98 protein-coding genes, 1 tRNA gene and 1 pseudogene (1 of these 100 running past the window's edge) are annotated in these 115343 nt (G+C 67.1%); 63 read left to right on the forward strand and 37 right to left on the reverse strand.

The genetic code is table 11. The annotated features are described in order from the left end of the window. The 3 genes from ABD951_RS05605 to ABD951_RS05615 all read left to right on the forward strand — a co-directional run. On the forward strand, positions 1-254 hold a 254-nt coding region (locus tag ABD951_RS05605; RefSeq protein WP_345342773.1), incomplete at its 5' end, for a MogA/MoaB family molybdenum cofactor biosynthesis protein. After that, entirely contained in the window at positions 247-660 is a 414-nt protein-coding gene (locus ABD951_RS05610) for a molybdenum cofactor biosynthesis protein MoaE (RefSeq protein ID WP_345342774.1), read from the forward strand. The genes ABD951_RS05605 and ABD951_RS05610, both read left to right, overlap by 8 nt. A gap of 258 nt (positions 661-918) precedes the next feature. Beyond that, entirely contained in the window at positions 919-1071 is a 153-nt protein-coding gene (locus ABD951_RS05615) for a hypothetical protein (protein WP_345342775.1), read from the forward strand. 234 nt (positions 1072-1305) lie between these two features. Here the strand turns inward: ABD951_RS05615 and fdhD are convergent, their stop codons facing one another. The 3 genes from fdhD to ABD951_RS05630 all read right to left on the reverse strand — a co-directional run bounded on the left by fdhD (position 1306) and on the right by ABD951_RS05630 (position 5426). Next, positions 1306-2130, reverse strand: coding sequence for a formate dehydrogenase accessory sulfurtransferase FdhD (fdhD, locus tag ABD951_RS05620; protein WP_345342776.1), 825 nt, complete (start codon positions 2128-2130; stop codon positions 1306-1308). Next, on the reverse strand, positions 2130-4433 hold the full coding sequence (locus ABD951_RS05625) for an FdhF/YdeP family oxidoreductase (protein WP_345342777.1): 2304 nt from the start codon (positions 4431-4433) through the stop codon (positions 2130-2132). Before ABD951_RS05625 ends, fdhD begins: the two co-directional genes overlap by 1 nt. 81 nt (positions 4434-4514) lie before the next feature. Then, positions 4515-5426, reverse strand: a complete 912-nt coding sequence (locus ABD951_RS05630; protein ID WP_345342778.1) for a LysR family transcriptional regulator — start codon at positions 5424-5426, stop codon at positions 4515-4517. 647 nt (positions 5427-6073) lie between these two features. Between ABD951_RS05630 and ABD951_RS05635 the strand changes: the two genes are divergently transcribed. The 4 genes and pseudogenes from ABD951_RS05635 (at position 6074) to ABD951_RS28650 (ending at position 10916) form a co-directional block, all read left to right on the forward strand. Next, a complete protein-coding gene (locus ABD951_RS05635; protein ID WP_345342779.1) occupies positions 6074-9376 on the forward strand; it encodes a protein kinase domain-containing protein in 3303 nt (1100 codons plus the stop codon). Between the two features lie 266 nt (positions 9377-9642). After that, positions 9643-9774: pseudogene (locus ABD951_RS05640) on the forward strand (peptide-methionine (S)-S-oxide reductase); the annotation flags it as partial. Between the two features lie 105 nt (positions 9775-9879). Next, complete coding sequence (locus ABD951_RS05645) at positions 9880-10470, forward strand: helix-turn-helix domain-containing protein (RefSeq protein WP_345342781.1); 591 nt, start codon at positions 9880-9882, stop codon at positions 10468-10470. Between the two features lie 80 nt (positions 10471-10550). Beyond that, entirely contained in the window at positions 10551-10916 is a 366-nt protein-coding gene (locus ABD951_RS28650; protein WP_425569789.1) for an integrase core domain-containing protein, read from the forward strand. Positions 10917-11669: 753 nt separating this feature from the next. Here ABD951_RS28650 and ABD951_RS05650 read toward each other — a convergent pair. Continuing rightward, a complete protein-coding gene (locus ABD951_RS05650) occupies positions 11670-12443 on the reverse strand; it encodes an SDR family NAD(P)-dependent oxidoreductase (protein ID WP_345342782.1) in 774 nt (257 codons plus the stop codon). 157 nt (positions 12444-12600) lie between these two features. Between ABD951_RS05650 and ABD951_RS05655 the strand changes: the two genes are divergently transcribed. The 13 genes from ABD951_RS05655 (at position 12601) to ABD951_RS05715 (ending at position 25668) form a co-directional block, all read left to right on the forward strand. Further along, complete coding sequence (locus tag ABD951_RS05655) at positions 12601-13548, forward strand: SDR family NAD(P)-dependent oxidoreductase (protein ID WP_345342783.1); 948 nt, start codon at positions 12601-12603, stop codon at positions 13546-13548. Positions 13549-13558: 10 nt separating this feature from the next. Continuing rightward, positions 13559-14566: an ABC transporter substrate-binding protein gene (locus ABD951_RS05660; RefSeq protein WP_345342784.1), complete on the forward strand. Its 1008-nt coding sequence runs from the start codon at positions 13559-13561 to the stop codon at positions 14564-14566. A gap of 50 nt (positions 14567-14616) precedes the next feature. Then, positions 14617-15423 (forward strand): ABC transporter ATP-binding protein, encoded by an 807-nt coding sequence (locus tag ABD951_RS05665; RefSeq protein WP_345342785.1) that lies wholly within the window; start codon positions 14617-14619, stop codon positions 15421-15423. 1 nt (position 15424) lies between these two features. Then, positions 15425-16180 carry an ABC transporter permease gene (locus tag ABD951_RS05670; RefSeq protein WP_345342786.1) on the forward strand — a complete coding sequence of 252 codons (756 nt, stop codon included), beginning with the start codon at positions 15425-15427 and terminating at the stop codon, positions 16178-16180. After that, a complete protein-coding gene (locus tag ABD951_RS05675; RefSeq protein WP_345342787.1) occupies positions 16177-17031 on the forward strand; it encodes an ABC transporter permease in 855 nt (284 codons plus the stop codon). The genes ABD951_RS05670 and ABD951_RS05675 overlap by 4 nt, the downstream gene beginning before the upstream one ends. Continuing rightward, on the forward strand, positions 17028-18602 hold the full coding sequence (locus ABD951_RS05680; RefSeq protein ID WP_345342788.1) for an AMP-binding protein: 1575 nt from the start codon (positions 17028-17030) through the stop codon (positions 18600-18602). The genes ABD951_RS05675 and ABD951_RS05680 overlap by 4 nt, the downstream gene beginning before the upstream one ends. Next, positions 18602-19600 (forward strand): NADPH:quinone oxidoreductase family protein, encoded by a 999-nt coding sequence (locus tag ABD951_RS05685; protein WP_345342789.1) that lies wholly within the window; start codon positions 18602-18604, stop codon positions 19598-19600. The genes ABD951_RS05680 and ABD951_RS05685 overlap by 1 nt, the downstream gene beginning before the upstream one ends. A 271-nt stretch (positions 19601-19871) precedes the next feature. Beyond that, positions 19872-21095 carry a CaiB/BaiF CoA transferase family protein gene (locus ABD951_RS05690; protein WP_345342790.1) on the forward strand — a complete coding sequence of 408 codons (1224 nt, stop codon included), beginning with the start codon at positions 19872-19874 and terminating at the stop codon, positions 21093-21095. A 17-nt stretch (positions 21096-21112) separates the two neighbouring features. Further along, the gene (locus tag ABD951_RS05695) at positions 21113-22036 is read left to right on the forward strand and encodes an enoyl-CoA hydratase-related protein (RefSeq protein WP_345342791.1); all 924 of its coding nucleotides are present in this window, start codon (positions 21113-21115) and stop codon (positions 22034-22036) included. Further along, positions 22033-23082 (forward strand): phosphotransferase family protein, encoded by a 1050-nt coding sequence (locus ABD951_RS05700; RefSeq protein WP_345342792.1) that lies wholly within the window; start codon positions 22033-22035, stop codon positions 23080-23082. Before ABD951_RS05695 ends, ABD951_RS05700 begins: the two co-directional genes overlap by 4 nt. A gap of 17 nt (positions 23083-23099) precedes the next feature. After that, complete coding sequence (locus tag ABD951_RS05705; protein WP_345342794.1) at positions 23100-24404, forward strand: acyl-CoA dehydrogenase family protein; 1305 nt, start codon at positions 23100-23102, stop codon at positions 24402-24404. A gap of 33 nt (positions 24405-24437) precedes the next feature. Continuing rightward, on the forward strand, positions 24438-25208 hold the full coding sequence (fabG, locus tag ABD951_RS05710; RefSeq protein WP_345342795.1) for a 3-oxoacyl-ACP reductase FabG: 771 nt from the start codon (positions 24438-24440) through the stop codon (positions 25206-25208). Continuing rightward, on the forward strand, positions 25201-25668 hold the full coding sequence (locus tag ABD951_RS05715; protein WP_345342796.1) for a MaoC family dehydratase: 468 nt from the start codon (positions 25201-25203) through the stop codon (positions 25666-25668). The genes fabG and ABD951_RS05715 overlap by 8 nt, the downstream gene beginning before the upstream one ends. 355 nt (positions 25669-26023) lie before the next feature. Here ABD951_RS05715 and ABD951_RS05720 read toward each other — a convergent pair whose 3' ends face one another. Beyond that, positions 26024-26833, reverse strand: coding sequence for an enoyl-CoA hydratase/isomerase family protein (locus ABD951_RS05720; protein WP_345342797.1), 810 nt, complete (start codon positions 26831-26833; stop codon positions 26024-26026). A gap of 391 nt (positions 26834-27224) precedes the next feature. Here ABD951_RS05720 and ABD951_RS05725 point away from each other — a divergent pair, with 391 nt between their 5' ends. The 5 genes from ABD951_RS05725 to ABD951_RS05745 are packed head-to-tail and all read left to right on the forward strand — an operon-like array spanning position 27225 to position 33767. After that, positions 27225-29111, forward strand: coding sequence for a flavin-containing monooxygenase (locus tag ABD951_RS05725; RefSeq protein WP_345342798.1), 1887 nt, complete (start codon positions 27225-27227; stop codon positions 29109-29111). Beyond that, entirely contained in the window at positions 29104-30642 is a 1539-nt protein-coding gene (locus tag ABD951_RS05730; protein ID WP_345342799.1) for a carboxylesterase/lipase family protein, read from the forward strand. Before ABD951_RS05725 ends, ABD951_RS05730 begins: the two co-directional genes overlap by 8 nt. Then, positions 30639-31445, forward strand: a complete 807-nt coding sequence (locus ABD951_RS05735) for an enoyl-CoA hydratase/isomerase family protein (protein WP_345342800.1) — start codon at positions 30639-30641, stop codon at positions 31443-31445. Before ABD951_RS05730 ends, ABD951_RS05735 begins: the two co-directional genes overlap by 4 nt. Beyond that, positions 31438-32640, forward strand: coding sequence for an acyl-CoA dehydrogenase family protein (locus ABD951_RS05740; protein ID WP_345342801.1), 1203 nt, complete (start codon positions 31438-31440; stop codon positions 32638-32640). The genes ABD951_RS05735 and ABD951_RS05740 overlap by 8 nt, the downstream gene beginning before the upstream one ends. A 23-nt stretch (positions 32641-32663) precedes the next feature. Then, positions 32664-33767 (forward strand): acyl-CoA dehydrogenase family protein, encoded by a 1104-nt coding sequence (locus ABD951_RS05745; RefSeq protein ID WP_345342802.1) that lies wholly within the window; start codon positions 32664-32666, stop codon positions 33765-33767. A 543-nt stretch (positions 33768-34310) separates the two neighbouring features. Here ABD951_RS05745 and ABD951_RS05750 read toward each other — a convergent pair. Both ABD951_RS05750 and ABD951_RS05755 read right to left on the reverse strand, forming a co-directional pair. Then, the gene (locus ABD951_RS05750) at positions 34311-35465 is read right to left on the reverse strand and encodes an acyl-CoA dehydrogenase family protein (RefSeq protein ID WP_345342803.1); all 1155 of its coding nucleotides are present in this window, start codon (positions 35463-35465) and stop codon (positions 34311-34313) included. Between the two features lie 32 nt (positions 35466-35497). Further along, entirely contained in the window at positions 35498-36640 is a 1143-nt protein-coding gene (locus ABD951_RS05755) for a thiolase family protein (protein ID WP_345342804.1), read from the reverse strand. Between the two features lie 93 nt (positions 36641-36733). On the opposite strand from ABD951_RS05755, the gene ABD951_RS05760 reads away from it, so the two are divergent. The 5 genes from ABD951_RS05760 (at position 36734) to ABD951_RS05780 (ending at position 39750) form a co-directional block, all read left to right on the forward strand. Then, positions 36734-36988 (forward strand): Rossmann-fold NAD(P)-binding domain-containing protein, encoded by a 255-nt coding sequence (locus ABD951_RS05760; RefSeq protein WP_345342805.1) that lies wholly within the window; start codon positions 36734-36736, stop codon positions 36986-36988. Continuing rightward, positions 36985-37773 (forward strand): SDR family NAD(P)-dependent oxidoreductase, encoded by a 789-nt coding sequence (locus ABD951_RS05765; protein ID WP_345342806.1) that lies wholly within the window; start codon positions 36985-36987, stop codon positions 37771-37773. The genes ABD951_RS05760 and ABD951_RS05765 overlap by 4 nt, the downstream gene beginning before the upstream one ends. A 48-nt stretch (positions 37774-37821) precedes the next feature. Next, entirely contained in the window at positions 37822-38610 is a 789-nt protein-coding gene (locus ABD951_RS05770; RefSeq protein WP_345342807.1) for an SDR family oxidoreductase, read from the forward strand. Positions 38611-38622: 12 nt separating this feature from the next. Next, positions 38623-38919, forward strand: a complete 297-nt coding sequence (locus ABD951_RS05775; protein ID WP_345342808.1) for a putative quinol monooxygenase — start codon at positions 38623-38625, stop codon at positions 38917-38919. A 141-nt stretch (positions 38920-39060) separates the two neighbouring features. After that, the gene (locus tag ABD951_RS05780; protein WP_345342809.1) at positions 39061-39750 is read left to right on the forward strand and encodes a TetR/AcrR family transcriptional regulator; all 690 of its coding nucleotides are present in this window, start codon (positions 39061-39063) and stop codon (positions 39748-39750) included. Positions 39751-40005: 255 nt separating this feature from the next. Here ABD951_RS05780 and ABD951_RS05785 read toward each other — a convergent pair whose 3' ends face one another. Beyond that, on the reverse strand, positions 40006-41451 hold the full coding sequence (locus ABD951_RS05785; protein WP_345342810.1) for a PucR family transcriptional regulator: 1446 nt from the start codon (positions 41449-41451) through the stop codon (positions 40006-40008). 427 nt (positions 41452-41878) lie between these two features. Here ABD951_RS05785 and ABD951_RS05790 point away from each other — a divergent pair, with 427 nt between their 5' ends. The 20 genes from ABD951_RS05790 to ABD951_RS05885 all read left to right on the forward strand — a co-directional run bounded on the left by ABD951_RS05790 (position 41879) and on the right by ABD951_RS05885 (position 63383). Further along, complete coding sequence (locus tag ABD951_RS05790) at positions 41879-42703, forward strand: mycofactocin-coupled SDR family oxidoreductase (RefSeq protein ID WP_345342811.1); 825 nt, start codon at positions 41879-41881, stop codon at positions 42701-42703. A gap of 96 nt (positions 42704-42799) precedes the next feature. Continuing rightward, positions 42800-44338 (forward strand): class I adenylate-forming enzyme family protein, encoded by a 1539-nt coding sequence (locus ABD951_RS05795; protein WP_345342812.1) that lies wholly within the window; start codon positions 42800-42802, stop codon positions 44336-44338. Positions 44339-44378: 40 nt separating this feature from the next. After that, the gene (locus ABD951_RS05800) at positions 44379-45857 is read left to right on the forward strand and encodes an aldehyde dehydrogenase (RefSeq protein ID WP_345342813.1); all 1479 of its coding nucleotides are present in this window, start codon (positions 44379-44381) and stop codon (positions 45855-45857) included. Positions 45858-45916: 59 nt separating this feature from the next. Next, positions 45917-47140, forward strand: coding sequence for a cytochrome P450 (locus ABD951_RS05805; RefSeq protein ID WP_345342814.1), 1224 nt, complete (start codon positions 45917-45919; stop codon positions 47138-47140). 65 nt (positions 47141-47205) lie between these two features. Then, entirely contained in the window at positions 47206-48144 is a 939-nt protein-coding gene (locus ABD951_RS05810) for a PDR/VanB family oxidoreductase (RefSeq protein WP_345342815.1), read from the forward strand. Positions 48145-48260: 116 nt separating this feature from the next. Continuing rightward, positions 48261-49334, forward strand: a complete 1074-nt coding sequence (locus ABD951_RS05815) for an LLM class flavin-dependent oxidoreductase (protein WP_345342816.1) — start codon at positions 48261-48263, stop codon at positions 49332-49334. After that, positions 49325-49774, forward strand: a complete 450-nt coding sequence (locus ABD951_RS05820; RefSeq protein WP_345342817.1) for a Zn-ribbon domain-containing OB-fold protein — start codon at positions 49325-49327, stop codon at positions 49772-49774. The genes ABD951_RS05815 and ABD951_RS05820 overlap by 10 nt, the downstream gene beginning before the upstream one ends. Before the next feature lies 1 nt (position 49775). Continuing rightward, positions 49776-50927, forward strand: coding sequence for a thiolase C-terminal domain-containing protein (locus ABD951_RS05825; protein ID WP_345342818.1), 1152 nt, complete (start codon positions 49776-49778; stop codon positions 50925-50927). Between the two features lie 45 nt (positions 50928-50972). Further along, positions 50973-52175, forward strand: a complete 1203-nt coding sequence (locus tag ABD951_RS05830) for an aromatic ring-hydroxylating oxygenase subunit alpha (protein WP_345342820.1) — start codon at positions 50973-50975, stop codon at positions 52173-52175. Beyond that, positions 52172-53119: a GNAT family N-acetyltransferase gene (locus ABD951_RS05835; protein ID WP_345342821.1), complete on the forward strand. Its 948-nt coding sequence runs from the start codon at positions 52172-52174 to the stop codon at positions 53117-53119. The genes ABD951_RS05830 and ABD951_RS05835 overlap by 4 nt, the downstream gene beginning before the upstream one ends. Before the next feature lie 55 nt (positions 53120-53174). Continuing rightward, complete coding sequence (locus tag ABD951_RS05840; protein WP_345342822.1) at positions 53175-54347, forward strand: CaiB/BaiF CoA transferase family protein; 1173 nt, start codon at positions 53175-53177, stop codon at positions 54345-54347. Further along, positions 54344-55501: a thiolase family protein gene (locus tag ABD951_RS05845; protein ID WP_345342823.1), complete on the forward strand. Its 1158-nt coding sequence runs from the start codon at positions 54344-54346 to the stop codon at positions 55499-55501. Before ABD951_RS05840 ends, ABD951_RS05845 begins: the two co-directional genes overlap by 4 nt. A gap of 1 nt (position 55502) precedes the next feature. After that, positions 55503-55916, forward strand: a complete 414-nt coding sequence (locus tag ABD951_RS05850) for a Zn-ribbon domain-containing OB-fold protein (RefSeq protein ID WP_345342824.1) — start codon at positions 55503-55505, stop codon at positions 55914-55916. A gap of 101 nt (positions 55917-56017) precedes the next feature. Beyond that, the gene (locus tag ABD951_RS05855; RefSeq protein WP_345342825.1) at positions 56018-56833 is read left to right on the forward strand and encodes an enoyl-CoA hydratase/isomerase family protein; all 816 of its coding nucleotides are present in this window, start codon (positions 56018-56020) and stop codon (positions 56831-56833) included. Between the two features lie 11 nt (positions 56834-56844). Then, positions 56845-58335: an aldehyde dehydrogenase gene (locus ABD951_RS05860; protein ID WP_345342826.1), complete on the forward strand. Its 1491-nt coding sequence runs from the start codon at positions 56845-56847 to the stop codon at positions 58333-58335. Continuing rightward, positions 58332-59516, forward strand: coding sequence for a thiolase family protein (locus tag ABD951_RS05865; RefSeq protein ID WP_345342827.1), 1185 nt, complete (start codon positions 58332-58334; stop codon positions 59514-59516). The genes ABD951_RS05860 and ABD951_RS05865 overlap by 4 nt, the downstream gene beginning before the upstream one ends. Before the next feature lie 60 nt (positions 59517-59576). Next, on the forward strand, positions 59577-60341 hold the full coding sequence (locus ABD951_RS05870) for an SDR family NAD(P)-dependent oxidoreductase (RefSeq protein WP_345342828.1): 765 nt from the start codon (positions 59577-59579) through the stop codon (positions 60339-60341). Positions 60342-60386: 45 nt separating this feature from the next. Further along, positions 60387-61520 (forward strand): acyl-CoA dehydrogenase family protein, encoded by a 1134-nt coding sequence (locus tag ABD951_RS05875; protein ID WP_345342829.1) that lies wholly within the window; start codon positions 60387-60389, stop codon positions 61518-61520. Beyond that, positions 61517-62560, forward strand: coding sequence for an acyl-CoA dehydrogenase family protein (locus ABD951_RS05880; protein ID WP_345342830.1), 1044 nt, complete (start codon positions 61517-61519; stop codon positions 62558-62560). Before ABD951_RS05875 ends, ABD951_RS05880 begins: the two co-directional genes overlap by 4 nt. A 58-nt stretch (positions 62561-62618) precedes the next feature. After that, positions 62619-63383, forward strand: a complete 765-nt coding sequence (locus ABD951_RS05885; protein WP_345342832.1) for a crotonase/enoyl-CoA hydratase family protein — start codon at positions 62619-62621, stop codon at positions 63381-63383. A gap of 132 nt (positions 63384-63515) precedes the next feature. On the opposite strand, the gene ABD951_RS05890 is transcribed toward ABD951_RS05885, so the two are convergent. The 14 genes from ABD951_RS05890 to ABD951_RS05955 all read right to left on the reverse strand — a co-directional run bounded on the left by ABD951_RS05890 (position 63516) and on the right by ABD951_RS05955 (position 80397). Next, complete coding sequence (locus ABD951_RS05890) at positions 63516-64283, reverse strand: TetR/AcrR family transcriptional regulator (protein ID WP_345342833.1); 768 nt, start codon at positions 64281-64283, stop codon at positions 63516-63518. A 154-nt stretch (positions 64284-64437) separates the two neighbouring features. Continuing rightward, positions 64438-65454, reverse strand: coding sequence for a PDR/VanB family oxidoreductase (locus ABD951_RS05895; protein ID WP_345342834.1), 1017 nt, complete (start codon positions 65452-65454; stop codon positions 64438-64440). Positions 65455-65481: 27 nt separating this feature from the next. After that, positions 65482-66159, reverse strand: coding sequence for an O-methyltransferase (locus ABD951_RS05900; RefSeq protein ID WP_345342835.1), 678 nt, complete (start codon positions 66157-66159; stop codon positions 65482-65484). Beyond that, entirely contained in the window at positions 66159-66941 is a 783-nt protein-coding gene (locus ABD951_RS05905) for an enoyl-CoA hydratase/isomerase family protein (RefSeq protein ID WP_345342912.1), read from the reverse strand. Before ABD951_RS05905 ends, ABD951_RS05900 begins: the two co-directional genes overlap by 1 nt. Then, complete coding sequence (locus ABD951_RS05910) at positions 66941-68014, reverse strand: LLM class flavin-dependent oxidoreductase (RefSeq protein ID WP_345342836.1); 1074 nt, start codon at positions 68012-68014, stop codon at positions 66941-66943. Before ABD951_RS05910 ends, ABD951_RS05905 begins: the two co-directional genes overlap by 1 nt. Beyond that, positions 68007-69665 (reverse strand): AMP-binding protein, encoded by a 1659-nt coding sequence (locus ABD951_RS05915; protein ID WP_345342837.1) that lies wholly within the window; start codon positions 69663-69665, stop codon positions 68007-68009. The genes ABD951_RS05910 and ABD951_RS05915 overlap by 8 nt, the downstream gene beginning before the upstream one ends. An 11-nt stretch (positions 69666-69676) precedes the next feature. Then, positions 69677-70438, reverse strand: a complete 762-nt coding sequence (locus tag ABD951_RS05920; protein ID WP_345342838.1) for an ABC transporter ATP-binding protein — start codon at positions 70436-70438, stop codon at positions 69677-69679. Further along, complete coding sequence (locus ABD951_RS05925; RefSeq protein WP_345342839.1) at positions 70435-71208, reverse strand: ABC transporter ATP-binding protein; 774 nt, start codon at positions 71206-71208, stop codon at positions 70435-70437. Before ABD951_RS05925 ends, ABD951_RS05920 begins: the two co-directional genes overlap by 4 nt. Next, positions 71205-73232, reverse strand: coding sequence for an ABC transporter permease (locus ABD951_RS05930; RefSeq protein WP_345342840.1), 2028 nt, complete (start codon positions 73230-73232; stop codon positions 71205-71207). The genes ABD951_RS05925 and ABD951_RS05930 overlap by 4 nt, the downstream gene beginning before the upstream one ends. Before the next feature lie 81 nt (positions 73233-73313). After that, a complete protein-coding gene (locus ABD951_RS05935) occupies positions 73314-74534 on the reverse strand; it encodes an ABC transporter substrate-binding protein (RefSeq protein ID WP_345342841.1) in 1221 nt (406 codons plus the stop codon). 115 nt (positions 74535-74649) lie between these two features. Then, on the reverse strand, positions 74650-76884 hold the full coding sequence (locus ABD951_RS05940; RefSeq protein ID WP_345342842.1) for a molybdopterin-dependent oxidoreductase: 2235 nt from the start codon (positions 76882-76884) through the stop codon (positions 74650-74652). After that, a complete protein-coding gene (locus ABD951_RS05945; RefSeq protein WP_345342843.1) occupies positions 76881-78488 on the reverse strand; it encodes an FAD-dependent oxidoreductase in 1608 nt (535 codons plus the stop codon). The genes ABD951_RS05940 and ABD951_RS05945 overlap by 4 nt, the downstream gene beginning before the upstream one ends. Positions 78489-78502: 14 nt before the next feature. Then, entirely contained in the window at positions 78503-79096 is a 594-nt protein-coding gene (locus ABD951_RS05950) for a TetR/AcrR family transcriptional regulator (RefSeq protein ID WP_345342844.1), read from the reverse strand. Next, positions 79093-80397 (reverse strand): aromatic ring-hydroxylating oxygenase subunit alpha, encoded by a 1305-nt coding sequence (locus ABD951_RS05955; RefSeq protein ID WP_345342845.1) that lies wholly within the window; start codon positions 80395-80397, stop codon positions 79093-79095. The genes ABD951_RS05950 and ABD951_RS05955 overlap by 4 nt, the downstream gene beginning before the upstream one ends. A gap of 278 nt (positions 80398-80675) precedes the next feature. Between ABD951_RS05955 and ABD951_RS05960 the strand changes: the two genes are divergently transcribed. Together ABD951_RS05960 and ABD951_RS05965 are read left to right on the forward strand one after the other, a co-directional pair. Beyond that, entirely contained in the window at positions 80676-84038 is a 3363-nt protein-coding gene (locus ABD951_RS05960) for a protein kinase domain-containing protein (RefSeq protein WP_345342846.1), read from the forward strand. A gap of 172 nt (positions 84039-84210) precedes the next feature. Then, entirely contained in the window at positions 84211-85110 is a 900-nt protein-coding gene (locus ABD951_RS05965; RefSeq protein ID WP_345342847.1) for an alpha/beta fold hydrolase, read from the forward strand. Positions 85111-85973: 863 nt separating this feature from the next. On the opposite strand, the gene ABD951_RS05970 is transcribed toward ABD951_RS05965, so the two are convergent. After that, positions 85974-86264, reverse strand: a complete 291-nt coding sequence (locus tag ABD951_RS05970) for a hypothetical protein (protein ID WP_345342916.1) — start codon at positions 86262-86264, stop codon at positions 85974-85976. Continuing rightward, on the reverse strand, positions 86213-86572 hold the full coding sequence (locus tag ABD951_RS05975) for a hypothetical protein (RefSeq protein WP_345342848.1): 360 nt from the start codon (positions 86570-86572) through the stop codon (positions 86213-86215). The genes ABD951_RS05970 and ABD951_RS05975 overlap by 52 nt, the downstream gene beginning before the upstream one ends. Positions 86573-87654: 1082 nt before the next feature. On the opposite strand from ABD951_RS05975, the gene ABD951_RS05980 reads away from it, so the two are divergent. Beyond that, positions 87655-90948, forward strand: coding sequence for a protein kinase domain-containing protein (locus ABD951_RS05980; RefSeq protein WP_345342849.1), 3294 nt, complete (start codon positions 87655-87657; stop codon positions 90946-90948). A 72-nt stretch (positions 90949-91020) separates the two neighbouring features. On the opposite strand, the gene hutG is transcribed toward ABD951_RS05980, so the two are convergent. From hutG to ABD951_RS06000, 4 genes are all read right to left on the reverse strand, one after another. Continuing rightward, positions 91021-91986 carry a formimidoylglutamase gene (gene hutG / locus ABD951_RS05985; RefSeq protein ID WP_425569786.1) on the reverse strand — a complete coding sequence of 322 codons (966 nt, stop codon included), beginning with the start codon at positions 91984-91986 and terminating at the stop codon, positions 91021-91023. Beyond that, positions 91983-93149 (reverse strand): imidazolonepropionase, encoded by a 1167-nt coding sequence (hutI, locus tag ABD951_RS05990; RefSeq protein ID WP_345342850.1) that lies wholly within the window; start codon positions 93147-93149, stop codon positions 91983-91985. Before hutI ends, hutG begins: the two co-directional genes overlap by 4 nt. Beyond that, positions 93149-94831 carry a urocanate hydratase gene (gene hutU / locus ABD951_RS05995; protein ID WP_345342851.1) on the reverse strand — a complete coding sequence of 561 codons (1683 nt, stop codon included), beginning with the start codon at positions 94829-94831 and terminating at the stop codon, positions 93149-93151. The genes hutI and hutU overlap by 1 nt, the downstream gene beginning before the upstream one ends. 179 nt (positions 94832-95010) lie before the next feature. Beyond that, positions 95011-95328, reverse strand: a complete 318-nt coding sequence (locus ABD951_RS06000) for a hypothetical protein (RefSeq protein ID WP_345342852.1) — start codon at positions 95326-95328, stop codon at positions 95011-95013. A gap of 124 nt (positions 95329-95452) precedes the next feature. Here ABD951_RS06000 and ABD951_RS06005 point away from each other — a divergent pair, with 124 nt between their 5' ends. Both ABD951_RS06005 and ABD951_RS06010 read left to right on the forward strand, forming a co-directional pair. Beyond that, complete coding sequence (locus ABD951_RS06005) at positions 95453-98323, forward strand: DEAD/DEAH box helicase (RefSeq protein WP_345342853.1); 2871 nt, start codon at positions 95453-95455, stop codon at positions 98321-98323. Continuing rightward, positions 98320-99030 (forward strand): SWIM zinc finger family protein, encoded by a 711-nt coding sequence (locus tag ABD951_RS06010; RefSeq protein WP_345342854.1) that lies wholly within the window; start codon positions 98320-98322, stop codon positions 99028-99030. The genes ABD951_RS06005 and ABD951_RS06010 overlap by 4 nt, the downstream gene beginning before the upstream one ends. 4 nt (positions 99031-99034) lie before the next feature. Here the strand turns inward: ABD951_RS06010 and ABD951_RS06015 are convergent, their stop codons facing one another. Beyond that, positions 99035-99808 (reverse strand): SDR family NAD(P)-dependent oxidoreductase, encoded by a 774-nt coding sequence (locus tag ABD951_RS06015; RefSeq protein WP_345342855.1) that lies wholly within the window; start codon positions 99806-99808, stop codon positions 99035-99037. A gap of 214 nt (positions 99809-100022) precedes the next feature. Here ABD951_RS06015 and ABD951_RS06020 point away from each other — a divergent pair, with 214 nt between their 5' ends. Genes ABD951_RS06020 through ABD951_RS06040 form a run of 5 tightly spaced genes read left to right on the forward strand, consistent with a single transcriptional unit; the run spans position 100023 to position 105445 of the window. After that, complete coding sequence (locus ABD951_RS06020; RefSeq protein WP_345342856.1) at positions 100023-101525, forward strand: CoA-acylating methylmalonate-semialdehyde dehydrogenase; 1503 nt, start codon at positions 100023-100025, stop codon at positions 101523-101525. Positions 101526-101535: 10 nt separating this feature from the next. After that, positions 101536-102687, forward strand: a complete 1152-nt coding sequence (locus ABD951_RS06025) for an acyl-CoA dehydrogenase family protein (protein ID WP_345342857.1) — start codon at positions 101536-101538, stop codon at positions 102685-102687. Continuing rightward, positions 102684-103766 (forward strand): enoyl-CoA hydratase/isomerase family protein, encoded by a 1083-nt coding sequence (locus ABD951_RS06030; RefSeq protein ID WP_425569787.1) that lies wholly within the window; start codon positions 102684-102686, stop codon positions 103764-103766. The genes ABD951_RS06025 and ABD951_RS06030 overlap by 4 nt, the downstream gene beginning before the upstream one ends. A 3-nt stretch (positions 103767-103769) precedes the next feature. Then, positions 103770-104672 (forward strand): 3-hydroxyisobutyrate dehydrogenase, encoded by a 903-nt coding sequence (gene mmsB, locus ABD951_RS06035; RefSeq protein ID WP_345342858.1) that lies wholly within the window; start codon positions 103770-103772, stop codon positions 104670-104672. Then, on the forward strand, positions 104669-105445 hold the full coding sequence (locus ABD951_RS06040) for an enoyl-CoA hydratase (RefSeq protein WP_345342859.1): 777 nt from the start codon (positions 104669-104671) through the stop codon (positions 105443-105445). Before mmsB ends, ABD951_RS06040 begins: the two co-directional genes overlap by 4 nt. A gap of 6 nt (positions 105446-105451) precedes the next feature. On the opposite strand, the gene ABD951_RS06045 is transcribed toward ABD951_RS06040, so the two are convergent. Genes ABD951_RS06045 through ABD951_RS06055 form a run of 3 tightly spaced genes read right to left on the reverse strand, consistent with a single transcriptional unit; the run spans position 105452 to position 107786 of the window. Next, on the reverse strand, positions 105452-106327 hold the full coding sequence (locus ABD951_RS06045) for a DUF7159 family protein (protein WP_345342860.1): 876 nt from the start codon (positions 106325-106327) through the stop codon (positions 105452-105454). Between the two features lie 28 nt (positions 106328-106355). Further along, the gene (locus ABD951_RS06050; RefSeq protein ID WP_345342861.1) at positions 106356-106886 is read right to left on the reverse strand and encodes a MarR family winged helix-turn-helix transcriptional regulator; all 531 of its coding nucleotides are present in this window, start codon (positions 106884-106886) and stop codon (positions 106356-106358) included. 60 nt (positions 106887-106946) lie between these two features. Beyond that, on the reverse strand, positions 106947-107786 hold the full coding sequence (locus tag ABD951_RS06055; RefSeq protein ID WP_345342862.1) for an SDR family NAD(P)-dependent oxidoreductase: 840 nt from the start codon (positions 107784-107786) through the stop codon (positions 106947-106949). 109 nt (positions 107787-107895) lie between these two features. Between ABD951_RS06055 and ABD951_RS06060 the strand changes: the two genes are divergently transcribed. Beyond that, entirely contained in the window at positions 107896-109086 is a 1191-nt protein-coding gene (locus ABD951_RS06060; RefSeq protein WP_345342863.1) for an MFS transporter, read from the forward strand. Positions 109087-109144: 58 nt separating this feature from the next. On the opposite strand, the gene ABD951_RS06065 is transcribed toward ABD951_RS06060, so the two are convergent. From ABD951_RS06065 to ABD951_RS06075, 3 genes are read right to left on the reverse strand one after another with little or no spacing between them, the layout of a single operon-like run. Beyond that, the gene (locus tag ABD951_RS06065; RefSeq protein ID WP_345342864.1) at positions 109145-110842 is read right to left on the reverse strand and encodes a CotH kinase family protein; all 1698 of its coding nucleotides are present in this window, start codon (positions 110840-110842) and stop codon (positions 109145-109147) included. Further along, positions 110842-111519: a DUF4956 domain-containing protein gene (locus ABD951_RS06070; protein ID WP_345342865.1), complete on the reverse strand. Its 678-nt coding sequence runs from the start codon at positions 111517-111519 to the stop codon at positions 110842-110844. Before ABD951_RS06070 ends, ABD951_RS06065 begins: the two co-directional genes overlap by 1 nt. A gap of 48 nt (positions 111520-111567) precedes the next feature. After that, positions 111568-112476, reverse strand: a complete 909-nt coding sequence (locus tag ABD951_RS06075) for a polyphosphate polymerase domain-containing protein (protein ID WP_345342866.1) — start codon at positions 112474-112476, stop codon at positions 111568-111570. A 196-nt stretch (positions 112477-112672) separates the two neighbouring features. Between ABD951_RS06075 and ABD951_RS06080 the strand changes: the two genes are divergently transcribed. Beyond that, positions 112673-112743 (forward strand) — tRNA-Cys (locus ABD951_RS06080). Positions 112744-112801: 58 nt separating this feature from the next. Here ABD951_RS06080 and bfr read toward each other — a convergent pair. Beyond that, positions 112802-113287, reverse strand: coding sequence for a bacterioferritin (gene bfr, locus ABD951_RS06085; RefSeq protein WP_345342867.1), 486 nt, complete (start codon positions 113285-113287; stop codon positions 112802-112804). Positions 113288-113377: 90 nt separating this feature from the next. Next, on the reverse strand, positions 113378-113581 hold the full coding sequence (locus ABD951_RS06090; protein WP_345342868.1) for a (2Fe-2S)-binding protein: 204 nt from the start codon (positions 113579-113581) through the stop codon (positions 113378-113380). Positions 113582-113761: 180 nt separating this feature from the next. On the opposite strand from ABD951_RS06090, the gene ABD951_RS06095 reads away from it, so the two are divergent. Continuing rightward, positions 113762-115343, forward strand: partial view of an N-acyl-D-amino-acid deacylase family protein gene (locus ABD951_RS06095; RefSeq protein ID WP_345342869.1) — the 5' portion only. Its footprint extends 206 nt past the window's final position; only the first 1582 of its 1788 coding nucleotides appear in the window; it begins with the start codon at positions 113762-113764; the stop codon falls past the right edge of the window.

Here is a 115343-nt window from a genome sequence, read left to right on the forward strand (position 1 = left end):
ACCGGACCCCGGAGGCGACCGCCGCCGTCCTGGACCGCGAGCTGCCGGGTGTCGCGGAGGCCATGCGCCACAAGGGAACCGAGAAGACCGTCCATGCGTCCCTGAGCCGCGGGCTGGTGGGCCTGGCCGGCCGGACCGTGGTGGTGAACCTGCCCGGGTCGCCGGGCGGGGTCCGAGACGGAATGGCGGTGCTGGAGCCGATTCTCGACCACCTGCTCGCGCAGGTGTCCGGTGGAGGGATGCACGATGCGTGACCTGCTGGCCGCGATCTCCGACCAGCCGCTGGATCCGGCCGCGGTGGACGCCGCCGTCGCCGGACCCGAACACGGCGCGGTGGTGGTGTTCACCGGAGTCGTCCGCAATCACGATGGCGGACAATCTGTTTCGGCGCTCGAGTACCAGGCCCATCCCGACGCCGAGAAGTTCCTCCGGCGCTGCTGCGAGCAGGTGTCGACGGAGTCGGGGCTGCCCGTCGCGGCGGTGCACCGCGTCGGACCGTTGACGGTGGGCGACCTCGCCCTCGTCGCCGCGGTCGCGGCCCCGCACCGCGCCGAGGCGTTCGCCGCCTGCGCGCTGCTCGTCGAACGCATCAAGGCCGAGGTCCCGATCTGGAAGCGGCAGCACTTCGACGGCGGCGTCACCGAATGGGTGGGCCTGTAGCCGGGCTCGGATCGTCCACGATCGTCGACAGCCAGGTCCTCCCAGTCAGCGGCTGTGCGGATGCCGGCCGACGGACCGCCCTTCGTTGGCTGTCGAACAGCGGGTCGGCGGCTGCCGCGTCGTTCGGCAGCGTCCCACCTCTGCGCGACAGGGCTGCTCTGCCGCCCATCGACAGACCGAGGACTGCGTTGTTGTGCGGGAGAACCGCGGGTGGCCCGAGCCATGCGACGAAAGCACCCCGCGAGACTCGCGTGTACCGTGCAGGCAATCCACGGTGTGGGCGAGCACATCTCCGCGGCGTCGGCGGGCGACCAGCGTATGGCGGTGCTGGACCGGGCGCTCAACGTGGTCTTCGAGTGCTACCTCGACCGCCGAGCGTCCACACCGTCGCCGGTGAGACTGCTGCCGTGAGGATGTTGGTGCTCCGGCGCGCAAACTTGAGGTAGTCGACGATCACTTGAGTTTGCGGTTGAGCTTCGCTGCCGGGAAGAACGCCGACGCCGTTTTCGAGATCTCGTTGGCACGCTCCAGTTCTCGGTTTTCACGTTCGAGTTCGGCGATCCGTTTCGCCTCGTCCTTCGTGGTGCCCCGAGTTGTTGACCTCCTACATTGCTGCGAGTGCCTTGCCGAGTAGCTGCGGGGTGTTCAAGTCTCCACTCGATCCGTTCGGGCGTAGAGGTTCATGTTCGGCCCCCGGAGAAAACCGACAAGTGTCAGTCCGGATTCGACCGCGAGGTCCACAGCGAGTGACGAAGGTGCCGACACGGCGGCGAGGATCGGAATGCCGGCCATGGCCGCCTTCTGGACGAGTTCGAATGACGCGCGCCCGCTGACCATCAAGATTGTGCCCAGCAGCGGTATCCGACCGCTGCACGCGGCCCAGCCGACCACCTTGTCAACGGCGTTGTGTCGACCTACATCTTCGCGAAGTACCAGAAGGCGGCCATTTCGATCGAACAACGCGGCTGCGTGGAGTCCGCCCGTGGAGTCGAACACCGTCTGTGCCTGACGTAGGCGGTCGGGAAGTGCGGCGAGGACATCTACGTGAACGGTGGTGGTATCCGCTGCTGGCGGGTGGTCTGTCTTCAGACGGACGGCTTCGAGTGACGCTTTCCCACATACTCCGCAAGAGGAGGTTGTGTAGAAGTTTCGCTCTACACCTTGTGGGGGCGGAGGAACGCCCTCTGCGAGCGTGATGTCGAGGACGTTGTAGGTGTTGAGGCCGTCCTCGTCGACTCCATCGCAATACCGTGCGGACGCAACGTCGGCGCTATCAGTGACTACGCCTTCGGTGAGAAGAAATCCGTATGCGAGTTCGACGTCGTGTCCCGGGGTGCGCATGGTGACCGCAAGCGGCGTTCCCGAGACGCGGATCTCGAGTGGTTCTTCGACGACGAGTGTGTCGGGCCGTGATGAAGTGTGCGGTCCGCGTACGCGAACGATCGGACGGCGAGCGGTGATTCGTCCCATCAGGGTCGGCGCTCGAGCCGAATCAGAATGGCCTTGCTCACGGGGGTGTTGGACTTCTCCGCGACGTGGTCGAGTGGAATCAGTGGGTTGGTTTCGGGGTAGTAGGCGGCGGCGTTGCCAGCAGGAGTCGGATAGGCGACGAGTCGGAAGTTGTCGGCTCGCCGTTCCTCGAGGGATCCGTCGCGGTTCGTCCATTCGGAGATCAGGTCGACGTGGTCGCCGTCACTGTAGCCGAGTTCGTCGAGGTCACCGGCGTTGACAAACAGTACTCGACGGCCCCCTTTGACGCCGCGATAGCGGTCGTCGAGGCCGTAGATGGTGGTGTTGTACTGGTCGTGACTTCGCATGGTTTGTAGCATGAGTCGACCCGCTGGCACGGGTAGCCATTCGAGATCGTTGACGGCGAAATTGGCTTTGCCCGTTTGTGTTTCGAACGTGCGTGAATCACGCGGGGGGTGGGGGAGCGCAAACCCTTCCTTCTGTCGAACCTTGGCATTGAAGTCCTCGAACCCGGGTACGACGCGCGAGATCGAGTCTCGAATGAGGTCGTAGTCCGCTCGGAACGACGACCACGGCACAGGATGGTCGAGACCGAACAGTGCCTCCGCGATGCCACATACGATCGCCACCTCCGATCGCATATGTGGGCTGGACGGGGGGAGACCGCCGCGGGAGCGGTGGACCATCGACATCGAATCTTCGACGGTGACGAACTGCTTGCCGGTTGCTTGGATGTCCTTGTCGGTGCGACCGAGCGAGGGCAGGATGAGTGCAGTGCGGCCGTGTACGAGGTGGCTGCGGTTGAGCTTGGTGGAGACCTGCACGGTCAGCGAGCAGTTGCGGAGGGCTGCCTCGGTGACTGCAGTGTCGGGTGTGGCGGAGACAAAGTTGCCACCCATTGCCATGAACACCGAACCCGGCTTTTCGCGCATGGCGCGGATGGAGTCAACGGCGTCGAGTCCGTGTTCTCGTGGGGAGGTGATGCCGAATTCGGAGTCGAGCGCAGCGAGGAACGCCTCGGGCATCTTTTCCCAGATGCCCATGGTGCGGTCGCCTTGAACGTTGGAATGGCCGCGGACGGGGCACACTCCCGCTCCGGGTTTGCCGATCATGCCTCGCATCAACAGCAGGTTGACCGCTTCTTCGATGGTAGCCACTCCGTGTGTCTGCTGGGTCAGTCCCATGGCCCAACAGATGATGGTGGCGTTCGAGTCGATCAGTGCTCTGGCGGTGTCGTTGAGTTGCTCGAGAGTCAGCCCCGTGGCCTCGATGACGATGTCAAGGTTGACGTTGCGGATGTGATTGAGCCAGTCGTCGAATCCGGCGGTGTAGGTGTCGATGAATGCCCGGTCGAGAACTGTTCCGGGTGCGGCGTCCTCGGCATCGACGAGAAGTCGAGCCAAACCTTGGAACAGGGCCATGTCTCCGCCGATGCGAATCTGCAGGAAGTCGTCGGCTATCACGGCTCCGTCGCCGATCACACCGTGAACCTTCTGTGGGTCTTTGAACCGCAGAAGTCCTGCCTCCGGGAGGGGATTGATGGCGATCACCCGAGCGCCGTTCGCTTTCGCCTTCTCCAGGGTGGAGAGCATGCGCGGATGGTTGGTCCCGGGGTTCTGCCCGGCGATCAGGATGAGGTCGGCGTTCTCCAGATCCGGAACCGAGACTGATCCTTTGCCGATGCCGATCGACGCGGTGAGGGCGCTGCCGGACGATTCGTGACACATGTTCGAGCAGTCGGGCATGTTGTTGGTCCCGTACGAACGGATGAGCAACTGGTAGAGGAACGCTGCCTCGTTGGAGGTACGGCCGGAGGTGTAGAAGATTGCTTCGTGAGGACTGGTCAGCGCCTCGAGCTCGTCGGCAATGATGCGGTTCGCGTCGTCCCATTCGATCGGCTCGTAATGCGTCGCACCAGGCCGGAGAACCATCGGGTGGGTGAGTCGTCCTTGCTGCCCGAGCCAGTACTCGGTACGAGTGAGGAGATCATCAATGGAGTGATTGGCGAAGAAGTCGGGACCGACGGTGCGTTTGGTGGCTTCTTCGGCGACGGCTTTGGCGCCGTTCTCGCAGAATTCGGCGTGCTTCCGGTGGCCGGGTGTTTCCGGCCAGGCGCATCCGGGGCAGTCGAAACCTTTGTGCTGGTTGAGTTTTGCGAGGGAGGCAGCCGTGCGGATGGCTCCCATTTGTGAGACGCCTCGCTGAAGCGAGACAAGCACAGCGGGTACGCCTGCGGCGTATCGCTTGTTCTTGGTGACGACGATGCTGTTCTCGTCGTATGCATAGTCGTCTCGACGGGCCATCAGAAGTGCAGCCTTCCCCAGGAGTACAGACAGTCCATGGAGCCTGCACCAGCGAGGGGGCCGCTGTCCAAGACGAGCGCCCTACCGATCGATAGGCGGATCCGATGACGTCTGATCGAGGCGTGCCGCAGTGGCCTCGAGTGCTGCAACGAGAATGGACGGAGGGTCGTCGGTTCGGGTGATGAGGCCGACGAGAGCGGCCTCCGTGGCGTCGGCGAGAGGGGTGTACAAGAGGCCTGGCGGTTCACCGAACACCTTCAGCCAGACTGTGGGGACCACCGCGGCCCAGTGGCCGGTCTTGACGTGCGCATAAAGGGAGGCCACGGAATCGGTCTCTATTTGCGGGGTGTATGAGGCGGATTCGCCAGCGAACTTTTCGTCCAGGATCCGTCTGCCTCGCATGATGGACGAGAGGGTGCACAGCGGCAGAGCTGCCGCCTCGCGCCAGGTAATCTGCTCTCGGCGGGGCAGAATCTGATCGTCGGCTGTCAGCAATGCATATCGTTCGCGATAGAGCGGGAAGGTGCGGTAATGCGAGGCAATGTCGTCGAGATAGGTGACACCGCCATCAAGCTCGTAGCGATCGAGCCTTGCCGCGATTTCAGCCGACGAAAGAGCTTCGGCGAGGCTAACCGTGATCTTCGGGTGCCGCACACACAGCGGCCCGGTGAGATCGGCGACCGCGGCGGACGCGGTGGGTATCACCCCCAGTCGGACCGTACCGGTGACGCCGGACCGCAGACTGGCCACCTCGTGCAGTAGCGACGCCTGGTTGTCGAGTATCTTTCCAGCCCAGCGAACAATCTGTTCACCCTCGAGGGTGAGACCCTCGAACCTGTTTCCGCGAACGATCAGAGGCAGGTCGAGTTCGATCTCCAGCTTGCGGATGGCCTCGGACAACGCTGGTTGAGAAACCGAGCAAGCATCCGCTGCGCGAGTGAAATGCTCTTCTCGCGAGAGGGCAACGAGATACTCGAGTTGGCGGAATTGCATCTTGCTATCTTTCTATCGATCCGTCTACGACGGCAGCTGTGACGAAGGCGGCTCGGTCCAGGCAAAGGCCGGTCCATCGGGCGACTTCGAGGTCACGTTCGGCGACACGCGGGGTCAGACGCTGATCGTTGTCGCGCATTGGTGCCGATCTGTCTGGTCCACAAATCTGAGGGGCTGGCCCCCGTGGTGATGATCATCGCCCATTCTCGATCACCGGATGTGGATCGCGCGAGGACGCCACGCCAAGGATCGAATGGTTGATGACTGATAACGCCTGATCCGTCGGTGGTCAAGGCATGTCTGCGCTCAGGGCGGAATCTATCAGACATTAACTAAGCCGCTTCGCGTCAGACGGGTAAGGGCTACGCCTCACTTACCGAAGACGACGTCGTCGCCATCGGCTGCTCGGTCAACTGCAAGTGCGCCGAAGAGTCGACGGCCGCGTCGCGGAAGGCCAGGTCCTCGCTGGCGGGGATCGAGCGCGACACCAGCGTCTACAAGGCCGACACCATTCCGATGGAGCGGTCTGTGCTCAGGCACTCCTCCGGGTGGCATCTGAAGCGGCGATATCCTGGATGGGTATCGCCCGGGTCGCACTGCATGTTCGGCCCGGTCGTCGGGGGCCGGCGACGGAGAGTGCGTGCCTGATGACCGACAGCGATCCGCTGCGAACCCGCCGTGAGGTGGCCGACACCGTCGCGGGCGAGCTGGGTGAAGTCGGGTTCGACGAGGCGGAGGAGATCGGGCGCGGCGGTTTCGGTGTGGTGTTTCGCTGCAACCAGAGCGTGCTGGAGCGGACGGTGGCGGTGAAGGTGCTCACCGCCGAGCTGGACGAGGAGAACAGGGAGCGGTTCCTGCGTGAGCAGCGGGCGATGGGTCGGTTGACCGGGCATCCGAACATCGCGGGGGTGCTGCACGTCGGGTCCACCGAGGGTGGTCGGCCGTATCTGGTGATGCCGTTTTACTCGCAGGGGTCCCTGGACGCCCGGATCCGGGTGCACGGTCCGCTCACCGCGGAGGAGGTGCTGCGGTTGGGGGTGAAGATGGCCGGGGCGCTCGCCACGGCGCATCGGGCGGGGATCGTGCATCGGGACGTCAAACCGGCGAACATCCTGCTCACCGACTTCGGGGAGCCGGTGTTGGCGGATTTCGGTATCGCGCACGTCACCGGTGGGTTCGAGACCGCGACCGGGACGGTCACCGGGTCGCCGGCGTTCACCGCCCCGGAGGTGCTCGGTGGGGATCCGCCGACGCCCGCCGCGGATGTGTACGGGCTCGGTGCCACGTTGTTCGCGGCGCTGACCGGGCATGCGGCGTTCGAGCGGCGCAGCGGTGAGCAGGTGGTGGCGCAGTTTCTGCGGATCACCAGCGCGCCGGTGCCCGATCTGCGGGAGGACGGGGTCGACGACGGCGTGGCGGCGGTGATCGAGCAGGCCATGGCCCGGACACCGGGGGATCGGCCCACGGTGGTGGCGCTCGGCGAACGGCTCCAGGGGTTGCAGGCCCGTAGCGGGTTGCCTGTCGACGAGATGGCGGTGCGCACTGAACTGGACACCGCGCAGCGGCCGCGTGACGCGGCGGTGCCGGTGCCCTTGACCACCGGCCGCTCGCCCGTCCGCCCGCCCTCGTCCGCCGGGGGACCGGTGGGCGGTGGAGGGAATCTCCCGGCCGAGCTGTCGACGTTCGTCGGCCGGCGCGCCGAGCTGGCCGAGGCGAAGCGGCTGCTGGCACAGTCCCGGCTGGTGACGTTGACCGGGATCGGTGGGGTGGGCAAGACACGGCTCGCGTTGCGGGTCGCGACGGGCGCTCGCCGAAGCTTCAGCGACGGGGTGTGGCTGGTCAAGTTGGGTGAGTTGCACGACGCGGCGCTGCTGGACGGGGTGGTCGCCGCCGTGCTGGGGCTGCGTCCGCAGTCGACGCAGCCGCTGCGGGAGGTCCTGGTCGATTTCCTGGCGCCGCGGGAGGTGCTGCTGGTCCTCGACAACTGCGAACAGCTGGTCGATACGGCGGCAAAGCTGGCCGAGACCCTGCTGTCCGCCTGCCCGAAACTGCGGATCCTCGCCACCAGCCGCGAGGCCCTGGCCATCGGCGGGGAGGCGGTGCTGCGGGTGCCGCCGCTGACCGTCCCCGACCAGGACCGCGAACCGTCGCTGCAAAGCATGCCCCGCTACGACGCGGTCACCTTGTTCGCCAAGCGCGCCGAAGCCGCACTGCCCGGCTTCGCACTCACCGACGACAACGCGGCCACCGTCGCGAGGATCTGCGCGCGGCTGGAGGGGCTGCCGTTGGCGATCGAGCTCGCGGCGGCGCGGCTGCGGGCGCTCTCGCCCGAGCAGATCCTGGCGCGGCTGACCGACCGCTACACGCTGCTCACGCGCGGCGGGCGGGGCGCGCCGACCCGTCAGCAGACCCTGCGCCTGTGTGTCGACTGGAGTCACGAGTTGTGCACGGAGGCCGAGCAGCGGCTCTGGGCGCAGTTGTCGGTGTTCGCCGGCGGTGTCGAACTCGATGCCGCCGAACAGGTGTGCCGGTGGGAAGAGGAGGCGGGTGAGCTGCTCGACGTGCTGGCCGCCCTGGTCGACAAGTCCATCCTGATCCGGGAGGAGTCGGGCACCGCGGTGCGGTTCCGGATGCTCGAAACCCTGCGCGACTACGGCCAGGAGAAGGCGCAGCAGTCCGGCGAGTTGCCGGACCTGCGACGGCGGCACCTGCACTGGTGCCGACAATTGGCGCAGGGCGCGGAGGCCGGGTGGATCGGTGCCCGGCAGCTCGACTGGATCGACCGCCTCGACCGCGAACAACCCAACCTGCGGGAGGCTCTCGAATTCGCCCTCACCGACGACACGGCCACCGACTCCGACTCCGTGTTGACCTTCGCGGGAGCCCTGCAACCGTTCTGGCTTGCACGCGGACAGCTGGGAGAGGGGCGGTACTGGCTCGGCCGCGCCCTCACAGCCCGGCCGGGGGGTGCGTCCGCGGTGCGGGCAATGGCGTCGTTCAGGGACATGGCACTGGCCGAGATCCAGGGTGACCTCGCCGCGGCGGCCTCGCTGGCCACCGAGGTCCGAGCCCTCGCCGAACAGTCCACGGACCCGGTCGTGCACGCGTACGCCGATTTCATAGAGGGGGGCCATGAGCTCTTCCGCGGTGACCACACCGCCGCGTGCGCGCGCCTGGAACGTGCCCATGACGCGTTCGCCGCGCAGGGTGATCTCTATACACAGGTATGCGTGCTCCTCACCCTCGGATGGGCGCACGAACTGCAACAGGACATCGCGGGCGCACTCGAGTGTCAAGAGAAGGCACGCGCGATCACCGAGTCCCACGGCGAATCGGTGTATCGGTCGTACGCGCTGTGGGGCTCCGCGGTCGCCGCGTGGCGCCAGGGCGATCGTGACAGTGCGCTGCGCCGGCTGCAGCAGGCGCTTGTCCTGATCCGGCGGAGGAAGGACCCGTTGCTGGCCGCACAGTGTCTCGAGGCGCTGGCCTGGATCACGGCCGAGGCGGGCAGCGCGCGGCGCGCCGCGGTGCTGCTGGGTGCGGCGCAGGCCCTCGGCCAGGTGGCAGGCACCTCCACCGTGGTGGTCCCGCATCTGCTCGTCCATCACGACGAGTGCGAGCGGACCGCGCGCCGGGCGCTCGGCCAGCGGGCGTTCGAGACGGCACACGGCGAGGGCGGTGCGCTCGATCTCGACGCCGCCATCGCCTACGCCCTCGGCGAGCAGCCCACCGCCGCACCACCCACTACGGGCCCGTCGACGGAGCTGACCAAGCGGGAGCGGCAGGTGGCCGATCTCGTCGCCGAGGGGCTGACCAACAAGGCGATCGCCGCCCGCCTGGTCATCTCCCAACGCACCGCCGACGGACACGTCGAGCACATCCTGACCAAGCTGGGCTTCACCTCCCGGGCCCAGATCGCGGCCTGGGTCACCGAACACAGACAACGCTGACTACGAAGACCGCACGAAAATTGCTGTCACACAATCGATTCACAACATCGATAGCAACTATTGCGACATTCACCCTGGCAGGGGCCGGTTTTCGGACCACCGGATCGCCAGCTGACGAATCTCCGACCGCCTCCGGCGGTTGCGCCGCCTGCCCCGGCGGGGCGCAGCGTCCCTCCTGCTCGAGGTGCCCGCGTTCGTCCGCGGGGTCCCGCGTACCCGTCGGCGTAGCGGGCGCCCGGGCGGCTACTTGCTCTTCGAGAAGTAGTCCCGCTCATAAGGACTGCCGATCGCTGCATGAGTTCTTCTTCCAGATCCACGATCCGACGACGGAGAATCGTCAGGGCAATGACATCGGGACCGCCTACCGTTCTGCGATCTTCTATCTCGACGAAGATCAGAATGTCGACGGCGGTTGAAAACCAGGCCAGAACTTGTAAGGCCCGGACACATGGCTGACAGTTCATGCGCGGGACATCCCTGACACCCTGCTGAGGGTGCGAGCGATGAGCGTGAATGAACGATGGCTGGAGATCCTGCTGACCCCACTCCGCGACGGGATACCTGTCGCCGAGACGTGCCGCCGGTACGGCGTCTCGCCGCAGTCGTTCTACGACTATCGCCGCCGGCTCGACGCCGAGGGCGTCACCGCGCTCGAGCCACGGTCCCGGCGCCCGCATACCTGCTCGGCACAGACCGCCCCGGAGATCGAGGCCCGGATCGCGGCGATGTGCACCGACAACCCGCGCCGGGGTGCACGAACCATTCACACCCGACTGATCCGTGCCGGACTGACACAGCCACCAGCGGTCTCGACGATCCATCGGATCCTGCAACGCCACGGCTCGGTGACCCCAGCGGTGCAGCGCCCTGTGCGTACCTGGCGCCGGTTCGAGCGCTATGCCCCGAACGACCTGCGGCAGATTGACGGTACGCAGGTCGAACTCGCCGATCGCTCGAAAGCGTGGATCGTGGACATCCTCGACGATCACGCCCGTTACGCGATCGGAGCCACCGCAACGCGGCGGTCACCTCCCATGCTGCGTGGCGGGCGATGGAGACCGCGATCAGCGAGAACGGCGCGCCGCGGCAGCTGATCAGCGACAACGGACTTCAGTTCACATCGCCCAAGGGACGCAAGCTGGTGTTCTTCGCTGAATGACTTGCCGCACTAGGTATTTCGCAGCTCTCGTCTCGGCCACGACATCCTCAGGCCTGCGGGAAGCTCGAGCGGTACCACCGCACCTTCACGGAGTTCTACGCCGACCGCGGCCCCGCCCACGATATCGACGAGTTGCAGCGACTGTGCGACGCGTTTCGCTGGGAGTACAACCACGAGCGACCGCATCGCAGCCTGAACCAGCAGACCCCGGCGAACGTCCATCGGGACCTCCCGAAGGTCGCACCCGGTGACGAGCCGCCGCCGGACGGGACCGCGGATCCTGCGGGTGTCCAAGGCGGGGTCGGTCAGCTACCGCAAACGCAAGATCGGTGTCGGACAGGCATATACCGGGCAACAGGTCACCGTCACCCAGTTCGGTGAGACGGTGATCGTCACTCACACCGGGACCGGGAAACCGCTCCGCGAACTCACACTCGGAGCCGTCGGCACCTACCACCGCAACGGCAACAAGCGTGGCCGGCCACGCAAGGACCGAACCGTCGATCCGGTGCGGGTGGTGTCAGCTGTGTCCTGGCAACACAGTGTCAGGGATGTCCCCGGACCTCTACATGTCCGATCATGGTTGGGTGGTGTGGATTTCGACCGCCGTTTCTGGCCTGGTTTGGACCACCGGCAACAGGATCACGGTTGGTTCCGTGTGGTCGGAGTGCGCGAGCGTGGTGTCTTGTCAGGAGGCCTTTCGCCTTCCCGGGAAAGGTGGTCTTGTTCCGACCGAAACGAAGGCCCTCGTCCTGTAAGGACTTGAAGCACGACTGCAAGGTCCTCGTCGCCGAGCTTGCGCGGCTGTGGCGCCGCGTTGTGTTTGCGCGCGTATCGTCTTCCCACCGGTAACTCCCGTTGTGTCCTTGCCCACCTGTGACCTGCCAAGTCGGCGTCGATTCGATCGATTCTGCGACAGGGGCTCGGGCGACCCGGTCGCCGACGAGCGGACTGACGACCGACCACGAGCCTCCTAGTTGGCGCGTTCTTCAGCGCGTGTCTTCATGAACGCCGATGCACGACTCGGCATGCGCCGCCCCACTATGAGCGCGCATTGCCGACATCCCGTCACCGGCAGGCGCGGTCAGGGATCCGGCACGATTCCTTCCGGGGCGAATCTGCGTCTTCAAACACTCAATCGTGCCAACCTCGCCAGGCCGTTGTTCCCCCGTCGACCGGCACCACGGCGCCCGTCATGAAGGTGGCTTCGTCGCCGCCGAGGAACGCGATGACATTGGCGAGTTCGTCCGGCTCGCCCAGCCGAGGGATCAGGTTTCCCCGATGGGCGACCTGCTGATTCTTGCCATGCGTGTCGGTCATGGGGGTCCGCACGATGCCGGGACAGACGCAGTTCACGCGCACTTGCGGAGCGAGATTCACGGCGGCTGACCGTGTCAGCTGGATCAGGGCGCCCTTGCTGGAGGTGTAAGCAGGCTCGCGGTACCCGGTCAGTCCTGCAATAGAGGCAACGTTCACGATCGCAGGCGTTCGATCGGATCCGCGCAAGTAGCGTGCAGCGTGCTTCATCGCCAGCCAGGCGGCGCGGACGTTCACGTCGTAGACCGCCTCCCAAGCCTCTTCAGGCAGATCCTCGAGGCAAGCCTGTTCGGGACTCGTAAACGCCCTGTCGAAGATGCCCGCGTTGTTCACGAGCACGTCCAGTCCGCCAGCCCACTCCACTGTCGAACGCACCATCCGTTCGATCTCGGCCGGTGCCCGCAGATCCACGGACACCTCCAAGCACTCGGCTCCAGCCGATCGAACAGCGCGTGCCGTATCACCGAGACGACAGGTGTCAACATCCGCCACAGCGACGTGTGAGGCACCCTGCGCGGCTGCCTTGACAGCGGTTGCTCGACCGATTCCTCCGGCGGCTCCGGTCACCAAGGCGCGGCGTTCGCTCAGCATGTGTGCACCTTTCGCGTTCGATGGACCAGCATCTGTGCTCTCGCGGTATCGATTTCGAGAAGTCGGTCGTTTGCTCCACGCCCTTGACAGTGTGGTGTGGGTTACATCAATCTTATCAAACGTTCTTCAAGAATCGATCAGGTTGGAGTCGATCCCAGTGACCGAAGTATCAACGCGGACCGAGCAACGCGAGACGCACGTTGCCATCGTCACCGGCGCAGGCCACGGAATCGGACGAGCCACGGCGCTCCAACTAGCCGCCGAAGGCGCCCATGTCGTCGTGAACGACATCAGCGAGGGCCCCGGAGGCGTTCCCAGCGCCGAGGTCACGGCGGGCGAGATTCGCGATGCAGGTGGCAGCGCCGTCGCGGTGACGGCGTCCGTTGCCGACGAGTCCGGAGTGGAGCGGATCCTCGACTGCGCGGTCGAAGCGTTCGGAACAGTCGATGCCGTGGTCAACAACGCTGGGATCTTCCGCCAAGTCGACTTCGAGAACGAGACCCTCGACGGATTCCTGGGTGTCATCAACGTCCATCTCGTTGGGAGCTTCCTCCTCGCGAGAGGGGCGTGGCCCCTGCTGCAGAAGTCGCAGCATCCCCGACTCGTGAACGTCGTCAGTGTCTCCGGGCTCTACGGCCAGCCCCGAATGGCCGCCTACAGCGCCGCGAAGGCAGGTCTGGTCGGCTTGACCAAAACACTCGCCCTGGACGGTGCCGAGTTCGGCATCAACGTGAACGCGGTCGCGCCCGCTGCGCAGACAGGTGACGTGCGCACCGCCGAAGGCGCGCGATTCCTGAGCCCTCTCGGAGAGCGCCGGACACCTGAGCACGCAGCCGCACTGATCGCATACCTCGCCAGCCCCGCATGCGAGGTGACGGGCCGCGGTTACGTGTCGGCTGGAGGGCGCTACGCGCGCTTCGCCCTGGGGGAGGCGCGGGGATGGACCAGCGAACACGCCGACCCGCCCCGATTTGCACATCTCACCGAGCGCTTTTCCGAGGTCGACGACCCCGCAGTCATTGCGTGTCCGTCAGACATAGAAGCGTCGATGAAGCTCGTCGCCAGCACATCCTCGGCTAACAAAGCCGAGTCCACCCGAGCCTGAAGGGAAATCAATGGAGTTCTCGTTTTCGCCCAAATGGGGCAAGTTGCGAACCGTTGCAGTGAGTCTCGTCGTCGCGAGCGCTCTTGTGACGAGTGCGTGCGGGTCAGGCGATACCGGCTCCCAGGATGACCTCAAGGTCACAGCTGCGATCCTGCCGGCGTATCAGAACCTCGCCATGAAAGTCGGTGTGGTGCAGGGCTTCTTCAAGAACCACGGCCTCGACGTCAATCTGATAGACAACACCGATCCTGCCGCTCAGCTCTCGGCAATGGGGAACCAGTTCGACATCATTCCGTCGTCCGGTTCGTACCTCTTGAACGCTGCGCAGAAGGGCCTGGACGCGACCATCGTCAACAACCAGTCGGAGAGCACGACCGAGAGCCCGGCCGCGCTGCTCGTGACGCAGAAGCCGATCAACAACTACGCCGACCTCAAGGGCGCCACCATCGGCGTTCCGCTCCTCACCAGCTACAGCGGCGCCAGCCTCACCTACCTCATGCAGAAAGCCGGTCTGACGTCGGACGACTACAAGCTTGTCGCGGTGCCCTACGCAGAGCAGCTTGATCAGTTCAAGGCTGGGAGGATCCAGGCCGCGATGTCAGCCACTCCGTTCACGGAGGGTCTCAAGAGCGCAGGGTTCGCCGTCTCGGACGCCGACATCTTCAGCGAGGCAGTCCACGCTGCCGCTGGTTCCGACACCATCCGGTTCTCGCCGAACTTCAACCTCGCGACCACGGAGTGGGTCAAGAACAACCCCAAGGAGGTCGAAGCCTGGCGCGCCGGTATCGAGGACTCGATCGAGTGGCTCAAGGCCAACCCCGCCGAGGGCAAGAAGATCCTCGTCGAGTGGACCAAGATGCCCCCGCAGATGGCTGATCTCGCCAATCCGCCCGCTTTCGAGATGGACATCGACCCGGCACAGTTCGATGCGATCTGGAACGTGATGAATGTTGCTGGACTCGCGAAGGGTAACTACCCGGGCGACAACATCAAAGTCTTTGCGGCAAATAACCGATAGCGCGGACCGCTCGTGCTCCTTCCGCACCCCCCAACACAGGGAGCTGGCTAGTGTTGTCACCCACCCATAACCCACAGCATGACGATTCAACGCTCTATAAAGTCAGCAACGCAACGGTCCGGCTGAGCGCCCACGGCGTCAGCCGAGAGATCCTCACTGATATCACCATGTCCGTGCGCGCGGGCGAGGTGGTCGGAATCGTCGGCCGGTCCGGTACGGGAAAGACCACCTTGTTGCGGGCACTCGGAGGCCTCGTACCGGTCGCGAGCGGCGAACTGAACCTGCGCGGCAAGGCGATCACCTCGCCCCCCGCCGACGTCGTGACCGTCTTCCAGGACTATGTCAATGCCCTGCTGCCGTGGCGCACGGTCGAACGCAATGTCGCGCTGCCCCTGCAGGGGAAGATCAGCAGGCGCGAACTCCGAGAGCGCGTCGCCGACGCGATTGCAGCGGTCGGCCTCACCGGAAGGGAGAAGGATTATCCCAAGAGTCTGTCCGGGGGAATGCAACAGCGGGTACAGATCGCCCGTGCACTGACAATGTCACCGAACGTGCTCCTCATGGACGAGCCATTCGGGGCTCTGGACGCGATGACCCGGGCATCGCTGCAGGACGAGGTTCTGCGCCTGCAGTCCCGAACCGGAACGACGATCGTGTTCATCACCCACGATCTCGACGAAGCCATCTACCTCAGCAACACCGTATACGTCATCGCCGGCAAGCCAGGCACCCTGGCTCTCCGCGTCGACGTCGATCTTCCGCGTGAACGGGACCAGGTGCAGACCCGCGAGATGCCGCGCTACGTCGAACTGCGACATCGGCTCGCCGAGGCGCTGGACATGGTGGGGACCCACTGAGATGCCACGCTTCGTCAATCTCCCCGGCATCGCGGCAATTGTCGCCGCGATCTGCCTCTGGCAGCTCGCCGCGTCCGTCGGGCCAGCCAGTGACTTGGAGTCGTTCCCGTCACCGGCCGAAGTGGCGAGCGGACTCGGCGAGATGGTCACCGAAGGATCTCTCTTCGGTGCGCTCCAACACACAATCGTGGTCACGGTGATTGCTTCGGCAATCGGAATCTCCGCCGGCGCACTGATCGGCGTCCTCCTTGGACTGGTACCGCCCATCAGACTCTTCGCTGGGTCAACCTTCGATGTCCTGCGGACGATACCCATGGTCGCGCTCATGCCAGTAGCTCTGCTGCTGTGGGGAGTAGGCGCCAAGACGGAGATCATCGTCGCCTCGGTCGCCACGACCTGGCCGATGCTCGTCAACGCCACAGGGGGGATCACAGGCGTGCACCCCCGGCTGCGAGAAGTCGGAAGAGTCTTCCAGTTCTCGTCCGCGAAGACAGTGCGCCGCCTCATCCTCCCCGCGGCCGCTCCCCAGTTGCTCGTCGGCGCGCGCCTGGCCGTCGTGACCGCCCTCATCGCGGCGATCGTCGCCGAGATGCTCGTCTCACCGAATGGCCTGGGATGGGCGTTGGTCAGTGAACAGAACTCACTCCAATACGCCCGCATGTGGGGCATCGTCGTCGTCTGCGGGATCGTCGGCTACCTGCTGAACCTGTTGCTGGTCACCGCAATGCATCGATTCGACGAAACCCAAAGGTCGTGATCGCGTTGAACACCTCAACATTGACAACCGAGACCGAAACGGCGGCACAAAGCCTCGACCACGTGCGCGTGAAGGCACCGGGCCCGCGCAGCCGGAAGCGGCTCGCCGGCCTCGCCGGGTTTGGTCCGATGATTCTCGGTCTGACACCACTTGTCATCGGCCTGCTGGCTTGGCAGATCTTCGGCTCCGAGGTGTCCTTCACCTTCCCACGCCCCAGCACCTGGTGGGACGCAACACAACAGATGTACGACAGCGGCGCCCTCATGCCGGCGATCCGCGAAACACTCGCCACGCTGGTGATCGGCCTAGCACTCTCGATCGTGCTGGGCGGCATCGTCGGATGGGTCGTCGGCAGGTCGCGCCAGCTCGAACGAACCTTGTCACCACTGCTGGACTTCTTCAGATCGATGCCCGCACCCGCACTGATTCCCGTCATCACCGTCTTGCTGGGCGCTAGCGTGACCACGGGCGCGGTCATCATCATCATCGGAGTAATGTGGCCGATCCTGCTGAACACGGCGTCCGCGCGGCGCAACCTTCCCGAGGTGCGACTGGAGATGTCCGGCGTTCTGGGGCTGTCCCGTTCGGCGAAAATGTGGCGCGTCATCTTCCCCTCCTTGATTCCGGCCATGATGACCGGCATCCGTATCGCCGCCTCGACCGGCTTCGTTGTCGTGCTCGTTGTTGACATCCTCGGCGCAGGCGACGGGATCGGTCGTCTGCTCCTCGTCAGTCAACAGACATTCGACGCTCCAGCAGTCTGGGCCCTCCTCACGATTGTCGGTCTTCTCGGCCTGCTCGTGAACGGACTCGCGGCCACCGCGGACGGCTGGGTCAGGAGGTCGATGTGAGCGGCCTCGCAGATGAAAGGCAAGCAATGAAACCGATTCTCACCGATGTCACGCTCGCTCACGAGCCGCTGTGGGCTCGAGCTGCGCACGATCCCAATGGTGACGCCGTGGAGTTCCAGGCCGAGACGCTCACCTGGGGCCAACTCAAGGCGAATGTCACTAGGGCGGCAGCCATGCTCAAGTCCCTGGGGATCAGCCCTGGGGGTCGAGTGGGACTGCTGTCACGGAACAGCCCAGTCTTCGTCGAACTCGCCCTCGCCGCGGCCGCCCTCGGGGCCTCGGTGACTCCGATGAACTGGCGATTGACCGCTGAGGAAACGACCTACATCGCCACCGACAGCGAACTCGAAATACTCTTTGTCGAAACGGAGTTCACGCACAACGCCCCGGTCGCCGATCGCGTCCCCACATTGAGGACCGTCCTGCCGGCCGATTACGCCGACTACCGCTACATCGTCGACGCCCACCCAGCCGACCCGATCGACTCGAAGACGGTGACGGAGGACTCGACCGCACTGATCATGTACTCCTCCGGCACGACCGGACGGCCGAAAGGGGTGCTGATCCCTCATCGAAGCCTGATCTGGCGCGCCAAACGCGCCGAGCCCGAGGTGCTGGCCAGCGACCGTCCCCTGGGCGGCGCTGTCGTTCCGATGCCCATGTTCCACATCGCCGGACTCGCAGCGACCCTCTACAGCCTCGCGCTGGGCAGGCGCGTGAACATCCTCCAGGAAGCGAGGGCCGATCTCATCTTCGATGCGATCGAACGAGGCTACGACCAGACCTTCCTCGCCCCGACCCTGCTCCAGACGGTCCTCGACGATGGGGGGCCGGAGAAGGAGACGATCGGAAAGCTGCGCGAACTTCGCTACGGTGCCTCGCCGATGCCACTGAACCTGCTCGAGCGCGCTCTTCGCGAGTGGCCCGAAGTCGAGTTCTCCCAAGCCTACGGACTGACGGAAACAGCAGGCGGTGTGGTCGAACTGACCAACGAGCTCCATCGGAATCGGGCCGACGACACCGTGCTCCGGTCGGCGGGCGAGCCGCTTCCCGGTGTCGAGATCAGAATCGTCGACCCGGTGACGTCCCAGGAGTGTCAACCGGGGTCCACGGGTGAAGTCTGGGTGAGATGTCCCTATATGGCCACTGGCTACCACCGCAACCCGGAAGCGACCGCCGAGACCTTCACGGCCGACGGATGGCTGCGAACCGGCGACATCGGTGAACTGAGCACCGACGGGTACCTGTTCATTCGCGACCGGCTCAAGGACATGATCATCAGCGGCGGAGAGAACATCTACACCTCAGAGGTCGAGCTGGTGATCGGCCAGTTCTCCGGCGTCGCCGCCGTCGCCGTCGTCGGCGTGCCGGACGACAAGTGGGGCGAGCGCCCCCTGGCGTATCTCGAAGTCGACGACCCTGACCACTTTGACACCGACCAGTTGCGCGAATTCTGTCGAGCCCGCCTGGCGGCGTTCAAAGTCCCCGACCGGTTCACCGTCATCTCCGTTCTCCCGCGCACCGCCACCGGCAAGATCCTCAAGCGCGAACTCGGAAAGGGGGCGGCCTGATGCGCGCAGTCACCGTCACCCGGCTGGACGGACCCTCGGCGCTGGAGGTCACCGACACGGTGCCACGGCCGACGATCAACGCGGACGACGAAGTGCTCGTACGTGTGCACGCGGCGGGTGTCACGTTCCCGGAAGTCCTCATCTCCCGCGGTGAATACCAGAGCCGACCCGAGTTGCCGTTCACGCTGGGAGCGGAGTTCGCCGGCGAGGTCGTCGAGGTGGGACGAGCCTCCAGGCTCGCTGTCGGTGACCGCGTCGCCGGCATCGGGCCCACCGGTGCCTTCGCCGAGTACGTCGTCGGAGTCGACGAACGCACGCTACCGATGCCGAACTCCGTCGACTTCGTGCACGCCGCGGCCATGCCGATGAATCTGCTCACGGCGGACTTCGCGCTGCACGAGCGGGGCCGCCTTCAATCCGGGGAAACCGTGCTCGTGCACGGCGCTGCGGGTGGACTCGGTTACGCGTCCATGCAGATCGCTCTGGCCATGGGCGCACGGGTCATAGCAGTCGTTTCGTCGGCAGCGAAGGCAGAGACCGTCCGGGCGGCTGGAGCACACGAAGTACTATTTGCCTCCGATTTCCTGGAAGGCGTCATAGAGCTGACCGGTGGCCGCGGAGTCGATGTCGTGGTCGACCCGGTGGGCGGTGATCGGTTCACCGATTCGCTTCGTGCACTGGCCAAGTACGGTCGCGTCCTGGTCCTTGGATTCGCGGGACGAAGCATCCCCACCGTGAAGGTCAACCGGCTCCTGCTCAACAACATCAGTGTGGTGGGCGTCGGGTGGGGGGCGGCAACCCGAGGCGACAAACGGATGGTCATCAACCAGTGGAATCGGTTGTTTCCGTCGATCGAGGCAGGGCTTCTCACCCCGCGCATCGACCGCACGCTCGCACTGGATCGCGTGCAGGAAGCCCTCGAACTCATCGATTCCCGCGCGGTGCAGGGGAAAGTCGTACTCACCGTCGATCCACAACTCGTAGCGTCGCCGGCATGAGTGCACAGGAAACTGCCGCAGGATGCGTGCCAACCACCCCGGCGTTTTCGTATCCCCACACTGATGACGTAACCCCGCAGATTCGACCAGCAGTGCGCGGCCACCGTCGTAGCCCTCAGGCCTTGCCCTGACTGCGCTGCAGTCCGGAGCGACCGCCAAGACCATGGTCACGGGCTCCGAATCCTTGGCGTTGCCGACAGTGTTCGGTACCGGTTCACAAGGGCCTACACCTACAATCAACTTAACGAACGATCGAAAAGTAGAGTGGACAATGACGCATTCAACGGCAAAACCTTCCGGTCCTTTGGCTGGCGTGCGGGTGCTCGACCTCGGCGGCCTCGGTCCGGGTCCCTTCGCGGGTATGGTCTTCGCCGACCTCGGCGCCGATCTCATCCGGATCCAGCGCCCGCACGAGGTCGACACCCTCCCCAACCCGGTCCTGGATCGCGGCAAGCGATCGATCATCGTCGACATGAAAAGCGAACGGGGGGTCGACCTCATCCGACGATTGGCGCGAACGGCCGACATCGTCATCGAAGGGTTCCGGCCGGGCGTGGCCGAGCGGCTGGGCGTCGGCCCTGCCGAACTGCAGTCAGAACATCCGGAACTGGTGTACGGACGCATCACCGGCTACGGCCAGTCCGGTCCCTATTCTCACCGCGCCGGGCACGACCTGAACTACATCGCGACGTCCGGGATCCTCGACAGCCTTGGCCGGGCGGGAGGCCCGCCGCTCATTCCGGCCAACCTGGTGGGTGACTTCGGCGGTGGGGGGATGCTCCTGCTCGTCGGGGTGCTCGCGGCGTTGACCGAGGCGCGGGCAACCGGTGTCGGTCGGGTGGTGGACGCGGCGATGGTCGAGGGGTCGTCCCTTCTCTGGGCGATGATGTACGGCTTCGAGGCGCGGGGAACGTGGGGTCCGGGCCGCGGGACAAACACGCTGGACTCGGGTGCACCGTATTACGACGTCTATCGCACGAGTGACGGTCACAACATGGCTGTCGCAGCGTTGGAGCCCCAGTTCTACGCGGCCCTGGTTTCGACACTCGGGCTGGCGGTGCGCCTGTCGGACGGAGCGCTGTCCGACAAAGAGAACCGGGCGCACTGGCCGGAGATCCGCGAGGTCCTCACGGGGGAGTTCGCGAAACGCACCCGTGCGGAACTGGTGGAGCTCTTCAGCGCCGTCGATGCCTGTGTCACGCCTGTCCTGAGCCGAGCCGAAGCCGCCGTCAACGAACAGAACGTCAGCCGCTCGACTCACCTGGTCGACGAGGAGGGGGTGGTCCATCCCTCTCCTGCACCGCGATTCGGCTCGGTGGACGCGGGCTCAGGCCGCGTGGGGTATTCACGCCCGACGCTGCCGGGACGGGCCGTGCCGGCCGGAACCGACACCAGGGAGGTCCTTACCGGAATCGGCCTTTCCCACGAGGAGGTCGAGGAACTCGATCGCGCCGGCGTCGTGGTGCAACGCCCTGCATACGCGCCGACTGTTTGAGGAGTAGTGAACCGAACATGAAGCTGAAGGACCCGGAGAGCTCGAAAGTGGACTGGAACGAAATCCGGTACGAGGTGACTTCGGGCGTATGCACCATCACGATCGACAGTCCGGAACGCCGCAACTCGTACACCCCCACCATGGCGACCGAATTGGTGTCGGCGGCCAGAACCGCCGATCACGATGACGAGGTCCGTGTCGTTGTGTTGACCGGATCGGGATCGTACTTCTGTCCGGGCGCCTACCTGGGCGGGGGACCGAGCACTTTCACGTTCGAGGACGGCTCCGACGGCAAGCCACCGGAGTGGCGTGAAACCAGCGGCACCATCGACGGCTACCGGCGCGACGGCGGTGGCCGCGTGGCTCTGGCATTCGCGAGCATGCGCAAACCGATCATCACGGCCTTCAACGGGACTGCTGTGGGGGTCGGGGTCACGATGACCCTTCCGACCGACATACGCATCGCGTCCACGGCGGCCAGGTTCGGTTTCGTCTTCGCCAAACGCGGGCTTGTGCCCGAGGCGTCCTCGACATGGTTCCTGCCACGTGTGGTCGGTATGTCGGCGGCGCTGGAGTGGCTGTACACCGGTCGGGTGTTCGGAGCCGACGAGGCCCTCGAAGCAGGACTCGTGTCCCGCGTTGTTGCACCTGAGGATCTCGACAGCACGGTTCGCGAGCTGGCGCTCGAGATAGCGTCCGGATCCTCTGCCGTCTCGGTCGGGGTCAGCCGACAGATGCTGTGGGGAATGTTGACTGCCAAGTCGCCGTGGGAGGCTCACCGGCTCGAGTCGAGACTCCTCCAGGACTTGGGCAAGGGCCACGACGTTCGGGAAGGCGTCTCCGCCTTCCTCGAGAAGCGGTCGCCTCGCTTCCCTCTGACCGTTCCCCAGGACTACCCCGACTACGTCCCGCCGTTCCCGGACAAGGACAAGATCGAATGACTGCTTCCGACAAGAACGCCGCGGCGGGTCCGGCGGGCCTGGACATTTCGCGGCTCAACGGATGGCTCGCTCCAAAACTCGGGGTCGAGCCCTCTGCGCTCTCCTACAACCTGCTGACGTCGGGTCGCTCAAACCTCACCTACCTGATCGACTACAACGGACAACACCGGTGGGTGCTTCGTCGACCACCCCTCGGTCATCCGGGGCACAACTCTCATGATGTGCTCCGGGAGAGCCGGATCTACAACGCGCTGACTGACACGAATGTCGCCGTGCCGGCCATCGTGGCGCAGTCGGACGAATCCGGTCCACTGGGCGCTCCGATGTTCGTGATGGAGTACGTCGACGGATTCACCCTCGACGGTCCGGCGGACTTCGACGAGGTCCCTCGCGCCGACCGCAAGGGAATCGCGATCTCGATGATGCACACGCTCGCCGACATCCACGCCCTGGACCCGGATGCGGTTTCCCTTGGTGATCTGAAGAGACCGGAATCCCTCGTCGATCGTCAGCTTCGCCGGTGGCTCGCGAACATCGATCGCCTGGCCCAGCAGCGGACGCTGCCCAGCACAGACGCCGAGCTGCTCCGCAAGATCCAGGCGGAGCTGAGCGCGCGTCGGCCGGCGCATGCATCGGCCGAGTCGCTGTGCCATGGGGACTTCAAGCCCAACAACTTGATCTTCCGGGATTCGACCGTAGCCGCTGTCCTCGACTGGGAGTTGGCGGCCGTCGGTGACACGGGTCTGGATGTCGGCTGGCTCAGTGTCATCTGGAGCCACGAGCTGACGCGCAAGTGGGCTCCACGGCCGGACAGTGGCTACCCGACCGCAGACGAGCTCGTGCAGGCATACCAGTCACGCCGCGTGCCCGTCGACGATCTCGAGTTCTACCAGGCCCTCGCCCTGTGGAAGTTGGCCTGCATCAGGGCGGACGTCAACGCCAGGCTCCGCGCCGGTGCGATGGCCGACCTCGACGTACAGGTCGCACCTGACGATGACGTCATCGCCCGGCTGGCGCACGCCGCCGGTGACCTGCTCACCGCGTGATCAAGAAGGGATGCGTAATGTCCTGGGATTTCTCGACAGAGCCCGAACTCGAGGCAAAGTTGTCGTGGATGCGGGAATTCGTCCGCAACGAGATCCTTCCGCTCGAAGTTGCCGATCTGACGGTGGACGCCTACGACCGGGTAACCGCCGAACTCAAGCAGGAGGTCAAGGACCGCGGGCTCTGGGCCGCACATCTGCCGACGGAACTCGGCGGTGGGGGAGCGGGGCAGCTTCAACTCGCACTCATGCACGAGATCCTCGGCATGTGTCTGCACGCGCCCCCGATCTTCGGCAACAGTGCACCCGACTCCGGCAACGCCGAACTGTTGTCCCAGGGCGGCACCGACGAGCAGAAGCGACGGTGGATGGACCCGCTGCTAGCGGGTGAGCTGCGCAGTTGCTTCTCGATGACAGAGCCGGGCACCGCCAGCTCGGACCCGACGCTGCTGACCACCACGGCGGTCCGGCGCGGTGACGAATACGTCATCAACGGACACAAGTGGTTCTCGTCCAACGCCTCGTGCGCCGACTTCTTCATCGTGATGGCCGTGACCGACCCCGAGGCACCTCCGCATCGGCGCGCATCGATGATCATCGTCCCGAAGGGGACCCCCGGTCTGGAGGTGGTGCGCGACATCCCCAACATGGGAGGGCCGATGGGGTCTCCGAGCGGCGTGGTCGTCCCCCACTACAGCGGTCCGGGTGAGGTCATCTACCGGGACGTGACCGTGCCGGCGGATCACATCATCGGCAGCGAGGGCGATGGGTTCCTCCTCGCACAGAAGCGGCTGGGCCCCGGCCGGATTCAGCACGCCATGCGTTGGCTCGGTCAGGCACGGCGCGCCTTCGACATGATGAACGAGCGGGCCGTCAGCAGGGTCGCACAAGGCTCCGCTCTGGCCGACAAGCAACTGGTCCAGCAGATGGTCGCCGAATCCGCAGCCGAACTCGAAGCCGCGCGACTGCTGACACTCCAGACCGCCTGGAAGATGGACCGCTACGGTGTCAAGGGGGCATTGGTTGACATCTCCCTGATCAAGTTCTGGGGTGCACGCGTGCTCTACAACACCATCGATCGGGCCTTGCAGGTCCACGGTTCGCTCGGATTCAGCGCGGACATGCCGTTGGAACGGATGTACCGCGACGCCCGAGCGGCACGGATAGCCGATGGGCCCGACGAGATCCACAAGGTGACTGCCGCACGGCGGATCCTCAAGTCCTACGCGCCGGTCGATGTTCCGACCGAGCACATTCCGACCCGCTCTGACGCAGCGCGGAAGAAATTCGCGCACCTACTCGACTCGGTGGCACTCAACCGCTGAGCGCCACACACGACTGAATCAACGGAGAAACATATGGTGGAACAACGGGATTCGAGAATTGTGGCAGTAGTCACCGGCGGAGCGAACGGCATCGGCGCCGCCGTCGCCCAGCGTCTTGCCCAAGACGGTGCATCGGTGGCGATCCTCGACCTTGATGCGGAGGCCGCCAAGGAGACCGCCTCCGTGATCGCGAAGCGAACCGGGGCCACGCTATACGGAGTCGGTGCGGACGTCAGCGAGTCGTCTGCGGTGGACCGTGCAATCGACCAGGTCGCCGAAGAGATCGGACCGCCAACGATCCTGGTCAACAACGCCGGAATCACCAGGGACAACTTGCTGTTCAAGATGACCGTCGAGGATTGGGACAGCGTGATGTCGGTGCATCTGCGAGGCACCTTCCTTGTCACCCGCGCCGTGCAGAGGCACATGGTCGAGGCCCGCTGGGGCAGGATCATCACCATGTCGAGCGTCGCTGCACTCGGCAACCGGGGGCAGGCGAACTATTCGGCAGCCAAGGCCGGGCTCCAGGCGTTCACCAAAACGACCGCCATTGAGCTCGGAGGCTACGGAGTGACGGCCAACGCGATCGCTCCAGGATTCATTGCGACGGAGATGACCGCCAAGACCGCCGAACGGATGGGGATCTCGTTCGACGAGTTCAAGCGGTCCGCAGCAAAGGCCATCCCTGTCGGACGCGTCGGTCAGCCCGAGGACGTCGCGGCCCTGGCCAGCTTCCTCGCGTCCGAGGAGTCCGGATTCGTCAGCGGGCAGGTCATCTACCTTGCAGGCGGTCCCCGTGCCTGATCCCCAGCCTCGCGTCTTCACCGGTATCGCCGACCTCGAAGCCGCGGTCGGGCACCTGCTCGGTCGCAGCGAATGGTGCACCGTCACCCAGGAGCGCATCACGGCGTTCGCCGATGCGACGGGTGACCACCAGTGGATCCACGTCGACCCCGACCGGGCAGCCTCCGGGCCGTTCGGGGGGACCATCGCCCACGGATACCTGACGCTGTCTCTACTTCCCGTGCTGTTGCGGGACATCTACCGGATCGAGGGCGTCCGGATGGCGGTGAACTACGGCTGCAACCGGCTCAGGTTCCCTGCCGCAGTTCCGGTCGGATCGCGCCTTCGCGCGGGGGCGACATTGGCGCGCGTGGAGCGGACCGAGCACGGCGCTCGCATGACAGTTGACGTCGTCGTCGAACGTGAGGGCGGCGACAAGCCGGTCTGTATTGCAGAGTCCGTCACCGTGTTGTTCATGTGACACAACCCTCTGCACGGGCAAACTGCGCCCGGCATCCTTCCGGAACGCAAGGGGAGGATGCCGGGCGCACGATTGTTGAGATTCTTGCGGAGCAGGCTCATCGCCGCGCTGGTCGAGCATGCTCCCGGTAGCCACGGGAATGGTCCGGCCGGCCCGCCCGCTTGGCCGGGTCCCGTTCTGCGATCTCCGGGGTCACTACTCGGCGCCGAGGAGCCCCAATCTGGACGCCGGGAACGATCGGCCGACGCGTCGCCCGATCGTGCTCGCCGAATCCGCCTGCGCGCACTCAAGGATTGTCGTCAAAGGCGTCTGTCCGCGACCGTGGCCAGGTGTATCTCCCGGCCGCGGTGACAGCTCACAGGCCTCGGAAGTCCGGCTGTCGCCCGGCCCGGAACGCCTCGATGGCCTCACGATGGGTTGCGCTGCGCATCGTGAGCCACTCATACCCGATCGACGCGTCCATCATCGAGTGCGCAAGTTGCCTGAGCCCGATGTTGGCAACGGTCTTGCTCCAGCGGATCGCGTCCTGGGCTCCGGCCGCCAGTTTGTTTGCCATGGTGTTCACCGCGGTGTCGAGGTCTTGGGACGGGACTGCGTAGTTGACCAGTCCCAAGGATTCCGCACGACGAGCATCGATGGGATCGCCTGTCATCAGGAGCTCCTTGGCACGGGCGTAGCCGATGAGCTGCGGCCAGATCACGGCGCCGCCGTCGCCGGCCACCACGCCAGCCTTGACATGGGGATCGCCGATCTTCGCGTGGTCGGCCATGAAGGTGATGTCGCACAGCAGAGCAATGGTCGCTCCCAGTCCCATGCAGGGACCGTTGATCTTGGCAATAATCGGCTTTTCGAGCTCGAGCAGGGAGAAGACGATGCGTTTCGCCGACGGCATCGACATGTAGTAACCGGGTGACCCGTGGGCATCCGCGTGGTCGGCCATCGCGACCAGGTCACCGCCGGCGCAGAACGCCTTCCCCGCGCCCGTCAGGACCACCACGGAGGTCTCGTCGTCGCGTGCGACGTCGGCGAAGATCTGGCTCAGTTCTTCATGCAGGTCGTGGTTGACAGCGTTGTACCGGTCGGGGCGGTTGAGCGTGAGGGTCAGGATGCGGTCCTCGCGAGTGATCAGGATATTGCGGTACCCGGAGTAGTCGACTGATTCCATGGTCGTCCTTCTTTCGTTGTCGTGGTTTGTAGGCTGAGTCGCCGACACTTCGGATGCGCTCGCGATCACCGGACTGCCCGCAAGGCCCCGTTGGCGGCCGGCGCGTTCCCGAATCAGCGTCACCTTCCACGGCGGACTTCAAGGTGCTCGCCGCCCTGAGAACTCCCGTGCTGTCGGCGAGGAAGGTGGTCGAGGTGCAGGCCAGAGATCTCGAGACTTCCTGCAGGTGAGCAACTTTCGGAAGCCAGGGGTGACCCTTGCACATTGGCATAGTGCTCCCGTCGGGTGAACCCCAGCCTGGCTCTTGACAGGGTGACACGACGAAGCGTACTTATCGAATATTCAGTAAATCAAGGCTTGGCAACGACCGCCCGGAAAGTGAGCACCGACCTTGACTAACGTCATCCCTGAGTTGGACCTCGTCGTCGAGAAGTGGCTGGACCGTTTCGAGGCCGCACTGACCTCTCAAGACGCGCTGGCCATCGGCGCATGCTTCGTCACCGATTCGCACTGGCGAGATGTACTCGCCTTCACCTGGAACCTCGTACAGACCCATGGAGCCTCCGCGATCGGGGAGGGACTCGCCAAACGTTCCGGACAGACCGGTGCACACCACTTCAGGCTCAACCGCCGGTGGGGCGGGGCCACTCGCGCCACGGTCTTCACACGCGATGTCGTCCAAGGGATCTTCGACTTCGACACCGGGGTCGGCGTAGGGACTGGTGTCGTCCGGCTCGTCGAAGACCCGGATAGCCCCATCGGCTATAGCGCGTGGCTGCTGCTGACCAGTCAGCAGACTCTGAACGCGCCCGGCGTGACGTTTCCTGACGAACGCAGCGAACGCTACGGCTTCACGCCATCGGTCGCGGGTGAGACCTGGCTCGAGAACCGTGAGTACCTGAGCCGTTTCGAGGATCGAGAACCCCAGGTTCTGGTTGTCGGTGCCGGCCACGCCGGCGTGTCCATCGCTGCGCGCCTGGAGCGGATGGGTGTCGACACCCTCGTCGTGGAGAAGTCGCCGCGAGTCGGTGACGTGTGGCGAAACCGCTATCGCTCACTGGCGCTGCACAACCCGACCGGTGCGAGTCACTTCCCCTACATCCCGTACCCCTCGCACTGGCCGCAGTACCTCTCGAAGGACCAGGTCGCGAACTTCATCGAGACCTACGCCCAGAACATGGACCTGAAGATCTGGACCAGCTCGGAGTTCATCCACGGGACCTACGACGAGGAGACTTCGACCTGGACAGCCACCATCCGCCGAGCCGACGGCGAAACCCGCACGCTCCGGCCTCAGCACATCGTGATGGCCGCGGGGGTGACCGGCAAGATTCCCAACATTCCGGATCTCCCGGGAATCAGGGACTTCAAGGGTGAGGTCATCCACACGTCGCAGTTCGACTCGGGTGAGGCGTACCAGGGCAAGAAGGTGCTGGTCGTCGGAGCCGCGACCAGCGCTCATGACGCGGCGCTCGAGCTCCATTTCAGCGGGGCGAGGCCGACGATGCTGCAGCGCGGTCCGCTCACGGTCGTTCGGCTCTCGACTGTCGAGAAGTACGACTTCGCCGGACTTCCGCCGCAGATCCCGATGGAGAAGCTGGAGCTGATCGACCTGATCGGTCTGTCGAACCTCGTCTTCCCGCTGATGCGCGAGGAGATCCAGCGAACGGCCACCAAGGCCCGGGCCGAGGATGCCGACCTGATCGAGGGCCTCAAGTCAGCCGGAATGAAGGTCTATAACGGTGAAGACGACGGCGGCTGGAAGCTCGCCGCGTGGCGAACCGCAAGTGGCTACTACATCGACGTGGGTGCGTCGGACCACGTGGTCAACGGCGACATCGCCGTTCGCCAGGCAGAGACGATGACGCGATTTGTCGAAGACGGCATCGAACTCACCGACGGCAGCATCGAGCAGTACGACGCCGTCATTCTCGCCACCGGCTACCACAACATCCAGGTCGACCTGGCTCGAATGTTCGGCGACGAGATCGGCAAACGTCTCGACGGCATCTTCAACCTGCGGGACAAGGGCAGCGGGGAGTTCAGCAACTCGTGGGCGCCGACCAACCAGCCGGGTCTCTGGTTCAACGTCGGCGGGTTCCCGCAGACCCGTGCCTACTCCTACTACCTGGCGTTGCAGATCAAGGCCCGGGTCGCCGGGCTGGTCCCGCGTGACGCGCACATCGATTCCGGGTCGATGCAGCAACGCTGGGAGCAGGATGTGGCGGGCTATCCGGAACTCGACAAGCGGGTGTCCTCGGGAGCTGGCCATGCCTGAACGGGGCGTTGTTCAGACCGGTTCGGGACAGGTGAGGGGCGTACTCAACAACGGCGTCTGGTCCTTCAAGGGGGTCCCGTACGCGGCGTCTCCTGAGGGGCCGCGGCGTTTCGGAGCGCCGGAGCCTGCCGAATCCTGGGACGGGGTTCGTCCTGCCACTGCTTACGGGCCTTCTGTCCCGCAGCGTCCGATGCGTGGCCTTGTCGCGGACATGTTTCCGATGAACCCGGTACAGGGCTTCGATGCGCTCCACTTGAACGTGTGGACGCCCGATCCGTCCGCGAAAGGACTTCCCGTCCTGGTCTGGATTCACGGGGGTGGGTTCCGCTCGGGATCCGGCAACGATGAGCTGTACGACGGTTCGGCGTTCGCCGGTGACGGGGTGGTCACCGTGACGATCAACTATCGACTGGGTGTCGAGGGCTTCCTCTACCTCGGCGATCGCGCCCCGGATCCGGCCGTGACAGGGGCGATGGGGATCGCTGACCAAGTCGCCGCCCTCAGATGGGTTCAGGAGAACATCTCCGGTTTCGGCGGTGATCCGTCCAACGTCACCATTGCCGGCGAGTCCGCCGGAGCGATGTCGGTCGCGACCCTCCTGGCCGTTCCGTCCGCGGACGGGCTCTTTCAGCGCGCCATCTGCCAGAGCGGGGGCGCCGACAAGGTGAACGGCATCGCCGAGTCGTCGAGGATCACGACCCGCCTGTTGGAAAAGCTCGGTGCGACCGGTGACGACCTGACACCGCTCTTCGACGCGTCCGCAGAGGACCTGCTGGTGGTGCAGGACGCGATGGCCGCCGAGCTCGCCTCGGGTGAGTTCGTACATCTGTATGGTGTGCCGGCGACTCTGGCCACGATCGCCTTTCTCCCCACGTCCGGCACCGACCTCATCCCCGAGGAGCCGCTGACGGGGCTCGCGAGGCGAAGCACCACGGTCGACCTGCTGGTAGGAGAAAACGCGGACGAATGTTCCATCTTCCTCGCGGGCGTTCCCGACGACATCGTCGCGTCCATGGGACGCGCGAAGCTCGCCACATGGCTCGGAGAAGGGGAGTCGGCCCGCATTCTCGCGCACTTGGGCGAGGCTCTCCCGGACAGCGCGGAGCGGGACCGATGGATCTGGCTCGAATCCGAACGCCAGTTCTGGTCGCCGGTGCGCCGGCTGGCTCTCACCAACGCTGCCCGCGGCGGCCGGACCTACAAGTACCGATTCGACTGGGCGAGCGACCTGCACGACGGGCTCGGCGCTCACCACGTGATCGAGCTGCCGTTCGTCTTCGGAACCGGATCGACACGGCAGGCGAAGGCAATTGCACGGAACCTCCCGGAAAACCTGGTGCACGCCGTCCGTACAGCGTGGGTGGACTTCATCCACGGGCGCGTACCCCGCCTGCCGGATGGTGTCCTCTGGCCCGCTTACACGTCTGAGTCGCAGATGCGGGTCAGGCTCGCAGAAGAAAGGATCTCCACGGTGCCCGACATCGACGAACTTGGCCTGGACGAGGCTGTGACACTGGAGCGCATCTCGTGAGCCGGCCCGGTCCCGTGCGCGTCGAATGGTCCGGCTCGGTCGCGCAGATCGTGATCGATCGCGGCGAACGCCGCAATGCCCTCACCGATCCGATGGTGCGCTCCCTCAACCAGGCACTCGCCGCGCTGGCCGACGACCCCAAGGTCACAGGCGTCATCGTCACAGGCGTCGACGGCGCCTTCTGCGCCGGCGCCGACCTGGACATGGTGAAAAGCAACACCGCCGCGGCCACCGAGGACACCCGCGAGTACATCGAAGCCGAGGGACAGGCGATCATCCGTGGCCTCATCGCTCTTCCCGTGCCAACGATTGCCGCGATCGACGGACCAGCGCTCGGTCTCGGATTCGACCTCGCCCTTGCCTGCGACAGCATCTTCATCGGACCCTCCGGATGGTGCATGCAGGCGTGGGGCCGGTTAGGCCTCATCGACGGCACGGGCGGCAGCCTCCTTCTGCGCCATCGGAATCCGACCGTGCTCTGGCGACTCCTTGCCGAACAGCCCCGGATCACCGGCTCGCTCGGAGCGGAGCTGAGCATCGCCGAAGACACAGGGGAGCGGTCTGCGCGTGACGTCGCCCTCGAGCGTATGCACGGCTTTGACCACTTCACCCGCGACGCGCTGACAGCCTACGTCGACGTGCAGCGCACGCCGATCCGAGCCGAGATCGATGCACATCTGGCACGAACCGCTCGCGTACAGGCCAACCTGCTGACCAGCCCGGAATTCACGGCCGCCGCCGACCGCGTGCTCCGCTCGTCACGCACCGACGAACGTGAGGCGAAAGGAACCGCTCATGTCTGACCCCACAGTGCCGGCACTCGAAGAGTTTCGGGAGTTTGTCGCCACATGGCTCAAGGAGAACGCACCGACCCGGCCCATCGCCGACAACGAGATTCGAACCGCAGGATGCGAATTCCAGGCAAGCCTCAACGAAGCGGGACTCGCCGGCCTGACCTGGCCCACGACATACAGCGGACGAGGACTGAGCCAGGAACACCTCCAGGTCTACAGCGAGGAAGCCGACCACTTCGCCCTGCCCAACTGGATGTTGGGCGTGAGCCAGAACATGGTCGGGCCGACCATCATCGACCTCGGGACCCCTGAACAGAAGTCCCGGTATCTGCCTCGCATCGTCAATGGTGACGACGTGTGGTGCCAGCTGTTTTCCGAACCTGGTGCAGGCTCGGACCTCGCTGGTCTCCGCACCAAGGCCGTGAAGGTCGACGGGGGTTGGCGCCTCAACGGGCAGAAGGTGTGGACGAGCGCGGCGCAGTACGCCAACTGCGGCGTGATCCTGGCCCGTACATCGCCGGAGCTCCCCAAGCACTCCGGGATCACCATGTTCATCATCGACATGACCCAACCGGGCGTGCTCGTCCGTCCCCTGCGTGACATGACGGGTCGGTCGCCGTTCAACGAGGTTTTCCTGACCGACGCCCTCGTCGGTGACGACTCGGTGATCGGTGAGGTCGACGCGGGCTGGGCCGCCGCGACCACGATGCTGGGGCATGAACGCCTGTCCATCAGCCGCACCCGCCAGAACCGCAGCCGCGGCCTGTCGGTCGAGTTCCTGACCTCTGCCATGCACCGCACCGGACGCAACAACGATCCGATCGCCAAGGACCGTCTGGCTGAACTCCACGTCCACGAACGGGCCTTGCAGCTGTTCAACGCTCGTCTGACCCAGGAAGTTCAAGCTGGCATCGACCCCCAGTCCCGTGGGTCGATCGGCAAACTCTCCGGTGCACTCCAGCTCCTCCGAGCCGCGGCATTGATCGGAGACGTTCTCGGGACCGCTGCCGTTGAGACGGATCCCGAGGACTCGACATGGGGAGACCTCCAGCTGGGCATCAATTCCGCGCCGGCCAACAGCATCGCGGGGGGCACCAACGAGATCCAGCGCTCCATCATCAGCGAGCGAGTGCTCGGGCTTCCACGCGAACCCAGTGCCGACCGCGGGGTCCCCTTCAACGAGATCCGAACTTCGCGTACCTAGACCCTCACAGGAAGACGACACCGATGCATCTGCTGCTGGACCGCGACCAATCCGACCTGAGGGACACACTTCGCGCGTTCCTCGCGGAACGGGCCGGGATTACACACACTCGGACGATGATCGAAGATCCTCGAGGCTTCGATCGCGAGCTTTGGGAGGCACTCGAGCGGGAGCTAGGTGTTCTGAGTCTGGTGGTACCCGAACAACTGGGCGGCTCCGGAGTCGGCCAGGTCGAGCGCTCGATCGTCTGCGAGGAGCTCGGCCGAGCGTTGGTCCCTTCCCCGTATCTCGCCTCCGCGGTGCTGGCAACCGACGTGCTCGTCGGTCTGGAGACCCCGGCCGCGACACTGCTGCTCAAGCGAATCGCCACGGGCGACATCGTCGCATGTCTCGCCGATGCACCTTGGACGCTGGACGACCTCGCCACCGCCTCGACCGATGGATCCGCTTGGTCAATCGACGGTAAGACCGGCCCCGTTCTGTGGGGGGCCGAAGCTGACGTCGTCGTGGTGAGAGCCCGCACGTCCGACGGCTTCGGTTGGTTCCAGATCGAAGGCTCCGATCCCGGGCTGGTCCGCGATTCACTCGAAAGGTTGGATCATGTACGGCGATCCGCCCGGATTCAGTTCAGGGGGGCAACCGCAAGCCCCCTAGCGACGAGGGAGTCCCCCGGATTCCACGAGCGCATCCGGGCGCTGGGAACGGTCGCACTGGGCAGTGAACAACTCGGCGGCATGCGCCGGACCGTCGAGGCAACCGTCGACTACGCCAAGGAGCGGTTCCAGTTCGGGCGCGAAATCGGGTCCTACCAGGCGGTTAAGCACCAACTGGCCGACATGTACAGCTCGCTCGAGCAGGTCGAGTCCGTGGTCCGCTATGCCGTGTGGGCGGCTGAGGAGAGTCCCGAGGAGCTGGCGGCCGCGGCTGACTTGGTGACCGCTTACGTCGGACCCGCCTACTTTGCGGCCGCCAGCAATGCGGTCCGGCTGCATGGTGGCCTCGGTTACACGTGGGAACACCATGCTCACCTGTTCTACAAGCACGCCAAGGGTTCTGAACTGTTGATGGGCACTCCTGCCGAGGCACGCCAGAGAATCGCAACCCAGCTATTGGCTGTGACCGGCTGACTCCACCGCGTGGCGCGCTCCGGGTTGTCGCTCAACCCGGGGCGCGTTTCCATGTTGACCGGGCGGCCATCCGCGAGCCGGGATGAGGTGAGTTCTGGCGTGTGAAGGTACTTCGGGCAGTCGATCAAGGAGCAGCTACGGGGCGTGCTTGCACCGGCGGTCCACGCTGGTGCCGGAGTTGTCCGGCGGCCCATCCACGAGATGGACGCTCCGCGTCGAGCATCCGTCGGAGCATCACGATGCGCTCCTCCGTATTCTTGCAGCGCAGCAACGAATTTCGATCGCATGCATCAGCGGGAGGCCGAGTGGATTACAGCGGATAGCCGCAGACGTGTTGGACGGCATGGCAGTGACTGCGGCCCGCCATCAGCAATGGCGGGGGTAACCGCGACCTGAACTCGTGTCAGGACTGGAGTGTTCCACAGGCGTGCTTCGAACCCGGTCGAAGTACGTGCACCTGACGGACGATCAGTGCTCCAGGTCGGCGAAGCGTTGATCGTCCGTCAGTACAGTGCTCCTGGGCGGCGAAGCGCTGATCGTCCGTCAGTGCAGCGCCGCAATGTCGCGGCCGATGATCTCCTTCATGATCTGGGTGGTGCCGCCGTAGATCGTGGTGACCCGGCTGTCACGGAAGGCGCGCCCGATCGGGTACTCCATCATGTATCCGTATCCACCGAAAACCTGCATGCATCTGCTGATCACGCTGGACTGCATCTCGGTGGTGTACCACTTGACCTTCGCGGCGTCCACGGGCGTGAGCGTTCCGGCATTCAGTGCTAGCGCTGCGCGATCCAACAGGCTCTCGGCGACGTCCGCTTCTGTCGCGATCTCGGCGAGAGTGAACCTCATCGTAGAGAGGTCACCGATCGGTGCGCCGAAGGCGGTCCGATCGAAGGCGTACCCGGCGGTCCACTCGTAGCTCGCCCGAATGGAAGCAGTCGCCATCGAGGCAATTCCGAGTCGTTCGCGGGGAAGCCGCTCCATGAGGTGGATCAGTCCCTGGCCGACGGTGCCGAGAACCGCCGATCCAGGGACGCGGACGTCGGTGAAAGACAGCTCTGCTGTGTCCTGCGACGTCAATCCGACTTTGTCGAGCTTGCGGCCACGCTCGAAACCGGGCATGCCACGTTCCACCAGAAACAGGGTGAAGCCGCGCGATCCGGCCTCGGGATCGGTGCGGGCGGCGACGATGACCACGTCGGACAGGATGCCGTTGCTGATGAAGGTTTTGGCGCCGTTGAGAACCCAGTCGTCGCCATCACGAACTGCCGTGGTGCGAATGCCCCGAAGGTCTGATCCAGCTCCCGGCTCCGTCATCGCGATGGCCCCGATGGTGGATCCGGCGGCCATTGCTGGGAGCAGTCGTTCCTTCTGCTCCGGCGTCCCGAGGTCTGCGATGTAGGGGGTGACGATGTTGACGTGGACGTTGAAACCGTTTGCCAGGGACGAGTAGCCGCCACGGGCGGCTTCCTCGTCGAACACCATGTTGTAGCGGAAGTCGATGGGACCGGCGCCGCCGAACTCCTCGGGAGTGTTGAAAGCGAGCAGCCCCGCCGCCCCCGCTTCCTGCCAGGCCGCACGGTCGGTGATCCCTGCCTTCTCCCAAGTCAGGTATTGGGGCTCCACCGAGCGTCGGAGGTACTCCCGGACCGTCGGGCGGAGCGCCTCATGGTCCTCGTTGTAGATCGTTCTCAGCACGGCGCTTCCTGTTCGGTCAGTTGCGTTGGACGTCAGAGGAGTTCGATGATCGTGGCATTGGCCTGCCCGCCGCCCTCGCACATGGTCTGCAGGCCGTATCGGATGCCCTGGTTCTTCATGCGATGAATCATCGTGGTCATCAGGCGGGCGCCGGATCCACCCAAGGGGTGTCCGATGGCGATCGCACCGCCTTGAGGGTTCAGCAGATCAGCATCTGCGCCGATGTCCTTGAGCCAGGCGAGGGGAACTGGGGCGAATGCCTCGTTCACCTCGTACGTCCCGATATCGGCGAGCGCCAGGCCCGAACGCTTCAGCGCCTTTTCTGTGGCGGGGATCGGCGCCGTCAACATGATGACCGGGTCGTCCCCGGCCAGGACCGCGGTATGGACTCGTGCGATCGGCTCGAGCCCGAGTTCCTGCGCCTTTTGCGAGGTCATCATGAGCAGGGCCGCGGCACCATCGGAGATCTGCGACGAGTTGCCCGCGGTGATCACGCCGTCCTCGCGGAAGGCCGTCTTGAGGCCGCCCAGGGTCTCGAGGGTGCTACCGCGACGAATGCACTCGTCGACGGAGACCGTGGTGCCGTCGGGAAGGGTGATTGGAATGATCTGATCCTCGAACTCGCCCCGGTCATGCGCGGCGGCTGCGAGTTCGTGAGACCTGAGGCTGTATTCGTCGACATCCGTACGCGAGAAGCCCCATCGGGTGGCGATCATTTCGGCACCGATCCCCTGATTGGGGTGGGCGCCGAATCGCGCGAGGAACGACGGGCCGACGACGTCGTGATCGAGGGCAGATGAGCCCATGGGAACGCGCGACATCGATTCCACACCACCGGCCACCACGACCTCATACTGGCCGGAGATCAGGCCCGCGGCGGCGAAGTGCACCGATTGCTGGGACGAGCCGCACTGGCGGTCGACGGTGACACCAGTCACCGACAGGGGCCACCCCGCGGACAGAGCCGCGCGGCGCGCGATATCGCTGGTCTGTTCACCGACCTGACTGACGCAGCCCCAGATCACGTCCTCGACGATCTCCGGGGCGCGCTGCACAGACTCCATGAGGCCGTTGAGAACCTGCGCCGAAAGTTCGACGGGGTGAATGCCGCCCAGCGAGCCGTTGCGGCGACCAACCGGGCTGCGGAGGGCTTGGACGATGACTGCATCCGACATGGGACACTCCTTGCTTTTCGAATGTTCGTTCAGCAGAATGCTAGGTATCGAAGACACCATGACGCAAGCCACATTTCAGGAGAAAGGACTCCCGTGACCACCAAGGATCAGGTCACGATCGTCGCCGGAGGTGCGTCCGGACTCGGGCTGCGTCCCCGCGGCATCGTGACGATCGCACCAGGCACCTCCGATACGCCGACGCTCCAGGGCGTTCCAGAGGGGATCCGCGACTCCCTCGGCAGCCAGGTACCTCAAACCTTCTGCCCGAGCCGGCGCGCCGTGTTCGGCAGCCGGGTCGGTGAGATCAGCGGCAACCCGATGCTGAATGGGGAGGTGATCGGACTGTGACTGCTCGATCCGCCCGACTCCCCGCTGAGTCGGTCAGCGACGGGTTCGCAGAGAAGGTCGCGATCATCTCCGGAGCGGCCTCCGGAATTGGGCGCGCCGTCGCCGCCGAGCTCGCGGCTGCGGGCGCGAGCGTTGTTCTCACCGACCTCAACTTGCAGGGCGTTCGCGATGTCGCCCAGCAGATCCGATCCGCCGGCGGCAATGCCTTGGCACTGAAGGTGGATGTCGCGAACCTGGGCGAGGTCGCCGACGCGACGGAACGCGCCGTTGCCGAATTCGGTGCACTCCACCTGGCTGTGAACAATGCAGGGATCAGCGGCCCCGGTGGACGCCTGGCTGATCTCGACGTGGGGGAGTATCTGGCCCTCATCGAGGTGAATCTCCACTCCGTGTTCTACGCGATGCGCACGCAGATACCTCACATGCTCAAGGCTGGCTCGGGTTCGATCGTCAACGTGTCGTCGGTGCTCGGCCTCGTCGCGCGTGCGGGGGCGACCGCCTACGCGACGGCGAAGCACGCGGTCGCCGGCATGACTAAGGCAGCAGCGCTCGACTACGCGACGGAGAACATCCGTGTGAACTCGGTACACCCGGGCTACATCGACACACCGCTCATCGTTCGGGCCGACGAAGACCGACGCCAAGGCCTGATCGCGAAACACCCTCTCGGCCGCCTCGGACTCGCAGACGAGGTCGCCCAGGTGGTCCTCTTCCTGCTTTCCGATCGCGCCAGCTTCGTCACGGGATCGCAGTACGTCGTGGACGGCGGCTACACCGTGCAGTGAGCGACGGACGTGCCTCAAGAAGTCAAAGACCTCCCGAGAGGAATAGACATGAGTTCTAGAACATACGTCGTCACCGGTGCATCGTCCGGTATGGGCGCGGCAACAGCGCAGCGGTTGCGCGCCGATGGCGGCAGGGTCATCACCGCCGACATCAAGGACGCCGATGTCGTCGCCGACCTTGCGACAGCCGAGGGCCGCGAAACCTTCGGTCGCGAGGTCGAGCGCCTTGCCGACGGTGTGGTCGACGGTGTTGTCGCGGCGGCCGGGCTCGCTATCGATGCACCTGTCACAGCTGCCGTCAACTACTTCGGCATGGTGGCTACTGCGGAGTCACTGCGGCCGCTGTTGAGTCGATCCGAAGCCCCACGCGCAGTTGTGGTCTCGTCGATTGCTGCGACCTCGCCGTTCGATCAGGAACTCGTGGATCTGCTCCTCACGGGAGCTGAATCCCGAGCCCTCGAACGCTGCCGTGACGTAGCCGGGGGATCGACCCGAGGCGGCGGCAACCATATCTACAGCTCCTCGAAGCATGCCATCGCCCGTTGGGTGCGGCGGCAGGCGCCGACACCCGAATGGGCAGGCGCCGGAATCGCCCTCAACGCCGTCGGGCCCGGAGTGATCGAGACAGCGATGACGGCGCCGCTGCTGCAGGACCCAGGAAAGCGTGCCCTGCTGACCTCGAGCTCGCCGGCACCACTGAACGGGCCCGCTGCCCCGCCGGAGGTTCCCGCCGCGCTCTTGTCGTGGCTGGTGAGCGAGGAGAACTCGTACGTCACTGGTCAAGTCATCTACATCGATGGCGGGGGCGAAGCCATCCGCCGCCCCGATCATGTCTGAAAGGACACCTCTATGCCGTACGCCGTTGCCATCGAATTCAGCCTCAATCCGGACACCGTTGATGACGCAGCGCGGGCCATCCGCGACATGCTCGAGACCACCCGCAATTTCGACGGAAACGAGAGCACCGAGGTACTCATTGACACCGACGACAACACCAGGTGGGTGATCTCCGAACGATGGGCGAGCGCTGACGCGTACGCGAAGTACCGAGACTATCGAAGCGGCGAGGGCAAGGTCACCGGACTCGCACCTCACGTACTCAGCTCGACGAGGCGAACCTTCGAGGTCCGCGGCACAGACTCCTGACCGGGTGGGGCCATGACCCGGCCGCCCGACCGAAGCATCGGGTCATGGCCCCGGACAACAGCAGCACCGCTAGTATTGGGACGTTCGTTAAGTACGAGCGCAAGAACGCACGAGGGGGCGTTACACAATGGAGGTAGTCGCATGGCCCGGCGCCTGATCGGAGAGGCAGCGATCCTCGATGCAGCGCGACAGGCGTTCGCGAGCAAGGGTTACGACGGCACGTCCATCCGGGACATCGCCGAGGCCGCCGGGGTGAGCCTGAGCGCGCTCTACTACTACTACCCCAGCAAGTACGAGGCGTTGTACGCCCTCGTGCTGGACGCGTTCGACCACTACTTCGCCGAAAGTGGCGAGGCACTGGAATCTGCCGGCGACGATGCCCGCAACCAGCTCGACGCCCTCGTCCGACACCTGGTCATGTACCGCGTCAAGAACGCCGCGCAGAGCAAGCTGCTGCTGCAGGAGGCTGACAAACTGCACGGCGAGGGCGCAACGCTCGTGCGGAAGAAGCAAATCGAGTCCAACGACCGATTTCACGCCGTCATCAATCTCGGAGTGGAACAGGGCCATTTCGAAACTCCCTATCCCGACGATTGCGTCCGCGCCATCATCTCTATGTGCAACGCGATATCGATGTGGTACCGGCCGGGCGGATCCCTCAAGGTCAAAGACCTCCAGGACAGGTACAGCCACTTCGCGTTCGAAGTGGCGCAGTGCTCCGCGCCACCGATCCCTGTCGGACGCCCCCGCCGTGCACGTGGGACCGCATCAACCTCGGCATCCGACGATGCCGCCAGCGTTGTGGCGGAGCGACCAGCTCCGCGCTCTTAGCTGCTGGGGGCAAGAGGGCCGGGCTGCCCGCCGGCAAGAGGTTCGTCTCGTGGCGGGAAGACGACTCGCCGATCCCACTTTCTACCCAGAGCGCCGTGGCAGCGGTGGAGGATGCACCGCGCCGAGTACCATGTGGTCAGTGGCCCGGCGGGACCGGCAAGACGCACTTCGTTGAATCCCTCGCACATGCGGTGATCGACGCCGGAATACGGGTGTCGTGGTTCACCCCTCGAGTTCGAGTGACGTATGCCGATATCACTCGGTCGGTGTGTGGCTCGCCTTGAGCACAGCTGGACCGAGCCAATGACAGAGCGCCAGTGCCATTTCCAGTTCGAGGCGGTGGGTGCGGACGTTCCGTTCGAGCAGCTGTTCAATCCTGTGGATCCGGTAGATGACCGAGTTTCTGTGCAATGTCAGCGCGTTGGCGGCGGCCGAGTAGCTGCCGCCGGTGGCGTAGAAGGCCCGGAGGGTGTGGCGATACGATCGGGCGGTCGAGTCGTCAGCGGCCAGTGGCCCGAGCACGTCGGTGACCCAGTCGCCGGTGGCGTCGAGATCGGTGCACATAAGCGCGACCGCACCCACCTCGTCGAACGGAACCACCCGGGAGCCGGGGACGCGCGAGGCCTGCGCGACGGTCGAGGCCTTGGCGGCCTGCTGGTGCGTGCGAACGAATCCGCTGATACCCGCTTGAGGCGCTCCGACCGCGAGTGTCGCCGCGGGTTCGAATCGGCGGATGGTTGCGGCAACTCCTGACAAGTCGGGATGTTTGTTGTCGCCGAGGGGCAGCCATACCCACGCAGTACGTTCGTCGCTGGGTTCGAACAAGGGGCGTTCGCGGCATTCGAGATGCTTCGCCACGACCGAGACGACGCGTTCGAGGTGGGCCAGGTTGTCGGCGCTACCAGGGGAGGTGTCAGTCCAGACGATGACGCCCAGATGGTGTTGCCGCAGACGGTATCCCAGCGAGCTCTCGGCCGCCTCGACCTCGACGTCTCGACAGTTCAGAAGGTCGGAGATCCGTGCCGATCGGGTGGTGTTGCGGTTGCGCAGCCACGCTTCGCGTTCGGTTTCGTACTCGCTGAGCATGTGTTGATGGGAGCTGTCGGTGCGTTCGGACACCCTCGACATGATGATCAATGTGGCCGCTGCGACCACGGCCGGATCGGTACCCAGTGCGCCGAGGCGCTCCACGCACCAGCGCAGGAAGATGTTGTGGTCAAGCAGGTACCCCCGTTCGAGCACCGCCACCGGAAGTCCGCGCTGGGCGAGGACCCGGGCGTACCCCAGGGCCGCCGCCGAAGCGGGCGAAGGCGCGACCTCGCGTGCGTCGACGAGGATCCGCGCATTCGCGGCCACCGACCCTTCTGCCGCCTGGGTCAGCAGCGGCATGATCCTCGGGTCTGTCGCGACCTCGTCGAGCTCGGAGGTTATCCGGTTGATCATCTCCGTGACGATCTCGCGTCGGTGCCCGTCGATGTCGGCGGCGACGGCGCGGATCAGTGCGCGTACCTCGGATTCGCGTACGTCACTGAATGACTCGGGGGTTGTGTCACTGGATGACTCGTGGGCGATGTCGGTGCTCCTCGGCTGTCTAGAACACGCTTCGTGGTTGATGTCGGAAATCCTAGCCGGGTGCGGCGAGCGCGACCGGCTCCATGGGAGCCATGTGCACGAGAGCCACGTGCGGGAGGTGATCCGCAAGTCCGTGGTCCCGTGCCCGCCGGTGGCTAGCGCCGCCTCGCCCGGCCCATTGGGCACTGAGCACAACGTGTGGGCGAATCGTGTGGTCTGTCCGCCCATATGGTTGTGCACTGGACCCCCCTAGCCTCGGAGTTGTGATCTTCGCTACAGGCGGGGGTCAGGTTGGGTGGCCATCTGTCGGAGGGCTCCACCGGTAGCCTGCCGAGTCCTCGGTTCGGGTTGAAAGTGGGTATTGCGCGGTGGATCGACTGGGGTTAGCTTCCCTGCATGATTCGACATGGGTATCGAATATGGATGGTGGTTCGGGGCCTCTCGGGTCAAGACCGCGCGTGCGTGCCCGACGCGGCCGGTCTGCGAGCCGAAGTTGCACACCCCTACAACCGCTGGTTCCGCTGAACGTGCTGTGAAGACTGTAAGGAGGAAGAAAATGGGAAGGTTCGACGGCAAGGTTGCCTTCATCACCGGTGCTGCCCGTGGGCAGGGGCGGTCGCACGCGGTGAAGTTGGCCGAGGAAGGTGCCGACATCATTGCCCTCGATATTTGCGAACAGATCCCCACCGTCTTCTATCCGATGTCGACGAAGGAGGATCTCGACGAGACCGCCTCCCTGGTCCGCGCTGCTGGAGGCCGCATTGTCACCCACGTCGGCGACGTGCGACGTCGCGAGGACGTCCAGCGTGCCTACGACCTGGGTATCGCGGAGTTTGGGCACGTCGACATCGTGCTCGCGAACGCCGGCATCATGCCTGTGATCAACGAGGGCGCGCAGGTTCAGGCCTGGCATGACGGTGTCGACGTCCTCCTCACCGGAGTGTGGAACGTCATCGACATCGTCACTCCCGCGATGATCGAGCGGGGTGAAGGCGGTTCCATCATCATCACGAGTTCGACCGCGGGGTTGAGCAGTTTGGGGCTGAACACCCTCCCCGGTCAGGCGGCCTACGTTGCGGCGAAACACGGTGTTGTCGGCCTGATGCGGCTGTACTCCTCGCAGCTGGGCAAGCACGGTATCCGCGTCAACACCGTTCATCCGTGTGGCGTCGATACACCGATGGTGTCCAACGACGAGTACACCGCCTTCGCCACCGCGAACCCGGATGTCGCAGCGGGTTCCAAGTTCGACAACGCGCTGCCGGTGCGCAAGATCGAGGCCACCGACATCAGCAATGCCGTCGCCTTCCTGGCGTCGGACGACGCACGCTACGTCACGGGCGTCACCTTCCCGGTGGATGCCGGATTCCTGAACGTGTGAGGCCGGCGGTACGCCTCGACCGGCAGAGCCGATCCGCAACGACGAAACAGGGCCATTTCCGTTCCGACAAAACAAATTTGACGTGAGGTGTCACGGATGAGTGCAACAGTCAGTCATGCTTTGCGATGGTGGGCGAAAGAGCGTTCCGGCCAGGACGCGCTCGTGGTCGGTGACGACTCGCTGACCTACCGCGAACTCGAGCACTGGACGAGCCGCATCGCGCGCCGCCTCGGTGAGCTGGGTGTCGAGCCGGGGGACCGGGTCGGTGTCGTCGGCCTGAACTCCATGCAGTGGGCGGCCGCCGCATTGGGCATCGTCAAATACGGCGCGATCCTGGTGCCGCTGAACAACCGCTTCAAGAGGCGTGAGCTCGCCGGAATCCTCGAAGACATGACACCGGCGCTCGTCCTCGGTGACGAGGCGTTCGCCGAGGTGATCGACGGGCTGAGCGCCGGTGACGGGCGGACCGTGACCTTCGCACCCCTGTCGTCGTTGGACGAGCTCCGCGAGGGCGAGCCGGACGACTTCCGGCGCGACCGGGACCCGGCCGACCCGATGATCATCATGATGACGTCGGGCTCGACTGGGCGTCCGAAGGGCGTCGTGTACACCAACGCGGGGCTCCTCGGAATGATGTTCGAGTGGTCGCTGATGGAGGAGACCATCCGCCCCGGCGTGCGGATCTTCCTCCCCACACCGTTCGCGTTCGCGCCGGGCACCGTGTGGGGGCTGATGCGGGCGATCACCTTCGGTGGGACGCTGGTCTTCCAGCAGCGTTTCGACCCAGCCGAGGCGGTGCGCCTGTTGGAAAAGCACGCCGTCCACGTCTCGCTCGGTGGACCGATGGTGTACGAGCAGATGGCCAAGACGGCGGAGTTCGAGACCGCCGTGTTCCCCCATCTGCGGACCGCCATCACCGGTGGTGCTCGCGTCGACATCGAGCTGCTCGAGAAGTGGATGGCCAAGGGCCTGCCGATCCGGCAGCTGTACGGCATGAGCGAGGTCGGCGGCATCACCACCGCGACGAGTGCCCCCGACGCATTCGACCATCCGGACACCTGCGGACGCGGCGGTATCTTCTCGGAGTTCAAGGTGATCCGTCCGGACGGGACCGAGTGCGATCCCGGCGAGCAGGGCGAGATCGTCTCGCGCGGACCGGGTGTCATGGCCGGGTACTGGAATGCGCCCGAACAGACCGCGGCAACCCTGCGCGACGGGTGGGTTCACGGGTCGGACGCGGGTGTGGTCACCGAAGACGGCCGGCTGAAGTTCGTCGACCGGGTCAAGGACATCATCATCTCCGGGGGCATCAACATCTCGCCGGCCGAGATCGAGTCCGTCATCGCGGCGATCGCCGGAGTCGAGGAAGTGGTCGTGCTGGGAGCCCGGGACGAGAAGTACGGGGAAGTTCCGGCGGCCGTGGTGCGGCTCGCGGACGGAGCGACCACTGTCGACGAGGTCCTCGAGGTGTGCCGCCGCGAACTCGCCGACTTCAAGATCCCGCGCTTCGTCATCGCACGGGACACCCCCCTGCCCCGACTCGCACACGGGAAGCTCAACAAGGTCGAGATCAGGGATGAATACTGCGATCTCGCCGATCGATTCGAGCCGGTCGCGGCGAAGGCCGCAAGCTGACCCGAGTCCTCCGCCTCGTCAACGAAACCTGGAGCGCATCATGAACTTTCAACCGCGTCACTTCATCGACGGCGCGTGGAGCGACGACTTGAGCAGCCCCCGCATCGAGGTCGTCACTCCGTCGACCGGCGCAGTCCTCGGCCACGCCGCCGACGCGAGTGCGGAGGTGGTCGCCTCGGCGGTGGACAGCGCCCGGCGGACCTTCGACGAGACTGCGTGGTCCTCGTTGTCGCTCGTGGAGCGGGCCGCTGTGATCGAGCGGGCGGCAGATCTGCTCGAGCCCCGCGTCGACGACGTCGCGCATCTGCTGACCGCACAGATGGGGGCGCCGATCACCGTCGCGAAGGGCATGATCACGGGCGGTCTCGGGACGATGCGGTTCCTGGCGCAATGTGCCCGCGAGTACTCGCTCGTCGACGTGCGTGACACCGACCGGGGCAGCGCCGCGGTCGTGAAGACGCCAGTGGGGGTCGTGGCCGCGATCGCACCGTGGAACGGTCCCTGGGGCATGGCGATCGGCAAGATCATTCCCGCTCTGCTCGCCGGTTGCACCGTGGTGTTCAAGCCGGCACCGGAGACGCCGTTCGACGTCGGCTACCTGGCCGACGCGTTGACCGAGGCGGGACTGCCGGCCGGCGTGCTCAACGTCGTCACCGGCGGGCCCGACACCGGGCGGGCGCTCGTCGAACATCCCGGTATCGACAAGATCTCCTTCACCGGTTCGACCGTGGCGGGCCAGCGGATCGCGGAAACCGTGTCGACGCGATTCGTCCGTACCCAACTGGAACTCGGTGGCAAGTCCGCCGCGATCGTCCTGGACGACGCGGACATGGCATCGGTCACAGCCGGGATCGGCACAGGGTGCTTCTTCAACTCCGGCCAGGTCTGTGCCGCGCTGAGCCGGGTACTTGCTCCTCGGTCACGCTACGGAGAAGTCGTCACTGCAGTTGAGAAAGCGGCGTCCTCCTGGACTCCCGGCGACCCGTTCGATCCGAAAACCACACTCGGTCCGTTGGTTTCGCGTCGTCAGCGGGACCGGGTCGAGAACTACATCCGGCTCGGGCGTGAGACCGGCGCCCGGCTGGTGTCCGGGGGCGGCCGCCCGGCCGGCATGGACTCGGGTTGGTACGTCGAACCGACTGTGTTCGCCGACGTGGACAACTCGATGCGGATCGCCCGCGAGGAGATCTTCGGCCCAGTGGTCGTCGTCATTCCCTACGACGACCTCGACGACGCGGTCTCGATCGCGAACGACTCCGACTTCGGCCTACACGGCGCGGTGTTCACCCGGGACCCGCAGCGTGCACTCGACGTGGCCCAACGCATCAACGCGGGCACCTTTTCGATCAACAACTTCGTCTACAACAATCGTGTGCCGTTCGGCGGCGTCAAGTCCTCCGGAATCGGCCGTGACAGCGGCATCGAAGGATTCGAAGCGTACTTCGAGCTCAAGACCATCAACTTCGACGAGACCACCCGCGCCGCCCTGCCCTCGCTTCGCGTGGGGGCGAGCGAGTGAATCGAATGACGGAGCAACCGTCGCCGACCCGACACCGCATTGACCTGCAGGAGAATCCCATGACCAGACCCGCACACGTCCCGGCGCACCTCGTTGTCGACTACGAGGCCTTCGGCACCGAGGCTCCCGAGGAGCTGATGGCACAGGTCGAGCAGTGGCGCGCCATCGGCCCCGTGGTCTGGACTGATCGCAACGGTGGGCACTGGGTCGTCATCAGTGAACCCGGCGTGCGAACGGTCCTCGAGGACACCCAGTCGTTCATCAGTTCGGCGCCGGGCCGTGGCGTCACCCTGATCACGTCGGAACGCCCGCTGCACGTGCCGATCGAAATGGACGGGGCCGAACACCGTGAGTACCGCAAGATCCTGATGCCGCTGTTCTCCCCGGGCCGCGTTCAACTACTGCAGGACACCGTTCGTGAGCTGTGCCGTGCGCTGATCGACGAGATCGCGGCGCGGGGCGAATGCGACGTCGTGACCGACTTCGCCCGGCCGATCGCGAGCACGATGTTCCTGCAGATGGTCGACTGGCCGCTCGAGGACCGATTCCAGCTCGAGGCGTGGGTGGAGCAGTCGCTGAACGGGCGCCCGGGTGCGTCGCTCGAGGAGCTCGGCAGACTCAAGGTCGAGGCGCTCGCGTCAATGGCCGAGTACGCCGAGGCGCGCATCGACGAGCGGCGCGGCGGGTCCCGCGACGACATGACCACGACGATCATGAACGCGACGCTGCGCAGCGGCGACCCGATTCCGGACGACAAGCTGGTCCGGATGATGGTGCTCCTGCTCCTCGCAGGGCTCGACACGACGCAGAGCGTGCTGTCACGCAGTCTGGACTTCCTCGGCACGCATCCTGAGCAGCAGGCGCAGGTTCGTGCGGCGGGCGCCGATCTGACCCAGACTGTCGAGGAACTGGTCCGCTACCACACGCCGGCCGTGCCGAACCGGACCGCAGTGTCGGACAAGGAAATCGAGGGAGTGCTGATCAAGGCCGGTGACACGGTCCAGTGCCTGCTCGGCGCGGCCAATCGTGATGGTGGAGCCTTCGCTGATCCGCTCACGGTCGACTTCGATCGGCCGATCAACCGGCATGTCGCCTTCTCGGCCGGCCCGCACAAGTGCATCGGATCCGCGCTCGCCCGCATCATCCTCAGCGTGGCTCTCGAGGAGTTCCACAAGTCCTTCTCCGACTATCGGGTCGTCGAATCCCAGGGGCACATCGGCAGCGTGTGGGGCATGAACAGTGTCCACCTCGCGGTCGAGCCCGCCGCGATCGCGACGGCATAGACACGACGGGGACTGTCATGGTTGAAGCGGAATTTCCTGTTGGTCAGAAAGAATCAGGAGACAGGATGTTTCGGATGCGGGTCGCCAGGAGAGCCCTGGTCGCCGACGGAGTGCTCGAGCTGGTCCTGCTGCCGGTCGACGGTGAGCGGGTCCCGGAATGGACTCCTGGGGCCCACGTGGGGTTGACCCTTGGGGAAGGGCTGGTGCGCCACTACTCGCTGTGTGGTGAGCCGACGGACGACCACTTCCGGCTCGCGATTCTGCGCGAACCGGAAAGCCGGGGTGGCTCGGTCTTCGTCCATGACTCACTGGCAGAGGGGGATGTGCTGACGGTCGAAGCGCCACGCAATCACTTCCCGCTCGTCCCCGATGCGCCGGAGTACGTGTTCGTCGCCGGCGGAATCGGCGTCACGCCACTGCTGCCGATGATCGAGGAGGTCGAGCGAGTCGGCGCGACCTGGCGGCTCGAGTACGGTGGGCGTACACGGGCGTCGATGGCGTACCACGAGGAGTTGACCACGCGCTACCCGAGCCGGGTGCGGGTGCATCCGCAGGACGAGGTGGGGCTGATGCCCCTCGCCGAGATCCTCGCGGATCGGGATCGTGGGGTCGCGGTGTACTGCTGTGGTCCGGGGCCGTTGATCGAGGCCGTCGAGAAGGAATGCGGCGCCCAGGGAATCGGCGACCTGCACTTCGAACGATTCAGTGCCCAGGCGCCGGTCGCACTGGACACGGACTGCGAGTTCGAAGTGGTGCTGGCGGTGTCGGGGCAGACCGTCCCCGTTCCCGTCGGCTGCACGATTCTCGAGGCGGTCGAGAAGGCCGGTGTCCCTGCGGACTCCTCGTGCCGGGACGGGACGTGCGGCACGTGTGAGGTCGGCGTCCTGGAGGGGCGTCCGGACCACCGTGACTTCATCCTCACCGACGCGGAGAAGGAGACCGGCGACACGATGCTCATCTGTATCTCTCGCTCGTGCAGCGATCGGCTCGTCCTCGATCTCTGAACCGGTGGCGAGTCGGGATCGCGACCAGCCGTGTCGGCCGATCCTTGCCTCGGTGCAGACGATCTGAGACCATCGAGTTATTCGATAAATATGTCGAAAATATCTGAGGTGAATGAATGACTGTCGAGACGTGGACGCTGCTGCCGAGCGTTCCGAAGGTGGCCACCCGTGACGCTGTGCGTGCCGAGGCGGACGGGTGGACGGGAGTGATGCTCGCCGACTCCCAGAACCTCGCCGCCGAGCTGATCGTCGAGATGTCGATGATCGTGGCTCGCACCGAACGCGTCCTGGTGTCGCCCGGCGTGACCAATCCGGTCACGCGGCATCCGGCGGTCCTCGCCGGCGCTTTCGCGACCTTGCAAGCCGAGTCCGGCGGGCGCATCGCGGTCGAGATCGGGCGCGGCGACTCCGCGCTCGCGCACCTCGGATTCTCTCCGATGAAGCTCCGCCCGTTTCGCCGGTACCTGCAGGCGCTGCAGGGGTATCTGCGCGGCGACGAGGTTCCTTTCGATCCGTCCTTCGTCCCCGCGCACGTTGCGAGCGTGGGCGATCTCGGCCTCGGCGTGGCGCCCGAGGGGAGCAGCTTGCGCTGGCTGCGGCCCCAACAGCCGAAGGTTCCCGTCGGTGTCGCCGCGACCGGTCCGAAGGTGATCGCGATCGGTGCGACGATCGGTGACGCGGTGTCGTTCTCCGTGGGGGGTGACCCGGAACGGGTCCGCGCCGCCATCGAACGTGCACGAGCGGCACGAATCGAGAGCGGCTTCGACCCGGATTCGTTGCGGCTCGGCGCCTTCCTCAACATCGCCGTGCACGACGACATGGAGACTGCGGCCCGCATCACCTCGGGCAAGCTCGCCAGCTTCTCGCGATTCTCGGTGATGCACGGCAAGGTGACCGGTGAGGCCACTGGCGCCGACGAGGCCGAACTCGAACGTCTGCACGGAAAGTACGACATGACCTCGCACGGTCGCGCCGACGCCGAGCACACCACGCTGCTGTCGGCGGAGTTCGCTGAGCGCAACGCGATCATCGGCTCCGCCAAGCAGTGCCTCGAACGCCTCATGGAGCTCCGTGAACTGGGGATCACCAGGTTCTTCCTCACCGAGGAGTTCTCGAGGGAAGGCGTGGCCGGGGAATCACATGCAGCAATCGTGGAGGAAATCGTGCCCGAGGTGAACTCATGGACGTGATAGCTCAGAAGTCGTTCCCGGCCGCGCTGCCGCTGGGACCGCAGGTGCCGGTCGACGAACCGTTCTGGATGGGCCTGCTCGAAGGCGAACTCCGCATCCAGCACTGCAAGGAATGCGACCGGTGGATCTGGGGTCCGAGCTGGGTGTGCCAGGACTGCCATGCATTCGACCCGCCCTGGGAGGCGGTCGAGCCCGTCGGGACCGTGTACTCCTGGACGACGACTCACCACGCCTTCCCCGCCTCGCGTGAGTTCGCGGAGTCCGTGCCCTACACCACCGCACTCGTCGAACTGCCGCACGCGGGCGGGCGCCGAATCCTGGGGATCGTGACGAACACCCGTGACGTGCGGATCGGCCAGCACGTCCGCGGGTGGATTCAGCCGGCCGGGGAGTCCACCGGTGGCTGGCCGGTGCTGCGGTGGATCGCGGAGGAGGACTGAGATGGCGACGAATCCGCTGCGCGGCGCGACCGCGATCGCCGGGATCGGCGGGACCAGGTACCACAAGCGGGGGCAGGGGCAGGAGGAAGGCCGGATGCTGCTCGAAGCGGTGCTCGGCGCCTGCGCGGACGCGGGACTCGATCCGCGCGATGTCGACGGCTTCACCACCTACGGCGACGGCCACGACGAAGGGCCGGCCCTCGCGACATCTCTGGGAATCAAGAACTTCCGGTTCTCCGTCATCTCCTCCGGAGGTGGCGGAGGCATAGCCGGTGCGATCGCCGCGGCCAGTGCGGCCGTGATCGCGGGTGTCGCCGAGAACGTGATCGTGTATCGCGCGTTGGCGCAGGCGGAAAGTGGACGCCAGGAGTTCGTCCGCTACCACTTCACCTCGCTCTACCGGGCGCACGGCATCGTCTCCGCCGTTCAGACGGGCGCACTCAAGACCCAGCGCATGCTCGAGCATGAGGGGGTGCCGCGCTCGGCGCTCGAGAATTTCACGCGTGCCGCGTACTTCCACGCCTCCCGCAACCCGGATGCGCTCAGCTACGGCAAGCCGCTGAGCAGCGACGCGTACGAGAACTCCCGCATGATCGCCGATCCGCACCGAGTGTTCGACTGCTCGCGGGAGAGCGACGGCGCGTTCGCCGTGCTGGTCACGTCCGCCGAGCGGGCGGAGGCGCTTGCAAAGAAGCCGGCCTACATCCTTGCCGCCACCCAGAGTGGCTACGGCGAGGACGCGGGGAACTCCGAGCCGTATGTAACCTCCGGATTCACCGGAGCCGCCCGTCGGCTGTGGGCCCAGTCGGGATACGGACCGGCCGATGTCGACGTCGCTCAGGTGTACGAGAACACCTCGGGCCCCGCGGTGCTCGCGATGATCGACCACGGCTTCACATCGTTCGAGGCCGCGGGCGAGTTCTTCACGTACGACAACCTCATCGCACCCGATGGCGGGCTTCCGGTCAACACCGCAGGCGGCAACCTCGCTGCCGGATTCGTACACGGCATGGGATTGGTCGTTGAGGCGGTCCACCAGATCCGGGGAACCTCGTCCAACCAGGTCCCGGACGCGAAGCTCTCACTGTTCGTCGCCGGACCGCAGGCGCAGCTGACCGGATCCGTGCTGCTGGGAACAGCCGAAACCCTGTGATGCCGTGTGTATTCCGCATCACCTCATGAGTGGAAGGCAGTAGACATGACCGAGACAACGCCGAGTAAGTTCATCTCGGACACCCCCGAGCGGCGCAACGACCGTATTCGCCGCGTCATCACGCACCTGAAGGACGGCACGACCGACTCGTACGACGAGATCTCGACGATCTCGGCCACCGAATACACCGATCCCGCGCTCGCCGTGGCCGAGCGAGAGTTCGTCTTTGGTGCGGTGCCGTCGATCGTGGCGCACGGCAGCGAGATCCCGACGCCGGGCAAGTTCGTAACCGTCGAGATGCCGCGCAACAAGATCATCGTCGTGCGGCAGAAGGACGGCTCGGTCAAGGCATTCGTCAACGCGTGCCGGCATCGCGGCGCGATGCTGGAGACAGCGAAGTCGGGGCACTGTCGGATCTTTTCCTGCCCCTATCACCGGTGGTCGTATGACACCGACGGCTCCCTGCGGACCATCACCCGCGGCGACACGTTCGGCGACCTCGACCAGACGGATCTCTCGCTCGCCGAGATCCCCTGCGAGGAGCGCCACGGCTTCGTGTGGGTCATCGATCGGGTCGGGGCCACGATCGACGTCGCAGGATGGCTGGGGGAGGAGATGGACACCATCCTCGCGAGCTATGACATGGACCGGTACACCTGTTTCCGTGCGGGCAGTTTCACCGAGCCGGTGAACTGGAAGCTGATGCAGGACGCGTTCCTCGACGGATACCACATCCAGTACGCGCACCCGAATACGGCCGGCAAGTACATCCACACCAACGTGTCTGTGCTTGAGGACTTCGGCCGGCACTGCCGGTGGATCAAGCCGCGCAAAAGCATCGACCGCTGGATCGACGAGGATCCGGCGGACCGTCCGATGGACAAGTACCTCATCGAGACGCACTTCCTGGGCCCGAACAGCACGTTGCTCAAGCAGCCCGACCACATCGAGCTGCTGACGTTCCGGCCACATCCGACCGATCCGGGTCAGTCGATCTTTGAGATGAGGGTGATTCCCCCGAAGGTCGAGGACACCGACCTCGACGAGGAGAAGTGGACCGCTCTGTGGGAGAAGAACTGGGACATCCTGCTGCGGGTGCTGCATGCCGAGGACTTTCCAATCATGCGGGGCATACAGGCCGCGATGCAGAGCGGGGACGTTGCGCCGATGTACCTCGGCAAGAACGAACTGGCGAATCAGATCTTCCGCCGCGAACTATTCGCGCTCCTGGAGAAGGATTCGCAGTGACCGGCGTCGAAGGTGAACACGTCCCCTACCTGCTGATCGACTACACCTGGTGCCCGGTCCTGGACGACGATCTGCGAGTGAGTCTGCGCGAGTTCACCGTGGCTGCATACCAGGCGGATCGGGAGGCAGGCTTCACCAGCATTGCGATGGCCGGTGCGGGCGAGGACGACCGGTCGGCCGGGCACCTCGTCGTGTACACGATGGACAGTGACGGTGAGTTCACCGGAGTGCGTCGACTGGCCGGGTACCTCGCCCTCGATGCACCGGGCGACGGCGGTGTGATCGAGGGAAGGTTCGTCGTGGCGCCGGAACACCGGTCACGTGGTGTCGCGACCCTGCTGGTCGAGAAGCTGTGGGCCGATCGCGCCGCGCACCGGTGGTTCGGGCTCGACGCGAGCCGCGTCCGGGTGATCGCCACCGGATCCCACCCGGCAGCACTACGGCTCGCCGATCGATTCGGCTTCCCCGTGAGCGGCGAGCGCTGGTCGCTGCTGGCAAACATCCCGCGCACGCAAACCCCGGAACCCATCGGGCGGAGCATCTTCGACACGATCGACTCGGTCGCGCCGGCGTCGGTCGTCAACGGCGTGGTGCGGCCGGCGCCGGAGGGCGCCGACACGGACGGCCGGCTCCTGACGGAACGCCGCTACCTGCGGAGCGGTGCCGCGGCCGAGGATGCGGTCGTGGTGCGGCACAGCGTAGACGGGCAGGACCGGCCGGACGCCACGGCACAGCTCGAGTGCCGGCCCGGGCTCGAGATGCTGTCCGAACCGGACGTCGACGCACTGTTCGATCTCGTGCTGTCCGATCTCGCGGGGCGGGGTGCGCGCAGCGTCGTCGCCGACGTCGACCCGTCCGACATGACGATCGTTCGGGCCAGCCGTCGCAAGGATTTTCACCATGACCAGTCGAACGTGGTCGTCGAGGTACGCCTCGCCTCGTGACGATCGCTCGTCGATACCGACCAGACTTCACTATCGCGAAAACGGAGGACGCTTGATGTCCAACAGCACAGCACGGCCGCTCGACGGGTTGCTCGTCGTCGACTTCAGCCAGATCGTGGCGGGACCACTCGCGGCGATGGTCCTCGGTGATCTGGGCGCACGAGTCGTCAAGATCGAACCACCTTCCGGTGACGCGGCACGGCAACTGGGTGGCCGACCGGTCGACGGCTATCAGGGAATGTTCGAGTCGTTCAACCGGAACAAGGAGTCCATTGTCCTCGATCTGCACGAGGCGCACGATCGCGACGTCGCCCGCGCCCTCGTGGACGAGGCCGACGTGCTGATCGAATCGTCTCGAGTTGGGGTGATGGACCGGCTGGGGTTGGGCGACGCCGTCATGCGCGAGCGCAACCCCCGCCTGGTGTACGTGACGATCTCCGCCTACGGCGAGGCCGGACCCAACGCCGAGCGCGGCGGAGTCGACGTCGCCATCCAGGCCGAGTCGGGATGGATGTCGATCACCGGCGACCCGGACGGGCCGCCGACGAAGCTGGGGTCGATCCCGATCGACGCGGCGACCGGTCACGTTGCCGCGCAGGGCGCGCTGGCGGCGCTGTTCGCGCGGGAGCGGTCCGGTCGGGGTGACACGGTCCGGGTCTCGCTCTACGACGTCGCGTGCCACCTGCACGCGCACGACTTCACCGACTACCTCACCCAGGGCTGGGTGGCGAAGCGGACGGGCAACTTCCCGGCGGCGACCACCCCGTCCGGTGTCTACGAGACCGCGGACGGTTCGATGGTGCTGGCGGCGTATATGCCGCACCACTGGGCGGTCGCGCTGGACATCCTCGACGACGACGAACTGCGCACCGACCCCCGGTTCGCGACGATGAAGGACCGCATCCGCAATCGGGAGGTGCTGCTCCCGAAGCTGCAGGCCGTGATGAAGCGGCGCACGACCGCCGAGTGGATGGCGGCGTTCGGCCGTGCACGGATCACGTCCGGCATCGTCCGGGACACCGGTGAGGTCGCCGAGTCCGAGCAGTTCGCGTCCAGTCGACTGGCGCTACGGATGGTGGACGACGACGGCCGTGAGGTGACCGCGATCCGGAGCCCGGCACGTTACGACAGCTTCGCCGCGGCACGGGCCAGGCCCGCCCCCCGGCTCGACGGCCACCGCGATGCGGTCCTCGGCATCCCGGCGGCCGGTAGTGAGGTACCGGCGTGAGTGCCGTCATCGCCGGCCTCGGCCTGACCGACGTGGGAAAGGTGTACGGGCGCCGGGCATCGGACTTCGCGGCGGAGGCGGTCCGGCTGGCCGTGACGGATGCCGGCCTCACGCTCGGCGACGTCGACGGTCTGCTGGTGAGCAGCGGCAAGTCCGGAGGGCCGGACCTGACGTTGGCCGAGGCGCTCGGGCTGTCCGACCTCGCTCTCCTGGAGCAGGTGAACGCGTTCGGCGCGACCGCGGGTGCGATGGTCGCCGCGGCGGCCCACGCGGTCGACTCCGGTCAGGCCCGCCACGTGGTGTGCGTGTTCGCCGATGCGCCCCTGCGTCCAGGCGTCCGCGCCGCCGGGGCGTACAAACGCCGTGCGGCAAACGGATACGGTGGGCACCTGGCGGCGAGCGGTATCACAAGTACCACCGCGTATTACGCGCTCGCCGCGCAGCGCCACATGCAGACCTACGGCACGACGTCCGAGCAACTCGGTGCCGTCGCGGTCGCGCAGCGTGCCTGGGCGGCGGACAACCCGGTCGCGCAGTTCCGGGAGCCGCTCACCCTCGACGAGCATCAGGCGTCTCGCTGGATCGTGGATCCGCTCCACCTCCTCGACTGCTGTCTCGTGTCCAACGGCGGTGCGGCGGTTCTGGTCACCACCGCGGACCGTGCGGCCGGGCTGGCCCAACCGCCCGTCCACATCTGGGGGTGGGGGCAGGGACACCCGGGCTACTCGTGGGAGCGGGGCAGTGACTTCGGACAGACGACCGGAGCGGTCCAGTCGGGGAAGGCTGCGATGGCGATGGCCGGTATCGCGCCCCGCGACGTCACGGTCCGTCAGATCTACGACTGCTACACCTACACGGTGCTGGTGACCCTCGAGGACTACGGCTTCTGCGGCAAGGGTGAGGGCGGCGAGGTGGCGGCGAGCGGTGCGCTGGGACCAGGAGGTGCACTGCCGACGAACACCGGTGGGGGACAACTGTCGTCGTACTACCTGTGGGGGATGACGCCGCTGGTCGAGGCGGTGATCCAGGCGCGTGGTCAGGGTGGCGCACGGCAGGTGGAGAACAACGACGTCGTCCTCGTCAGCGGCAACGGCGGCATCCTGCAGCACCACTCCACCCTGGTTCTGAGCCCGAATGCCAAGGGAGGCAATTGAGATGACCGATGTGGCTGTGGACTCGCGGTGGCTCTCGGTCGGGCGGAGCGGCTCGTCCGCGGAGTTCTTCGTCGCCGCAGAGCGTGGGGTGCTCGTGTTGCGGCGCTGCACGGAGTGCGGGCACCGGCGGATCGCTCGCCGTGACGTGTGCCGTGCGTGCGGGGGCCGGACCTTCGACTGGGTCGACGCGTGCGGGCGCGGCACCCTGGTGGCGTGGGGTGTGAACCCGGCGGCACCGGACGGCGGGGTGGTCCGCCCGTTCGGACTGGTCGAACTGGATGAGGGGCCGTGGCTCGAGTCCGCACTCGACGTCGACCCCGCGGCGCTGCTGGTGGGACTCGAACTCGAATTGGTCATCGTGCGCGGTGCAGAGGGTGACCCGTACCCGGCGTTTCGACCAGTCACTCGGGGCTGAAGCGGTCTCGCGCCATCCAATTGGCATGCCGATCGGGCAGGGTCTCGACTGGGCGCTAAAGTTTCGATATAAATATCGAATAATCGGAAAGGATTCGAGCGATGACATCAGTGGACCTCGGGGACATCTTCGAAACGGGCCTGCCGATCGAATCGACCCTGGAGGGGGCGGTCCGGCGCCAGGTGCGCGCGGACCACGTCGCGGTGGTCGAGTTCACGCGGGCGCCGCACAACTACTTCGACCGCGACATGGTCGCAGCACTGGTACAGGCGTGCGAGAGGTCGGCGGACGACGGTGCCCGCGCGGTCGTGCTCTGCAGCGCCGGCAAGTCCTTCTGCGCCGGCGCCGACCTCGCGGCCACCCCCGAGGGCGGGTTCGATCCGGCGCCCCTCTATGGGGAGGCCGTCAAGCTGTTCCGTCAGCCGCTGCCGATGGTCGCGGCGATCCAGGGCGCCGCGATCGGAGGAGGCGCGGGACTGGCCCTCGCCGCGGACCTTCGGGTCGCGTCGCCGCAGGCACGCTTCGCGGTGAACTTCGCGACCATCGGCATCCACCACGGATTCGGACTGTCCGTCACCCTCCCGCGCGTGGTGGGGAACCAGGCAGCCATGGACCTGCTGTACACCGGTCGCCGGATCTCCGCGGAGGAGGCGTTGCGGATCGGTCTGGTGGATCGCCTGTCAGCCGTCCCGGACGTGCGCATCGACGCACTGATGCTGGCCCAGCAGATCGCGGCGTCGGCGCCGCTCGCTGTCGCCGCGATCCGCCGCACCCTGCGCGGCGACCTCGCCGATCGTGTTGCCCAGGCGGTGGCCACGGAGTGCACCGAGCAGCTGATCCTGTCCGAGTCCGCGGACTTCGCCGAGGGTGTCCGCGCGGTCGCCGAACGTCGTCCCGGCAATTTCATTGCAAGATAAGGATATTGGTCATGAGAACCTCTGAGTTGGTCGAAGCGGCCGAGGTCTTCGTCGGCGGCCGCTTCGTGCCGGCGATCGACGGCACGCGGGCGGACGTGATCGAGGCGGCCACCGAGCAGGTCATGGGCCGGGTGGTGCTCGGCGGTCCGGCGGACATCGACGCGGCCGTCACCGCGGCGCGTGCCGGCACCCGGGCCTGGAGCGCCGTGCCACCCGCGACCCGTGCCGCACTGCTCGACCGCTACGCCGCCGCTCTGGACGCGCGCGCCGAGGAGACCGCGCGCGACGTCAGTCGTCAGAACGGCATGCCGATCACCTGGTCCAGGGTGGTCAACGGCCACTTGCCCGGCACCCTGGTGCGCTACTACGCGGACCTGATCCGCGGCGAGGTGCCCGTCGACGTGCGTCCCGGACTGCGCGGTGTCCGCACCCGGGTCGAGCACCGTGCGGTCGGCGTGGTCGCCGCGATCACGCCGTGGAACTATCCGCAGGCGCTCGCCGCGATGAAGATCGCACCGGCGCTCGCCGCCGGCTGCACCGTCGTGCTCAAACCGTCGCCCGAGACCTCGCTCGACGCATACACATTCGCTCAGGCTGCCCTCGACGCGGGGCTGCCGCCGGGTGTCGTCAACATCGTGCCGGGCGGCCGCGAGGTGGGATCGCATCTCGTCGCACATCCGGGCGTGGACAAGGTCGCCTTCACCGGCTCGTCGGCCGCCGGCAAACAGATCGGCGAGACCTGCGGACGTCTGCTTCGGCCGGTCACACTCGAACTCGGCGGCAAGTCCGCCGCGATCCTGACCGAGGATGTCGACCTCCCCACCTACCTGAAGAAGATTCTGCGGGTCTCCCTGCCCAACACCGGGCAGACCTGCCACTCGAGCACCCGGATCCTCGCGCCGCGGTCCAGGTACCGCGAGATCGTCGACGCGGTGACCGACACCGTGCGCTCCTTCCGTGTGGGTGACCCACTCGACGAACGCACGCAGATCGGCCCGGTCGTCACCGCGGCGCACCGGGCGCGCATCCTCAACTACATCGAGGCGGGCCGCGCTTCTGGCGCCCGGATCACCACGGGCGGTTCGACTCCCACTACGAAAGACCGGGGATGGTACGTCGAACCGACCGTGTTCGCCGACGTCGACAACAGCATGACCGTGGCCCGCGAGGAGATCTTCGGCCCAGTGCTGTGCATCATCCCGTATGCCGACGAGGACGAGGCGGTGGCAATCGCCAACGACTCGGAATACGGTCTGGCCGGGACGATCTGGACCCCGGACGAGGAACGCGGGATCGCGCTGGCACAGCGAATCGAGTCGGGCACCGTCGGCGTCAACCACTACGGACTCGACCCCGCGGCGCCGTTCGGCGGCATGAAGTCCAGTGGCATCGGACGCGAACTCGGCCCGGAGGGCCTGAACGCCTACCTCGTCACCCAGTCCATCTACCTACCGGCGCCGCGCGGCGCGCGCAGCAACACTGTTGGAGGAGACCGCACATGAACCGCGCCGTCATTGTCGACGCCGTCCGCACCCCGCTCGGCAAGGGCAAGCAGACCGGCGCACTCGCCGGTGTCCATCCGGTCGACCTGCTCGCCCAGGTGCTGCGCGGACTCGTCGAGCGCAACGACCTCGACCCCGCAGTGCTCGATGACGTGATCGTCGGCAACGTCACCCAGGCCGGGGAGCAGGGCGGCACACCGGCCCGTCAGGCGGTGCTCGCCGCGGGATTCCCGATCCACATCCCGGGCGTCACCGTCGAGCGCAAGTGCGGGTCGGGTCAGCAGGCGATCGACTTCGCGGTCCAGGGGGTCATGTCCGGGGCCTACGACATCCTGATCGCGGGCGGCGTCGAGTCGATGAGCCGAGTCCCGATGGGGTGCAACCGGATGGGGGCCGATGTCTACGGGCCGGCCGTCAACAGCCGGTTCCCGGATCTGGTGTCCCAGGGTATCGCGGCCGAGCTCGTCGCCCACAAGTGGGGCATGTCGCGCGCCCAGCTCGACGAGTACTCCGCCGCCTCGCACCTGCGTGCCGACCATGTCCAGAAGCAGGGCTGGTTCGACGACGAGATTGTCCCCGTCACCGGGCCCGACGGCGTCGTGACCGCCGATGAGACGATCCGCCCGGGCACGACCCCCGGGTCGCTGTCGGGTCTGCGCACCGTTTTCGACACCGACGACATGCGGGCACGTTTCCCGCACCTCGAGTGGATGGTCACCGCCGGCAGTTCGTCGCAGATCACCGATGGCGCGGCGGGCCTGCTCATCATGAACGAGGACACCGCGCACCGGATGGGACTGCGGCCACGAGCCGCGGTGTACGCGTCCGCTGTCGTGGGCGACGACCCGGAACTCATGCTGACCGGGCCGATCCCGGCAACCCACAAGGTGTTGAAGCGTTCGGGCCTGTCGATCACCGACATCTCGGCCGTGGAGGTGAACGAGGCATTCGCGCCGGTGCCGCTGGCCTGGCAGGCCGAGTTCGGCGTCGACCCGGCGATCCTCAACCCGGTCGGCGGTGCGATCGCCCTCGGACACCCGCTGGGGGCCTCCGGCGCCCGCATCATGGTCAGCCTCATCCACCAGCTCGAGCGCACCGGCGGGCGATTCGGGCTCCAGACGATGTGCGAGGCCGGCGGTATGGCGAACGCCACGATCGTCGAGTCGCTGGCTGCCCGGTAGACCGGCCGCCACTACCGCCGCATCGAAACCACTCACGAGACGAACACAGGAGAAGTGCACATGGACATGTCGAACGGAACGGCCGTCGTCACCGGCGGCGCATCGGGTCTCGGCCTCGGCACGGTCAGACAACTCGTCAACCGAGGCATTCCGACCGTCCTCGTCGACCTCCCGACGTCGAAGGGCGTCGAGATCGCGGCCGAACTGGGGGAGCTCGCCTCGTTCATGCCCGCGGACATCACCGACTCCGACCAGTTCAACGCGGCCCTCGACACGGCCGAGGCGATCGCCCCGCTGCGCGCGGTCGTGCACTGCGCCGGCCGCGCCGCCACCGTGCGGGTGCTGGACAAGGAGGGCAACCCCGGCGACATCGAACAGTACGAGGGCGTGATCAAGACCAACCTGATCGGCAGCTTCAACGTGCTGCGCCTTGCGGCCTCGCGCATGGTCAAGTCGGAACCGGTCGGGGAGGAGCGAGGCGTGGTCATCCTCACCGCGTCCGTCGCCGCCTGGGAAGGCCAGATCGGGCAGATGCCGTACGCGTCGTCGAAGGCCGGCATCGTCGGCATGACACTCTGTGCGGCACGCGACCTCGCGCGAAAGAAGGTGCGCGTCAACAGCATTGCACCGGGAATCTTCGACACTCCCGGCCTCGGGCGGCATTCGCAGGAGGTCCGTGACGGCCTCGCCGCGCAGGTTCCGCACCCGTCCCGGATGGGCGTGCCGTCCGAGTTCGGCCACCTGGCCGTCTCGATCGTCGAGAACCCCATGATCAACGGCGAGACCATCCGCATCGACGGCGCGATCCGCATGTCGGCGCGCTGACCGGCTCACAGGACCCTTCGGAGAACTATGATGGCACACCGCCTGATGCCACCCCCGACCCGGCAGAGTGACCGGGTCCGGACACTGCGCCTGCAGGTTCGTGGCTTCCTCACCGACCAGCGTGACGCCGGGGCCTTCGTGCCGCGGGTCGACTCGTGGGGCGACGGCTGGGACGAGTCCTTCAGCCGGGCACTCGCCGACCAGGGTTGGGTCGGCATGACCATCCCCACCGAGTACGACGGCGGCGGCCGGTCGTTCGGTGACCGGTTCGCCGTGACGGAGGAACTGCTCGCGGCAGGAGCACCCGTCTCGGCGCACTGGGTCGCCGACCGCCAGATCGCCCCGTCCCTGCTCAAGTTCGGCACCGACCACCAGAAGCAGACCTTCCTGCCGGAGATCGCCGCCGGCCGGCAGTACTGGGCGATCGGCATGAGCGAGCCCGGATCCGGTTCGGACCTGGCAAGCGTGCGAACGAAAGCCACACGGGCGGAGGGCGGTTGGCGCCTCTCCGGGACCAAGGTCTGGACATCGGGTGCGCACCGCGCCCACTACATGTTCGTGCTGGCACGCAGCGCGCCGCTCGACCCGGCACGACGGCACGACGGGCTGAGTCAGTTCATCGTCGCCCTGGATTCGCCGGGCCTGACGGTCTCGCCGATCCTCAACATCGCCGGCACCCACCACTTCAACGAGGTACTCCTCGACGAGGTGTTCGTCCCGGACGAGATGGTGCTCGGCGACCTCGGCGCGGGATGGCACCAGGTGACCTCGGAGCTCGGGTACGAGAGGTCCGGTCCGGAGCGGTTCCTCTCCTCGCTGGTGCTGCTGCGCGCGGCACTCAACGAGGTCGGCGACGGCACGCTGGAGCCGGATCCGCGGCTCGGCGCAGCCTTCGCGCGAATCCACGGCCTGCACCACATGTCGGCGTCCGTCGCACAGACCCTGGAGTCGGGCGCGGACGCCGACACGCCCGCCGCGATCGTGAAACTGCTCGGCACCAGGTTGGAAGGCGACATCGTCGATGTCGTCGACGAGCTCACCGGCCCGGAGCTGAGGGGTCCCTCGACCTATTCCCAGCTGCTGCGCTCCGGTGTGCTGGCGCGGCCCGGATTCACCATTCGCGGCGGGACAACGGAGATCTTGCGGGGCGTGGTGACCCGCGGAATGGGGTTGCGATGACAGCGATCAACGATTTCGTCGACCAGAGCGAGTTGCAGCAACTGACGGAGCTGGTCGAGCAGATCGCCACGAGCGCCGGGGCCGGCGAGGACTGCGCGTCCGCCGCGTCGCTCGACCGGGCGGCGTGGGATCTGCTCACCCAGGCCGGCCTGACCGAGCTGACGACAGACGAGGGCGGTGACGGCGCCGGCTGGCCCCACGTCGCCGTTGTGCTTCGCGAACTCGGCAGGCACGCGGTGCTCGTGCCCTTCGTCGAGCACGTGGTCCTGGCGTCGTGGCTGCTGCAGACCGCAGGACTGCCGTCCGGCGGCGGCCTGCGCACCGCGGTGACCGCGGTGGCAGGGCAGGCCGGGACCACGATTCCGTGGGGGCGGGACGTGGACGGAATCGTCGTCCTCGAGGTTGCCGGCGATGGGGCGACGGCGCGGATCGCCGAGGTTCCGGTCCCGTCCCTGGACCTCGCGTTCGACGTGAACGTCGCGGGAGAGCCCCGCGATCGCGCGAGGGTGACGCTCGACGAGTTCGACTCGCGTCCAGTTGATCCCGCGCTGGCCGAACAGTTCCTGCTGAGGGGCGTGCTGGCGCGGTCCCTGATGATCTCCGGTGCCGCGCACCGCGCCCTGGATCTCGTCGTCGAGCACGTCACGACTCGTGAGCAGTTCGGGCGAGCGCTCGGGAAGTTCCAGGCGGTCCAGCACCTGGTCGCCGACATGGCCTCGGAGTCGACACTCGTCGACGCGTCGACCGGGGCCGCGGTCGACGCGCTCGTCGCCCACGGCATCGGCGACCCCCGGGCCCGGTTCGCGATCGCGTGCGCGGCCTCGTGCACGGGTCATGCGGCGTCGACCATCGTGCGCAACGCCCACCAGGTTCTCGGCGCAATGGGTTTCACGCACGAACACACCCTGCACCGGTACACCAACCGCATCTTGTCGTGGCGGTCCGAGTCCGGTGCGGTGCGGCAGTGGGACGAGCGTGTCGCGCGCGCTGCCGCACAGACCCCGCGTGACTCGATGTGGTCGCTGATCGGCGACTCGTAGCGACCTGAGTGTGCGGGCCACACCACGGTGGTCCGTCCTCGAAGACAAGGAGAGAGCAATGTCAGACGAACTCATCGTCACGTACGTGGAGAACATCTGCGTGATGACGATCAACCGGCCGCAGGCGCGCAACGCCGTGAATGGCGCGACCGCGCGGGCGATCGCGGAGGCGGTAGACGCGCTCGACGAACGCGACGACCTGTCGGTCGGCGTGATCACCGGAGCAGGCGGAACCTTCTGCGCCGGAATGGATCTGCGTGGATTCCTGGATGGGGACCGCCCGTCGATCGAGGGGCGTGGATTCGCCGGGCTGGTCGAGCAGCCCCCGCGCAAACCGTTGATCGCCGCGGTCGAAGGGTATGCCCTCGCCGGTGGCTGCGAGATCGCGATCGCGTCCGATCTGGTGGTGGCCGCGGAGACGGCCAAGTTCGGCCTTCCCGAGGTGAAACGTGGTCTCGTACCCACCGGCGGCGGTGCACTGAAGTTGCACCGTCAGTTGCCGTACCACGTCGCGATGGAACTGCTGTTCACCGGTGACTGGCTCACAGCGGATCGTGCGCTCCAGTACGGATTCGTCAACCGCGTCGTGCCCGAGGGGGCGGCGTTGGACGCGGCACTCGAGCTAGCGAGGACGATCGCGGGCAACGGTCCGTTGGCACTCGAGGCGATCAAGCGGATCGTCCGAGAGTCGCAGGACTGGAGCGCAGCCGAGGGAGTGCGAACGCAGCGTGAGATCGCCGACCCGGTGTTCCGGTCGGCGGACGCGCGTGAGGGTGCCAAGGCTTTCACCGAGCGCCGGGCACCCGTCTGGACACGCCGCTGAGCCCGGCTCGCCAACCGTTCGGCTGGTCCGCCCGATTCCGGGTGGACCAGCCGACATCGTGCTGTCACACCCCCGGACTCGCCGGGCGTGTCGGGGAGCCGGTCGCACCCGCAGGGCGGATCAACGGCACGGTCATTCGTCGCGGACCGTCTTGGTGGATCTCACGGCCTTCGTGGATCGCGTCGCCTTGGAAAGCGTGGTGATCCTCGTCGGCGAGCTGGGGTCGAGCCGGATGGCGCGGATCCAGATCTGGGTGAGGGCGGAGACCACACGGTCTTCGTCGTAGTCGGGGTCGAGAGTGGACCAGTGCGAGTAGCTCGAGAGCATCGAGACCAGGGCGCCTGCGGTCACGTGCAGGTCCAGGTCCGGGTCGGCGATACCGCGATCCTGCAGGCCGGCGATGGTGCGCTCGACTCGTGCGACGTGCTCGGCCCGGGCGGCAATCCGGGTGGCCTGCACCTCCGGGTCCGCGGTGGCGACCTGTTCGACGAGGGTGAGGATGCGGGCGTTCTCGTGGTGCACGCGCAGATATCGGCGGTTTGCCCGCTCGAGGTTGGCGAGGCTGTCGCCCGGTGTGTCTTCGGAGCGGTGCGTGACGGCGTCGGCGATCAGCGTTCCCACTTGGTCGACGACGGCCTGGAACACTTCCCGCTTCGATCGGAAGTACGTGTAGAAGCTGCCGTGGGCGACGTTGGCTTTCGCGACGATGTCGCTGACCCGCGCATCGAGGTACCCCATCTCGACGAAGACCTCACGCGCCGCCGTGATCAGGGCCTGGCGGGTGGATGCGGACTTCTTGGTGCCGTTGCGTGCGGTCTTCTCGCGGCGTTCGGCGGAGGTGCCGGTAGCGACATGGCCGCCGCGTGTGATGCGTGTGTGCTGGTCAGCCTCTGCTTTCACTGCTCAACCCTAACGTACACGAATGATGACCTTCCCTCATTGGCGGTCCGCTGCGACTATGTTCCCGTCGCGGGCGGCGTGGACGGGTAGTACGTGTCGACTCACAAAGTCCCTGCGCGCTGGGCCAGCCAATGATAGGAGCGTCACGTGGTAGTCACAGGTCGATCAAGAGCTGTGGGGTCGTACTACGAGAGACGCAGATCATCAGGCAGTCGCCAGCGGCGCGTTCTGTGTCAGTAAGGACCGAGTCTCGGTGGTCTGGCGCCCCGTCGAGCACGGCGACCTCACAGGTGCCGCACGTGCCTTCCCTGCAGCCATACTCGGGTCGCAGTCCGGCTTGCTCAAGTGCTTCGAGGATGGTTACGTCGGGGTCGACGCGGATGGTCAGGCCATTTCGTCGAGCGCAGATGACTTCGAACGGCTCGTCGTCCGCGCTGGATACTTCTTCGAGGAGCGGGCTGAAACTCTCCACATGCAGGCGGTCGTCGGTGTCGGTGTCGGCGCACACCTTTCGTAGGTCGACCAACATTGCCGGCGGACCGCACGCGTAGATGAGGTGGTCAGCGGGCGTCTGTTCGACGATCGCGGCAAGGTTCAGGAATCCGTCAGCCTCTTCGGTGACGGTGGTGACGTGTCCACCGCGCCACGACGTCAGTTCGCTCACGTATGGCAGTGAGTCTTGCGTCCTACCTCCGTAAAATAGCTTCCAGTCGCGGCGCTGTTCGTCCGCGGTGCGCATCATCGAGATGAGCGGGGTAACGCCGATACCGCCGGCAAGGAAGACGTAGCCGGGCGCGTCTCGGAAGGCGAAGTTGTTCCGCACTGCCTCGAGGACCAGCTCATCCCCGACTGCCAGGTTCTCGTGTACCCATCGCGACCCGCCTCGTGAGTTTTCGGCCAGTCTCACAGCGATGCGGAGCTGTGATCGGTCCTCGTGTGAGGAGACCAGGGAGTACTGACGGCACATGCCTCCAGCGTCGATGTCGACGTGGCTGCCCGGTTCCCACGGTGGGAACGGGGCTCCGTCGGCTGGTTCGAGTTGGACTTCACGCACTCCGGCAGCGATGTCCAGAAGCCTGGTCACGCGTACCCGGCGGCCCTTCCAGACTGCTGGCAGGGCTGCGTCGGCCTGAGCGACGTCGAGATCGATGTCGATTTTCGTGTCAGACACGGTCTACCAACCTTTGGTTCGTCCGGCTTAGTCTCGCGCGGCGATCAGTCCGAGAATCGAGGCCGAGCAGCGATACCCGCCTTGTGGAGATCGCACGTAGTCGACGAAGTCGGGTTCGGCGTTGTCGTTGATGACGAGCGCACCGGGCCGCAGATGCGGCTCGAGGGCCATCAGAGTGCGCAGCGCCCGTGATGGCGCCGATACCTTCGGCCAGCCGTCGCAGAACACAAGATCCACGGGCCCTTCTTGCGCTGCCAGGACGTCGGCAGGTTCGCCAACCCGAAGGTCGACGTAGTCTGCCAAGCCTGCTTTGGTCAGGTTCGCCGCTGCCATCTCGATGCGGTCCGGTCGCGGGTCGGACCCGATGACCATGCCTCCGCCGTTGTCGCGCATCGCGGCGGCGAGGTAGATGGCCGCGGCACCGCCTGATGTACTGAACTCGACGACCCGTTCGGCTCGTGCGTTGCGGGCCATGAGGTAGAGGAGCTCGCCCTGCTGCGGGCGAAGGTGGAATCCGAAGTCGGTCAGCACGGCGTCCTCGTCGACATCGGCGCGGCCCTCCGGCGCAGCACGAAGGAGTTCCTTGGCCTCCTCGGCCTTGATCTGCGCCTCGTAGTAGAGCCGGTCGAGCACGAGCTCCACCCGCGGATCCCTGAGCACATGGGCTGTACCGGCCAGAATGTGGTTGATCAGGTGGTCGCTCATCACTCCGGTCCTTCCTGCGTCGACTTGCGCCGTTCAGTGAATCCGGAGAACACGCGCTGGGTCGGGACGTCGTCGATGAGCTCCCGTTTCGCCTGAATCTCGAGAGCAAACCGCTCGTCGAATTGGCGACCGACAGAGGTACGCAAGAGTCGTTTGGTAGCGCGCATACTTTGACTCGGGTTGGACGCAATCCGGATCGCGATTCGTCGACTCTCGTCCAGCAACTGCTCAGCAGGTACGACGCGGTTGAGGAGCCCGGACGAGAGAGCTTCCTCGGAACTCACCTGGGTCGACATCAGCAGGTACTCGCTTGCCTTCCCGTGCCCAACGATCAGCGGCAACGTCGAGGTGTACATGACGCCGCCGTATGCCCCGGCGGTGAACCCGAAGACTGTGGCAGGAGTGCCCAGCCGGACGTCGCATGCCAGCGCGAGCAGCGAGCCGGCGCCGTAGGCCAGCCCGTTGATGGCCGCGATCATCGGCACCCCGAGCTGGAGAAGCTCAGCGTTCCAGTCGTCTCGCGACCTGCTCAGCACACGCGCCTGGTCTTGGTCAAGCGCGGTCATCTCGTCGATGTCGAAGCCGGCGCAGAAAGCGCGTGTTCCGGCGCCGGTGATGATCACGCAACCGCAGTCATCACGGCGATCGAGGTCGCGAAGAATCTCCGCGAGCTCATTCTGCATCGCGTGGTCGATGGCGTTGTGGACCTGCGGCCGGTTCAGCCGGACGAGACCGACCCCGTCGGGGTCGACCTGGGCGGTTACAGCTGGCTCTGTTGACATCACAGGAACGCCGGTAGGACTTCGCGCGCCATGACGTCACGCGCTCGATCTGCCTCTGCCGGGTCGATCGCGCGGCCCCGGGGGAAGAAGATGAACTTCGAGATACCCAGGTCTGCCAGCTCCTGCAGCCGGCTCCGTACATGATCAGGAGTGCCGCAGATGCCGTAGCTGGTGACGAAGTCGTCGTCGAGCTCGTTGGCCTGGGCGGAACCTGAAGTGCCGTGGCCCTTCATGTCGTACGCCGAATGGACGGCCTTGAGCACCTCGGCCGTCTTGGAGTCTGTCGGCCCCTGGATCGAGCCGTGCATGACCGAGAACCGGGAGGTGGAGGCGAGCACACCGCGGATGAGACGTCGGGCGACCGCAGGGTCGTCGTGGGCCACCGCGTTGACGTAGGCGGCGATCGGCGCGTCGACGTCTTTGCCCTGGTCTGCCCGAGCCTTGCGGACGGTGTCGATCGCCCAGGCGACCCGCTCTGGCACGGCACCGACGGCGAGTGCCGGCGCGTCGGCCAGTTCGGTCGCGATACCGATGACCTTTGGGCCGCTGCAAGCGACCTCCACGGGGACGGGAGTGTCAGAGTCGCGGAGCCACTCCAGCGAGCTTCCGAGCGGTTCGCCGTCCAGGCTCAGCGTGCTGATCGAAGGCATGCCGCTCATCGCCAGGCCCTCTAGATCTTCGAACGGAACCTTCTCCCCGCGGACGTATCGGGTCAGCGCAGACAGGTACGCGCGGAACACCCCAAGGCGGACCGGCGCGCCGCCGATATGGGCCGCAGCTGAGTCGCCCCTCCCGATGGTTACCGTCATGCGCCCGTCGGACAGGCGTTGTAGCGCTGCTGCTGCCGATGCCGCCAGCGCCGGGTGGCGGGTGACGGGGTTGGTGACACCGAAACCGAGCTTGATCCTGTCGGTGGCGAGGGCCGCCGCCGTGAGTGCAACGTATGCCTCCGGCGAGCGATTCTGGGTGTCGGTGAGTTGCATGCCGGCCCAGCCGTCGCGCTCGACCTGCTGGGCACGTGCAGCGATGTTCTCCACGTCGACGTGCATTTCGATAGTCCAGAGCTCAGGCACGGGCGTTCTCCTTTGCCTCCTGCCCGGCGGCCGCCGGGCGCAGCTGGTCGGCGTGACGGTCCCATGTGTCCGGCGCGACTGCACGATCGCGCAGTTCGACTTTGCGGATCTTGTGCGTCGGCGTCATCGGTAGGTCCTGCACCACGTCGATGTAGCGCGGCACCATCATCCGCGGCATGCGGTCGGACAGGTACTGCCAAAGGCTCGCCGGGTCGACCGTGGCACCGGCTGCCGGCACCACGAAGACCCGCACTTCCTCGTCGCCGAGTGTGATCTGCTGGGTGACCGGATCGATTACGCCAGCACGGACACCGACACAGGCACTTTGGGCGACAGACGGATGGCCGTTGACCTCGACCTCGACCTCGCGCGCCGAGATGTTGTGGCCGCGGAACCGAACGTAGTCCTTGACCCGATCAACGAAGTGATAGTCGCCGTCGGCGTCCATCCGGAGCGCGTCGCCTGTGTGGAACCAACCGTTGCGCCAAGCGTTGGCGGTCGCCTCCGGCCGTCCAAAGTACCCGGTTGCGAGCTGCCATGGTCGCTCGTGGCGGACGATCAATTCGCCGACATGCCCCGGAGTGACCTCGTAGTCGTTCTCGTCAACGATCCTCAGCTGGAAACTCTCCACAGGCCGGCCACAGGACATCTTCGGACCGGGTCGGTTGATGGCGAGCGCGAGGCCGATCTCGGTCATTCCCCAGGCAGAGGAGATGCGCAACCCGAAAAACTCCTCGAACTCGGCGGCCTCGGGGAACAGTGGATTGGCAAACACCCGAGCCAAAGGGGTGTTCCGATCCTCATCGGAGCGGTTGGCCCAGAGCTTCGGGCCAACCGAGACCATGAGCGCGTGGGTGCAATGATGCTCTTCGACCTCGCGCCAGAACTTGGACAGGCTGAACTGGTTTCGGAGAACCAGACGCATGCCGCGCTGGATCGCGACGAGGGCGCTCGTCTTCCCACTGGAGTGGAAAGTTGGCCAGGGTGCGTATACAGCCGGGTTCTCGTGGTCAGCGGTCCGGTCATTTGGGAACACAACCTTGTGCGATTCGCTGAAGCCGCCCCACGGCCGGAGAACGCCCTTGGAAGGCCCGGTCGTTCCAGAGGTGTAGACGATGGCGTAGGGGTCGGATTCGCGTGGACCGACGTGCTCTTTGAGTCCGCCGCTCGCCATGAACTCATCCCAGCCGAGGACCGTGATGGCGCCCGGCATCGACACCTCGGTGCCACCGACGACGACAACGGTCCGAAGGTCGGAGAGTTCGGATGCGACGACGCACACCTCGTGGACGAGGTCGGCGGAGACGATCAGGATCGTGGCCTGGCAGTCGTTCAGAGCATGGGTGAGGGAGCGGCCCTTGAACTCATGATTGACGGGAACCTCCCACGCCGACAGCCACGCAGATCCCATCCACGTCAACAGCGCCTTGAGCGATGGTGGAAGCATCACCGCTACTCGGTCACCGGCGGCGACTCCGAACTTCTCCAGTGCGTTGGCGAGTCGGACCGAGGTTTCGTGGACCTCGCTCGCCGTGGTGGTAGCTCCGCCGATCTCATGGACGAGCGGGAAGTCCGGAGTGTCTTCTGCACGCTGGCGCAGCATCTGCGGAAGTACGAAGTCTGGGCGAGGGGCGTACTCTTCCAGCGACATTATGGTTGTACTCAATGCGATTCGACCTCTTTCTGCGGGTGAGTTCCGGAAGAGGAGTCCGTTTCCGGCGTGCTTCCCAAGTACTGTTGTGCGACCGTGTCGCGAGCGGCATCAGCAGCTCCGGCCCACACCTGTCTGCCGCGCCTCATGATCAGCGCGTTGTCGGCAATTCCCAGCGCCTTGTCGACGTACTGCTCGATCAGGACGATCGTCAGCCCGGCCTCGCGCGCTCGATTGAGCGCGCCGTACACGATGTCTACGATCACCGGGGCGAGACCGAGCGAGAGTTCGTCACAGACGAGGAGTTTGGGATGGGTGACGAGCGCACTCGCCAGAGCGAGCATCTGCTGCTCTCCGCCGGAGAGCGTGGCCGCTGTCTGTTCACGTCGGTCGCGCAGCACGGGGAACAAGTCGAAGGCGTCCTCAATGGCAGACCGGCGATGATCCCGGGTCATCCGCCGAACGGCCAGACGAAGGTTCTCCTCGACAAGCAGTCCTGGGAAGATTGCACGCTGCTCAGGTAGGTAGGCGACACCTGATCGGACCAAACGGTGAGCCGACCATGCGCTGACTTCCTGGCCGTCAATGATTATGCTGCCCGTCGTCGATGTCACGACTCGTGCGATTGCTGCGGCGAGGCTCGACTTTCCCGCTCCGTTCGCACCCAAGATTGCGAGACACTCCCCGGGTTGCATGGTCAGCGAGACCTGGTCGACCGCGACAGAATCTCCGTACCGAACGGACAGTTCTTCGATCTGAAGCGCGGCGCTCATACTCCAACCCCCAAGTAAGCTTCCTTGACCTGGCGACTCTGGCGGATGTGTTCAGGAGGCCCTTGGTCGATGAGCCGGCCGAAATCGATGACGAAGATGTTCGAGCTGATCCCCAAGACGAGTTCGAGGTCGTGCTCAACGAGCAGGACTGCGACTCCGAATCTCTCGCAGACCCGCTGCACCAGGTCCGCGAGCCCCGCAGACTCTGCCTCGTTCAGCCCGGCAGCCGGCTCGTCAAGGAGCAGGACCTTGGGCCGGGTGGCCAGAGCTTGGGCGACCTCCACGAGTCGGCGGGTGCCCATCGGCAGGGCTCCGGGAGTCGCCGCCGCGATCTCTCCGATGTCGAGTCCGCTCAGCAGGCGGGAGGCACGTTCGAGTTCGTCAGCACGGATCCAGCTTCGCCCTGGGGTCAGGTAGTCCCGGAGTAGATGCGGACCGCCCGAGCCAATCCGTTGGGCGAGAACGATGTGCTCAAGCACCGTCATCTCTCCGACGAGCTGGGGAGCCTGGAACGTACGAGCGACGCCCAGCCGGCCGAGCTGGTGGCTGCGCAGATGTGTGACATCCTCTCCGTCCAACAGCAAGGATCCAGACTTCGGACTCAGCACGCCACTCGCGACGGCGAGCATTGTGCTCTTGCCGGCGCCGTTCGGCCCGATCAGGCCTGTGATCGATCCTGCCTGAGCGGTGATGGTTACCGCATCCAGGGCGCGGACCCCCCCGAACTGGACGGTGATGTCACGGCATTCAAGGAATGGGCGGTCGGTCATACCAGGTCTCCTTGCTTGTCCTCGACGTCGACCGGATACCGGTTCTCGCGCGCAGCCGGAGCTGTGTCGTAATGGTCGGTTCCGGATGAATCCCCACGAGCGCGAGATCGCTCGATCTTGACGGCAATCTCACGCATCGAGCCGCGCAGGTGAACGTTGATTCCGGCCGGTCGGGAAACCAGCAGGATCGCCAACAAGCCAAAGAGAAGGGGCGGCATCTCCGCGAGCGACCGGGGGAGGAACAGCTCGAAGACCTGAGGCATCACAGCCAGCAGGATCCCGGCAAACACTAGACCGCCCATACTGCGTGCCCCCTGTGCAATGGCTGCGGCGAACCACGTGAGTCCAACGACCGGTAGAAATGCTTTCGGCAGCGCGACCATCTGGTACGAGGCGATCATCGCCCCACCGAGGGACGCCAGTGCCGCACCAGCGGCGTACGCTGCGACTCGCGCTCCAAAGGTACTGATCCCCAAGGTCTCCGCGCGGACACGGCTCGCCAGCATGGTCGAGAAAGCCAGACCTGCCGTGGAGCGGCGGAGACGCGCGAGGCACCACATCACCACCGCGAGAAGGCCGACCATCAGGACGTAGAACGACTCGTCGCTTCCGAAGTAGTACCCGAAAAGGACGGGGCGGTCGACGAAGACCCCCGAGTCGAAGTTGTTGAACCGTGGCATGGTGTACACGACTTCGGCGACCAACATAACAAAGGCGAAAGTGGCGATCGCCGCGTACAGATCCGAGAGCTTCAAGCAGACCACCCCCAGGACGGTCCCTGCCGCAGCAGCGATGATCATCCCCATGCCCGCCGACGGCCAGAACGACCATCCATTCAGCATGAATTGACCAGTGGCGATGGCACCGATACCTGCGAAGGCAATCTGTCCGAGCGAGATCACCCCCAACTCACCGGTGACCAGACGGTAGGACAGAAAGGCCAAAGAGTACGTCAGCCCCAGAGCCACGAACCCAATCCATGTAGGAGTGGCTAGCATCGGGTAGCCCACGATGATCACGACCAGTACAGCCCATCCCACGCGGCGGTCCCATCGGCCGGCGGCGCCGCGCATCAGAGTGGCAAGGTGTGCCTCCTTCTGCTCGATCGCGCTCTGCGCCGAAGCAGATTCCGCGTGCCGGCCGTCGGAGCGCATCTCCCCGCGCCAGCTGTAGACGATCAGCGCGCACGCGAGCATTACGAACGGGACGCTCGGACGCAGTGCCGTCGACAGAAGCCCGTCGGAGGGCACCACCGGCAGCAGCACAGACTGCAGGACGCCGATCACAAGAGCGCCGAAGAACGCCCGCCACAGATTGGTGAGCTTTCCGACGACGACAGCTGCATACGAGGTAACGACCATGGCGCTGATGCTCACCGAGTCCAACGAGACCTGCGATGCCAGCAGGATGCCCGCCAGGCCGGCGATGCTCGAGCCGACAGCCCAAGTCGCCGCCGTCACTAGGCCAGGGTTGGTGCCCGTGAGCGACGTCATCAGGCGAGAGTCCACGGCTCCACGCGTCACCAGACCGATGTTCGTACGCTGGAGCACGAACGAGGCGGCTACGGCGACGACGACAGCGGAGCCCATGACGAGCAGCTGATCGTTGGAGATTCGGACACCAGCCACAGTCGTGACCGTGGTTGGCTCGCCGAGGAGATTCGGCACAGAAAGGACTTCCTGTCGGCCGAAGATGAGAATCGTGAGCGCCGTCAGCGCCAACTGCAGCCCGATTGTTCCCGCGACTCGGACCCGCTGGGAGGCGCGCCCAAGTCGATCGAGGAGCAAGGCCCACAGGGTCACGCCGAGTACTGGTCCCACGACCACCACGCAGAGCACGGCTGCCGGAACGGGGGCGACCCCTACGGTCGTCGTCAGCCAGTAGTAGATGTAGGCAATGAAGAAGGCGATGCCAGCCTGGCCGAAGTTGAACACCCTGGACGCGTTGTAAGTCGTGACCATCGCGATCGCAGAGATGGCGTAGATGCCGCCGGTTACCAGGCCGGCGACTACGTATCCGATCATGGGTTCCCCATTTGATGAGTGCGGATGATGAGGCCCGAGGCCGGGGTCTCGGCGTGGAATCTGACGCCGAGACCCCGGTCACTATGAGATCTCGAACAGTTCTCCACAGGTCGGTTCCGGATCTGCAACGTACGCACCTGACTTGACCTGTTCGAACCAGATGCACTTGAGCGGGTTCCCGTTCGGCTCAACGCCTTCGGCGAAGGTGATCGGCTCCACGAGCAGACCGCCGGCGTCGTAGTCGGTGACCTTGCGGAGATGGTCGATGAAGCCGGCCCTGGTCGGATCGGCGCCGGCCTTCTCCAGACCTTTGATGAAAAGGTCGGCCGCCAGCCATCCCACCTGGGTGACCACGCTCTTCTGCGGGTCGGTGCCCGGTGCGTACTTCGCCATCGCTGCTACATATCCGTGCGCAGCCGGCACATCGGATCCGAGAGACACCGTTCCCTGTGGACGGCTGAGTGTGCCCTCCAGGACGTCGGGTTCCTTCGACAGCAGGCTTCGGACACTCGAGGCAAAGGAAGTCTTGAGACCAACCCCTTGCCGCTTCGCCGCCTCCAGAATGGAGATCGCGGCACCGCTCGAGGTGCCCAGGAATGCCCCGTCCGCCCCGACCTCCTTCATCCGAACCGCAACCGAGGTTGCGTCGAACGAGCTCTCCGGGACGTCATTCTGCTGCAACACGACTTTGACGCCGGCCTTGTCCGCCGCGGCCGCCACCGACTTGGCAAGCGCGACGCCACCCGGGGTGTTGTGCGAGAAGACCGCGAGCTTGGTGACGCCGCGATTCTGCAGACCGAGTGCGAAGGCGGTGGAGGCGTAGTGGATCGGTGGGACGCCGTACACTCCGAACACATTGCGGTCGGTGGTGTAGGCCGGCTGACTGGGGTAGCCGACGATCGGGATGCCCTTCTGTTTCATGTAGGGCAGCATCGTGTCGACCTGCGACGCCATGAGGACCGCGAAGGCGTGGTCGGACTCGATCGCAGTCTTTCCGGCAGTGACCTGCTTCGTTCCGTCCGCGGCGTCGTCGAGTACCTCGACCTCGATCTTGCGGCCGTTGACACCGCCTCCCTCGTTCGCAAGGTTGACGCGCGCCTGCGCGGCCTCGGCGAAGCCGGCAAATGCCGGCGCAAGGGGGCCTGAGGTCGGGGTGACGACAGCCACCTTGACGGTGCTGGACGTCACGCCGTCAGTGCTGGCACCTCCGTTGGATCCGCAAGCCGCCGCAGAGAGCGCGACCAATGACGTGGTGAGGACGCCGAGGGCGATGGGCTGGCGCATCTTTCGGATTGCGCTCATCAGATTGCTCCTTCATGGTCAGGGCGCAGTTCGACATGTGTATCGATATCGATATGAATGTCGAAACCATACATGCGACACTCCGCGTGTGGCAACAGTCACATCCGTCTTGTTTTCAGTGATTCAAGCGGGTCACCCAGACCGGGATGCCATTCATGACGGCAGCCCCGGACTGCCGGTCCAGCGGGCCAGGGTCGACGAGCTGGTTGACGTTCGCGCCGGGCGCCTTGGAGGCCGTGCGCGCACGCGTGCGGCGGCCCAGATGGCCCCAGCCATGCGGCAACGAGACGACGCCCTGGCGGATACTGCGCGTCACCTCCAGCACCACGACCACCGAGCCGACGCGAGAGCTGACGCGGACTTCCTCGCCATGGGCAAGTCCGCGCTCGTCGGCGTCGCGCTCACTCATCTGGAGCGTGCACTCGTAACGTCCGACCACGAGCTGGGGGACGTTGTGAAGCCAACTGTTATTCGAGCGCAACTGCCGACGGCCGACCAGCACCAGTTCCTCGACCGGACCTTCGCTCAGAAGCTGCTCGACCTCGTCGACGAAGGCCGACGGAAAGAGGTCGATCGTCCCGTCTGGATGCGCAAGCACTTCGTCGAGACGTTCGACCATCGGTCCGAAGTCGATGCCCTCCGGGTGATCGAGTAGGTGTTGCAGTGTAATGCCATCCTCGCGCATCCCGAACCCGTCTCCGAACGGGCCAAGTCGCACAGCCACATCGAGTCGACGCTCCGAATCACTAAGTCCGTTCACCTGTGCGCGCAGCTCGTCCAGGTCGCGCCCGTGGACTGCTGACTTGGGGTCTCTCACCGCTTCGCCGAGTTCCTGCAGGAGCAGCTGCTCTCGGAAGTCGGCGCCGCCGTCTTCCTCGCCGGCCTCGTCGCGGAGTGCCATTGCGAGTCGATACAGGGTCTCCTCGTCGCTGAGCATCCCGTGGGGAACCGGACGCAGTGCCCGGCTGTAACGCACGACAGGCCGCACACTGTACCCGGCGAGTGCCCAATCGAAGTGGCCCGTGCTCAGCAGTGGCGGTGGAGGCAAGACGACCTGCGCATGTTCGGTGGTCTCGTTCAGGTACGGGTCGACGCTGACCATGAAGTCGAGGTCAGCGAGACCGTCGGCAAGGCGGTCACCTTGTGGTGTCGACAGCACAGGGTTGCCCGCGACCGTGACCAGCGCACGGATCTGCCCTAGCCCCGGGGTCAGCACCTCGTCGGCGAGTGTCGAGACAGGGAACTCGCCGAAGATCTCGGACAGCCCGCGCACCCGACTGGTCCAGCGTCCGGTGCGGAACTTGACCGGAGCAGCACGTCGAGGGCGGACCGGACTGATCGGGAACATCGCCCCACCCGGGGTGTCGAGGCTCCCGGTCAAGACGTTGACACATTGAATGAGCCAGTTCGTCAGGGTTCCGTGCTCGACCGTGCAGGTGCCGATCCGGCCGTAGGCGGCGACCACTCTCGCCTTCGCGATGGTCTGGCACACCTCAAGCAGTTCGAAGACCTCCACGCCGCAGCGCGCGGCGGAGTCGGCGTATTCGACCTTGGCTGCCAGGTCCCGCAGGGCGTCAAGGCTCTGAATGCGCTCGCGTAGGTGCGCGGGCGCCGGCTCGTCCGCCTCCAGCAAACACTTCACCACGGCGAGCAGCAGCCAGACGTCGGTTGCGGGGCGTATGGCGAGATGCCGATCCGCGAGTTCGGCGGTGCCGGTGGTGCGGGGGTCGACGACGATCAACTTGCCGCCGCGTTCGCGCAGCTTCCGTAGCCGTTCGGGGAAGTTCGGTGCCGTGCACAGGCTTCCGTTGGATGCAAGGGGATTCGCCCCAAAGACGACAAGGCACTCGGCGCGGTCGATGTCGGGGACTGGCACTGTTCTCGGTGACCCGTAGACGCGCGCGCACGCGACCTGCGTCGGCACCTGATCCGCCGTCGCTGGACTGAAGAGGTTCTTCGAGCCGGCCGCCTTGATGACGTAGCGCAGGTACAGCGGTGCTGCGAGGTTGTGAGAGTTCGGGTTCCCGACGTACATCCCGATCGCATCGTTCCCATGCTCGCGACGTACGCGCGCGATGCCTGCGCGAATGCGAGCAAACGCCTCCGACCATGTCGCCTCTCTGAACTCCCCGCGGTCACGCACCATGGGTACCCGCAGTCGGTCCGGATCGTTGCTCGCACGAGCCAGGTTGGCACCCTTGGGACAGAGGTACCCGCGACTGAACAAGTCGTCAGCGTTGCCTTCGACCCGTTCGACCAGGTCGCTTTGGAACGTGATTCTGAGGCCGCAGGTCGACTCGCAGAACGGGCAGATTCGGACGCCGACATCGGCCACTTCGGGCGGGTTCATCTTCCCTCCGCTCCCAGACCGATGGCGAGTGCCTCGCGGGCCGCGGGACGTCGGAAGGCCCCGGATGCTCGCCCTTCGGCGCGCTCGGCGCGATCCACAGCCCTCCAACCTTCGGACCCGAAGTACGAAACACCACGACGCTCGAGCTCCTCCAAGATTGCGGACGGGGACTTCGAGTCCCGCGAGGGACCAGCCGCGGCCAGGTCACGGGCCAACGTCGAGACGGTCTGTTGGGCGCATCGCTTGTTGGTTCCGACGCCGCCTGATGCGCCTCGCTTCATCCAGCCGGTCACGTAGGTGGCGGGAATCGCATTCCCGGCGTCGTCCAGCACGCGCCCCTCAGAGTGGAGAACGTGTCCGTCTACGCTGCCCCAGCCGGCAGGGATCTGACCGCCGCCGTCAGTGCCAATGGCTGCAACCACTGACTCGCACTCGATTTCGACGAGCTCGCCCTCGCACGTGCCACGCACCACCAGCGAGGTCACCGAATCGTGCCCGCGTACCTCCACGGGCTCGAAGCCGTAACGCAATACGAGCCGTTTGCCGTTGGCTGGCCCAGGCCGGGCTGCTGCTTCGACCGCACGGCCGAGGAACCGTCCGCTGGGCGCAGCGCCGGCGCATGTCTCGACGGCGATGCCTATGTCCTCAGCGGCCGCGAGCGCAAGCACCTCCGAGGCTGAATGGGCGGCGCGATCTGGCTCCTTCCTGCCCAGGACAACCACTTCATCGACCGAGCTCGATGAGAGCGCGGCCTGCACCGTCGTCGGCATCTCGGTCGAGGCCAGGGTGGTCGGGTCCGCCAGGAGAATCCGGGCGATGTCAAGGCCGACGTTCCCGTTTCCGATCACGGCGACCCGTGTTGCGTCCAGGACGTGAGGTCTCGTGCCGTTCGGATGCCCGGTGTACCACCGCACGAGCTCGATGGCGTATTCGACTCCGTCGAGCCCCGCCCCGGGCACACCGAGCGGGCGCGGATGGGTGGCACCCGTCGCCCAAATGACGGCGTCCGCATACTCATTGAGTTCACCGGCTCTCACATCGGTGCCGACGTCAACGTTGAAGGCGACTGCAACACGATGGTCGAGCAGGATGGCCTCGAGAGTGCGAGCGATGCGCCGGGTGCTTTGGTGGTCGGGCGCAATGCCGAAGCGGGCGAGGCCGCCCGGCGTCGTCGACTTCTCCAGTACTGTCACGCAGACATCCGGCCCGAATCGCTCCAGCAGCGCCCGCACTGCGAAGCATCCTGCTGGCCCAGCACCCACGACGATCACGTGCAATCCAGCAGAGCCTCCTGATTGCGGTTTTGCGACAGCCCCAGCGGGGGCCGCCTGAGCACGTTCGACCGCGTTTTGCTCGGCGAAGAATGCGGCGTTCAGAGCCGCAAACGGCTCCTGGGCCTCACTCAAGAGGCCGGCAGGGACGATCGCCCCGACAGGGCAGACCGAAGCACACGCCCCACAATCGATGCAGGACGCAGGATCGATGAAGACCAACCCGTGTGATTCTGCCGATGGCGTGTCGAGGTGCGGCCAGATGCAGTCCACCGGGCAGACCTCGATGCATGCGCCGTCCAGGCAACACGGCTGGGTAACGACATGGGTCATCGCAGATGTCCGGTTCAGGAGGGGCCGTCCACCGACCCGAATGGGGGCAAGAGGAAGGTGTGCACGAGGCGCTCGTCGGCCTGCCGTCCTGGGTTGTCCGGATCAGGCCAGCGAATCATCGCCATGGCTACGAGGGTCAGCCATTTCAGCGCATGCAGATTGTCCAGATCGGGGCGCAGTTCCCCTGTGGCGCGGGCGTTGTCGAGTACCCCCGTCCAGACCTTAGCCATGAAGGGCGTCGGGATCTGCTCCGGATCGCTGTAGCGGCCGTGCTCGGAGCGCAACATGCCGGCGAGCATCTCATCTGCGCGTCCTGCTTCGATGATCAGGAGCATGCCCCGTACCAACCGATCCTGGAACGAGTCCGTCTCACGGAACAGGCGCTCCAGCCTTGCGGCAACCCGGCTGGCCCGGCGGTCGATTACGGCCTCGATGAGTGCCGTCCGGTCGCCGAAGGCTCGGTACAAGGTAGGCCTGGACACGCCGGCCGCGGCGGCGATGTCGCTCATTGTGGGCTTGCGGGCCCCGCGTCGATCGAACTCGAGCTCTGCAGCGTCGAGGATGGCGCTGAGGTCCTCGCCAGCCTCCGATCGGGAGACCTGGTTCACGCGGTCGCTTCCTTGGCCCGCGCGGCCTCGATGTCGCGTGCGATGGTCTGGTGCAGGTGCTGGGTTGCCTTCTCGTTCCGGCCGAAGAACAGGTCGGGAACATTGCTGTGGGGCAGTACGTCCGTGACGGTTTTCGCGACAACCCAGTCCTCACCCTCGACGGCCTTGAGAACGATCTCCCAGTTCTTCTCCCGGAACCGCTTCGCCTTGTCGCTGACCGGTAGTTCGTCGACCATGAACCACAAGGTGACCACACATTTGCTCAGGTCCTCGGGGTTCGGACGGATCGCCCAGACCTCGAAGTGCGCCGGCGCCCGGGCGATGATGTTCCCCGGGTAGAACTGAAGCCCAGCGATGGCATACTTCGGGAACTCACCGTCGGTGAGGTCACTGTCGCGGAAGTCGACGACACCACGACGCGCGACCGTCATGCGCCAGTTCTTGTCGTAGATGTCGCACTTGTAGATGTTCGTGTGGAAGAACGGCCCGACAGTCTCCGGGTGCACGAACTGCAGGTGGTAGGCATCGGTGAAGCCGTCCATGACGACCTTCCAGTTCATGTCGAGATGGAAGGTTCGTTTCTGGTAGAGCTTCGCGTCGGCAACCTTGGAGGCGACGACGTCCTTCTCGAGCTCGCTGCCGATGTAGGCCGGAATGTCGAGCTCGGTACCAGGCTTGGCCTTCGACCAGATGAATCCGGCGTATTCGACGGCGGGGTATTCCACGAGCCCGACCTCGTTACGGTCGAGCCCGACGAAACCGTCGTCGAACGGAATGGATCGGATTCCGCCGTCCCGGGAGTAGCACCACTTGTGGTACGGGCACGCGAACATCCGCCGTCGCCCGGACTCAGCGAGCTCGACCTTGGCTCCACGGTGTCGGCATGCGTTGGCAAATGCCTTCACCGATCCGTCGTCCTGCCGCACGACGATGAGCGGCGTTCCTGCGACATCGACGGTCAGGAAGTCTCCCGGCTCCGTGAGCTCGGAGTGGTGAGCAACGATGACCGGGTTGTCGCCGAAGACGACCTCGAACTCCTCCTTGAGGTAATCCGGGTCGTAGTAGACAGCCGGGTCGACACGCATCACATCGGATGCGTAGTCGGTCGACCGATTGTCGATGAAGTCAAGCAACTCCTGACGAAGTCGCCGTTGCGTCTGCAGTTCCACTTCCGCCTCCTGGCCGAACGCCCGAACAAATTTTCCTTTTTGTATCAGGCGGGTTGGTGTTTCACAAGAGTTTCGACAAACATGTCGATGAGTCTTCGGTTGACGATCTATGCGTGAGCCCGGCGAAGTCACCAAGCGGACCGTACGAAAGTTGCTGTTGGCGTGAGGCACTCGGCCGTCGGAGCGACATCGGCGCCACACGATAGATCCGCGGGCGCGCCCCCACCCGAGAGGCTCGAGAGAAGCTCGCGCGACTGGCGGCGGCGGTACTCACCGACCGATACCGAACGTCGAACCACCGGTCGGTCCGTCGCCCTGACTCGCAGCGATATCCTGAGGACACAGCATCGAGAGGTGAGTGGATGTTGCGTCGTCAACGATGTCGCGGGTGGGTGGATCTCGGGTAGCCGATGGCCGAAAGCGATCCCCCCGAACCGCAGCGTGACCTGCCCACACCGGTCGCGGCGGAGTTGAGCGCGGCCGGATTCCACGACGCCGAGGAGATCGGACGCGGCGGCTTCGGCGTCGTCTACCGCTGCAGGCAGGCGGACCTCGATCGCACCGTCGCGGTGAAGGTGCACACCGCCCCGCTCGACGACGAGAACACCGCCCGGTTCCTGCGCGAACAGCGGGCAATGGGCCGTCTGTCGGGGCACCCGAACATCGTCAACGTCCTGCAGGTCGGCGCCATCGCCGGCGGTCGCCCCTACATCGTGATGCAGTACCACCCGCGGAACTCGCTGGAGACCCGGATCCGTGACCGGGGCCCGCTCGGGGTGGAGGAGGCGCTTCGACTGGGTGTGAAGATGGCAGGGGCACTCGAGACCGCGCACGGTCTCGGTGTCCTGCATCGTGACGTGAAACCCGCGAACATCCTGCTCACCGACTACGGCGAACCGGCGCTGACCGATTTCGGGATCGCCCACATTCCCGGGGGTTTCGAGACCGCGACCGGCACGGTCGCCGGGTCACCGGCCTTCACAGCCCCCGAGGTCCTGCGAGGAGATCCGCCGAGCACGGCCTCGGACGTCTACGGTCTCGGCGCGACGCTGTTCTGCGCGGTCACCGGTCACGCGGCGTTCGAACGCCGCAGCGGTGAGCAGGTGATCGCACAGTTCCTCCGGATCACCACGGCACCGGTCCCCGACTTGCGGGAGAAGGGCGTCCCCGACGACGTGAGCGCGGTCGTCGAACGAGCGATGGCTACCGACCCTGGGGACCGCCCCTCCGCCGCGGACCTGGGTGACGAACTCCGGAAGATCCAGCGCCGTCACGGGTTCCTGGTCGACCAGATGGCCTTACGCCCAGAGGTGGGCGCCCCGGCCCGACATCGCGACCCGGTGCACGCGGCGGACCACTCCGCCGACTCCACCCCGCGCGGCTCCGCCCCATCGGGGGAGGATGACCGGCAGCAACTGGTGTCGGGTCGTAGGCCCACAAATGAAACCTCGGGGGTCATTCACCTGCGGGGCCCCGCGGGGAAGCTGCCCCTGGAACTGACCAGTTTCATCGGTCGCCGTCACGAGCTGACCGAGGCCAAGCGCCTGCTCTCGACGTCCCGTCTGGTGACGTTGACCGGGATGGGCGGTGTCGGCAAGACCCGGCTGGCGTTGAGGGTCGCCGCCGACTCCGAGCGCGGGTTCGACGACGGGGTGTGGCTGGTCGAGTTGGGCGAGCTCGAGGATGCGTCGCTGTTGGTCGATGTAGTGGCCGCGTCTCTGGGGCTGCGGGGTGAGTCGGCGCGGTCGACGCTGGACGTCGTGGCGGAGTTCCTCGCCTCGCGGCGGCTGCTGTTGGTGCTCGACAACTGCGAACATCTCGTCGATGCGGTGGCCGGGTTGGCCGAGATGCTGCTCCGGAGCTGCCCCGAGCTGCGGATCCTGGCCACCAGCCGTGAGGCCCTCAATATCGAGGGGGAGGCGGTGTTGCGGGTTCCCCCACTGACGGTCCCGGATCCGGACCGATCGCCGTCGCTGAAGGGGCTGCCACGGTACGACGCGGTGACCCTGTTCGCCGAGCGGGCCGCCGCCGCCGTGCCCGACTTCACGCTGACCGAGGACAACAAGGATGCGGTCGCGCAGATCTGCCGCCGACTCGACGGCATGCCGCTGCCCATCGAGCTGGCCGCGGCGCGGCTGCGGGCCCTGTCCCCGGACCAGATCCTCGAGCGGCTGACCGACCGCTACGCCCTGCTGACCGGCAGTGGCCGGGGCGCACCGAGCAGGCAGCAGACCCTGCGGATGTGCATCGACTGGAGTCATGAGCTGTGCACCCCACGAGAGCAGCAGGTGTGGGCCCGGCTGTCGGTGTTCGCCGGCGGATTCGAATTGGATGCCGCCGAGGGCGTCTGCGCCGAGGACATCACGCCGGACCTACTCCTCGATGCGGTGGCCTCGCTGGTCGAAAAGTCGATCCTGATCCGGGAGGAACCCGGCCGCGTGGTGCGCTTCCGGCTCCTCGAGACCCTGCGCGAGTACGGCCGCGAGAAGCTGCAGCAGACCTCCCGGTACGACGCGCTGCGTCGCCGGCACCGGGACTGGTACCGGCAACTGGCGGTGAGGGCGGAGGCCGAGTGGATCAGCGCCCGGCAAGTCGAGTGGATCGCCCGCCTCGAACGGGAGCAGCCGAATCTGCGTGAGGCGATGGAGTTCTGCCTGACCGAGCCGGGCGAGGCCGATGCGGGTCTGCAGATCGCGGCCTCCCTGTTCCAATTCTGGGTCGCTCGGGGCCTGTTGAGTGAGGGACGGCACTGGTTCGACCGCACCCTCGCCTGCCACAGCGGGCAGCCGAACGCCGACCGGCTCAGAGTTCTCTGCGCCTCCACCGTGTTTGCCGGACTACAGGGCGACCTGCTTGCGGCGGAGGAAAGGGTGGAGGAGGGCCGGGAGCTCGCCGATCGGTTGGGCGACAGGTCGATGCGCGCGTTCGTCGAGCACGCGGACGGGACTGCGGCGCTGTACGCCGGCGATCTTCCCCGCGCAATCGCGTCCTTCGAGGATGCGTCGGCAGTTTTCCGCGCCGGCGGCGACCTGCTTCGACACATCACGGTGCTGGTCGGGCTCGTGCTCGCGTACGGACTGCAAGGTGACACGATCAATGCCGATGCCGCTCACGAGGAGGTTCTCTCGTTGACCGCCCCGCGGGGCGAGTCGTTGTACCGGGCGTACTCGCTGATCGCGCTCGGGCGAGTGGTGTGGAAACAGAACCGCGAGCGGGGTGCCGGACTACTCAAGGAGGGATTGCGACTGATGCGGCGGCTGGACGATCCGTTCGGCGCGGCCTCGTGTGTGGAGGCGATGGCCTGGATCGCCGCCGACGAGCACGATGCCCGGCGTGCGGCGGTGCTGCTCGGTGCCGCGGAGGCGCTGCGGCAAGGCGTCGGGACGTCGCTGAGAATCTACCCGAAATTGCTTGCCTACCATGAAGAGTGCGAACACTGGACACGCCGCGCGCTCGGCGAGCGAGGGTTCGAGACCGCTCATCGGCACGGCAGAGCCCTGAGTTTCGGGGACGCCGTCGCCTACGCCCTCAACGAGCAACCCCCGCCCGTGTCGGGGCCTGATCGCGCCGCGACGACGCTGACCAAACGCGAACGGCAAGTCGCCGACCTGGTCGCCCAGGGCCTGACCAACAGGGCGATCGCCACCAAGCTGGTGATCTCGCAACGCACCACAGAAGGACACGTCGAGCACATCCTCACCAAGCTCGGCTTCACCTCACGAGCCCAGATCGCAGCATGGGTCGTCGAACAAGCACAAGCCGAACAGACCTGACCATTCGCGAGTCTCGGTCCCAGCTGTGGTTCTCGGGTTGGTTGTGCACCGCTGAAACGCGTCGGATCCACGGCGATACTCCAGGCACCGAGTACGGGGTGAATCATTGTTCACCCCCGTAGTGCAACATGATGGGGAATGCTCGACTCGATAATTGTTGGTGAGGAACTCGATGGATCCCGTTGTCACACAGTCCGAATTCCGCGGTGACGGTGTCACCCTTGCCGCCGACCGGTGGGATCCACCGTCACGGGGTGCCGGCGGACCCGGCGTCGACAGAAAGGGCGTGGTCCTGTTGCTGCACGGCGGCGGGCAGACCCGGCATTCCTGGCGGAACACCGGACGCAGCCTCGCGGCGGACGGCTGGTCCGCCATCGCTGTGGATGCACGTGGACACGGGGACAGTCAGTGGGCACCGGACGGGGACTACGGCATCGATGCGTTGGTCGCCGACGTGGCGTCGGTCATTGCGGAACTGGGGGAGAAGCCGGTACTCGTCGGTGCCTCGATGGGTGGCATGACGTCGTTGATCGGGCAGGGGGAGAATCCCGAGCTCGCTCGCGGCCTGGTCTTGGTCGACATCGCACCGAAGGTCGAAGCTAGCGGCACCGCGGAGATCATGGCCTTCATGCGCAGTGGTCTCGGTGGTTTCGAGAGTCTCGACGACGCGGCGGCGGCGGTCGCGGCGTACACCCCGAACCGTGTCCGTAAGCCCAACCCGCAAGGGTTGCGCAAGAACCTTCGCCTGCGTGATGGCCGCTGGTACTGGCATTGGGATCCGGAGTTCCTCCGCCAGGGCGACGAACCCACTCGCCAAGCGGACTCGATCGTGCGCTACGAACGTGCTCGGGATGCCGCGGCCGCGATCACCGTTCCCACGATGCTCGTTCGTGGCAAGCAGTCCAATGTGGTCAGCGAGGAAGGCGCCAAGGAACTGCTCGAGCTGATCCCGGCCGCCACACTGATCGACGTCGCCGGGGCCGGCCACATGGTCGCCGGCGACGACAACGATGTCTTCAGTGTCGGATTGAAGGGATTTCTCGACGAAGTCGTTGTCGCCTCGCGTCACTGAAGCCATCGAGGTCCTCGCACGTCCGTAACCGGCCGTGGGCTCATCTCGGAATTTGCGTCGGTGTCAGTGGCATCGGTGGTCGGATTCGCCCGAAACCGGTCGCTGTCCGACCGACTGCCTCCCGCGACCCCGGGCCATCTGCGAGATGCAGCTCGGGCCTGTGTGGGCGAAGGTCGGCAAGGCCGAGCGCGATCACCACGTGCGCGAGTTGTCCGATGCCGCGAGAAAGCTCAGCCAGCACGGGTAGTGGGCCGGCGGCCGCGGTGGCCGTGTCGAAGTGGTCCCGCCCGGCTACGACACCGCGCTGCCCGCGAGAGGCCGCCGTTGGCACGATCCCGCGGGCGGCCGCTCAGTACCACAGAGTCCCCGACGGGATGAGACGACCGGGCGGGCGGCGATCGCACTGTTGGTCAGCCCGTCGGCGACGAGGTCGGCCACCTGCCGCTCCCGCCTGGTCGCTCCGTCGACGGGCCCGCGGTGGGCGGCGCGGGCTCGGTGTCCTCGCCGAGGGCGGAGGCAACGGCCGCGACGACCAAGGCGTTGGTCGTCGTGCTCACGCTCGTGCACGACGACCCCGCCAACCACGATGAACTTGTGACTCGGAACGCTTGTGTGGACACCGATTCCGAGCTCGATGCGCAGACGACCGTCAAGGCCCGACGGGTGGTCGCCGCGAACTCCCTCGATGCCGAGGATTGCCGAGTGCTGCTGTCGATGCTGGGGATCGTCGACTCCGGGGCGACCGCGGCCACAGTCGACCGGGGTCGTCGTTGGCAGGACGCGCCGAGGTGCGAGGGGGTCGTCGTTGGCAGGACGCGCCGAGGTGCGAGGGTGCCGTCTCCACCCGCCCCACCGGTCGACGCTCACCGGGCGGAGCCCAGGATCGGCTCGTGCAGGTCGAAGTACTCGACCCGCCCCATCAGCCGGCTCTCCTCGGTCAGCAGCGACCGCAGGTCGTCGGGAACCTCGAGGTCGTGCGCACGGGCCACGGCCTCGGCGGTGAAGTACACGGCCTCGACGTAGCGGCCGTCGGCGGCTGCCGCGAAGGTGCCGCCGAGGATCCCCGGCCGCACCCGGTGACCCGAGTCGCCGGCCTCGGCCTTCAACTCCCCGAGCCGCCGCGCGTCGGCGGTGCGGCCCTCCAGGATCTGCACCCGACGTCGGCGGCGCCGCCGCCGCGCCACGTCGTGACGTACGGGCAGTCCATGAACGACACCGGCCCGTCGAAGCAGTCCTTCGTCTCGAACCACCAGCTGTCCTGCTCGGGGCGTTCGCTGTTGCGGCGGGCCGCCTCCTCGGACTCGAACCGCACCAGCGTGATGAACGTGCCGTCCTCGCGGATGCCGGAGATCGAGCCGGGATAGCCGACGGCTCCCGGCCGCAGTTCCTCGGTCCAGCGGTCCAGGAAGCGACGCAGCCCCGGCCCGTCGACGACCTTGCCCCGGATGACCTGAATGAACATCGGATGCCTCCTCCCCCCAGGGACACGATGTTCCCCGCGACGGCCGCGAGGGTGGGTGATCCGTCACGGTCCACCACCACGGCATCCCCGGCGGCCCGCGCCGCGTCCACCCCCGGGAACGATTGTTCGCCGCCCCGCCACACGGCACAAGGACACCGACCGGGCGCACCCACCCAGATCGGTTACGGCGCAACACCTACTCGGCTCGACCCCACGAATAGGCGCCTCCACCCGTGACTCCGGCGGTGAGCACCCGGGAATCCATCAGTGGTCCACGGCGGTGGTCATGACGGTCGGAGCGGGGGCGCCTGCCGCGCCGCTCCCCGGCGCTCCGACCGAGCCTGAGCGGTGTACATCGTTGTGTGCGTGACTCCGTGATGGCGGGGATGATGCCGTCAGGGTGCGGTGTCGTCCACCGCCTCCCCCGAGGTCGGGCCGGGAAGCCGGGCTCCGGTCGGGTCGGCCGCGGGGCGATGGTAGTTCGTGTTTGCGGTGGCTCGCGAGTGTCGAACCGGCCGGGTTGTCCTGAGCGAGCGTCCACCGGGCCGGTCGCGAGGAGCGGTGAGCGGGCGGACGGAGCTGCCATGGCCTCACGGTTGGCCCGCCGATTCTTGTGTCGATCGCTGCGAGCCCCCGTCGAGCCGTTCACCGCTCTTCGTCGATGGCTCGCACCGTTGTCGCCCCTCCAGGGGTTCGGTGCAGGCCCGCCGGTGCCCTCAGTCCGGAGGGCCGCCGCGCATCTCGGTGGTGCACTCCCTCGGCACACATCGCAATCCCGGCTTGGCTGTGTGCGGGCGCAGACCGCCAGGCGTTCCGTCGTCGCAGCCGACCCGTGCGCAGCCGATCAGACCAGACGGGCGAGCAACTCCTGACGCTGCCGCGGCCCCAACCCGCCCCCCGGTGGTCAGCAGTCCTGCGTGTGCCCTCGGGCGATGACACCGTGTTCTCGCCGGCGGGGGTGCCGTCGCCGCATCGGATCCTGCACCTGACGCGGCGATATCCTGAACGGGTACTACCGCCCGAGTTGTGAGGATGTCCGCCCGGCTGTCGGGGGTCGCGGGGTGGCGGAGAGCACGTGCCTGATGACCGACAGTGATCCGCTGGGAACCCGACGCGACGTGGCCACTGCGGTGGCGGCCGAGTTGGGTGCGGCGGGTTTCGACGAGGCCGAGGAGATCGGGCGCGGCGGCTTCGGAGTGGTGTACCGCGCCGTCCAGACGGTGCTGGAGCGGACGGTGGCGGTGAAGGTGCTCACCGCCGAGCTGGACGAGGAGAACAGGGAGCGGTTCCTGCGTGAGCAGCGGGCGATGGGTCGGTTGACCGGGCATCCGAACATCGCGGCGGTTTTGCAGGTCGGGACCACCGAGGGCGGTCGGCCGTATCTGGTGATGCCGCATTACTCGCAGGGGTCCCTCGACGCCCGGATCCGGGTTCACGGTCCGCTCACCGCGGAGGAGGTGCTGCGGCTGGGGGTGAAGACGGCCGGGGCGCTCGCCGCCGCGCATCGGGCCGGGATCGTGCATCGGGACGTCAAACCGGCGAACATCCTGCTCACCGACTACGGCGAGCCCGCTCTGGCGGATTTCGGTATCGCGCACATCACCGGCGGGTTCGAGACCGCGACCGGCACGGTCACCGGGTCGCCGGCGTTCACCGCCCCGGAGGTGCTCGGCGGGGAGCCGCCGACGCCCGCCGCGGATGTGTACGGGCTCGGCGCCACGTTGTTCGCGGCGCTGACCGGGCATGCGGCGTTCGAGCGGCGCAGCGGCGAGCAGGTGGTGGCGCAGTTCCTGCGGATCACCACCGCGCCGGTGCCGGACCTGCGCGAGGACGGGGTCGACGACGAGATGGCGGCGGTGATCGAGCACGCGATGGCCCGCGCACCGGCGGACCGGCCCACTGCGACGGCGCTCGGGGAACGGCTCCAGGGGCTGCAGGCGCGGAGCGGGTTCCCGGTCGACGAGATGGCACTGCGCGCCGAATCGGGGACCGCGCTGCAGGCGGGCGGTCCGGCGGTGCCGGTGCCCCTGACCACCGGCCGCTCGCCCGTCCGCCCGCCCACCGATGCCTCGGCGAATGGCCGGGGGAATCTCCCGGCGGAGCTCTCCACGTTCATCGGCCGCCGCACCGAACTTGCCGAGGCGAAGCGGCTGCTGGCCGTTTCTCGGTTGGTGACGTTGACCGGGATCGGTGGGGTGGGCAAGACACGCCTGGCGCTGCACCTCGCAACGGGCGCCCGGCGGGTGTTCGCGGACGGGGTGTGGCTGGTCGAGTTGGGCGAGCTACACGACGGGGCGCTGCTGGAGGGCGTGGTCGCCGCCGCACTGGGTGTGCGTTCCCAGTCGACGCGGCCGCTGCAGCAGGTCCTGGTCGATTTCCTGGCGCCGCGGGAGCTGCTGCTGGTCCTCGACAACTGCGAACAGGTGGTCGATGCGACGGCGCAGCTGGCCGAATCCCTCCTGTCCGCCTGCCCGAAACTGCGGATCCTCGCCACCAGCCGCGAGGCCCTGAGCGTAGGGGGTGAGGCGGTGTTGCGGGTGCCGCCGCTGACGCTTCCCGACCCGGACCGAGAACCGTCGCTGCGCGGCCTGCCCCGCTACGACGCGGTCACCCTGTTCGCCGAACGCGCCGAAGCCGCGCTGCCGGGCTTCGAGCTCACTGCCGGCAATGCGGCCACCGTGGCGCGGATCTGCGCTCGCGTGGAGGGGTTGCCGCTGGCGATCGAGCTCGCGGCGGCGCGGTTGCGGGTGCTCTCGCCCGAGCAGATCCTGGCGCGGCTGACCGACCGCTTCACGCTGCTCGCCCGCGGTGGCCGGGGTGCGCCGACCCGGCAGCAGGCCCTGCGCCTGTGTGTCGACTGGAGTCACGAGTTGTGTACCCCGGCCGAGCAGTGGCTCTGGGCGCAGTTGTCGGTGTTCGCCGGCGGCGTGGAGCTCGACGCCGCCGAACGGGTGTGCCGGTGGGACGAGGAGGAGGCGGGCGAGCTGCTCGACGTGCTGGCCGCCCTGGTCGACAAGTCCATCCTGATCCGGGAGGAGTCGGGCACGGTGGTGCGGTTCCGGATGCTCGAAATTCTGCGCGACTACGGCCGCGAGAAGTTGCAGGCCTCGGGCGAGTACCTCGACCTGCGGCGACGACACGCGGACTGGTACCGGCAGCTCGCGCAGCGCGCGGAGGCCGACTGGATCGGTGGCCGGCAGCTCGACTGGATCGACCGTCTGGACCGCGAACAACCCAACCTCCGCGAGGCCCTCGAATTCGCCCTCGCCGACGACACGGCCACCGACTCCGTGTTGGCCTTCGCGAGTGCCCTGCAACCGTTCTGGCTCTCGCTCGGACGGTTCGGTGAGGGACGGCACTGGCTCGACCGTGCCCTCGCCGTCACCCCCGCGGCCGCGTCCGCGGTTCGCGCCAGGGCGTTGGCTCGTAACTACACACTGACCGAGCTTCAGGAAGACTTCGCCGCGGCCGCCGCGCTGGTCGGCGAGGCCCGGGCCCTCGCCGACCAGTCCACGGACCCGCTCGCGCTCGCATTCCTGGAATTGACCGTGGAGGGCTATGAGCTCCTGTCCGGTGATCTTGCGTCTGCGTGCGTACGACTGGAACGGGCTCTCGACGTGTTCGTCGCGCGAGGCGACCTCCTCGCCCAGGTTTCGGTTCTCCTCACCCTCGGATGGGCACGCGAACTGCAGCGGGACACCGCACGGGCGCTCGAGAGTCACGAGAAGGTCCTCGCGATCACCGAATCCCACGGCGAATCGGTCTTTCGGTCCCACGCGCTGTGGGCAACCGCGGTCGCGGTGTGGAGTCAGGGCGATCGAGATCGTCCGCCACAGCTGCTGCAGCAGGCACTCGGACTGGTCCGGCGGTGGCGAGACCCGTTCCTGACCGCGGCGTGCCTCGAGGGCCTGGCCTGGACAGTCTCCGCCGAGGGCAGGGCCCGGCGCGCCGCCGTTCTGATGGGTGCCGCGCAGGCCCAGGGCCGGCTGGCGGGTGCCTCCATCGTGGTGTTCCCGGGTCTGCTCGTCCATCACGACGAGTGCGAGCGAAACACCCGCCGGGCCCTCGGTCCGCGGGCGTTCGAGGCGGCACACCGCGACGGCGGCTCGTTCGATCTCGACGCCGCCATCGCCTATGCCCTCGGCGAGGAACCCGCCACCGCACCACCGTCCACGGGTCCGTCGACGGAGCTCACCAAACGGGAACGGCAGGTCGCCGACCTCGTCGCCGAGGGGCTGACCAACAAGGCGATCGCCACCCGCCTGGTCATCGCCCCACGCACCGCGGACGGCCACGTCGAGCACGTCCTGGCGAAGCTCGGCTTCACCTCCCGGGCGCAGATCGCGGCCTGGGTCGTCGAACAGGGACGACACTGAGCACCAGCGAACCTTGGTGACGGTGGAGGGTTCTGCGCATGAAGTTCTTTCCGTGACTCGTGTCCATATCGGTCACCGGGTCTCGCGCCCGGTCACCACCCGGTGGATCAGCCAGGCCGCGGTCCGCGCGGTCCGATTGTCGAAGTCGAAGCGGGGGCTCAGTTCCGCGACGTCGAACAGGACGAGTTTCCCGCTGCGGGCGACGCTCTCGCAGACGTGCGCGACCACCTCCAGGGGCACCCCGAACACGGCAGGCGCGCTGACCCCCGGCGCGACCGAGGCGGGCAGCACGTCCAGGTCCAGGGACAGATGGACCGCGTCGCAGCCGTGCAGGAACTCGTCGACGAACACGTCGACCGCCGGCAGGTTCGGAGCTGTGCACCGCTCGTCGAGCAGGTAGCGGACGCCGAGGGAGGCGGCACGCTCGAACAGGGCGACGGTGTTGCTCGCCTGCGAGACGCCGATCACCGCGTAGTTCAGCGATCGCCCGAGCGCCGCCTCGTACTCGGCGATCTGCAGGAACGGGGTGCCCGAACTCGGTGCGGCATCGGCCCGCAGGTCGAAGTGCGCGTCCAGGTTCAGCACGCCGACGCGGACGCCCGACCCCGGCAGTCCGGACTCGGCGATCCCGAGATGACTGCCGAACGCCACCTCGTGACCGCCGCCGAGCACGACCACGAAATGCCCGCCGGCGAGCAGGCCGGAGACGACGCCGCCGAGTCGGCGCTGGGCACCGGCGAGGTCACCGCCGACAACCTCGACGTCGCCGGCGTCGAGGATCCGCACCGGTTCGGGCAGGGCCAGGGACGACAGTCCGTGCCGCAGCGCGACCGGACCCCGGATCGCGCCGGGTCGGCCCTGGTTGCGGCGCACCCCCTCGTCGGAGCGGAAACCGACCAGCACACAGGCGCCGGGTGCGTCACCGGGTGCCAGCGCGGTCACCGCGCTGTGCCAGCGCAGGTGCTCCGGCCCGGGCCCGTCGTCGCGCCCCGACCATTCGCGCGGAGGAATGTCGGTGACCACCGTCGTCCGCGTCACTGCAACACACCGTCCTTCCACACCTCGTGGACCAGGTCGACCCCCGGCCGGTACGCCAGATGCAGGTGCGAGGGGGCGTCGAGGCCGATCAGGTCGGCCCGGGCGCCGACCTCGACGACCCCGATGTCGGTCCGCCGCAACGCCGCCGCACCGCCTGCGGTCGCCGACCACACCGCCTCGTCGGGGCTCAGGTGCAGGTCGCGGACCGCGAGCGCGACCACGAACGGCATGCTGGTGGTGTAGCTCGTCCCCGGGTTGCAGTCGGTGGCGAGGGCCAGCGTCACACCGGCGTCACGCAGCCGCCGGGCGTCGGGATACGGTCCGCGCGTGGAGAAGTCGGCCCCGGGCAGCAGGGTGGCCACGGTCGATCCGCCGGCCAGCGCGTCGATGTCGGCGTCGGTGACGTGGGTGACGTGGTCCACCGACGCGGCGCCCAGTTCGACCGCCAGCCGGACGCCCGGTCCGGGGCCGAGCTGGTTGCCGTGCACGCGCGCGCCGAGCCCGGCGCCGATGCCCGCCCGCAGCACGGCGCGGCACTGATCGGCGTCGAAGGCCCCCGCCTCGCAGAACACGTCGATCCACCGGGCGTGCGGCGCGCACACCGGAATCATCCAGTCGCAGACCATCGCCACGTACTCGTCGGCGCGGCCGGCGAACTCGGGCGGGGGGAGGTGCGCGGCGAGCAGCGTCGTCTCCGTGGTGAACGCCGCGGCGACCTGCAGTCCGCGCAGCTCGTCTGCGACGGTCTGCCCGTATCCGGACTTGCACTCGATCGTCGTCGTGCCGGTACGCCGCGCCTCGGCGACCAGCCGCCCGGTGGTCGCGGCGAGTTCGGCGTTCGTGGCGGACCGGGTCGCGGCGATCGTCGCGAGAATTCCTCCCGCGTCGTAGGTTTCGCCGCTCATCCGAGCGGCGAACTCGGCCGCCCGGTCGCCGCAGAACACCAGGTGCGCGTGGGAGTCGACGAACCCGGGGAGCGCGGCGCGGCCCTGCAGGTCGTGCCGGGCGTCGGCGGCGGGGGCCCGCGAGTGCGACCCGACCCACTGCACGACCCCTTCGTCGAACACCACCGCGGCATCGTGGATCAGGCCGAGCGGGCCGCGGCCCGCATGCGGGTCGTTGGTGACCAGGGAGCCGATGTGGTCGACCGCGGTGGCGGTCATCACCGCTCCCGCATCGGGATCCGGATGTCGTGCTCGGCGGCGACCGCGACGGCCCGGTCGTACCCGGCGTCCGCGTGCCGCAGCACCGCCGTCGCCGGGTCGTTGGACAGCACCCGCTCGATCTTGCGGGCGGCGAGGTCGGTGCCGTCGGCGACGCACACCTGGCCGGCGTGGATCGAGCGACCCATGCCGACGCCGCCGCCGTGGTGAATCGACACCCACGACGCCCCGGACGCGGTGTTGACCAGCGCGTTCAGCAGCGGCCAGTCGGCGATCGCGTCCGAGCCGTCCGCCATCGCCTCGGTCTCCCGGTACGGAGAGGCGACCGACCCGCCGTCGAGGTGGTCGCGGCCGATCACGATCGGCGCGGACAGCTCACCGGACGCGACCATCCCGTTGAACTTCAGTCCGGCCCGGTGCCGTTCCCCGTGGCCGAGCCAGCAGATCCGGGCGGGCAGGCCCTCGAACCGGACCTTCTGGCCGGCCAGGGTGAGCCACCGTCGTAGGTGCGGGTCGTCGGGGAAGAGGTCGCGGATCGCGCGGTCGGTGGCCGCGATGTCGGCCGGGTCTCCCGACAGGGCCGCCCACCGGAACGGCCCGCGCCCCTCCTCGAACAGCGGGCGGATGTACGCGGGGACGAAGCCGGGGAACTCGAAGGCCCGGTCGTAGCCGCCCTTCCGGGCCTCGTCGCGGATCGAGTTGCCGTAGTCGAACACCTCCGCGCCGGCGTCCTGGAATCCGACCATCGCGGCGACATGCCGGGCCATCGAGGCGCGGGCCTGCTCGGTGAACCGGGCGGGGTCCTTTTCGGCGAGCCGGTGCCAGTCCTCGACCGGGACGCCGATCGGGAGGTAGCTCAGCGGGTCGTGCGCGGAGGTCTGGTCGGTGACCACGTCGATCGGCGCCCCCGCCGCCAGCAGGTTCGGCAGCACCTCGGCGGCGTTGCCGAGGAGCCCGATCGACAGCGGCCGGTGCTCGTCGCGGGCCGCGATCGCGAGCGTCAGGGCCTCCGCGGGGTCCTCGGTGGACACGTCGAGGTACCCGTGGTCGATCCGGCGGGCGATCCGGGCCGGATCGACCTCGACACAGAGCGCGACACCACCGTTCATCGTGACCGCCAGCGGCTGCGCCCCGCCCATCCCGCCGAGCCCCGCGGTCAGGGTGATCGTTCCGGCCAGCGAGTCCCGGCCGAGTGCGCGCGCGACCGCGCCGAACGTCTCGTAGGTGCCCTGCAGGATGCCCTGGCTGCCGATGTAGATCCAGGAACCCGCGGTCATCTGCCCGTACATGATCAGGCCCAGGGACTCGAGCCGGCGGAACTCCTCCCAGTTCGCCCAGTCGCCGACCAGGTTCGAGTTCGCGATCAGCACCCGCGGCGCCCATTCGTGGGTGCGCAGCACCCCGACCGGCTTGCCCGACTGCACCAGCAGCGTCTCGTCGTCGGCGAGTGTCGTCAGGGTGCGGACGATCGCGTCGAACGCCGCCCAGCTGCGTGCGGCCCGGCCGGTGCCGCCGTAGACCACCAGGTCGTCGGGGCGCTCGGCGACCTCGGGGTCGAGGTTGTTCATCAACATCCGCAGCGCCGCCTCCTGCGGCCAGCCGCGGCACGTGAGCGCCGGCCCGCGCGGGGCGCGTACCGGCCGGGGGCCGGATTCGTACGACGGTGCTGTTTCGCGTGGCATGGCCAACTCCCGTGGTGGTCACTGGGTCGACGTCCAAGATCCAGTATCGGGCAGCTCGTGGCCGGGCGGTGAGGATTGCATCGACGAATGCGGTGGCCGCCTCGGTCGTTCACCGCGGCCGGGTTCGGCCCCGGGACCGGGTTCCGGCGCGCGGGCGGTTCAGGGCCGCGACCGGGTTCTCACGGAAGCGGGAAGCGGGTCGCGGCGATCGAGTCCAGGTTGACGCCGTCGTGCCCGATCAGCCAGTAGCCGCCCTGCCGGTAGCAGGTGGCGAGCTCGTCGACGATCCGCAGCAGGAAGTAGAGGGACTGCTCGGGGACCGGGGTGGCCGCCAGCTGGTGCGACTCGCCGGGCCGGACCATGTCCAGCCACACCCCGGACCGGCCGTCCAGGCGCAGACCGACCACGTGTGCGGCGTCGACGAACTGGTACTTGCGCTGCTGCCACGGCGTGCCGTGTGCATAGCCCTGCTCGAGGACCTGGATCAGTATGGTCATCAGACCCTCCCGACGTTCGGCCACTGGCATTATCCCGCTGGTCACACCCGTAAATCCAGTTGTCGGGGTCGGGTGGTTGGATGGTCCGGTGGTGCATGCGGTGTGGTCTCCCGGAGCCGGGTTGATGCTCTGGCGTGACGCCGCCGCACCGGTCGACGCGGCCGACCTGCCGTCGCCGCTGCCCGGCCTGCTCGAGCGCCGGTTCCGGCACCGGGTCACGGTCACCCTGCCGAACGGCGACGGCACCCTGACGGACGTCACGGTGCCCGCGGTGGCGTTGGCCCCCGCGGCCGCGGCCGCGCTGCTGCTCGACCTGCCCGCCGGTGATCCGCGGCTGCCGGGGGACCTGCGGTACCTGGTCCATGTCGCACGCGGCGTCCGGCGGTGGGCCGACGCCGGGCGGGTGGTGCCGGAGCTGCGCCGGGAGGACGGGCTGTGGTCGGCGCGGTGGCGGCTGCTCGGCGGGGACCGCCAACGTGCCTGGCTCGCCGAGCTCGCGACCGCGATGCCCGGGGTGCTGCGCGCCGCCGGCGGTCGGCAGGCTCTCGACGACTTCGTCGACCGGCTCACCGACCCGATCGTGCGGGACCGCCTCGGTGGCCGCGACAGCGCGCACCCGTTGCTGCACGCGTTGCTCACCGACTCCCCGTTGGTGGCGCCGGGGGAGGGCAGCGGGCGGGCCGAGGTGGAGCTGACCCGCTGGCGGGCGTCGCTGTCCGCCGAGGAACCGGACCTGGTGCTGCGGCTCGTCGAACCCGACGAGGCGCGGTCCGGGGACATCGCGAGCGATCCGGAGACGGTGCTGTGGCGGCTGGAGGTGTGCCTGCGCCCGGCCGGGGAGGCGCCCGCGCCGGTGCCGGTCCGGTTCACCGACCCCGACATGATGCGCGTCGCGCTGCGGGGCCTCGGTGTCGCGATGGAGGCGTACCCGCGACTGCGGGCGGTGCCCTCCGACCCGGACAGTCTCGACCTGCTGCTGCCGCTGCCGGTGGTCACCGACCTGGTCGCCCACGGGGCCCGCGCCCTCGCCGCGGCCGGGGTGACGCTGCTGCTGCCGCGTGAGTGGGTGGTCGCGGCGCCGTCGCTGCGGTTGCGCGTGACGAGCCCGGCGGTGCTGCTCGACACCGACGAGCGGGCCGTCGGACTCGGCCAGTTGCTGTCCTACAACTGGGAACTCGCGGTCGGCGACATGGTGCTGACGTCCGACGAACTGGATCGGCTGGCACGGTCCACGGCGGACCTGGTGCGGCTGCGCGGCCAGTGGGTGCAGGCGGACGGTGCGGCGCTGGCGAAGGCCGCGGCCTACGTCGGGGCCCGCGACCCCGGCAGCGCGTCGACCCTCGGCGGCCTGCTCGGCGAACTGGTCTCCGCGGCGGCGCCGGTGCCGGTCGACGAGATCACCTCGACGGGGTGGGCCGCGGCGTTGCTGGATGCGCGGTCCGTCCCGACCGCGGTGCCCGCGCCCGCGGGCCTGGCCGCGACACTGCGCCCGTACCAGCAGCGGGGGCTGGAGTGGCTGGCGCTGATGAACCGCCTCGGTCTCGGCGCGATCCTCGCCGACGACATGGGGCTCGGCAAGACCGTGCAGCTGCTGGCGCTGCTCGCCCACGAGCGCGAAGCCGGCCAGGCGCGCAGCGGAGCGGAGCCGCCCCGTGGCACCCAGGCGCGCAGCGGAGCGGAGCCGCCGCGAGGAACCGTGTCGCCGACGCTGCTGGTGTGTCCGATGTCGGTGGTCGGCAACTGGCAGCGGGAGGCCGCGACCTTCACTCCCGGCCTGCGGGTGCACGTCCATCACGGGTCCGGTCGCCTGCGCGGCGCCGCGCTGCGGGCCGCGGCGGCGGCCCACGATCTCGTCGTGACGACCTACGCCCTCGCGGCCCGCGACGTCGCGGAGATCCGTGAGATCGTCTGGGAGAGAATCGTTCTCGATGAGGCGCAGCACGTGAAGAATGCCGGTACCGCGCAGTCGCGGGCGGTCCGGTCGGTCCCGGCGCGGCACCGGCTCGCGTTGACCGGCACGCCGGTCGAGAACCGTCTCGAGGAACTGCGGTCGATCCTCGACTTCGCGAACCCCGGGCTGCTCGGGTCGGCGCAGCAGTTCCGGGCCCGGTTCGCGGTGCCGATCGAACGCGAGCAGGACGCCGGTGCGCTGGTGCGGCTGAAGGCGGTGACGTCGCCGTTCGTGTTACGCCGGGTCAAGACCGATCCGGCGGTGATCTCGGACCTGCCGGACAAGCTCGAGCTCACGGTGCGGGCCAACCTGACCGTCGAGCAGGCGAGCCTGTACCGGGCGGTCCTCGACGACATGACCCGGCGGCTGCGGGACGCCGACAACCCCCGGGCCCGCAAGGGGGTGGTCCTCGCGTCGCTGACCCGGCTCAAGCAGGTGTGCAACCATCCCGCGCATTTTCTCGCCGACGGGTCGCCGGTACTGCGGCGCGGCCGGCACCGCTCCGGGAAACTGGCGCTCGTCGAGGACGTCGTCGACTCGGTGCTCGCGGAGGGGGAACGGGTGCTGTTGTTCACCCAGTTCCGTGAATTCGGGTCGATCGTCGCCGGGTACCTCGTCGAGCGGTTCGGCACCGAGGTGCCGTTCCTGCACGGTGGCGTGTCGCGCACCGCCCGGGACGCGATGGTGCAGTCGTTCCAGCAGGGCGGCGCCGGCGCCCCGATCATGCTGCTCTCGCTCAAGGCGGGTGGCACCGGACTGAACCTGACTGCCGCCAATCACGTTGTGCACCTGGACCGCTGGTGGAATCCCGCGGTCGAGAACCAGGCCACCGACCGGGCGTACCGGATCGGGCAGCGCCGCGACGTACAGGTGCGCAAGTTGCTGTGCGTGGGAACGCTGGAGGAGCGGATCGACGCGATGCTCACCGGGAAGGCGGAGCTGGCCGATCTGGCCGTCGGGGTGGGCGAGAGGTGGATCACCGAGATGAGCGACGACGAGCTGACCGCACTGATGGCGCTCGACGACGACGCGGTGGGCGAATGACCGGCCGGGCGGTGTCGCGGCGCGGGTCCGGGTGGGGGCGCTCGTTGCTGTCGGCGATCGAGAGGGGCGGCGCGAGCGGCCGGCTCGGCCGTGGGCGCAGTCATGTCCGGGCCGGGCAGGTGTTCGGCGTGCGGGTCGCGCCGGGCCTGGTGGTCGGGGAGGTGCAGGGCAGTCAGAACGAGCCCTTCACCGCGACCGTCACGATCCGCCGCCTGGACGAGGACGCGGTCGGTGAGGTGATCGGCCGGGTCCGGGGGACGCCCGGACTACTGGCCGCGGTCGCGTCGGGCGCGCTGCCCGCCGAGCTCGGCGAGTTGCTGCTGCCCGCCGGGCCCGGGGACGTCGACTTCGGGTGCACGTGTCCCGATCAGGGGTGGCTGTGCCGGCACGCGGCCGCCCTGGTGACGGTGACCGCGGAGCACGTCGACTCGACTCCGACGACGCTGCTCACCCTGCGCGGCGTCGACCTCGATTCGCTGATCCGCGGGGTGGACGCGAGCGCCGAGGTCGCACCGGATCCCCGCGACTGGTACGGCGAGGGCACCGAGCTTCCGGCGCTACCGCGGCCGGAATTCGCTGCGGCGCCACGGGATCTGAACCCCGGGCACCTGCGGTCCGCGCTGCGGGCGACGGCGCCCGACGAGCGCGCGGTGGCGCAGGGCCTGCGAGACCTCGACGCCCTCTACCGCGCGCTCGGCGGGGACTGACGACTCACATACGCTGCGAGGAGATGTTGCCGCCGTCGACCACCAGCTCGCTGGCCGTGATGTAGCTGGCCTCGTCGGAGAGCATGAATCGCACGGCGCGGCCGACCTCCTCCGGCTTGCCGAGGCGGCCCATGAGGATGCGGCGCTCGAAGGTGCCCTCGGGCAGCAGGTCGACCGTCGGCTGCAGCATCGGGGTGAGGATCTGGCCGGGGGAGACGCAGTTGATGCGGATGCCCTCGGGGCCGAGCCGGTCGGCGAGCGAGCGCACGACGGCGAGCATGCCGCCCTTGGCCGCGGAGTAGACCGGGTTGATCGCGTTGCCGAGGTGGGCGTTGATCGACGAGATGCCGACGATCGCCGAGCCCGGGTTGGCCTGGAAGTCCGGCAGCAGCTCCTTGGTCAGCAGGACCAGCGGGCGCAGGTGGGTGTTGATGCCCAGATCCCACACGTCGACGGTGACGCCCTCGAGCGAACCCTGGTCGACGACGCCGGCGGCGTGCACGAGGCCGCCGATGTTCGGCAGCGCCGCGCGGGTGGTGGCGAGCGCGTCCGCGTAGAGGTCCGGGTTGCTCAGGTCGACGCCGACGCCGATCGCGGTGATCCCGAACTCGGTGGCGATCGCGTCCGCCTCGGCCTTGGCCTTGGCCTCGTTGAGGTCCCAGAGGGCGACGGGCCGGCCGGCCTCGGCGAGGGCGCGGGCGGAGGCGAGGCCGATCCCGGATGCACCGCCGGTGACGACGACGGCGGTCGTGAGGGAGGAGTTGGTGGATTCAGACATGGGCTCAGCGTCCGCTCTTCCGGCGGCGGTGCACAAGACTCCCCTCCCGCTCAGCGGCTACGTCGCCCGGCGCGGCGCACGCCCCGCGGCAGGGTTCGCCTAGACATACATGGACTTCCAACTATAGGATGGGCACATATTCGAGAACTCCTCCGTACCCGCGGTGTGGGTGCGGATTCCTCAGGTGGCCTTCGCTTCAGTCAGGACAGGAAAAATGGTTCAGGAACTCACCCACTTCGTGGGCGGCAAGCGCGTCCCCGGTACCTCCGACAAGTTCGGGGACGTCTACGACCCCAACACCGGCGAGGTGCAGGCGCGTGTACCGCTCGCCGACAAGGCCGAGACCGAGGCGATCATCGCCAACGCGGTGGACGCGCAGCGTGAGTGGGCGGCCTTCAACCCGCAGAAGCGGGCCCGCGTCCTGATGAAGTTCCTCCAGCTCGTGCAGGAGGAGATGGACTCGCTCGCCCGGCTGCTCTCGTCCGAACACGGCAAGACCATCCCCGACGCCAAGGGCGACATCCAGCGCGGCCTCGAGGTCATCGAGTTCGCCCTCGGTGCCCCGCACCTGCTCAAGGGCGAGTACACCGAGTCCGCAGGCACCGGCATCGACGTCTACTCGATGCGGCAGCCGCTGGGCGTCGTCGCCGGCATCACCCCGTTCAACTTCCCGGCGATGATCCCGCTGTGGAAGGCGGGCCCGGCGCTCGCCGCAGGCAACGCGTTCATCCTCAAGCCGTCCGAGCGCGACCCCTCGGTGCCGCTGCGCCTCGCGGAGCTGTTCGTCGAGGCCGGCCTGCCCGCCGGCGTGTTCAACGTGGTCAACGGCGACAAGGAGGTCGTCGACGTGCTGCTCACCGACGACCGGATCAAGGCGGTCGGCTTCGTCGGCTCCACCCCGATCGCGCAGTACATCTACGAGACCGCGGCCGCGCACGGCAAGCGCGCGCAGTGCTTCGGCGGGGCCAAGAACCACGCCGTCGTGATGCCCGACGCCGACCTCGACGAGGTCGCCGACGCCCTGATCGGCGCCGGCTACGGCTCCGCGGGCGAGCGCTGCATGGCCATCTCCGTCGCGGTCCCGGTCGGCGAGGAGACCGCCGACGCGCTGGTCGCGAAGCTCACCGAGCGGGTCGCCAAGCTGAAGATCGGTCGTAGCGACGACGAGGGCGCCGACTTCGGCCCGCTGGTCAGCAAGGACGCGCTCGACCGGGTGAACAACTACATCCAGATCGGTCTCGACGAGGGTGCCGAGGCGGTCGTCGACGGCCGTGGCTTCACCCTCGACGGCCACGAGAACGGCTTCTTCGCCGGCGCGACCCTGTTCGACAAGGTCACCACCGACATGCGGATCTACAAGGAGGAGATCTTCGGTCCGGTGCTGCTCGTCGCGCGTGCCGCGGACTACGAGGAGGCGCTGCGCCTGCCGACCGAGCACGAGTACGGCAACGGCGTCGCGATCTTCACCCGCGACGGCGACACCGCGCGCGACTTCACCAACCGCGTCAACGTCGGCATGGTCGGCGTCAACGTCCCGATCCCGGTGCCGATCGCGTACCACACCTTCGGCGGCTGGAAGCGCTCCGGTTTCGGCGACCTCAACCAGCACGGTCCCGACTCGTTCCGCTTCTACACCAAGACCAAGACGGTCACCCAGCGCTGGCCCTCCGGGAAGAAGGAAGAGACCAACCACTTCGTCATCCCGACGATGAACTAGGAGCGGTTTCGTGTTCACCCTCACCGACGACGAGCGGGCGATCTCCGAGACCGCCCGCGACTTCGCCGCGGAGTTCCTGGCGCCCAACGCGATCGAGTGGGACCAGTCCAAGCACTTCCCGGTGGACGTGCTGCGCAAGGCCGGCGCGCTCGGCATGGGCGGCATCTACATCCGCGAGGACGTGGGTGGGTCGGGCCTGACCCGGCTCGACGCGGCCCGCATCTTCGAGCAGCTCGCGACCGGCGACCCGTCGATCGCCGCGTACATCTCGATCCACAACATGGTCACGTGGATGATCGACACGTTCGGCACCGACAAGCAGCGGCACCAGTGGGTGCCCCGGCTCGCCTCGATGGAGCACCTCGGCAGCTACTGCCTGACCGAGCCGGGCGCCGGGTCGGATGCGGCGGCGTTGGCCACCAAGGCCGTTCGCGACGGCGACGACTACCTGCTCACCGGCGTCAAGCAGTTCATCTCCGGTGCGGGCACGTCGGACGTGTACGTGGTGATGGCGCGCACCGGTGACACCGGGGCGCGCGGCATCTCGGCGTTCATCGTCCCGAAGGACGCGGAGGGGCTGTCCTTCGGCGCCAACGAGAAGAAGATGGGCTGGAACGCACAGCCGACCCGGCAGGTCATCATGGACGCCGTTCGGGTGCCTGCGGCGAACCTGCTCGGCGGTGAGGGCAACGGCTTTCGGATCGCGATGGCCGGCCTCAACGGCGGCCGGCTGAACATCGCGGCCTGCTCGGTCGGCGGGGCCGAGGCGGCGCTGCGCAAGGCCGTCGACCACCTCGCGGACCGGCGCGCCTTCGGTGCGCCGCTGCTGCAGTCGCAGGCGCTGCAGTTCCAGCTCGCGGACATGCGCACCGAACTGGAGGCGGCCCGCACCCTGCTGTGGAGGGCGGCGGCCGCGCTCGACGCGGACGCCCCCGACAAGGTCGAGTTGTGCGCGATGGCCAAGCGGTTCGCCACCGACACCGGATTCGAGGTCGCCAACCGGGCGCTGCAGATGCACGGTGGCTACGGCTATCTCTCCGAGTACGGTCTGGAGAAGATCGTCCGGGATCTGCGTGTCCACCAGATCCTCGAGGGAAGCAACGAGATCATGCGCGTGGTCGTCGCCCGCAGCGTGATCGCAGGAAAGGCAGGCGCGGCGTGAGTGACGCGAACGAGGCTCCGTTGACCGAGGCCGAGGTGCTCGTCGCCCGGGTCGGAGGAGTCGGGCGACTGACCCTGAACCGGCCCAAGGCGATCAACGCCCTCAACCACGCGATGGTGCGGGCGATGGCGGCCGCGCTGGTCGAGTGGGAGGCCGACCCCGCGGTGCGCGCGGTGGTCGTCGACGGGGCGGGGGAGCGCGGCCTGTGCGCCGGCGGCGACATCGTCGCGATCCACGACGACGCGAAGTTCGGGCGGACCGGGTCCCGCGAGTTCTGGCGGGACGAGTACATCCTCAACGCCGCGATCGGCCGTTACCCGAAGCCGTACGTCGCGATCATGGACGGCATCGTGATGGGCGGCGGTGTCGGCATCTCCGCGCACGGCAGCGTTCGCGTCGTCACCGAACGCTCCTCGATCGCGATGCCGGAGACCGGCATCGGGTTCGTGCCCGACGTGGGCGGCACCCACCTGCTCGCCCGCACACCGGGCGAGATCGGCACGCACGTCGCGCTGACCACCGGCCGGATGAACGCCGGCGACGCGATCGCACTCGGCTTCGCGGACCACTTCGTGCCGTCCGAGTCGCTGGGTGGTTTCGTGGCGGCCCTCGAATCCGGGTCGGTCGCCGATGCGCTGGCGCAGTTCGAGCGTCCCGCGCCGGAGTCCCCGCTGCTGGCGCAGCGTTCGTGGATCGACGCCGCCTACTCCGCGGACACCGTCGAGGAGATCGTCGCGCGGCTGCAGGCCGCGGGCATCCCCGAGGCGGCGAAGGCGGCCGAGCAGGTCCTCGCCAAGTCGCCGGTCGCCCAGAAGGTAGCGTTGCGCTCGCTGCGCCACGCCCGCACCCTCGGCAGCCTCGAGGAGGTCCTCAACGAGGAGTTCCGGGTCTCCGTCGCGGCGCTGTCCTCCCACGACCTCGTCGAGGGGATCCGTGCGCAGGTCGTCGACAAGGACCGCAACCCGGCGTGGTCGCCGGCCACCCTCGCCGACGTCACCGAGGGCGACGTGGACCGCTACTTCCAGCCGCTCGGCGAGCTCGAACTCGGTCTCGCCGCACCCGATCTCGAAGGGGTCTGACAGATGAGCACTCAACCGACCGTCGCGTTCCTCGGCCTCGGGCACATGGGTGGCCCGATGGCGGCGAACCTCGTCAAGGCCGGCTACGCGGTCACCGGGTACGACCCGGTGCCCGCCGCGCAGGAGCAGGCGCACAAGGACGGCCTCACGGTCACCGACACCGCCGTCGCGGCGGTCGCCGACGTGGACGTGGTCATCACCATGCTGCCGAACGGCAAGCTGGTGCTCGACCTGTACGACGAGATCCTCGCGGCCGCGAAGCCGAACACACTGTTCGTCGACAGCTCGACGATCGACGTCGCCGACGCGAAGGCCGCCGCCGACAAGGCGCACGCGGCCGGGCATCGCGCCGTCGACGCCCCCGTCTCGGGTGGTGTCGCGGGCGCCGCGGCCGGCACGCTCGCGTTCATGGTCGGCGGTTCCGAGGCCGACTTCGCCTCCGCGCACCCGCTGCTCGACGTCATGGGCGCCAAGGTCGTGCACTGCGGCGGATCCGGGGTCGGCCAGGCCGCGAAGATCTGCAACAACATGATCCTCGGCATCTCGATGATCGCGGTCAGCGAGGCGTTCGTCCTCGGGGAGAAGCTCGGCCTGACCAACCAGGCGCTGTTCGACGTCGCGTCCAACGCGTCCGGCCAGTGCTGGTCGCTGACCAGCTACTGCCCGGTTCCCGGACCGCTGCCGACCAGCCCCGCGAACAACGACTACCAGCCCGGTTTCGCCGCGGCGCTGATGGACAAGGACCTCGGTCTGGCGTCGAACGCGCTGCGCGCCAACGGCGTCGAGGACGGACTGGGGCTGCGCGCCGCCGAGATCTACCACCGCTTCAACACCGAGGGCAATGGCGGCCTGGACTTCTCCGCCATCGTCAACGACATCCGCACCCGATCCGAGGGAACCAAGTGAGCGAGTACGAGACCATTCTGACCGAGCGCACCGGCCGCGTCGGCGTCGTCACCCTCAACCGGCCGAAGGCCCTCAACGCGCTCAACAGCCAGCTGATGCGTGAGGTCGTCGCCGCGGTCGAGGCGTTCGACGCGGACGACGAGATCGGCGCGATCCTGATCACCGGTTCCGAGAAGGCCTTCGCGGCCGGCGCCGACATCAAGGAGATGCAGCCGAAGACGTTCGCACAGGTCTACGGCGAAGACCTGTTCTCCCAGTGGGATCGGCTGTCCTCGGTGCGCACCCCGATCGTCGCCGCGGTCGCCGGGTACGCGCTCGGCGGCGGCTGCGAGTTGGCGATGCTGTGCGACTTCATCATCGCCGCCGACACCGCCAAGTTCGGGCAGCCGGAGATCAAGCTCGGCGTCATCCCCGGCATCGGCGGCTCGCAGCGGCTCACCCGCGCGGTGGGCAAGGCCAAGGCGATGGACCTGTGCCTGACCGGCCGCAACATGGATGCGGAGGAGGCCGAGCGGGCGGGGCTCGTCGCCCGGGTCGTGCCCGCGGCGGACCTGCAGGCCGTCGCGCTCGAGGCCGCGACCGCGATCGCGTCGATGTCGCTGCCGATCGCGATGATGGCGAAGGAGGCCGTCAACCGGTCCTTCGAGACCACCCTCGCCGAGGGCGTGAAGTTCGAACGGCGCGTGTTCCATTCGACGTTCGCGACCGCCGACCAGAAGGAAGGCATGGCGGCGTTCGTCGAGAAGCGCGCCCCGAAGTTCGTGAACGGCTGAGACCGGTCACCAGTCGTTTCGCGAGGGCCCCCACCGCGCCGGGCCCGCGGTGGCGGCGGCGAGGAGCACCGCTCCCCGCCCCGCCACCGACGTCGGGTCCGGCGCCGCCGACACCGGGATCCGCAGCAGTGACTCGAGACGCTCGCGCAGACCGGGAAGGTGCGCGCCGCCCCCGAGCAGCACCAGCACCGCCGGCGTCGTGCCGGTCTCGCGGATCATGGTGTGCAGCAGCGACACCGACTGGATCACGTCCGCTCGGCTCAGATCGACCAGGTCGCCCGTCGTCACCACGGTGGCCGCACCGGTCCGGGGGTCGGTGGCCGTGACCACCCGCTCGTGCGCGAGCTGCTCCTTGACGTCGCGGCACCAGGAGAGGCCCCGCCACACGCCCTGTGCGGCCAGCTGTTCCTGCAGCAGCTGGTCGATCCGGTCGCCGCACACCATCGCGCTGCGCCGCGCCGCGAGCACCTCCCCGGTCGCGCCATCGGCGACCGCGATCGACAACCCGGAACTGCCGACGTCGTACAGCACCGCCGTTCCGTGCCGCGGCAGTGCCCCGGTGAACCTCAGGTACCGGACCTGCGCCGCCGTCTCCGGCAGGACCTCGACGTGCTGGCGGGTCGTGGCGGCGCTGAGCGACTGCACCACTTCCGGTTCGAGCCCGGTCCGCAACGTCACCGCGGTCGCGGCCACCATCTCACCGCGCTCGATCGCGACCGTCCGCAGCGTGCGGATGGCCGAGATCATCGGCTCGCCGAGGGCCGCGCCCACGCGGAGCCGAACGTCGCAGCGCGCCACCGGTTCGTGGTGGGGGCGGTCCGGGTGCGCCAGCACCGCGCGGGCGCCGCTCGAACCGGCGGACACGCCGAGAACCAGGACCACTCTCGTCACTCCTCGTCGTCGACCGTCGTCACCACTTGGTGGGCGCGCCCCCGGTGTCGAAATCGCCGGCCTCGCGCCGCAACTCCGCGAGAATCCGCACGAGGGTGTCGAGCTTGTCCGCGGACAGCCCGGGCCGTGCGAACACCTCGCTGTTGAGCCGCTCCGTCGCGTCGACCGCCAGATCGCGTCCCGCCTGGGTGATTTCGATGAGTGTGGCACGCCGGTCGCTCGGGTGCGGCATGCGGCGCACGAGGCCGGCCTTCTCGAGCCGGTCGACGGCGTTGGTGACCGACGTCGGGTGAACCTGCAGGCGCGCACTGGCCTTCGCCATCGGCAACGCCCCGGACCGGGTGAACGTCAGCAGCGTGAGCAGCTCGTAGCGGGAGAAGGTCAACCCGGTCGGCTTGAGGACCTCCTCGACGCGCGCGATCATGATCTGCTGCGCGCGCATCACCGACGTCACCGCGGCCATCCCGTCGGCGACGTCACCCCACCCGTGGGCCTCCCACTGGCGGTGGGCTTCCTCGATGGGATCGAGTGGCAGGGGTTGTGACGGCATGCTCGACATCATCCCACGACGCGAGCCGAGGTCCCGCGCACCACTTCCCGTGGCGGACCGCTATCCGAGAGTCCGCACCGGGGACACCGCCGCCTGCAGCCGGTCGGCGCGTGCGCGCAGCAGCTCCGCCGCGCGGGTCTCGTCGGTGAAGATCCAGAAGTCGCCGGCGGCGAGCCCGGCGAACAGGGCCTCGGCCGCCTGGTCGGGGGTGACGCCGCGATCGGCGAGCACGTCCCGCATCCGTTCGCGCAGTGCGTCACCCGCCACGCCGTCCGCGTCGGCGCTGGTGTAGATCCCGGTGTCCACCGGTCCGGGCAGGAACGCCGCCACCCGGATCGGGGCCTGCGCCTGCGCGAGTTCGAGCGCCAGGCATTCCGTGAGGGCCAGCGCCGCATGCTTGCTCGAGACGTACGCGCCCTGCGCCGGCATCGTCGTCACCGACCCGATCGAGGCGACCGTCACCACGATCGCCTCCTGGCCGGGTACCGCCGTGTCGAGCATGTGCGGGACGAACGCACCGATCCCGTGGAAGACTCCGGCCACGTTGACACCGAAGACCCGCTCGAACCGGTCGGGCGCGATCTCCCACAACCGGCCGGTGCTCTCGATCCCGGCATTGCCGACGAGCAGCCGGACCGGGCCGAACTCGTCGACCGCGGTGACCGCCAGCCGCTCGACGGCGTCGGCGTCGCGGACGTCGCAGACGACCGGCAGGACCGTCGCGCCGGTGTCCCGCAGTTCCTCGGCGGTCCGCTGCAGCGCGGACTCGTCCCGGTCGGCGAGGACGACGCGCATGCCGAGAGCCGCGGCCCGCCGAGCGACGGCGGCACCGATTCCGGACGCCGCGCCGGTCACGACGGCGGTCTGCCCGTGGAGGTCTCGTGGATCGAGTGCAGTCACGCCCGCGACGGTAGGCACCGGCGGAGCCCTCCGGAAGGGGGACTTCCCCGTCAGCGGGAGCCGGGTGCGGGTCCGATCGGACGCCCGGTAGCTTCCATTCGCGGAGGTAATGAACACTGTGACCGAACCCCGCACACCCTGGGCCCAGCACGCGCTGATCCGGGCTGTCTTCTTCCTGATGGGTGCGGAGCTGTTCCTCGCGTCCCCGCTTCTGCCGACGATCTCGGACGACTTCGGCACCGCGATCGCGTCGACCGCCTGGGTGGTCACGGTCTTCGGTCTGTCCTACGCGCTGGCGAGTCCGCTGCTCGGTGGGCTGACCGAGCACATGCCGCGCAAGAAGGTGATCCTCTCCGGTGTCGCGGTGTTCGCGACCGGGGAGGTGCTGTGCGCGATCGCACCCAATCTCGGCTGGTTGCTCGCGGCCCGCGCGATCGGCGGCGTCGGCGGCGCACTGGTCGGCCCCGCGATGTGGGCATACCTGGCCGAGACGGCGGCGCCCCGCGAGCGCGGTCGGGCCATCGCAGGCGGGTCCGCCGCCTACGCCGGCGGCCAGATCATCGGGGTGCCGCTGGCGACATTCGCCGCAGCGGCACTGAGCTGGCGGGTCGCCTTCGGTGCCGTCGCGGTCGGGTTGGTCGTCGCGGGCACCCTGATCGCGCTGCGGCTGCGCGGATCGAGGCCCGCGGTCACCGGTCCGGTCCGTCCGCTCGCCGCGTTGCGGTCGTCGTTCGGGCTGTGGCGGGTCGGGGTGTTCCGGACCATCATGGCCGGCAACTTCTTCGTGCAGGCCGCGCGGTTGGGCACCTACGCGTACGCCGGAGCGTTGTTCGCGACGAAGTTCGGCTTCGGCACCGGGGTGCTCGGCCTGGTCGGGATGGTGGCCGGCATCGGGTCGCTGTTCGGGTCGTTGCTGGCCGGTCCGCTGATCGACCGGTGGAGTTCCGCGGGCAGGCACGTGTCGGAACTCAGCGTCGGATGGGGCCTGCTGATGGCCGTCGGTCTGGCGGCCGCCACGACCGCGGACACGTGGCAGGTGTGTCTGGCCGGGTTCGTGCTGTCGTTCTTCGCAGGCACCGCATTCTTCAGCACCGCGCAGGTGTACCTGACGACGGTCATGGCGGAGCGGCGCGCCCCGGCCGTGTCGTGGAACAACTCGGTGCTCTACATCGGGACCGGCGCCGGCACCACCGTCCTCGGCTTCGCCACCCTCGGCAGTGCCACGTTCGCCGTGTGCTCGGTGGTGTTCGCGCTCTGCGCCGCGGGGTTCAGCGCGGTGCTCGCCGTCCGCCGCCGCTGACCGGACGCCGCGTTCGACCGAATGAACGCCACGGTCGGCCGGGCGGGGCGTCGGCTGGTCACGCGTCGCGCATCTCGGACAGCGCGGCGGTGCGCTGGTCGATCCAGGTGCGCATCGTGTCGACGCTCGACCGCAGGTCCTCGGCGGTCAGGCCGTCGCTGGTCGGCACGGTTTCCGCGAGTCTGTCGAGGAGCTCCTGGGCCCGGCCGCTGCCGTACATCTGCTCGAAGAGATCCCAGTAGGCGCTCTCGTAGAGATCCGTGAACGCGTTCGACCCGAGGAACCGGGTCTTCAGGGTGTTGCCCTCGCGGGGCCGGCCGTGCGCGTTTCGGTTCCCGTCCGCCGCCGGGCCGGGCATCACACCGCCCGCCGCGGCTGCGCCGGCCGCCGGTGCCGCATCCGCCGTCGTGGTCTGTTGCTCGGTACGTCGCGTGGCGCCGGTGGGCGGCGGCTGCCCGACGGTCGTACCCGCACCGGCCTGCGTCGGTCCGGCCTGGACTGCCCCGCCGGGGCGGCCGCCACCGCCCACCGACACCGAGTCCCGGGGCCCGGCCGCCGTGCCTCCGGTCATCGCCAGGTTCAGGTCCCAGGAGACGACGGAGAGGAGCCCGGACTCGAGGTCGTACCAGAGGTAGTAGTTCTGGCCGGGGCCGGCGATGTCGTCTCCGTTGACGATCAGGTTCTGGGTGGCGGCGTAGCGGGCGAACGACTCGACGTCCACCCACGCGCCGAGTCGGGTGTCGAACTCCTCGTCGGAAGCCGAGTCCAGCCACTTCAGGAAGTTGATGATCGGCTGGAGGTTGCCGTCGCCCACCGCGTTGATCTGCTTGAACTGGTCGGCGTAGCCCGACTGGTCGTCGCCGGTGTACGCGAATCGCGAGTTGGCGTCGGCCTTGTACAGGTATCCGTCGGAGTCGAACAGGGCGTTGGCGTAGGCGTCGTCCGGGTGCTCGAGCAGCAGCCGGGTGGCGGTCGAACCACCGTTGATCGAGTACACCGTGTACGCGAATCGCTGTGTCGGCTGGTCGGTTTCGGCGGTGAGTGCCAGCGCCATCGCTTCGTTCAGCGCGGGACTGCCCGGCCGCACGGAGATCTCGGTCAGGCCCTGGTAGGCGCGACCCTCGACGTTCTCGTCGAAACTGATCAGCAGCGGCAGCGAGGTCGGGTCGTCGGCCGACACCGACGACATCAACTCGCCCATGCCGCCCGTGCCACCGAAGCCGTCCGGCAACCGACCGTTCTCGGGTGGAGCGAACCCCTCGGGCAACTGCATGCCGTCGGGCAGCTGCACACCGTCGGGGGGCTGCATGCCGCCCGGTGGGAATCCTTCACCGCCCGGACCGGTGCCACGGACGCCCATCAGGGTGGAATTGCCCTTCAGTCGCACGGCCGCATCCGTCACCACGGTGCCGTCGATCGTGATGTCGGCGGTCACCCACTTCTTCTCGCCCGACTTCTGGAACGACGTGATCATGTCGCGGTACTCGGCATCGGGCATCTGCAGGGACAGCTCGTGCTGGACGGAGCCGTCGAAGAGGTCCACGGTTCCGGCGACGTTGTCGGTGACGTCCGACGCGATCACCGTGGCGTCGCCGGTGATGTACGGGCGAATCCGGGCGTTTCCGAACACGGTCGCCATGATCGCCACGAACGCGACGAACACCACCAGCAGCTTCCAGTGCTGACGCAGTGATGTCGGAACCCGGTGGATCAGTCGGCGCCGCGGCGGCGGCCCGGTGATGTCCGTCGCGGCCATCAGATGTCCGTCTGGTCGTAGCCGGTCAGCACCGTGACCCGCTGTCCGGCGTTGACGGCGCTCAGCGCGGTGATCAGCGCGGCGGGCTTGGTTCCCTTCTTCAGTTGTGCGGTGTAGTAGAGCTCGTGCAGCGCGCCGGCGCGGACGGCCTCGGACGAGACCAGTTCGAACTCGGTGCAGTGCTTGATCAGAACATCCTCGACGAGCGCCGTGTACTCCTGCTCCGGCGGCACCTGGACCTTGACCACCTGCCGCTGGACGTCCAGCTTGAACCAGTTGAACTTGTTCATGATCAGCAGCACGAGGCAGATCGCGACGGTCGCGGCCACCGCGAGAAGGTAGAACCGGGTGCCGGTCGTCATGCCGATCGCCATCACCAGGAAGATGAACCCGACGTCACGAGTTTCCTTGATCGCGTTGCGGAATCGGACCACGGACAGTGCGCCGACGAGGGCGAAGGCCCGGGCGATGTTGGAGCCGACGACGAGCATGATCAGCGAGATGATCATGCCGACCATCACCAGCGTCTGGACGTACGACTGGCTGTACGAGACGTTCTTGTGGGTGTAGCGGTAGACCCAGCCGATGATCGCCGACAGGACGAACGCCAGCGCCAGCGACACGATGATGTCGAACGTGGAGAACGTCCCGCTCAGGTCCTGAAGGTCGAAATTCATGCTTGTCCTGTTTCGTTGGGGGAGTGGGGTTGCGTGCGGCGGGCCCGGTCAGTCGGCGGCGTGGGCCGCGACGTCGAACACGTCGGTGGGCGCGCGGTCGTCGAAGCCCGGCGGCAGCAGCAACTCCGGCGATCCCATCCGTGAGCGCGGCGCCATCCCGAATGCCTCCACGGCCTGGCAGTACTTGGAGACCCGGATCACCGACATGTTCATCCGGGCGGTGAGATCGGTCGCCCAGTACGGCACGCGTTCGTTCGCCTTGAGTTCGACGATCGCCAATTTCGGCGGGATGATGAAGCGGTTCTGGGCCCCGGAGGCGAAGTGGAAGTCGCGGTCGCGTCCGTGCACCCGGTGGTCGATGGTGACCCGCAGTCCCAGATCGGCCGCGGTTCCGACGAACGCCTCGCGCAGGTATCCGGTGGTCACGATCGGGCGCAGGTCGAGGTTGCCGACCAGCGTCGTCACCTCGTCGACGAACGGGCGCTGCGCGCGTGCGCACTCGATGTCCTCGCGGCCGCCCAGCCACCGCTGGGTGAGGCCGTAGGGCAGGGCGATGCGCCGTTTCTGGGTGACCCGGTTGACTCGCTGCTTGATCTCGATCTGCACCTCGGTGTCGTCGGTGCATTCGGCGGGTTGCCCGTACAGGCGCACCCGGAGCTTGCGCCGGAACCTGAGTCCCTCGATCTTCTCCCAGTAGAACCGCAGGTCGGGTGTGTCGTAGTAAAGAGAGGTGACCGGGTACCCGCCGTGCGGCGAGTACGGGTCGGCGTCCATCCGGGCGGCCAGCTCACGACGCAGCTCCGGAACCCGTGTTTCGTCGACGAAGTACTTGATCTCGTACCGATTGAAGGCGTGAAGCCTGCTCGCCGTCTGCTGGTGTCCGGTGACGGCGACCTGAGCCGGTGGCGGCGACGGCCGTTCCGTGGGTGGATCGCGAAAGCGATCGAGAAAGCGCATCGTGCGGTGGCTCCTTGCCCTGACGGTGTACGAACAGGACAAGTACAGGTGGTGAACCTCGAGGAATCTTGGTGAAATCCTGACAATTGTCTGGCAATGAAGAAGTAAAGCCTGTCGACCTACGGTGCCCGGGTTCGAATCACGGCGAGCGCAACCCTGGGCGCATCCGGCGCGGTCCGGCAACGTGAACGGCGATGCGGGTGTGGCTGAGTGGTTAGGCACCGGCCTGCAAAGCCGTTCACACGGGTTCGAATCCCGTCATCCGCTCGACGAGCCCGGCAGGTCTCCGCCTGCCGGGCTCGGGGGTTCGTGCGAGTTGTCGGCCTCAGCCCACGGCCGGTGGCTGGTCGACGAGCTGCGCGAGGTAGAGCTGCTCGCCGAGCTTGTCGATCAGTTCGAGCTGGGTTTCGAGGTAGTCGACGTGGTCCTCCTCCTCGGCGAGGATCTTCTCGAAGAGCCCGGCGGTGGTGTGATCGCCCTTGGCGCGGCACATCGTGATGCCGGGACGCAGGCGCTCGACGACCTCCCCCTCGATGGCGAGGTCCGAGGTGAACTGCTCCCGGATGGTCTGGCCGATCCGCAGCGGAAGGAGGCGCTGGTAGTTCGGCAGGGCCTCGAGCATCAGGATCCGGTCGGTCAGCAGCTCGGCGTGCTGCATCTCCTCGAAGGACTCCTGGCGGGTCTTCTCGGCAATCTTCGTCAGACCCCAGTTGGCCTGCATCTTGGAGTGGAGAAAGTACTGGTTGATCGCTGTGAGCTCGCTGGTCAACTGCTCGTTCAGAAGAGCAATGACCTCGTCGTCGCCGCGCATGACACCTCCGGTGGGGGTGGACTGAACACAGTGGATTCAGACTAACCCTCACCGGGTGCTTTCACTCGGTGTATCCGTGCGCGGGTTCGGTTATGCGCTGATCGGTTGGTCCTCGCATTCGACGGTGGCGAAGTGCTGTTCGATCATCGACTTGATCCGGTCGCGGCACATGCCGCACCCGCGTCCGCGCCCTGCCCCGCAGCCCATCGAGACCTGCTTGACGGACTGCGCACCCGCCGAGATGCACTGATGCACCGTGTCCTCGGTGGTGGCCTCGCAAACGCAGACGTACATGTCGTAATCCTCCAGCCCAGCTTCCTCAGGCGAGGCTACACTAACGGCCCTCGACTTGAAAAGGGTAGGCTAACCCAATTTTTGATCTTGATCGGCACGGAGTCGCCGACGGGTCGTTGACCCCCGCGCGGCAGCGTGTGTAACCTCGCGTCACATATAACTGGGTGTGAGGAGGGCGACATGGCCGACTTCGACGTGGTGGTCACCGGGGGATTGTGGTTCGACGGCACGGGTGCGCCACCGCTGCGTCGCAATCTCGGGATCCGCGACGGCGTCCTCGAGAAGGTCACCACCGAGCCGCTGCCCGCCGGTCCCGGCACCGAGGTCGTCGACGCGGCGGGCAAATGGGTGCTGCCCGGGTTCGTCGACGTGCACACCCACTACGACGCCGAGGCGCTCGCCAATCCCGGACTCGGGGAGTCGGTGCGGCACGGCGTCACCACCGTGGTCCTCGGCAACTGCTCGCTGTCCACCGTGTACTCCACCCCGCGCGAGTGCGCCGACCTGTTCAGCCGCGTCGAGGCCGTCCCGCACGACGCGGTGCTCCGCATCCTCGACGAGAAGAAGACCTGGACCTCGCCCGCCGAGTACGTCGCCGCCCTCGACGCGCTGCCGCTCGGACCGAACGTCGCCGGATTCATCGGCCACTCCGACATCCGCACCCACGTCCTCGGGCTCGGCCGCGCCACCGACCGGTCCGCCCCGCCGTCCGCCGCCGAGCTCGACCGCATGGGAACGTTGCTCACCGAGGCGCTGGACGCCGGGATGCTCGGCCTGTCCTCGATGACGAACTCCCTCGACAAGATCGACGGCGACGAATACCGGTCCCGCTCACTGCCGTCCACGTATGCGCGGTGGCGCGAACTGCGATTCCTGAACCGGATCCTGCGCGACCGCGGGAAGATCCTGCAGTCCGCGCCGACGATCAACCTGCACCCGAACGTCGCCGCGTTCTTCGTCGAGAGCTCGGGCATCGGCCGGCGTCGCAAGCTCAAGACCTCGCTCCTGTCCGGCGCGGACTCGAAGGCGTACCCGGTGCTCGTGTACTTCATGCTCACCGCAGCGCCGCTGCTCAACCGGTTCGCGAAGACCGACTTCCGCTGGCAGCACCTGCCGGTGCCGTTCACCGTGTACGCCGACGGCATCGACCTCGTGGTGTTCGAGGAGTTCGGCGCCGGCGCCGCGGCGCTGCACCTGCGCGACGAGGTCGAGCGCAACGAGCTGCTGCGTGACGAGGGGTACCGGCGCCGGTTCCGGAAGGCCTACGACGACAAGTGGTCCCCGCGGATCTGGCACCGCGACTTCCACGACGCGGTGATCGTCAAGTGCCCCGACGAGACGCTCGTCGGCAAGTCCTTCGGTCGGGTGGGCGACGAGCGGGGGGTCCACCCGGTCGACGCCTACCTCGACCTCGTGGTCGAGTACGGCCGGAACCTGCGCTGGCGTACCACCGTTGCCAACCACCGGCCGAAGTACGCGCGCAGGCCCGCCGCCAGTTCGGGGGTGCAGATGGGGTTCGGTGACGCCGGCGCGCACCTGCGCAACATGGCGTTCTACAACTTCCCGGTCCGGCTCCTGAAACGGGTCAACGACGCCCAGAGGCAGCGCCGGCCGTTCCTGACGGTCGAGCGGGCGGTGCACCGGCTCACCGGCGAGCTCGCGGACTGGTACGGCCTCGACGCCGGACACCTGCGCGTGGGGGACCGCGCGGATCTCGTGGTGATCGACCCGGCCGGGCTCGACGACTCCGTGGACGCGCTGT

The sequence above is a fragment of the Rhodococcus olei genome, from assembly GCF_039540555.1.
Taxonomy (GTDB): Bacteria; Actinomycetota; Actinomycetes; order Mycobacteriales; family Mycobacteriaceae; genus Rhodococcus_G; species Rhodococcus_G olei.

Bases quoted from the DNA above. Each gene is read 5' to 3' on its own strand.
- ABD951_RS05610 (WP_345342774.1), top strand. From the start codon at position 247: ATGCGTGACCTGCTGGCCGCGATCTCCGACCAGCCGCTGGATCCGGCC.
- fdhD (WP_345342776.1), bottom strand. From the start codon at position 2,130: ATGGGACGAATCACCGCTCGCCGTCCGATCGTTCGCGTACGCGGACCG.
- ABD951_RS05625 (WP_345342777.1), bottom strand. From the start codon at position 4,433: ATGGCCCGTCGAGACGACTATGCATACGACGAGAACAGCATCGTCGTC.
- ABD951_RS05630 (WP_345342778.1), bottom strand. From the start codon at position 5,426: ATGCAATTCCGCCAACTCGAGTATCTCGTTGCCCTCTCGCGAGAAGAG.
- ABD951_RS05635 (WP_345342779.1), top strand. From the start codon at position 6,074: ATGACCGACAGCGATCCGCTGCGAACCCGCCGTGAGGTGGCCGACACC.
- ABD951_RS05645 (WP_345342781.1), top strand. From the start codon at position 9,880: ATGAGCGTGAATGAACGATGGCTGGAGATCCTGCTGACCCCACTCCGC.
- ABD951_RS05650 (WP_345342782.1), bottom strand. From the start codon at position 12,443: ATGCTGAGCGAACGCCGCGCCTTGGTGACCGGAGCCGCCGGAGGAATC.
- ABD951_RS05660 (WP_345342784.1), top strand. From the start codon at position 13,559: ATGGAGTTCTCGTTTTCGCCCAAATGGGGCAAGTTGCGAACCGTTGCA.
- ABD951_RS05670 (WP_345342786.1), top strand. From the start codon at position 15,425: ATGCCACGCTTCGTCAATCTCCCCGGCATCGCGGCAATTGTCGCCGCG.
- ABD951_RS05685 (WP_345342789.1), top strand. From the start codon at position 18,602: ATGCGCGCAGTCACCGTCACCCGGCTGGACGGACCCTCGGCGCTGGAG.
- ABD951_RS05690 (WP_345342790.1), top strand. From the start codon at position 19,872: ATGACGCATTCAACGGCAAAACCTTCCGGTCCTTTGGCTGGCGTGCGG.
- ABD951_RS05695 (WP_345342791.1), top strand. From the start codon at position 21,113: ATGAAGCTGAAGGACCCGGAGAGCTCGAAAGTGGACTGGAACGAAATC.
- ABD951_RS05700 (WP_345342792.1), top strand. From the start codon at position 22,033: ATGACTGCTTCCGACAAGAACGCCGCGGCGGGTCCGGCGGGCCTGGAC.
- ABD951_RS05705 (WP_345342794.1), top strand. From the start codon at position 23,100: ATGTCCTGGGATTTCTCGACAGAGCCCGAACTCGAGGCAAAGTTGTCG.
- fabG (WP_345342795.1), top strand. From the start codon at position 24,438: ATGGTGGAACAACGGGATTCGAGAATTGTGGCAGTAGTCACCGGCGGA.
- ABD951_RS05720 (WP_345342797.1), bottom strand. From the start codon at position 26,833: ATGGAATCAGTCGACTACTCCGGGTACCGCAATATCCTGATCACTCGC.
- ABD951_RS05730 (WP_345342799.1), top strand. From the start codon at position 29,104: ATGCCTGAACGGGGCGTTGTTCAGACCGGTTCGGGACAGGTGAGGGGC.
- ABD951_RS05740 (WP_345342801.1), top strand. From the start codon at position 31,438: ATGTCTGACCCCACAGTGCCGGCACTCGAAGAGTTTCGGGAGTTTGTC.
- ABD951_RS05745 (WP_345342802.1), top strand. From the start codon at position 32,664: ATGCATCTGCTGCTGGACCGCGACCAATCCGACCTGAGGGACACACTT.
- ABD951_RS05755 (WP_345342804.1), bottom strand. From the start codon at position 36,640: ATGTCGGATGCAGTCATCGTCCAAGCCCTCCGCAGCCCGGTTGGTCGC.
- ABD951_RS05770 (WP_345342807.1), top strand. From the start codon at position 37,822: ATGAGTTCTAGAACATACGTCGTCACCGGTGCATCGTCCGGTATGGGC.
- ABD951_RS05775 (WP_345342808.1), top strand. From the start codon at position 38,623: ATGCCGTACGCCGTTGCCATCGAATTCAGCCTCAATCCGGACACCGTT.
- ABD951_RS05780 (WP_345342809.1), top strand. From the start codon at position 39,061: ATGGCCCGGCGCCTGATCGGAGAGGCAGCGATCCTCGATGCAGCGCGA.
- ABD951_RS05790 (WP_345342811.1), top strand. From the start codon at position 41,879: ATGGGAAGGTTCGACGGCAAGGTTGCCTTCATCACCGGTGCTGCCCGT.
- ABD951_RS05795 (WP_345342812.1), top strand. From the start codon at position 42,800: ATGAGTGCAACAGTCAGTCATGCTTTGCGATGGTGGGCGAAAGAGCGT.
- ABD951_RS05800 (WP_345342813.1), top strand. From the start codon at position 44,379: ATGAACTTTCAACCGCGTCACTTCATCGACGGCGCGTGGAGCGACGAC.
- ABD951_RS05805 (WP_345342814.1), top strand. From the start codon at position 45,917: ATGACCAGACCCGCACACGTCCCGGCGCACCTCGTTGTCGACTACGAG.
- ABD951_RS05810 (WP_345342815.1), top strand. From the start codon at position 47,206: ATGTTTCGGATGCGGGTCGCCAGGAGAGCCCTGGTCGCCGACGGAGTG.
- ABD951_RS05815 (WP_345342816.1), top strand. From the start codon at position 48,261: ATGACTGTCGAGACGTGGACGCTGCTGCCGAGCGTTCCGAAGGTGGCC.
- ABD951_RS05820 (WP_345342817.1), top strand. From the start codon at position 49,325: ATGGACGTGATAGCTCAGAAGTCGTTCCCGGCCGCGCTGCCGCTGGGA.
- ABD951_RS05825 (WP_345342818.1), top strand. From the start codon at position 49,776: ATGGCGACGAATCCGCTGCGCGGCGCGACCGCGATCGCCGGGATCGGC.
- ABD951_RS05830 (WP_345342820.1), top strand. From the start codon at position 50,973: ATGACCGAGACAACGCCGAGTAAGTTCATCTCGGACACCCCCGAGCGG.
- ABD951_RS05840 (WP_345342822.1), top strand. From the start codon at position 53,175: ATGTCCAACAGCACAGCACGGCCGCTCGACGGGTTGCTCGTCGTCGAC.
- ABD951_RS05850 (WP_345342824.1), top strand. From the start codon at position 55,503: ATGACCGATGTGGCTGTGGACTCGCGGTGGCTCTCGGTCGGGCGGAGC.
- ABD951_RS05855 (WP_345342825.1), top strand. From the start codon at position 56,018: ATGACATCAGTGGACCTCGGGGACATCTTCGAAACGGGCCTGCCGATC.
- ABD951_RS05860 (WP_345342826.1), top strand. From the start codon at position 56,845: ATGAGAACCTCTGAGTTGGTCGAAGCGGCCGAGGTCTTCGTCGGCGGC.
- ABD951_RS05865 (WP_345342827.1), top strand. From the start codon at position 58,332: ATGAACCGCGCCGTCATTGTCGACGCCGTCCGCACCCCGCTCGGCAAG.
- ABD951_RS05870 (WP_345342828.1), top strand. From the start codon at position 59,577: ATGGACATGTCGAACGGAACGGCCGTCGTCACCGGCGGCGCATCGGGT.
- ABD951_RS05875 (WP_345342829.1), top strand. From the start codon at position 60,387: ATGCCACCCCCGACCCGGCAGAGTGACCGGGTCCGGACACTGCGCCTG.
- ABD951_RS05880 (WP_345342830.1), top strand. From the start codon at position 61,517: ATGACAGCGATCAACGATTTCGTCGACCAGAGCGAGTTGCAGCAACTG.
- ABD951_RS05885 (WP_345342832.1), top strand. From the start codon at position 62,619: ATGTCAGACGAACTCATCGTCACGTACGTGGAGAACATCTGCGTGATG.
- ABD951_RS05900 (WP_345342835.1), bottom strand. From the start codon at position 66,159: ATGAGCGACCACCTGATCAACCACATTCTGGCCGGTACAGCCCATGTG.
- ABD951_RS05905 (WP_345342912.1), bottom strand. From the start codon at position 66,941: ATGTCAACAGAGCCAGCTGTAACCGCCCAGGTCGACCCCGACGGGGTC.
- ABD951_RS05915 (WP_345342837.1), bottom strand. From the start codon at position 69,665: ATGTCGCTGGAAGAGTACGCCCCTCGCCCAGACTTCGTACTTCCGCAG.
- ABD951_RS05920 (WP_345342838.1), bottom strand. From the start codon at position 70,438: ATGAGCGCCGCGCTTCAGATCGAAGAACTGTCCGTTCGGTACGGAGAT.
- ABD951_RS05925 (WP_345342839.1), bottom strand. From the start codon at position 71,208: ATGACCGACCGCCCATTCCTTGAATGCCGTGACATCACCGTCCAGTTC.
- ABD951_RS05930 (WP_345342840.1), bottom strand. From the start codon at position 73,232: ATGATCGGATACGTAGTCGCCGGCCTGGTAACCGGCGGCATCTACGCC.
- ABD951_RS05935 (WP_345342841.1), bottom strand. From the start codon at position 74,534: ATGAGCGCAATCCGAAAGATGCGCCAGCCCATCGCCCTCGGCGTCCTC.
- ABD951_RS05940 (WP_345342842.1), bottom strand. From the start codon at position 76,884: ATGAACCCGCCCGAAGTGGCCGATGTCGGCGTCCGAATCTGCCCGTTC.
- ABD951_RS05945 (WP_345342843.1), bottom strand. From the start codon at position 78,488: ATGACCCATGTCGTTACCCAGCCGTGTTGCCTGGACGGCGCATGCATC.
- ABD951_RS05960 (WP_345342846.1), top strand. From the start codon at position 80,676: ATGGCCGAAAGCGATCCCCCCGAACCGCAGCGTGACCTGCCCACACCG.
- ABD951_RS05965 (WP_345342847.1), top strand. From the start codon at position 84,211: ATGGATCCCGTTGTCACACAGTCCGAATTCCGCGGTGACGGTGTCACC.
- ABD951_RS05975 (WP_345342848.1), bottom strand. From the start codon at position 86,572: ATGTTCATTCAGGTCATCCGGGGCAAGGTCGTCGACGGGCCGGGGCTG.
- ABD951_RS05980 (WP_345342849.1), top strand. From the start codon at position 87,655: ATGACCGACAGTGATCCGCTGGGAACCCGACGCGACGTGGCCACTGCG.
- hutI (WP_345342850.1), bottom strand. From the start codon at position 93,149: ATGACCGCCACCGCGGTCGACCACATCGGCTCCCTGGTCACCAACGAC.
- hutU (WP_345342851.1), bottom strand. From the start codon at position 94,831: ATGCCACGCGAAACAGCACCGTCGTACGAATCCGGCCCCCGGCCGGTA.
- ABD951_RS06000 (WP_345342852.1), bottom strand. From the start codon at position 95,328: ATGACCATACTGATCCAGGTCCTCGAGCAGGGCTATGCACACGGCACG.
- ABD951_RS06005 (WP_345342853.1), top strand. From the start codon at position 95,453: ATGCTCTGGCGTGACGCCGCCGCACCGGTCGACGCGGCCGACCTGCCG.
- ABD951_RS06010 (WP_345342854.1), top strand. From the start codon at position 98,320: ATGACCGGCCGGGCGGTGTCGCGGCGCGGGTCCGGGTGGGGGCGCTCG.
- ABD951_RS06015 (WP_345342855.1), bottom strand. From the start codon at position 99,808: ATGTCTGAATCCACCAACTCCTCCCTCACGACCGCCGTCGTCGTCACC.
- ABD951_RS06020 (WP_345342856.1), top strand. From the start codon at position 100,023: ATGGTTCAGGAACTCACCCACTTCGTGGGCGGCAAGCGCGTCCCCGGT.
- mmsB (WP_345342858.1), top strand. From the start codon at position 103,770: ATGAGCACTCAACCGACCGTCGCGTTCCTCGGCCTCGGGCACATGGGT.
- ABD951_RS06050 (WP_345342861.1), bottom strand. From the start codon at position 106,886: ATGCCGTCACAACCCCTGCCACTCGATCCCATCGAGGAAGCCCACCGC.
- ABD951_RS06060 (WP_345342863.1), top strand. From the start codon at position 107,896: ATGAACACTGTGACCGAACCCCGCACACCCTGGGCCCAGCACGCGCTG.
- ABD951_RS06065 (WP_345342864.1), bottom strand. From the start codon at position 110,842: ATGGCCGCGACGGACATCACCGGGCCGCCGCCGCGGCGCCGACTGATC.
- ABD951_RS06070 (WP_345342865.1), bottom strand. From the start codon at position 111,519: ATGAATTTCGACCTTCAGGACCTGAGCGGGACGTTCTCCACGTTCGAC.
- ABD951_RS06075 (WP_345342866.1), bottom strand. From the start codon at position 112,476: ATGCGCTTTCTCGATCGCTTTCGCGATCCACCCACGGAACGGCCGTCG.
- bfr (WP_345342867.1), bottom strand. From the start codon at position 113,287: ATGCGCGGCGACGACGAGGTCATTGCTCTTCTGAACGAGCAGTTGACC.
- ABD951_RS06090 (WP_345342868.1), bottom strand. From the start codon at position 113,581: ATGTACGTCTGCGTTTGCGAGGCCACCACCGAGGACACGGTGCATCAG.